The organism is Streptomyces brasiliensis, assembly GCF_014647875.1.
Classification (GTDB): Bacteria; Actinomycetota; Actinomycetes; order Streptomycetales; family Streptomycetaceae; genus Streptomyces; species Streptomyces brasiliensis.
Genome location: NZ_BMQA01000004.1, coordinates 278,645 through 377,977 on the forward strand (window position 1 = coordinate 278,645; position 99,333 = coordinate 377,977).

71 protein-coding genes and 5 pseudogenes (1 of these 76 running past the window's edge) are annotated in these 99,333 nt (G+C 71.0%); 38 read left to right on the forward strand and 38 right to left on the reverse strand.

What is annotated here, in order from left to right; translation table 11 throughout:
- From IEZ19_RS09030 to IEZ19_RS09090, 13 genes are all read right to left on the reverse strand, one after another.
- Nucleotides 1-289, reverse strand: partial view of a phage baseplate assembly protein V gene (locus tag IEZ19_RS09030; protein ID WP_189310558.1) — the 5' portion only. The gene continues 248 nt to the left of window position 1, outside the view; only the first 289 of its 537 coding nucleotides appear in the window; the start codon lies at nt 287-289; its stop codon lies off the left edge, out of view.
- A gap of 63 nt (nt 290-352) precedes the next feature.
- Nucleotides 353-1,492 carry a hypothetical protein gene (locus IEZ19_RS09035; protein WP_189310559.1) on the reverse strand — a complete coding sequence of 380 codons (1,140 nt, stop codon included), beginning with the start codon at nt 1,490-1,492 and terminating at the stop codon, nt 353-355.
- Complete coding sequence (locus tag IEZ19_RS09040) at nt 1,485-1,856, reverse strand: LysM peptidoglycan-binding domain-containing protein (protein WP_189310560.1); 372 nt, start codon at nt 1,854-1,856, stop codon at nt 1,485-1,487. Before IEZ19_RS09040 ends, IEZ19_RS09035 begins: the two co-directional genes overlap by 8 nt.
- An 8-nt stretch (nt 1,857-1,864) precedes the next feature.
- Nucleotides 1,865-2,551: a hypothetical protein gene (locus tag IEZ19_RS09045; protein WP_189310561.1), complete on the reverse strand. Its 687-nt coding sequence runs from the start codon at nt 2,549-2,551 to the stop codon at nt 1,865-1,867.
- A 17-nt stretch (nt 2,552-2,568) separates the two neighbouring features.
- Entirely contained in the window at nt 2,569-3,789 is a 1,221-nt protein-coding gene (locus tag IEZ19_RS09050; RefSeq protein ID WP_189310562.1) for a hypothetical protein, read from the reverse strand.
- A gap of 5 nt (nt 3,790-3,794) precedes the next feature.
- The gene (locus IEZ19_RS09055) at nt 3,795-10,295 is read right to left on the reverse strand and encodes an eCIS core domain-containing protein (RefSeq protein ID WP_189310563.1); all 6,501 of its coding nucleotides are present in this window, start codon (nt 10,293-10,295) and stop codon (nt 3,795-3,797) included.
- Nucleotides 10,292-10,606 carry a hypothetical protein gene (locus tag IEZ19_RS09060; RefSeq protein ID WP_189310564.1) on the reverse strand — a complete coding sequence of 105 codons (315 nt, stop codon included), beginning with the start codon at nt 10,604-10,606 and terminating at the stop codon, nt 10,292-10,294. Before IEZ19_RS09060 ends, IEZ19_RS09055 begins: the two co-directional genes overlap by 4 nt.
- Nucleotides 10,597-12,723 carry an ATP-binding protein gene (locus IEZ19_RS09065; RefSeq protein ID WP_229840097.1) on the reverse strand — a complete coding sequence of 709 codons (2,127 nt, stop codon included), beginning with the start codon at nt 12,721-12,723 and terminating at the stop codon, nt 10,597-10,599. Before IEZ19_RS09065 ends, IEZ19_RS09060 begins: the two co-directional genes overlap by 10 nt.
- A gap of 61 nt (nt 12,724-12,784) precedes the next feature.
- Nucleotides 12,785-13,699, reverse strand: coding sequence for a Pvc16 family protein (locus tag IEZ19_RS09070; protein ID WP_189310565.1), 915 nt, complete (start codon nt 13,697-13,699; stop codon nt 12,785-12,787).
- A 54-nt stretch (nt 13,700-13,753) separates the two neighbouring features.
- On the reverse strand, nt 13,754-14,494 hold the full coding sequence (locus IEZ19_RS09075; protein ID WP_189310566.1) for a hypothetical protein: 741 nt from the start codon (nt 14,492-14,494) through the stop codon (nt 13,754-13,756).
- Entirely contained in the window at nt 14,487-15,215 is a 729-nt protein-coding gene (locus IEZ19_RS09080) for a T4 family baseplate hub assembly chaperone (RefSeq protein WP_189310567.1), read from the reverse strand. Before IEZ19_RS09080 ends, IEZ19_RS09075 begins: the two co-directional genes overlap by 8 nt.
- Before the next feature lie 32 nt (nt 15,216-15,247).
- Complete coding sequence (locus IEZ19_RS09085) at nt 15,248-15,772, reverse strand: phage tail protein (RefSeq protein ID WP_004003113.1); 525 nt, start codon at nt 15,770-15,772, stop codon at nt 15,248-15,250.
- Between the two features lie 33 nt (nt 15,773-15,805).
- The gene (locus IEZ19_RS09090; protein ID WP_189310568.1) at nt 15,806-17,665 is read right to left on the reverse strand and encodes a phage tail sheath subtilisin-like domain-containing protein; all 1,860 of its coding nucleotides are present in this window, start codon (nt 17,663-17,665) and stop codon (nt 15,806-15,808) included.
- A 587-nt stretch (nt 17,666-18,252) separates the two neighbouring features.
- Between IEZ19_RS09090 and IEZ19_RS09095 the strand changes: the two genes are divergently transcribed.
- From IEZ19_RS09095 to IEZ19_RS09125, 7 genes are all read left to right on the forward strand, one after another.
- The gene (locus tag IEZ19_RS09095) at nt 18,253-19,107 is read left to right on the forward strand and encodes a DUF4132 domain-containing protein (RefSeq protein WP_189310569.1); all 855 of its coding nucleotides are present in this window, start codon (nt 18,253-18,255) and stop codon (nt 19,105-19,107) included.
- Nucleotides 19,104-24,131: a hypothetical protein gene (locus IEZ19_RS09100; RefSeq protein ID WP_189310570.1), complete on the forward strand. Its 5,028-nt coding sequence runs from the start codon at nt 19,104-19,106 to the stop codon at nt 24,129-24,131. The genes IEZ19_RS09095 and IEZ19_RS09100 overlap by 4 nt, the downstream gene beginning before the upstream one ends.
- Nucleotides 24,128-24,331, forward strand: coding sequence for a hypothetical protein (locus IEZ19_RS09105; RefSeq protein ID WP_189310571.1), 204 nt, complete (start codon nt 24,128-24,130; stop codon nt 24,329-24,331). Before IEZ19_RS09100 ends, IEZ19_RS09105 begins: the two co-directional genes overlap by 4 nt.
- Nucleotides 24,328-25,497, forward strand: a complete 1,170-nt coding sequence (locus IEZ19_RS09110) for an ATP-binding protein (protein ID WP_189310572.1) — start codon at nt 24,328-24,330, stop codon at nt 25,495-25,497. The genes IEZ19_RS09105 and IEZ19_RS09110 overlap by 4 nt, the downstream gene beginning before the upstream one ends.
- A gap of 5 nt (nt 25,498-25,502) precedes the next feature.
- Complete coding sequence (locus IEZ19_RS09115) at nt 25,503-29,081, forward strand: vWA domain-containing protein (RefSeq protein ID WP_229840100.1); 3,579 nt, start codon at nt 25,503-25,505, stop codon at nt 29,079-29,081.
- Between the two features lie 2 nt (nt 29,082-29,083).
- On the forward strand, nt 29,084-30,865 hold the full coding sequence (locus tag IEZ19_RS09120) for a hypothetical protein (RefSeq protein WP_189310638.1): 1,782 nt from the start codon (nt 29,084-29,086) through the stop codon (nt 30,863-30,865).
- A gap of 194 nt (nt 30,866-31,059) precedes the next feature.
- Nucleotides 31,060-31,830 carry a helix-turn-helix transcriptional regulator gene (locus tag IEZ19_RS09125; RefSeq protein WP_229840107.1) on the forward strand — a complete coding sequence of 257 codons (771 nt, stop codon included), beginning with the start codon at nt 31,060-31,062 and terminating at the stop codon, nt 31,828-31,830.
- Here the strand turns inward: IEZ19_RS09125 and IEZ19_RS09130 are convergent.
- Together IEZ19_RS09130 and IEZ19_RS09135 are read right to left on the reverse strand one after the other, a co-directional pair.
- Nucleotides 31,767-32,972, reverse strand: a complete 1,206-nt coding sequence (locus IEZ19_RS09130; RefSeq protein WP_189310573.1) for a cysteine desulfurase-like protein — start codon at nt 32,970-32,972, stop codon at nt 31,767-31,769. The genes IEZ19_RS09125 and IEZ19_RS09130 overlap by 64 nt on opposite strands.
- 61 nt (nt 32,973-33,033) lie before the next feature.
- Nucleotides 33,034-33,414 carry a MerR family transcriptional regulator gene (locus tag IEZ19_RS09135; protein ID WP_189310639.1) on the reverse strand — a complete coding sequence of 127 codons (381 nt, stop codon included), beginning with the start codon at nt 33,412-33,414 and terminating at the stop codon, nt 33,034-33,036.
- A 211-nt stretch (nt 33,415-33,625) separates the two neighbouring features.
- Between IEZ19_RS09135 and IEZ19_RS09140 the strand changes: the two genes are divergently transcribed.
- The 5 genes from IEZ19_RS09140 (at nt 33,626) to IEZ19_RS09160 (ending at nt 40,512) form a co-directional block, all read left to right on the forward strand.
- Nucleotides 33,626-35,011: a hypothetical protein gene (locus IEZ19_RS09140; RefSeq protein ID WP_229840109.1), complete on the forward strand. Its 1,386-nt coding sequence runs from the start codon at nt 33,626-33,628 to the stop codon at nt 35,009-35,011.
- Nucleotides 35,012-35,102: 91 nt separating this feature from the next.
- A complete protein-coding gene (locus tag IEZ19_RS09145) occupies nt 35,103-36,350 on the forward strand; it encodes an AAA family ATPase (RefSeq protein WP_189310574.1) in 1,248 nt (415 codons plus the stop codon).
- Between the two features lie 68 nt (nt 36,351-36,418).
- A complete protein-coding gene (locus IEZ19_RS09150; protein WP_229840111.1) occupies nt 36,419-37,675 on the forward strand; it encodes a vWA domain-containing protein in 1,257 nt (418 codons plus the stop codon).
- 88 nt (nt 37,676-37,763) lie between these two features.
- Nucleotides 37,764-38,504, forward strand: coding sequence for a class I SAM-dependent DNA methyltransferase (locus IEZ19_RS09155; RefSeq protein ID WP_189310576.1), 741 nt, complete (start codon nt 37,764-37,766; stop codon nt 38,502-38,504).
- A gap of 826 nt (nt 38,505-39,330) precedes the next feature.
- Nucleotides 39,331-40,512 carry a beta-ketoacyl-[acyl-carrier-protein] synthase family protein gene (locus IEZ19_RS09160; protein WP_189310577.1) on the forward strand — a complete coding sequence of 394 codons (1,182 nt, stop codon included), beginning with the start codon at nt 39,331-39,333 and terminating at the stop codon, nt 40,510-40,512.
- Nucleotides 40,513-40,669: 157 nt separating this feature from the next.
- Here IEZ19_RS09160 and IEZ19_RS09165 read toward each other — a convergent pair whose 3' ends face one another.
- The gene (locus IEZ19_RS09165) at nt 40,670-42,826 is read right to left on the reverse strand and encodes an ATP-binding SpoIIE family protein phosphatase (RefSeq protein ID WP_189310578.1); all 2,157 of its coding nucleotides are present in this window, start codon (nt 42,824-42,826) and stop codon (nt 40,670-40,672) included.
- Between the two features lie 556 nt (nt 42,827-43,382).
- On the opposite strand from IEZ19_RS09165, the gene IEZ19_RS09170 reads away from it, so the two are divergent.
- From IEZ19_RS09170 to IEZ19_RS09185, 4 genes are all read left to right on the forward strand, one after another.
- On the forward strand, nt 43,383-43,622 hold the full coding sequence (locus tag IEZ19_RS09170; RefSeq protein WP_189310579.1) for a hypothetical protein: 240 nt from the start codon (nt 43,383-43,385) through the stop codon (nt 43,620-43,622).
- Between the two features lie 452 nt (nt 43,623-44,074).
- Complete coding sequence (locus IEZ19_RS09175) at nt 44,075-44,497, forward strand: hypothetical protein (protein ID WP_189310580.1); 423 nt, start codon at nt 44,075-44,077, stop codon at nt 44,495-44,497.
- 434 nt (nt 44,498-44,931) lie between these two features.
- Nucleotides 44,932-45,594, forward strand: coding sequence for a response regulator transcription factor (locus tag IEZ19_RS09180; protein ID WP_189310581.1), 663 nt, complete (start codon nt 44,932-44,934; stop codon nt 45,592-45,594).
- Complete coding sequence (locus IEZ19_RS09185; protein WP_189310582.1) at nt 45,591-46,982, forward strand: sensor histidine kinase; 1,392 nt, start codon at nt 45,591-45,593, stop codon at nt 46,980-46,982. The genes IEZ19_RS09180 and IEZ19_RS09185 overlap by 4 nt, the downstream gene beginning before the upstream one ends.
- Here the strand turns inward: IEZ19_RS09185 and IEZ19_RS09190 are convergent.
- From IEZ19_RS09190 to IEZ19_RS09200, 3 genes and pseudogenes are all read right to left on the reverse strand, one after another.
- Nucleotides 46,963-47,865 carry a COG4705 family protein gene (locus IEZ19_RS09190; protein ID WP_229840113.1) on the reverse strand — a complete coding sequence of 301 codons (903 nt, stop codon included), beginning with the start codon at nt 47,863-47,865 and terminating at the stop codon, nt 46,963-46,965. The two genes, IEZ19_RS09185 and IEZ19_RS09190, sit on opposite strands and share 20 nt — an antisense overlap.
- A 145-nt stretch (nt 47,866-48,010) precedes the next feature.
- A complete protein-coding gene (locus IEZ19_RS09195) occupies nt 48,011-48,850 on the reverse strand; it encodes a COG4705 family protein (protein WP_189310583.1) in 840 nt (279 codons plus the stop codon).
- Nucleotides 48,851-49,019: 169 nt separating this feature from the next.
- Nucleotides 49,020-49,247: pseudogene (locus IEZ19_RS09200) on the reverse strand (amidohydrolase family protein); the annotation flags it as partial.
- A 20-nt stretch (nt 49,248-49,267) separates the two neighbouring features.
- Here IEZ19_RS09200 and IEZ19_RS09205 point away from each other — a divergent pair.
- Nucleotides 49,268-49,604: pseudogene (locus tag IEZ19_RS09205) on the forward strand (enolase C-terminal domain-like protein); the annotation flags it as partial.
- Between the two features lie 195 nt (nt 49,605-49,799).
- On the opposite strand, the gene IEZ19_RS09210 reads toward IEZ19_RS09205, so the two are convergent.
- The gene (locus IEZ19_RS09210) at nt 49,800-50,237 is read right to left on the reverse strand and encodes a secondary thiamine-phosphate synthase enzyme YjbQ (protein WP_189310584.1); all 438 of its coding nucleotides are present in this window, start codon (nt 50,235-50,237) and stop codon (nt 49,800-49,802) included.
- Nucleotides 50,238-50,360: 123 nt separating this feature from the next.
- On the opposite strand from IEZ19_RS09210, the pseudogene IEZ19_RS09215 reads away from it, so the two are divergent.
- From IEZ19_RS09215 to IEZ19_RS09225, 3 genes and pseudogenes are all read left to right on the forward strand, one after another.
- Nucleotides 50,361-50,642 (forward strand): annotated as a pseudogene (locus tag IEZ19_RS09215) (ATP-binding cassette domain-containing protein); the annotation flags it as partial.
- Between the two features lie 5 nt (nt 50,643-50,647).
- Nucleotides 50,648-50,856, forward strand: a pseudogene (locus IEZ19_RS50530) (alkanesulfonate monooxygenase); the annotation flags it as partial.
- A 60-nt stretch (nt 50,857-50,916) separates the two neighbouring features.
- Nucleotides 50,917-51,984, forward strand: a complete 1,068-nt coding sequence (locus tag IEZ19_RS09225; RefSeq protein ID WP_373296940.1) for an NAD(P)-binding domain-containing protein — start codon at nt 50,917-50,919, stop codon at nt 51,982-51,984.
- A gap of 12 nt (nt 51,985-51,996) precedes the next feature.
- Here the strand turns inward: IEZ19_RS09225 and mltG are convergent, their stop codons facing one another.
- Nucleotides 51,997-52,872: an endolytic transglycosylase MltG gene (gene mltG, locus IEZ19_RS09230; protein WP_189310586.1), complete on the reverse strand. Its 876-nt coding sequence runs from the start codon at nt 52,870-52,872 to the stop codon at nt 51,997-51,999.
- A gap of 43 nt (nt 52,873-52,915) precedes the next feature.
- On the reverse strand, nt 52,916-54,727 hold the full coding sequence (locus tag IEZ19_RS09235) for an ABC transporter ATP-binding protein (RefSeq protein ID WP_189310587.1): 1,812 nt from the start codon (nt 54,725-54,727) through the stop codon (nt 52,916-52,918).
- 114 nt (nt 54,728-54,841) lie between these two features.
- Between IEZ19_RS09235 and IEZ19_RS09240 the strand changes: the two genes are divergently transcribed.
- On the forward strand, nt 54,842-55,291 hold the full coding sequence (locus IEZ19_RS09240) for a MarR family winged helix-turn-helix transcriptional regulator (RefSeq protein WP_189310588.1): 450 nt from the start codon (nt 54,842-54,844) through the stop codon (nt 55,289-55,291).
- A gap of 103 nt (nt 55,292-55,394) precedes the next feature.
- On the opposite strand, the pseudogene IEZ19_RS09245 reads toward IEZ19_RS09240, so the two are convergent.
- Nucleotides 55,395-55,607: pseudogene (locus tag IEZ19_RS09245) on the reverse strand (peptide-N4-asparagine amidase); the annotation flags it as partial.
- A 32-nt stretch (nt 55,608-55,639) separates the two neighbouring features.
- On the reverse strand, nt 55,640-56,422 hold the full coding sequence (locus tag IEZ19_RS09250) for a L,D-transpeptidase family protein (RefSeq protein ID WP_189310589.1): 783 nt from the start codon (nt 56,420-56,422) through the stop codon (nt 55,640-55,642).
- A 192-nt stretch (nt 56,423-56,614) separates the two neighbouring features.
- On the opposite strand from IEZ19_RS09250, the gene IEZ19_RS09255 reads away from it, so the two are divergent.
- Nucleotides 56,615-58,558 (forward strand): ABC transporter transmembrane domain-containing protein, encoded by a 1,944-nt coding sequence (locus tag IEZ19_RS09255; RefSeq protein ID WP_189310590.1) that lies wholly within the window; start codon nt 56,615-56,617, stop codon nt 58,556-58,558.
- Complete coding sequence (locus tag IEZ19_RS09260) at nt 58,555-60,372, forward strand: ABC transporter ATP-binding protein (protein WP_189310591.1); 1,818 nt, start codon at nt 58,555-58,557, stop codon at nt 60,370-60,372. The genes IEZ19_RS09255 and IEZ19_RS09260 overlap by 4 nt, the downstream gene beginning before the upstream one ends.
- 77 nt (nt 60,373-60,449) lie before the next feature.
- Here IEZ19_RS09260 and IEZ19_RS09265 read toward each other — a convergent pair whose 3' ends face one another.
- A complete protein-coding gene (locus IEZ19_RS09265) occupies nt 60,450-60,983 on the reverse strand; it encodes a COG4315 family predicted lipoprotein (protein ID WP_189310592.1) in 534 nt (177 codons plus the stop codon).
- Between the two features lie 98 nt (nt 60,984-61,081).
- Between IEZ19_RS09265 and IEZ19_RS09270 the strand changes: the two genes are divergently transcribed.
- The 4 genes from IEZ19_RS09270 (at nt 61,082) to IEZ19_RS09285 (ending at nt 63,483) form a co-directional block, all read left to right on the forward strand.
- Nucleotides 61,082-61,687, forward strand: coding sequence for an RNA polymerase sigma factor (locus IEZ19_RS09270; protein ID WP_189310593.1), 606 nt, complete (start codon nt 61,082-61,084; stop codon nt 61,685-61,687).
- On the forward strand, nt 61,674-62,318 hold the full coding sequence (locus IEZ19_RS09275) for an anti-sigma factor family protein (protein WP_189310594.1): 645 nt from the start codon (nt 61,674-61,676) through the stop codon (nt 62,316-62,318). Before IEZ19_RS09270 ends, IEZ19_RS09275 begins: the two co-directional genes overlap by 14 nt.
- A gap of 388 nt (nt 62,319-62,706) precedes the next feature.
- Nucleotides 62,707-63,177, forward strand: a complete 471-nt coding sequence (locus IEZ19_RS09280) for a DUF5709 domain-containing protein (RefSeq protein ID WP_189310595.1) — start codon at nt 62,707-62,709, stop codon at nt 63,175-63,177.
- A gap of 45 nt (nt 63,178-63,222) precedes the next feature.
- Complete coding sequence (locus tag IEZ19_RS09285) at nt 63,223-63,483, forward strand: type B 50S ribosomal protein L31 (RefSeq protein ID WP_189310596.1); 261 nt, start codon at nt 63,223-63,225, stop codon at nt 63,481-63,483.
- A gap of 68 nt (nt 63,484-63,551) precedes the next feature.
- Here IEZ19_RS09285 and IEZ19_RS09290 read toward each other — a convergent pair whose 3' ends face one another.
- Nucleotides 63,552-64,346, reverse strand: coding sequence for a metal-dependent hydrolase (locus IEZ19_RS09290; protein ID WP_189310597.1), 795 nt, complete (start codon nt 64,344-64,346; stop codon nt 63,552-63,554).
- Between the two features lie 145 nt (nt 64,347-64,491).
- Here IEZ19_RS09290 and IEZ19_RS09295 point away from each other — a divergent pair, with 145 nt between their 5' ends.
- Entirely contained in the window at nt 64,492-67,005 is a 2,514-nt protein-coding gene (locus IEZ19_RS09295; RefSeq protein WP_189310598.1) for a DEAD/DEAH box helicase, read from the forward strand.
- Between the two features lie 19 nt (nt 67,006-67,024).
- The gene (locus IEZ19_RS09300; RefSeq protein WP_189310599.1) at nt 67,025-67,894 is read left to right on the forward strand and encodes an acyl-CoA thioesterase; all 870 of its coding nucleotides are present in this window, start codon (nt 67,025-67,027) and stop codon (nt 67,892-67,894) included.
- Nucleotides 67,895-68,082: 188 nt separating this feature from the next.
- Here IEZ19_RS09300 and IEZ19_RS09305 read toward each other — a convergent pair whose 3' ends face one another.
- Together IEZ19_RS09305 and IEZ19_RS09310 are read right to left on the reverse strand one after the other, a co-directional pair.
- Complete coding sequence (locus IEZ19_RS09305) at nt 68,083-68,694, reverse strand: tyrosine-type recombinase/integrase (RefSeq protein WP_229840115.1); 612 nt, start codon at nt 68,692-68,694, stop codon at nt 68,083-68,085.
- Nucleotides 68,695-68,798: 104 nt separating this feature from the next.
- Entirely contained in the window at nt 68,799-75,236 is a 6,438-nt protein-coding gene (locus IEZ19_RS09310) for a non-ribosomal peptide synthetase (RefSeq protein ID WP_189310601.1), read from the reverse strand.
- 288 nt (nt 75,237-75,524) lie between these two features.
- Here IEZ19_RS09310 and IEZ19_RS09315 point away from each other — a divergent pair, with 288 nt between their 5' ends.
- From IEZ19_RS09315 to IEZ19_RS09325, 3 genes are all read left to right on the forward strand, one after another.
- Nucleotides 75,525-76,775, forward strand: coding sequence for a cytochrome P450 (locus IEZ19_RS09315; protein WP_229840117.1), 1,251 nt, complete (start codon nt 75,525-75,527; stop codon nt 76,773-76,775).
- 105 nt (nt 76,776-76,880) lie between these two features.
- Complete coding sequence (locus IEZ19_RS09320) at nt 76,881-78,605, forward strand: fatty acyl-AMP ligase (protein ID WP_189310602.1); 1,725 nt, start codon at nt 76,881-76,883, stop codon at nt 78,603-78,605.
- Nucleotides 78,606-78,674: 69 nt separating this feature from the next.
- Entirely contained in the window at nt 78,675-78,947 is a 273-nt protein-coding gene (locus IEZ19_RS09325) for an acyl carrier protein (RefSeq protein WP_189310603.1), read from the forward strand.
- Nucleotides 78,948-79,077: 130 nt separating this feature from the next.
- Here IEZ19_RS09325 and dpgC read toward each other — a convergent pair whose 3' ends face one another.
- The 7 genes from dpgC to IEZ19_RS09360 all read right to left on the reverse strand — a co-directional run bounded on the left by dpgC (nt 79,078) and on the right by IEZ19_RS09360 (nt 87,724).
- On the reverse strand, nt 79,078-80,376 hold the full coding sequence (gene dpgC / locus IEZ19_RS09330) for a (3,5-dihydroxyphenyl)acetyl-CoA 1,2-dioxygenase DpgC (protein ID WP_308428938.1): 1,299 nt from the start codon (nt 80,374-80,376) through the stop codon (nt 79,078-79,080).
- The gene (dpgB, locus tag IEZ19_RS09335; RefSeq protein WP_189310604.1) at nt 80,373-81,056 is read right to left on the reverse strand and encodes an enoyl-CoA-hydratase DpgB; all 684 of its coding nucleotides are present in this window, start codon (nt 81,054-81,056) and stop codon (nt 80,373-80,375) included. Before dpgB ends, dpgC begins: the two co-directional genes overlap by 4 nt.
- Nucleotides 81,050-82,219 carry a 3,5-dihydroxyphenylacetyl-CoA synthase DpgA gene (dpgA, locus tag IEZ19_RS09340; RefSeq protein ID WP_189310605.1) on the reverse strand — a complete coding sequence of 390 codons (1,170 nt, stop codon included), beginning with the start codon at nt 82,217-82,219 and terminating at the stop codon, nt 81,050-81,052. The genes dpgB and dpgA overlap by 7 nt, the downstream gene beginning before the upstream one ends.
- Nucleotides 82,220-82,289: 70 nt before the next feature.
- A complete protein-coding gene (locus IEZ19_RS09345; protein ID WP_189310606.1) occupies nt 82,290-84,716 on the reverse strand; it encodes an aminotransferase class I/II-fold pyridoxal phosphate-dependent enzyme in 2,427 nt (808 codons plus the stop codon).
- Nucleotides 84,713-85,732, reverse strand: coding sequence for a 4-hydroxyphenylpyruvate dioxygenase (gene hppD / locus IEZ19_RS09350; protein ID WP_189310607.1), 1,020 nt, complete (start codon nt 85,730-85,732; stop codon nt 84,713-84,715). The genes IEZ19_RS09345 and hppD overlap by 4 nt, the downstream gene beginning before the upstream one ends.
- 344 nt (nt 85,733-86,076) lie before the next feature.
- The gene (locus IEZ19_RS09355) at nt 86,077-86,520 is read right to left on the reverse strand and encodes a cold-shock protein (protein ID WP_189310644.1); all 444 of its coding nucleotides are present in this window, start codon (nt 86,518-86,520) and stop codon (nt 86,077-86,079) included.
- 121 nt (nt 86,521-86,641) lie between these two features.
- The gene (locus IEZ19_RS09360) at nt 86,642-87,724 is read right to left on the reverse strand and encodes a prephenate dehydrogenase (RefSeq protein WP_189310608.1); all 1,083 of its coding nucleotides are present in this window, start codon (nt 87,722-87,724) and stop codon (nt 86,642-86,644) included.
- Between the two features lie 668 nt (nt 87,725-88,392).
- Between IEZ19_RS09360 and IEZ19_RS09365 the strand changes: the two genes are divergently transcribed.
- From IEZ19_RS09365 to IEZ19_RS09380, 4 genes are all read left to right on the forward strand, one after another.
- The gene (locus IEZ19_RS09365; RefSeq protein WP_189310609.1) at nt 88,393-89,322 is read left to right on the forward strand and encodes a ParB N-terminal domain-containing protein; all 930 of its coding nucleotides are present in this window, start codon (nt 88,393-88,395) and stop codon (nt 89,320-89,322) included.
- Nucleotides 89,323-89,453: 131 nt separating this feature from the next.
- Entirely contained in the window at nt 89,454-90,518 is a 1,065-nt protein-coding gene (locus IEZ19_RS09370; protein ID WP_229840122.1) for a ParB/RepB/Spo0J family partition protein, read from the forward strand.
- A gap of 15 nt (nt 90,519-90,533) precedes the next feature.
- Nucleotides 90,534-92,426, forward strand: a complete 1,893-nt coding sequence (gene htpG, locus IEZ19_RS09375) for a molecular chaperone HtpG (RefSeq protein ID WP_189310610.1) — start codon at nt 90,534-90,536, stop codon at nt 92,424-92,426.
- Nucleotides 92,427-92,475: 49 nt separating this feature from the next.
- Complete coding sequence (locus tag IEZ19_RS09380; protein WP_189310611.1) at nt 92,476-93,129, forward strand: response regulator transcription factor; 654 nt, start codon at nt 92,476-92,478, stop codon at nt 93,127-93,129.
- Between the two features lie 82 nt (nt 93,130-93,211).
- On the opposite strand, the gene IEZ19_RS09385 is transcribed toward IEZ19_RS09380, so the two are convergent.
- Together IEZ19_RS09385 and IEZ19_RS09390 are read right to left on the reverse strand one after the other, a co-directional pair.
- Entirely contained in the window at nt 93,212-94,021 is an 810-nt protein-coding gene (locus tag IEZ19_RS09385; RefSeq protein ID WP_189310612.1) for an alpha/beta fold hydrolase, read from the reverse strand.
- A gap of 12 nt (nt 94,022-94,033) precedes the next feature.
- The gene (locus IEZ19_RS09390) at nt 94,034-95,626 is read right to left on the reverse strand and encodes an MBL fold metallo-hydrolase (protein ID WP_189310613.1); all 1,593 of its coding nucleotides are present in this window, start codon (nt 95,624-95,626) and stop codon (nt 94,034-94,036) included.
- Between the two features lie 303 nt (nt 95,627-95,929).
- On the opposite strand from IEZ19_RS09390, the gene IEZ19_RS09395 reads away from it, so the two are divergent.
- Together IEZ19_RS09395 and IEZ19_RS09400 are read left to right on the forward strand one after the other, a co-directional pair.
- Nucleotides 95,930-96,145 carry an MbtH family protein gene (locus IEZ19_RS09395; protein WP_308428939.1) on the forward strand — a complete coding sequence of 72 codons (216 nt, stop codon included), beginning with the start codon at nt 95,930-95,932 and terminating at the stop codon, nt 96,143-96,145.
- Nucleotides 96,146-96,367: 222 nt separating this feature from the next.
- A complete protein-coding gene (locus tag IEZ19_RS09400; protein ID WP_229840131.1) occupies nt 96,368-97,609 on the forward strand; it encodes a sensor histidine kinase in 1,242 nt (413 codons plus the stop codon).
- Nucleotides 97,610-97,659: 50 nt separating this feature from the next.
- Here the strand turns inward: IEZ19_RS09400 and IEZ19_RS09405 are convergent.
- Nucleotides 97,660-99,333: alpha/beta fold hydrolase (locus tag IEZ19_RS09405; protein WP_189310614.1), on the reverse strand; the 1,674-nt coding region annotated here is incomplete at its 5' end.

Consider the following 99,333-nt stretch of genomic DNA (forward strand, 5'->3'; position numbering starts at 1 on the left):
GGGCGTCGGGCGGGAGTTCGTCGGCGGCGCCGTACCAGCACCCGGTCCAGACGGGGAAGCTGGGGTCACCCTGCTCGAACTCCACCCACACGCCGGAACCGGGCGGCGGCACCACGAACTGGCCCGCCTCCTGGCCGGTGAAGGGCAGGCAGGGCAGGGCCCAGGTGGACGGTTCGTCGCCGAGCACGTCCGGGACCTCGGCCGTGATCCGGCCGATGCGCAGCGGGTCGTTGTTGTCCACCACCCGGCCGCGGAACTTGCCGAGGTAGCGATTGCTGGGTGCCGCCATGCTGAACTGCTCCTGGTTGATGGGTGGTTCGCGTCATGGTTGGGGTCGTGGTTCGGGTTCCTGTCAGGGCCGGACGTGGTCACTGCGCGCTTCGAGGCCCTCCCTGGAGAGGGTGAAGTTCTGCTGGAAGGAGCCGGGTCGCAGGTTGTGCGTGACGGACTTGACGTAGTAGTCGCCGTCGTACGCCCGTCCGGAGCCGCGCACACCGATGAGCTGGCGCGGCTGGAGGAGATAGCCGTGCCGGTTGACGTCGAGCGAACCGGAGCCCGACACGACGTCGGCGGACACGGCGGCGCGTGCGAGCAACTCGGCCTCGGCCTGCTCGCGTTGCTGCTTGGCGGTACCGGAGAGCGTCTTGCGCTTGAGGGCCGGGGTGGGCCGCCTGCCGAGGGGCGGGCGCAGCGGACTGATCGGCGGTTGCGGAAGCAGCGTGGCCTGCCGGGTGCCGGGGTCCTGCCAGCGCGCCTGGGGCTCCTCGCGTGCGGTGCCGTCGTAGGCGAAGGTCAGCTGGTCGACGGTCGAGTTGGCGTCCATGTTGACGTTGAGGGCGTGCTGCCGGATGCCGAGGCGCACCTCCGGTCCCCAACGGGCGGAAGACTGGCCGGGGTTGGGCCCCGGCTCCAGATAGAAGGTGTAGCCGTTGGCCCGGGCCAGCTCGGTGACGTACTGCAGATCGGTCCCGGTCTGGTAGTGCACGCGCAGGTCCTGGTGCGGTGGCTGGGCGATCTTCTCGGTGTAGACGTCGGGGCGGATGCCGTAGTCGGAGTACCGGCGCAGGATGTTCAGGACCCGCTGGGAGGGTGGCAGGTTGGGGTACCGGGCCGTCCGCTCCTCCAGGTCCATCAGCAACGTCAGGTCCTCACCGGTGACGGTGAGGGTGGAGTGGCCCGGCTGGTTGCTGGCGCCGACCTCCTGGCGGACGATCAGCCCGTCGAACAGGACGTCGGGCGTGCCGCGGACGCTGACGGTGACGATGACGCGGGTCTTGGGATCGAAGAACCCCTCCGGCAGCAGCCGCTGGTTGATGAGCCCGTTCTTGGTCAGGTCGAAGGCGAGCTGGAAGCCGCTGCGTTCGCCCGCGGTGGCGGTGATCTGGGCGGACAGCAGTGCCTCGGCGACCTCGACGGGAACCGGGCGGGCGAGGGTCGGCCCCATGAGGAGTGTGATGTGGACGGGGCCTTGCCCCACGGGAAGTTCAGACACGCCGCTCTCCACGCGGAAGACCGCCGGCGAGGGGAATGCCGATGACGCGCCCGGCGTCGTCGGTCAACTCTCGTGGATCCAGCACAGGGTTGGCATCGGCGATCCGCCACCACTGACCGGGGTCGCCGAAGAATCGCTGGGCGAGCAGATCCGGCCGCTCGCCTGCGCCGACGGTGTGCGGCTGGGCAGTGGCCTCGTCCTCGTCGATCGGGGGCAGCAACCGCCGCTTGGTGTACCGGACTTCGGTCCCGTCGGCGAGCTTGTGCACACCGGTCTCGGCGTCGTGGTAGCGGCTGGTGCGGGGGTAGGGATGGGCGCCCGGTATGGCGTCGAGGGCGCTCTCGTACGGCTCGATGTCGGCCATGGTGCTGCTCAGCCCCTTCCGGTGACGAGGTCGGCGCCGCCGAGCCCGAGAGCGCCGAGACTCCCGCCGCGCGCGGCGGCGGCGAGCCGCTCCTTCTGCGCGAGGTGGGCCATGTAGAGATCGGCACCGCGGTGGCCGGCGGGCAGATCGCTTACGGTCAGGATCTTCATGCCGATGGAGAGCGAGGCCCGGATCGGATTGAGGTTGACGTCGAAGGCAGACTCGTTGACGGACAGTTCCGTGAGCCGCACGGGCATGACCCGCTTGCTCCCCCAGGTGAACAGGGTCAGCGGCATCTCGATCGGGCTGATCTCGATCGTGCCGTTCTGCGACAGCCGCGACGCGGCCCGCAGCTGCGCGGTGGTCGGCTGCACGAGCATCTCGAGCGTGGCGAGCTGCGGATGGATGCCGTCGGGAGCGGCGACCTCGAACTGGTCGGTGGCGTCGATCTCGGCGGTGAACTTCCAGGTCTCCTGCGCGGGACCCTTGAGCCGCAGGGCCTCGTTCCTGTCCCCGCTGCCGGTACCACCACCCCCGGCGTCCCCGCTGTCCCCGGCGGACTGCGGGGAGACGCTGCGCTCCAGGGTGTCCGGGTTGAACTGCAGCACGATGACGCGTTGCGGGGCGCCGGTGTCGGGGTTGACGACGACTATTCCGGAACGAATGGGTTTGGGGATGTCCTGGTATCGAGTCACATCACACCTCCGGAGCCTTAGGACTGGAACTTGGTGCTCGACACGCGGCAGCCGTCGCACCAGAACCCGTAGAGGAACCCTTCAAATCCCAACTCTCCGTGCGGAGTCGGGCCACCTCCGACAGACGCCACGAAGGGCATGGTCTTACCGCACTCAGGGCAGCGGGGGTGGCGGTCGATGTCCACCCACCGGGGCAGACCACCGACCTGATGCACCGCTTCACCGGGCAGAGCCTCAAGGCTCACGCCGACCTGGTTCGGGTGCTTTTCCAGTGCCAGTGCCCGCTCCCCGCCCGGCACCAGGCCGGGCTCGGGGCTCGCAGGGCCATCCGGTCCGTAATAGACCTGCAGCCCATCGAGATTGATGCGGACAGTCACCGAGTCCATCGCCTCGCAATCGCACGGGTACCAGAAGAAGGCGGGATCGTTGCGAAGTCCGAAGGGCAGTGTGGCGGCAGAGAGTGCGAGCACGCGCTCCGCGGGCTCCTCGCACTCCAGACACACAGGAACCCTGCCGGTGACGCGGCCGCCGACCACGTGGGGACTGCGTCCGGCATCGACGACGAACCCCATGTAGGCGGGCCAATGGCCGGCATCCCGCCCCGAGTCGGGGAGGCGCCCGGCCAGTTCCTGCAGCACCTCCCAGTCCGAGCGGTCTGCCAACTCGTCCCGCAGGGAAGCGATGAGGTCGGACGCATGAGCGGTGCGGATGAGAGCGAGCGCTTCAAGCTGGGACAGCGCCCCGGACTCCGTCCAACTGCTCAAAAAGGCGTCCGCCAACTCGTCCGGGGCACCAGACAGGAGGCTGCGCTGTACGTCGTCAGCGAGCCTGTCCGCGACCGGACGCAGGAGTTCGGGTCGGTAGATGCCGATGGTGAACACGACATCCGCCACCGGCGCATCGGTGCTCGGTTCGGCGAGATAGTCGTTCACGAAGCTGTCCAGCAGTTCGTTGGGCAGCCACTGCACAAGACGTGACGCCGAGCGGACGAGAGGGCCCTTCCCCTGCAACAGCTCCGCCACCCGGGTCTTCGCCTCGACGTGTCCGGGGAGCAGTTCGAGATACTGGACCACGTAGTCCGTGAGCACCCAGTCGTCGGTCTCCTCGATGCACTCGACCGCGACGGCCGGACCCCGCTCTTCCAGTCCTGCAAGCAGGCTGAAAATCCGCTGGCGCTTCTCGCGTCCTGGGAGCGAGTCGTCCTGTGCAATGTCCGTCAGCTTGCTGCTTTCGTTCACGATGCCTACTTCGCCTTGTGCCAATACTTCACCAACATCGCGTCAATGCTGGGAGAGTAGTCTATTCGCCTGTCCTCTTCGACAAGCCTCTTGAAGTGCCGAATGAATCCTACGACTACTGGCTTCGTAAGGTTGTCGGGATCGTTCTTCTCCAAGTATTCGAGATAGAACTTGAAGTCCTTCTCCACTGCGCCCGTCAAGTCCCGAGCATCGTCTTCGTAGCGCCTACGATTGGTTGCCAGGTCCTTTTTCTGATTCTCCCTGAAGAACGTCCTCCCCTTCTCGTGCAAGGAAGTGTCGATAACTGCAGTCAGCCCTTCATCATAAATCCGCTGAGCCTCTTCCTGCCACTTCCCCTTTTCCTTGAGGAGCTTCCGCTCACCGAGAATTTCTTTCTCACGCTGCTTGAGAATCTTCAGTTGTCGACTGTTGATGAGTTTTCGTTCCCGGAGGTCGAGAAGGTTCTGCAACTCCTCATCACCGGCGGCCGCTTCGCTCACCGCCTTGATCCTGGCCGCCTCAATGAGTGCCCGCCCAGAAGGAATATGGTCGCCAGTAATGATGCTCTTCTCAGCCTCGGACCTCTTTAGGTCCTTCCAGGCCACCGACTCTCCCCTTTGCGAGTATTTCTTCTCTTCCAGAGGCGACCGGCGCAGAATACTGAGAAGCTCCGGGGACAGGGATGCCCGACGGTCCGGGCGACCGCTTTGGGTGGACTCCGCGGGCTGCTCTCCATGGGTCTCCCCCGGCCGTTCCGCCTCGGCATCCCGGCGGCGCTGTCGCGTCTCCGTCTCCCTGTGCGCCTCGTCCTCCGTCTCGCGCTCCCGCCGTTCTTCGTCACCGCTGCGGGGGGCTTGCGGGTCCTGGTCGGCCTCCTCGAACTGGACCAACGGCACTTCCGGGTTGAGACGGGCCAGGATGTCGCCCTGGGCGCCGCCCCGCAGGTCGAGCCCGGTAAGCCGATACCACACGCGCATGCCAGCGAGCGTTGCCTGCATGACGGGGCGGAAGACACCGGCCCGCAGAAGCCCAAGGAGTTTGGGGCGTATGCGGGCTACGATCCTCTGGAGCCGCGCCTCCTTCGACTCCTTCGACTTCTCGTCCTTCTTTCGCTGGTCCTGTTTCCGCCTCTTTTGCTCCTGCTGCCGCCTCTTGTGGTCCCGCAGCTGATTCTTCTTCTTCTTGAAGAAGTTGCGCAGCTTGGACGCGCCGTTCTTGAGGGCCTTGCCTAGCTTGGATTTCTTCAGCTTTCGGCCGAGGGTCTTCGCCGCGTTGCCGACCTTCTTCAGGGCGGACTGGACCACACCCTTGGCCTTCGAGAGGGCCTTCCCGACCGGGGACTTGGGCTTCTTCGGCTTGGCCGGCTTGGGCCCCTCGATCTCCTTCTGCTTCTTCTTCGGGGCGGTCTCCGGTTTCGTGTCCTTGGCGGGAGACTTCTCCCCGTCCGGGGTGCGGTCCTTGTCCGGCGTCTTGTTCTTCGCCGGGTCCTGGTCGCGTGACGGAGCACGGTCCTTGTCGGGCCTCGCCTCCGCGTCCTTCGGCTTCGTCTCGGCCGCATCGGCCTTCTTCGCCGGACCCTTCGGGGTCGCGTGGTCCTTCGGCTTCACCGAGGACTTGAGGTCGGGGGACGGCTCGCCCTTCGGGTGGCGTTCCGTGCCGGGGCGGCCCAACGTCTGCCTCGCCTTGCGCAGGGCGCCGCGGGCCGAGTTGACCACCGAACCCGCTGCCTTCTTCGCCCCGCCCCCGACCTTCTTCAGGCCGTCCATGATTTTTTGGGCCATGCCCTTGAGGCGTTTGCCTACGCCCTTTGTTGCCGAAGACAGCCTCTGCAGAAGGAAGTTGGTGATGAAGTCCAGGAGGGCCACGACACCCGCCGCGACCGCCTCCGCAAAGAGGCATGCCGCCGGGCCCGCCTTCACCGCCTTCAGGTATGCCCAGAACTTCCCGAACGCCGACAGGATCGAGCTGACGGTCGACCAAGCCGCCATCAGGCCCTGGATGATCGTCAGGATCGCCCCGGCTGCCGGGACGATCATCGAGACGACCTTCTCGATGACCAAGGTCGCGATCATCATCGGGAGGGAAGCGATGATCGCGTCCCACGCCATCTTGCCGATCTGCTTGATCGACACACAGCCCTTGACCAGGACGTCGATGACCGCCTTGCCCAGCCCGAGGATGCCCTCGACCTTCGTGTCGAACCACTGCTTGACCGCCACCTTGATGGCGCCCCAGAGATGGTCGGTGATGCCGGTCCTCGCCGAGCTTCCCGCCTTGGCGATCCAGCCGCCCGGGTCGGGTGCGATGTCGGCGACCAGTGCCGCGAATTTCCCGAGCGCTTCGATGGCCGCCTGGGCGAACTTGATCGCGCCCACGATGACGGCCTGGTAGGCCTTGATGACCGCCCTGACGCCCGCTTCCAGGACGTCGAGCAGTTTGTTCAGGCCGGCTGCCAGGGCGTCCAGGAGCGTGTTGACGGCCTTCTTCAGGCCGTCCGCCAGCTTGTTGACCGTCGCGATGGCCGCGTCCCGCAGGCCCTCGATGGCCCTGCGGAAGCGATCCCGCAGTTCGGGGAATGCGGCGAGGAGCGTGTCCCCTATGGCGATCAGGACGTCCGCCAGCGCGTTGATCGCCTTGATCGCGAGATCGCGGACGAAGTCGATGGCCTGGTTGGCCCACTCCTTGAACTGGTCGATGATCCCGTTGACCGCCTTGCGGGCGGCGTCGAATACGGCGGTGACGGCGGCGAGCAGGCCCTTGAAGAAGTCGGCGACCTTGTCGGCGATCCAGCCGAGCAGGCCTCCGGAGGGCTTCTTCTCCTCCTTCTTCCTCTTGGCCTCCTTCTCGGCGTTCTCCCGCTCTGTGTCGATCTGGGCGTTGTCCTCGTCCTTGCGCGCGCCGATCTCCTTGTCCTTGTCGTCGCGCGCCTTGACGATCTCCTTGTTCTTCTTGTCGTGCTCGTCGCCGGACTGCTTGTCGGCGTCCTCGACCTTCTTGTCCTGCTCGGCCCGCCAGTCCTCGCGCTGCTTGTGCGTCTCGTCGGCGACCCGCCCGCGCTCGGCGGTCTGCTGCGCGGTGTTGCGCTCGACCTCGCGATCGATCTCGTTCTGCTTGTCCTGCTTGGCCTGCTGCTCGCTCTGCTGGTGCTCTTTCTCCTTGGCGCCGAGATCGCCCTGCGCCTTGCCCGCGGCACCGGTGATCTCGGTGCCCTTCTCCTGCTTGGCGACGGCCCCGACGCCGGCCTTCGGCGCGGGCGTCGCCTCGAGCGCGCCACCCTTGCCGCCCCCGGAACCACCGGAGGCCTTGCCGGTGAGCTGCTCCCGGGGCGCGTCGGGGAAGACCTGGTCCTCGCCCATCGGCTTGGCCGCGTCCTCGCGCCCGGTCGTCCGCAGGTCGGACTGCTTGTCCTTGAGCGCCTTGGCCTGGTCGTCCGTACGGGTCGGGTCGCTGTCGCCCTCGAGGCGGATCTTGGGCGCCGGGCCGACGGTCTTGTTCTCGAGCGCGGGGTCGGTGGTCGGGACCGCGTCGGCCGCCGCCTCGACGTTCTTCGCCTCGGCCTCGCTGAGCCCCTTGTCGGGCACGGCGGGAGGCGGCGGCGGAGGCACGTTTGCGGCGGGCTGATTGCCCGCGGCCTTCTCGCCGCCCTTGGCCTTCTGCTTCTCGCCCTGGTCCTCGGGGCCGATCCGCTCCACCTTGCCGGTGACCTGCGCGGCCGCGGGCGCGGCTTCGGGCGGCGCGGAACGCGTCTGCGGGGCCCCCGAAGGACGCTCCCGCGTCGGCGGGCCCGCGTCCAGCCGCTTCTGCTCCTCGGCGATCTTCTTGTCCGCGGCCTTGTCGACCCCAGGCATGGCCGCGGCCGCCTGGTCGGGCGCCAGCTTGCTCACGGTCTGTACGGCGGCCTTGGGGTCCTGCCCCGAGACGTCCGGCGGCTCCTGCTGCTTCTCCTCGGGCGCGGCCTCGCCGCCGCCTCCGCAACTGCCCTGTCCGCCCTCGTCCTTCTCGGGTGCGGGCGCGGGCGGAGCGCAGCCGCCGCCGTCCTTCTCCAGGGAGGCCTCAGGCCGCGGCGCGTCCGTCGCCGCACCGGTCTGGCCCGGCCCGTCGGCCTGTTCGGCGGCCGGGCTCACCGCCGCCTGCGCGACGGACGGTGCCGCACCCGGGCCCGCGGCGACGGCCGGCCCGGTCTTCTCCGCGGCTCCGACGGGTCCGCGCGGTGCGGCGCCGGGCCCGCTCTCCTTGGGCACCAGGCTCTTGGCCTGGGGCGCCTCGCGCTCGGACCGGGGCGGCTCGGCACCGCGCCGGGCGGCGGGCGAGGGATCGCGGTCCTCGACCGGGGTCTTCGGGATCTGCGCGCCGGCCGGCCGGGACACGGCCGCGGCGACGGGCGTGGCGACCGAGGGCGCGGGGCCCGGAGCCGACGGAGCCGCGGCGCCCGTACGGGACTCGGCGGACGCGCGCTCCCGCTGCCGGCCCTGCTCGTCCTTGTCACCCTGCGCGTCCTTGGCGTCCGGCTCGTCGTTGTCGCCGTCCGCCTTGGTGGCCTCCTCCGGCTCCTTGTCCCGTTCCCTCTCCTGCTGTTGCTCGGGGCCGGGCTTCTCGGACTCCGGCTCGCGCTCCTGCTTGTCCTGGGTCGCGAGGTCCGGGCCGACCTCCTGGTCGAGCGGTTTGCCGGTCTCCTGCAGGTCCTTGGTGCCGCGGTCCTGGGCCTGCGCGACGGGCCCGTTCTCGGGCTGCGGGGCCTCGCCCTCGACGGGCCCCTCGTCCTGGCCGGGGGGCTTCGGCTCGGGTCCGGCCTCGTCCTCGTCGGGCTCCTGCTCGTTCTTCTCCCGCTGCTGCTCGGTCTGCTCGGCCTTCGTCGGCGGCGGGGTGGGGAAGGAGGGCGGCGAGGGTTCGGCGGCGCCCGAGGTGAGCTTGTCCGCGGTGGGTACGGCGGACAGGTCGAGGTCGGCCGCAGGCAGGTAGTCCTCGGGCTTGAGCGCGGGCTCGTCCGTGTCGCCGGGCGCCACGGCGCGCTGGTCCTCGCCGCCCGCGATCTCCTGGTCGGCGCCCGCTTCGAGGCCGAGCGGCCGTTCCTCCTCGCGCGGTTCGGCCTCGGCGCCGCCGTCCTCGTCCTTCTCGTCGAGGCCGTGCTCGGAGAGTGCGGAGTCGGGCTTCTCGGCGCGTTCGTCGACCTTCTCGGGGCGTACGGGGCCGGGCTGGGCCTTCTGCTTGGGGTCCGGCCGTTCGTTGCGGGACCCAGCGGCGGGCTGCGTCTGGTCGTCACGCTGCTTGCGCTTGTCGGCGCCCGGCGCGGTGGCCTGCTGCGGGTCGGCCTCCTCCCGCTCGCGCTGCTCCTTGCGCTCCTCCTTGGCCTGTTCGGTGCCCTGCTGCTGTCCCTGGGCGCGTTCGTCGGCGGCCTGGTCGGTGCGCTTACGGTCGCCTGCGGCCTGTTCGTCCTCCTGTTGCTGCTCCTCCTTGGCCCGCTGCCGGGAGGCGTTGCGCTCGTCCTCCTGCTCCGTGCGCTGTGCGGCGTCCTGGTCCTCGGTGGCGGCGTCCCCGCGGGCGCGGCTGCGGTCGCTGCTGCTCTTGGCGTCGCGCGACTTGGCGTCCTGCTTCTCCTCACGCGCATCCGCGGCCCGCCGGTCGGCGGAACCACGGTCGGACTCCTGCTTCTTCTGCCACTGAGTGCGTTCGACACCGAGCTCTTCGAAGAGGTCGAACTCGGGCAACGGAGCTTCGGCAGGCTGGAGTTCGACCGGTCCGGGGCGGGCCTGGTCGGCGAGCTCCAGCAGCCGGTCGTACTCGGGGGTGAGCAGCCGCTTCTCCAGCCGTTCCACGACGGCGTCCTCCAGCTCCTCTGACATACGAGCCAGTTGGAGCCGGACGCGGCCGGAGGCGTCGGTCGGGTCGCCGCGCAGGCTGCGCAGCACATTGCCCGCGATGCGGTCCACGAGGGTGGCCGGGTCGACCGCCTCGGCGCGCATCCGGTCGGCGTCGACGGTGGCGTAGCGCAGCCACCCGGGTGTGCCCTGGCCCTCCCCGACCTGCGGGGCCGCTTCCAGGGCGCCCGACTGCACGACGGCCTGGGCGGCCGCCTCCGCCTCCCGCTCGATGGCCTGCTGCGGCAGGCTGACGGCGCCGAGTTCGCGGCCGGCCCGCAGCGTGCCGAGGCCGTGCGGGTTCTGCACCGTGTGCTGGAGCTCGTGGGCGAGCAGGCGCTTGCCCTGGTCGGTGCCGGGCCGGAAGGCGCCCTCGCGGAAGAGGACGTCCTGCCCGACGGCGACCGCGTCCGCGCCGAGCAGTTCGGTCAGCCGGCCGGCGTCGCGGTCGGTGTGCAGCCGTACCCGGCCGAGGTCGTGACCTAGCTGTTCCTCCAACTCCCGCCGCAGGCCGGGGTCCAGAGGCTGTCCGGCGCCGCTGACGATGTTCTTCGGCTCGGGCGCACGCGACTTCGCGGCCCGCTCCCTGCGCTTGCGGCGGCGCTGCTCGGCGGACTGCTCTACGCGGCCGTCCTGGGTCTGTGAGCTCATCGGCCCACCTCCCCGTGGCCGCTCAGCCCCTCGTGCACGGCGCGCGCCAGCTCCTGGCCGAGGCGGCGCGCGGACAGCCCGGCGGGCAGGGGCGGCAACCCGGACAGGGCATCGACGGCGAAGGGGCCGTCCGCGGCCAGCGGCACGCCGTGCAGCCGTACAAGCCGGGTCAGTTCGGTCTCGAACGCGGCCGAAACACGCTCCGGGTCGACCCGGAAGCCGTCCAGGACCAGCTCCCCGATCTCGACCCGGATCGCCGAGGGCTCCCGTGAGACATCACGCGAAGGGCCCCGGGAGAGGTTCACACCCATCCGCGCACCTCCGGGGGCGTCAGCGAGCGTTCCAGCTTCAGGTACTCGGTGCGGGCGGCCGCGAGCATGTGCCGCATCTGCAGCCGGTCGCCCTCCTCGGCGGCGAGGAAGGCTCCAGACAGGGCGATGTTGCGAATCGAGCCGCCCGCGACGGTGAGCTGGGCCAGCAGCGCGGGGTCGATGTCCTTGACCGGCGCCTGCGACGGCAGCACCCGGCGCCAGATCTCGGCGCGTTCGTGTTCGGCGGGGAAGGGGAAGTCGACGACGAAGCGGATACGGCGCAGGAAGGCGGTGTCGAGGGCCTGCTTCATGTTGGTGGTGAGGATGGCCAGGCCCCGGTAGGCCTCCATCCGCATGAGCAGATAGCTGACCTCGAGGTTGGCGTAGCGGTCGTGGCTGTCCTTGACCTCGCTGCGCTTGCCGAAGAGGGCGTCGGCCTCGTCGAACAGCAGCAGGGCGCCGCCGCGTTCGGCCGCGTCGAAGACCCGGCGGAGGTTCTTCTCGGTCTCACCGATGTACTTGCTGACCACCTGGGAGAGGTCCACGACGAACAGGTCGAGGCCCAGTTCCCTCGCCATGACCTCGGCCGCGAGGGTCTTGCCGGTGCCGGAGCCGCCGGCGAAGAGCGCTGTGACGCCGAGGCCGCGGCGCAGCGTGGCGGCGAATCCCCACTCCTGGTGGACGGTTGCCCGCTGCCGTACGTGCGCGACGATCTCGCGCAGTACGCCCGTCTGCCGCTCGTGCAGCACGAGGTCGTTCCAGCCCGCCTGTGGTTCGACACGGCGGCCCAGCTCGTCCATCCCGATCCGGGCCTCGTCGAGCCCGGCCCGCCAGGCGAGTTCGGCGGCGTCCTGCGCGTCCTCGTGGGGCAGTCGTCGCCGCACGGCGGCTGCGGCAGACCGTACGACGTGCGGGGGCAGCTGGAACTGTGCGACCAGCGAACGCAGTTCGGTGTCGTCGAGGTCGGCGACCTCATCGAACGCGTCAGCCCACAGGGCGAGTTGCTCCTCGTGGTCCAGCCGGGGCACAGCCACCCGGGTGCCGTGCGCGCGCTCGGTGCGCAGCGGGTCCTCGCTCGACACGACGACGGGTACGGCTGCCCCGGCCAGGAACGACTCGGTCGCCGCCCGCTGGTCGCGGTCCAGGTCGCCGACCTCGATGAGCAGTGCGGCGGGCAGCAGGATCGCCTCGCGCTGCCACAGCCGGGCGAGCCGGTCGCGCTCGGCGGGGTCGGCCGGGATGTCCTCGGCGCTCATGGCGTACAGACCGAGGCCGGAGCGGGCGGCAGCGGCGGCGGCGATGTCGGCGCGGCTGCGCAGATCATCGCCGGTCACCTCGACGAGCAGCGGTGCGTCGGGGCTGCGGCCGCCCTCCGTCCAGCCCTCGGCGAGCAGGCTCGCGGCCACGTCGTACGACGGCGGCAGCGCGGCCGGCACCGGGGTACGGCGCAACTGGCCGTGCAGCCGGGCGTCGAGGTAGGGCGAGCTGAGCAGGAAGTGCAGGATGCGCTCGTCCAGCCGGAGCCGGGAGGTCGTCAGCCGCGACTCGTCCTCCACTTCGACGATCCGCCAGCGCCGCAGCGGGGCGACGGGGGTCAGTGCGCTCCAGTGCGGCTCGTCCAGGGCGGCCAACGCGAGCGAGAAGGTCGGATACGCCCGCCGCGGATTCCCGGCAGCCACGGCACACCGGGCGGCGGCGGTGGGGTCCAGCTCATCGGCGGCGGCGAGCAGAACGAGGTCCCGCTCGAATCCGGTGAGCCCGAAACAGGCGACCAGGGCGTCCAGGGGGGCGGTGGTCGGGGGGACGGGGACCAAGGCGGTGTCGGTGGGCATGTATGCGTCATCGGCCGCCGCCCCCGGTCTCGACGACGTGTCCGACGCGGCGGGCACGTCGTGGGACGGCGCACCGGTGGCGCGCGCCGCATGAGGCGCATGCGGCGCGCCGACGGCATCGCCTGCCCGCGCCTCGGGCACCGAGGACGTGTCCGGCGCGTCGGCGGTGCCGTGTGCCTGTGAGCCGGTCGTGCGTGTCGCATGGGTGTCGATGTGGGTCAGGACGCGCCGGATCTCGTCGGTCAGCGTGGTGACCGTCGGTACCTGCGTCGCGTGCGCTCCCATGTCCTCACCTGCCTCCCTGCGTCCCACGTCCTCGCCCGCCCCCGTCGCCCCCACGCCGGCCTCAGCTCTCCGTGTCCTCGTCGTCGCCCCGGCGCGTCGCCGAGCCGCCGTTCCCGCTTCCCGCGGGCGGTGTGCGCTTGGTCGCCTTCTTCGTGGTCCTGGCCGGAACGGTCTTGCGCGTGCGGGCCGGTGCCTTGGGCGCGGACTTGGCGACGGCCTTGCCGGGTGTCCGGGGGGACTTCACCGGGGCGGCGGACGCGGGGGTCGCGCCGGCGTCCGGCTCCGGCGTGTCCGGCTTCGGCTCGCGCCCCTCGTCCGGCCCCTCGCCGGATCGTCGCGCCGGCCCCGGCGGAACCGGCGCTCCAGGCGCACCGAACGGGAGTACCCGCACGTTCGGCCGCTCCACCGGCCTGCCCGCCGCCGGTGTCTCGCGGCCCTCGATGAATACGAGCGAAGCCTGATAGACGACCGACAGCGCGTACGGGGTCTGGTAGAGCATTCCCCACAGCTTCGACGTCTCGTCGACGTCCATCACCATCGGCGTGAACCGCACCCGCTGCGCCGCCTCAGCGAGGTTGCTGCCTGCCAAGTACGGCCGCTCACCGGCGAGTTCGATGACGTCCGCGGGCAGGACCGGTATCTCGTGCAGCGTGCGCACGACCGAGCCGATGAGCCGCTGCCCGACCAGTTCGGTCTCGTCGCCGTACGCGCTGATCACGTAGTTCAGGTCGAGTGCGGCGGCGGCCCGGCGCACCAGCGTGCCGTCGGACGCGCGGGTCGGCAGGTCGTTGCCCCGCTGCGAGACGTTGGGCGTGACCTGGTACAGGAACACGGAGACGGTGGGCTCGGCCGGCGGCTCGGCGGGTGGCTTGCGCGGCTCCACCTTGACGGCCATGTCGATCTCGGGTTGCAGATGGGACTCGATCAGCAGGGCGAGGGCCTGGCTGACGTGGGCGATGGCGAGGGCGTTGCTCATGGCGTCAGTTCCTCGGTTCCTCTCGTGCCGTCCGTCCCGCTGCTGCTGTGCGGTTCACTCGCGCCCCCGTGCCAGGTAGTCGGCCAGGCTCAGGGCCGCCTCCGGCCGCTCGTCCGTCCGCGTCGGCGGCCGCGTCCCGTTTCTCGACGGCCCCTGTCCCGCCGTGACTTCGAGCCGCCCGATCTGCACCTGCACCACCTGCTCGGGCGTCCGTGCGGGGCGCCGGGCGGCGGTCTGCCGTACGGCCTCGCGGGCCGCCGCCGTGTCCGCGGCGCTCGGCAGTGCCGCGGACGCGACGGTGGGGGGTGCGGCGGCCGTGCCCGGGGGGATGGGCACGGCCGCCGCGGTCCGGTCCGCGTCCGGCCCCGAGCGCCCCTGCCCGGCCGTGCGCGATCCGGTCCTGGGTGCCGGCCGCGGCCCCGGCGCGAGGGGCGCGACGGGACGCAGCAGCGGTGGTGCGGCCTGGGGCGGCGGTGCGGGGCGCGGCGGCGGTTCGGTCTGCGCGCGTTCCGTTCGTACGACGGTCCGCTCCCGTTCCGTGTGCCGTCGGACGTCGGCGGCGGGCGGGCGCGGTGCCTCCCGCTCCGGTACGGCCGTCGGCGTGACGGTCGGCCATGTCAGCGGGTCGGTGTCGGTCTCGGGCGTCCGGGACCGTACGGCCTCGGCCCGTTCGAACGGGCCGGGCAACCGGGGCCGTACCCGCACGGCATCCGGTCGCGCGGCGGTGTGCCGGGCGATCAGGCGGTCGAGGAAGTCGGGCTGCGCCGGCGGCTGCCCCGAGGAGGTGTCAGACATCGGCACACAGCTCCAGGTAGTAGCGGCGACGCAGCGGGCTGAGTGCCAGGACCTCCGGCTCGCTCCAGCCGTAGGCGGTGGCGAGCAGATGGACGTCGAGCAGCACGTCCCGGGCCCAGGCGTCCAGTTCGGTCCACAGGTAGGAGGCGATGTCCAGCTCCGCCCGGGTGGCCGCGCCGCACTCGGGGCAGTTCACGTTGAGTGCGACGTCGGCGCCCGGATCGGCCGCCTCGACGGCCTCGGCGATCCGCCGCTGCACCGGGGCGGGCAGGGCGTCCGCCGGCACGGCCGTGCCGTCCCGCTCCGCCGAGACGAGGCACCGTGCGAGCAGCGCGGCTCGTGGGTCGGCGGCGCGGGCGGCTGCCGCGAGGTCGGCGGCGGCGGGCAGCCGGAACTCGACGTCCCAGCCGTCCTCCGCGAGCCGTACGACATGCTCGCCCGGCCCGTCCAGTGACCGGGCGAACTCCCCGGCGTCCAGGTCGAACTCCATGTCCGCCCCGCACGCGCGGCACTCGAGGCGCACCTGCAGCCGCTCCCCGAACAAGGCGCGGCGCAGGGCGAACAGATCGGCCTCGCGCTCACCCAGCGGCCGCCGCGGCAGCGCGCCGGGGTCGAGGTCCGGGCGTGCCGTGCGGTGCAGCAGCGTGGCGCGCCCGGCGGGTGCCTCGACGAGCCCCGCCTCCCAGGTGGCCAGCAGCCCGGCCGCCCCGGTGATCGCCATGTGTCCCCCCGCTCTCCTCGACTGGTCTCGGGTCAGGCCGGGTTGAGGAAGGAGGGCTCCTCGGGTTCGGGCACCTCGTAGTCCCGCTCCCAGCCCTCGCACTCGAGCTTCAGCGACTGGATGGCCACCGCGTTGGCGTTGGCGTCCAGTTCGCCGAGCACCTGGTACTCGCTGGGCCAGGTCCGGTACAGCTTGTGCGAGACGGCGACCTGGCCGGCCTCGTTGAGGACCTGGATGACGATGTCCTTGCGGAAGTCGGCGAGGGACACCTCGGAGCCGAGCCCGGCGCCGACCTGCCAGACCTTGTTGGCCCAGCGGTCGAACTCGGGGTCGTGGGTGACCCCGCGTTCCAGCGTGATGCCCTCGAACTCGGAGCGGCCGGGCGACTTGCGCGGGGAGGACGGGTCGCCGCCGTGCCGGTGCTTGACGACCTCGGTGGTCCGCTTGAGCGGGCTGATCTTGCTGATGCCGGCGACCGTGCGACCGTCCCACAGGACCAGGAACTTGAAGTTCTTGTAGGGGTCGAAACGATGGGCGTTGACGGTGAACTCTGCCATCGGATTCCTTCAGCTCTCCACGTTTCCCGGGGCCTACAGCTCGAACTGGCCGGACGTCTGCTGGATTTTGACGATCACGAACTCCGCGGGGCGCACGGGCGCGATGCCGACCAGGACGTTCACGACGCCGTTCGCGATGTCCTCGTCGGTGGTGGTGTCGCTGTCGCACTTGACGAAGTAGGCCTCGCGCGGGGTGCCGCCCTTGAAGGCGCCCTGCCGGAACAGGGTGTGCAGGAACGAGGAGGCGCTGAGGCGGATCTGCTGCCACAGGTTCTCGTCGTTGGGCTCGAACACCACCCACTGCAGGCCGCGTTGGAGGCTCTCCTCGACATGCAGCGCGAGCCGCCGTACGGGCACGTACTTCCACTCGCTGTCGAGCGCGTCGGAGCCCTCCAGCGTGCGGGCACCCCACACCGTGGGACCGGTCAGCGGGAAGCTGCGCAGGCAGTTGACGCCGAGCGGATTGAGCAGACCGGTATCACGGTCCGTCAGGTTGACGGTGAGCGAGTGCACGCCCGCGAGCCGCGCCTCGGTGCCGGCGGGCGCCTTCCACACGCCGCGTTCGGAGTCGGTGCGCGCGATGACGCCCGCGACCGCGCCGGAGGGCGGGAAGGAGCGCAGCCGTCCGGTGAGCGGGTCGGTGAGCTGGAGGTGCGGGAAGTAGAGGCCCGCGTGGTTGCCCCGGACGGCGTCGAAGGCGGCGAGGCCCGCGCGTGCCGAGTCGACGCTCACCCACGTGGCGGGCGCGTCGACGAGCAGGAAGATCCGCCGCTCCTGGCACAGCCGCTGGGCGGCCGACACGACGGTGACGGCGTCCTCGGTCTTCTCGTACGCCGCCAGTTCGGGCAGGACGAGCAGGTTGACGTCGGCCACGTCGCGCAGGGCCTGGATGCCGCTCTTGCCCGCCTCGGAGCCGATGAGGTCGCGCGGTCCGGGCGCCTCGCCGTCCTCGCCGCCGTCCAGCGGGAAGACGGGCGGGTTGACGGAGGCCTCCAGACCGAGGTCGTTGGCGCACTCGCCGACGAAGCGGACGACGTCCTCGGGGTCCGTGGAGCCGGCCACCACCTGGAGGCGGCGGCCGAAGGCGGTGACCTCGGCGCCGGCGAAGGCGTGCTTGCCGGGGGCGTCGGGCAGGGCGCGCAGCTTGCGTTCGAGCAGCAGCGCCAACTCGGCCACGGAGGACGGGATTTCACCATCACAGTCGGGGTCGTAGAGCGTGAACTCCCGCTCCACATCACCGATCTTGACGGTCAGATCGACGGCCGGATCCGGCAGGTCGTGCCCGAACGGCTTGGAGACCGTGCCGGACGGGTCGGGGCGGCCCTCGCCGACGGCCTCGACGCGGATCAGCCGGGAACCGGCGTTGATCACGGTCTGCGCGTAGCTGCCGCTGTCGGGATCGGCGGACAGACCGGCGAAGCTCTCGCGGGCCTCGCCCCGGGCGTCGTACACGCGCAGGTTGAAGGTCTCGTCGGGGCAGGTCGTGTCGTGGTCGACGGCGACGCGCAGGCCGTTGCCCCAGACGCCGGGCTCCTTGGCGTACACCTCGAGGGCCTTGCTCTCGCTGTGTCCCTCGGTGGACTTCAGGGTGACGCGCGCGACCTTGCCGCTGCCGGCCCTGGTGACGCGGACGATCACGGCGACCGTGCCGCCGTTGCCGAAGAACTGGTGCACCGCGTAGCCGACGGCGCTGCGCGCGCTCAGTCCGCCGAAACGGCGCTCGAACTCCGCGAAGCTGGTGACGCGTACCGGCTCGTTGAGCGGACCGCGCCGGGTGTGGCCCACGAAGGCCGTCACCGATGTGGTCAGGGTCGAGATGGTGCGGGTACTGCTGGGAAGCTCTTCGACGTAGACGCCGGGATACGTCGGCTTGGCGGCGCTCACCGCGCTCATCGGCTTTCCCCTCCTAGTCCCTGTCTCGGGTTTCGGGCACCGGACGAAGGCACCAAGAGAAGACAGCGGAGGGATGTGTTCCGGACCGGCGCGGCAAACGGCCCCCACGACGAAGCCGACGGCGGCCGAGCGCACCGCATCAGGCCCCCCGCCAGTACCCGGACGGTTCGTTTCCGGGCAAGCAACGTGCTTGTGACTCCTGATGCTCAAGTGCTCAACCCACCTTGAGGCGTTCGGAGTTGACCGAACAAGGCGGCTTCTGGCCAGCCCGGGGAAAGGTTTCGTGAAGGCCCGTTCCCGGCATTCGCACATAGTGCCCGCGCGCCCACGACAGCCGGTCCACAGCTCCTCCACAGCCCACAACGGCCGCTGCCCACGAGGACATCGGGAACCCACGGGACTCCGAGGCAGCCGCCCCGCCCGGCCCGCCACGTGTCCTCGGGGCTTCCTCGAGTCGTACACAATCCAGAGTGGCCGGTTCCACGGGGGTGCCCGGCTCGGACCGCCGGCTTCGGACGCCGGGGTCGTTGTCAGTGGCCTGTCCTAGAGTTCCCGTCACTTGATCGACGCGGTGCGGGGAGGCACGCATGGGGTGGGTGACGGCGGGCGACTACGAGGTCGCGCTGGAGGCCGGAAAGGTGGTGTGCCGCAATGCGTCCGGACGGCGGCTGAAGTCCGTCCCGGCCAGGCTCGCGGACGATCCTGGGGTCGTCGGGCTGCGGCAGCTCGCCGAATGGCTGGAGCGGCACGAGCGGCAGTGCCTGGCCGACGTGGAGCGGTGGATGGTGCGTTCGCTGCCGGTGCCCCTCGCCGTGGTGGCCCGGGTGTGGCCGGACCCGGCCTGGCAGGGCGCTCTGCGGGACGTCGTCGTGACGGGGTCCGACGGCCAGGTCGCCGGGTTCCTGCGGGACGCGGACCCGGAGCACGGGATCGGCCTCGTCGACCTGGACGGCGACACGGTGCGCACCGCCCCGGACCTCGTCCGCATCCCGCATCCCGTGCTCCTCGACGACCTCGACGAGCTGCGGGAGTTCGCCGTCGAACTCGGCGTCCAGCAGCGCGCCCAGCAGTTGTTCCGCGAGGTGTGGCACCGCCCGATGGCCCTGGACGCCGAGGGCACGACGGTGGAGGACTACGCGGGCGGCTCGTTCAAGGAACTGCGCTTCCTGCACGGCCGGGCAAGTCAGCTCGGCTACCGCGTGCGCGGGGGGCATGCGGTCTGCTCCGTCCTGGAGGACGGCCGCGGGGTCGAGGCCCGGGTGTGGATCGGCGACTACGACGGTTACGAGGAGACGGAGACGGGCCCGCTGCTGTGGACCGACGCCTCCGGCCGCGTGCTGAAGCTCGATCAGGTCGGACCGGTCGCCTGGTCGGAGGGCATGCGCATGGCCGCCGCGCTGTACGCGGGGCGGGACGTCGAGGACGAGGAGCAGGCGGCATGACGCACACGTACGACCCCTCCACCGCGGCCGCCCTCCTGGAGGCGGGCGCCGTCCTGCCGCCGGGCACCAGCGCCCGCGAGGACGCCGACACCCTGACGGTCCGCACGTACACGCACCCCGCCCTGGACGACCGCCGGGTGGTCCGCCTGGTGCCGGGCACGCTGGGCGAGGCCGAGGACCTGGCCCTGGAGTTCCTGGGCCTGGCCCGCGAACCCGAGACGCCGGAGGTCGGTCAGGTGCGCCGGGAGACCCTGGGCTTCCCGGCCTGGGCGCTGGTCAACGACCCGGCCAACGGGCACCACGCGCTGGCCCTCGTGAAGGACGTGGAGCGGCTCGCGCGCCAGGCCAAGTCCCGCCCGGGCACCGCCAAGGACGGCTTCGAGGAACTCGGCACGCGCCTCGGCCGGGCCGTGCCGCACTTCCTGCCCACGTTCTACGAGCAGGCGGCCCGCGTCTTCCTCCAGCACGAGAACACGACGTACGCCGCCGCGTTCTTCGGCAAGGCCCGCGAGGCCGAGCGGGTGCACGCGCTCGCCGTGGACGAGGAGCGCCAGCGGGCGGTGTTCCTGGAGTTCGCGTTCGCCGGGGCGCTGACGGTCAAGGCGCTCAAGGAGCATGTGAAGGACCTCTCCCGCCGTCTCGACCCGGCGGCGGCCTGGGCGCAGTTCCGGCAGCTGACGGTGGAGCGCTGCGCGGCCGGGATGCCGCCGTACGCCTCGCTGCCGCAGGACGCACGCGGGCTGATCAAGGCGGCAGGCCTGGCCCGGGTCACCGAGGAGTGCGCGCTGGTGGCCGACCTGATCGCCTCCCCGGCGGCGGTGCGTGCGCCGGCCACCTTCTGGAACGCCTACCGCGCCACGCTTCCGGTCCTCACCCGAGAGCGGCCGGCCGTACGGACCCGCCTGCTGGAAATCATGCCGGCCGGGCTGGGGCGTGGGGTCGAGGACGACGAGTTCTGGCTGGCGCTGCTCGCGGAGAGCGGGGCGGAAGGGCTGTTGACGGGCGCGGAAGAGGGCGCCGGGGCGGAGGCGGTCCCCTTCGCCGACGGTGGTCACGTCGCGGCGACAGGCGTCGACGCCGGCGAATGGCTGAGCCGTTGGGCCGCACACCGCAAGCACGGCGCGGCGGTCACCAGCCGCTCGCGGGCCACCCTCGCGCTCGTCGAGCGGATGGCGCCGACGCTGCGGGCCGGAGGTCGTCCGGTCGACATCTTCACGGGCCGCTGGCACGCCGGTGCCGACCTCGACCTGCTGGACCTGTGCGCGGCGCAGGGCATCCCGCTCGCGGTGCCCGACGCCGACGTGGACGTGCACCTGGCCCTCGACCGGTGGCTGCGCGACTCCGGGCCCGGCCGGCGCGACCTGGTCGCCACCGCGGCGGACCCGCGACTGCGCCGCCTGCTGCACCGGGCCGTCGGCGCACTCGGCCCCGACCATTCGGCGTCCGGCCTGCTCAAGTCCCTCGCCGAACACCCCGTCCTGCGGGACGTGCTGCGGGAGTGGCTGGACGAGGCGGCCGAGGACTACGTCCGCGCGGTGGGCCTGCCGGGAGCGCGAGCGGCGCTCGACAGGCTGCGTCCCTTCCGCACGGTGGCCGCCGACGTCAACCCGGAGGCCGTCGCCCGGATCGCCGGGCGTGAGGTCGCGCCGTTGCTGGGCCGGACCCTGCGCGCGGGCATCCTGGACGAGCTGGGCTGGCCCGCCCTGGAGGACGCGCTGCGGCTGCTGGACGCGGAGACCAGGAAGGGCGAGGACAACTCCCTGATCGTCCATGAGGCCTGGCCGGCGCTGATCCTCGTCCGGCGGCACAAGGCGGTGGTGGTCGGCCCCGAGAAGATCCTGCTCGAACACGACCTGCGTCTGCCGGTGGACCTGGACCGCTGGCAGCGCCCGCGCCTGCGCTACGTCGACGGCGAACTGCTCGTCATGTGGCGGCAGGGCAGCAAGCAGTCGGCCTACTGGTCCGCCCGTCCCGCCGAGGTGTTCACGCTCGGCGGCGAGCAGATCCCCACCTGGTGGTCCGGCAACGACATCGGCACGACCTCGATCCCGCTGCCCGGGGGTGGCCGCGCCACCGGTGGCCGCACCCTGCACGCCGGGGACACGGTCCTGCCGCCGAGCCGTCCCCTCATCGGCGACGGCACCACCTACTGGCGCCAAGGCAGGCAGGGCAGGCAGTCGGTGTGGCTGGAGTACGACCCGGACACCGGCACGCACGGGCGCGCGTCCCTGCCCGCCCTGCTGCGGTCCGGCATCACTGAGGACGCCTCACTGCTGCCTGCCCAGTGCGAGGTGCTGCCCCTGCAACCCGGCCTGGAGGACAGCCCGTTCGGCACGGACGGCACGGTCCTGGGCCGCTGGGTGCGCACGGAGGGAACCGGCGTCGAGTCCCGTACGACCGCCGGGACCCCGGACGGCCGGACGGTCACCTTGCGGGCGGACCGGAACGGCCGGTTGCCCGGAGTGCCGCTCGGCGCGCTGCGGCTGCCCGGCGGAGCCGCGCCCGTCGCCGTCCGGCAGCACCAGAGCATCGCCCTGTTCGCGGCCGAGGACACCTCCGCCGCCGGGGAGCTGGGCCGGGTCGCGACGGGCGAGCGAGGCAGTGACTTCTCTGCCGGTACAAGGTTCGTGCCGCCGGTCGCCTTCTGGCACGCCCTGCGCCCCCGCGACGAGCGGGGCTCGGCCGTCCTGCGCGCCGTGGCCGACGATCGGGCCGGCGAAGTGCTGCGGGTCACGGCCCAGGCGCTGACCGACCGCCAGGAGGCACTGACCCGTGCGGGCTCGGACCAGGCTGCCAAGGCCGCCGTACCGTCCGTCGACAAGGTCGTCCGAGACGCGGTGACCGGCTCTTTGCCGGACCTCACCGACGCACGGCTGCGCGTCGGCGTCGCAACCCTCGTCCGCACGGCACTGCAGCTCGCCGGGTCGGCCACCGCCTTCGCGACGCCTCCCGCCGAGCGACAGCGGCAGGAGCCGAGGCAGAACGAGGAGATGTTCGCCGACTACAGCCCTCAGCACGGCGACGACCGGACCATCGGCGACGCCACCGCCGGGCTCGTCAACCTGCACGGCTGGTGGGGCGGCAAGCAGTGGAGCGTGCTGCGGCAGATCCGGTCGGTCAACCACGTGCTGGCCGGGAAGCCCGCCGACGGCAAGCCGCTGGCCGATCGCGAGCGCCTCGGTGCCGTCGGCGACGGCTGGCGCAGCGACGGGCTGACGATCCCCGGCATCGGCAGGGTGTGGCCGTCCGTGCTCGGCGTCCTGCGGCCGCTCGCCTACCGCGCCGCGTCGCCCGCCGTGTCGGACGCCGAACGGGAAGCGCTGCTCCTGCTGCTCGAAGCACTCACCGAAGGCCCGCTCGCCGAGCCCGGGGGCACGCTCCGCGAGATCGTCCTGAGCGAGCCGCACGACAAACAGCAGCGCGCGGGTCAGGTGCTGCGCCGCGACGGCCGCACCGTCGTCGTCCTGGGCTGCCAGAGCGTCGACAACCAGCACGGCCGGGTCGACTGGCTTGCCCTGGACCACGACCCGTCCGGCGCGTTCGGCGCGGTCGCCCACTTCACGCTGGACAAGGAGACCCGATACCCGTCGGCGATCCGCGCCGGGCAGCTCGCCGCCGTCACCGAGCTGATCCGGGACAAGGGCGCCGCCCCGTGGCGCTCCGACGCACCGGCCGCGCTGGCGGCGGCGACGCGCGAGGCCCTGGGTCCGATCCAGGCGACCGTGCTGCTGGCCGGTCTGCCACCCGCGCCCGGTCCCGAGGAACTCGCCGCGATGGAACTGAAGCCCCGCCAGAAGGATCTCGGCGACGGCATGTTGAGCGGCCTCCACCAGCAGGACCGGGCCGCGCTGACCGGGGCGCTGCTGCCCGAGGACCCGGCCGATCTGTGGACGGCCGGACCGGACGTCGCTGCCGCGAGCGGTCTGTGGGCCGAGCGGCTCGGCTCACTCGTCCGCCTCCCCGAGGACCTCGACCTCCCCGGCGTGCCCGTCGGCTCGGCGGAGGCCGTGCTCAACCCCGGGCGCACGCCCTGGCTCAGCCGCACCACGGTGCAGCGGCCCGGCAAGGACGGCAACCTGGTTCCGGACGATCCGGCGGCGCTCCCCGGACGGCACGACCTCACCCACGCCGTCGACGCCCTGGCTGCGCTGGCCTACGCCCTGCCGTACGGGCACCCGCTGCGCACCGCGCTTCCGGACGGCCTGGCCGCCCTGCGCCGCCGCGTCGCGGACCCGGAGCTGCTCCTGGATCTCGACGTCGAGTGGACGGAGAAGGGCGGGTCGACCGCCGTCGAACTCCGCAAGGCGTACGGGCTGTCCGCCACGGGAGGCGCCGACGCGCACGGCTTCACCCGCCTCGGCGAGGCGCTCGTCCTGCGGCCCTGGTACCGGGACACCGAGACCGTCCTGGTCCGTCCGGCCGGGCTCACCGGCGCGGACGACGCCGTCTTCGGCCTGCTCGAGGGGCTGGTCGGCGCCGCCCGCAGCAGCGGTGTGCGGGCGCTGCGGGCGATCCTCGGCCAGGACCTGGCGCCCGCTCTCACGGCCGGTGGTGGGGGGCCCGCCGGGTACGCACAGGACCCCATCGTCACCGTGCCCGCGCTCGTCGCCGAGGTCGCTGCGGCGCGCGGCCTGGGCGAGGACGCGGCCGCGCTGTACCTCCAGCTGCTGGCCCTGCCCGACCCGACCGACCGCAACTGCGCCCGCTGGACCGGCTGGAAGCCCACCCGGATGAGGAAGGCACGCGCCGAACTGGCCGCGACCGGCCTGGTCGTCGAGGCCAAACGGCCGCGCGCCGGACGCACCTTGTTCCTGCCCTGCGGCTGGCACGACCTCAAGGCGCCCGCGCTGCCGGTGGAGACCTGGAAGGAGGGCCTCTACCCGATCCCGCCCCACGCCCGCGCCGTACCCCTGCTGCCGGTGCCGGACCTGTTCACCCGGGCCTGGAACCGCGTACGCGAGGGCGACGCGCCGGCGTACGAGGAGCTGACGACACGGGCGACCCGGAGGGGGCGGCGCCGATGAGCATGCGCCGAGCGCCGCTGCCGCGCCCGGCGTCGGCGACGATCGTCGATCCGCGCGAGGCGTCACCGGCGAAGGCGCACCCGCACGACGCGCCGCCGGCGGACTCCGGCGCGCGCCACCCGTCACCGGCGGATGCCGTCCCCCGTCGAACCACTGTCACGACCACCATCCGTACCACCTCGAAGGACCCCCGCCGATGACCACCGCCCTCGCCCCCGACGCGACCCGTCAGGTCGTTCCGCCCGAGGATCGCCATGCCACCGAACTGGCCTTCCTCGCCGGTTACGACAGCGGCCCGCGCCCGCCCGCCTGGCGGCTCACCCCGCGTGCGGTCGTCACGTTCGTCATGGGCAGTGGAGGGCAGGCCCTGAGGCTGCCGGACGACGCCGAGGTGCCGGAAGGGATACCCCGCCGGCTCGTGGTGGAGGGCAAGTTCGTGGGTGACCGGGCCCTGGTCGAGCGGTGTGTCGTCACGCTCGCCGGAGAGCGAGGACTGCTGCTCGTCGGCGAGCCCGGCACCGCCAAGTCGATGCTGTCCGAGCTGCTGTCCGCCGCCGTGTGCGGCACCAGCGGCCTGGTGGTACAGGGTACGGCGGGTACGACCGAGGACCAGCTCAAGTACGGCTGGAACTACGCCCTGTTGCTGGCCCAGGGGCCCAGCCGGCAGGCGCTCGTGCCGTCACCCGTCCTGACCGCGATGAACCGGGGTGCCATCGCCCGGGTCGAGGAGGTCACCCGCTGTCTGCCCGAAGTGCAGGACTCCCTGGTGTCGTTGCTCTCCGAGCGGCGCATCGCGGTGCCCGAGCTGGCGGGCACGGACGACGCGCTGGCGCACGCCGCTCCCGGTTTCAACCTCATCGCCACCGCCAATCTGCGGGACAAGGGCGTCTCGGAGATGTCCGCCGCGCTCAAGCGCCGGTTCAACTTCGAGACCGTCGGCCCCATCCCGGACCTCGACGCGGAGACCGCGCTGGTGCGCAGCCAGGCGCGGGCGTCGGTGGAGCGGGCGGGCGCGCCGTTCCGGGTCGACGACGCCGTACTGGAGGCGCTGGTCACCGCGTTCCGCGATCTGCGGGAGGGACGGTCGGCGGAGGGCTGGGAGGTCGAGCGGCCCTCCACGGTGATGAGCACCGCCGAGGCGGTGTCGGTAGCGGGCGCGCTCGGGCTGGCGGCGGCCTACTTCCCTGGGGACCGTGATGTGCTCGGGCTGCTGCCGGGGCACCTCCTGGGCGTCGTACGCAAGGACGATCCCGCCGACGCGGCCCGGCTGCGCGGCTACTGGGACGGTCCGGTACGGCGCCGCGCCGAGCAGGGCTCCGCCACCTGGCGCACCCTGTGGGACCTGCGCACGGTTCTGGAAGGCTGACGACCGTGCACCCCGAGGACGCCGTCGCCCGGCTCACCGACCCGGCGGCGCCGTATCTGATCGGCGTACGACATCACGCGCCCTCCCTGGCGGCGGTCGTACCCGCGCTGCTGGAGGCCGCCGAGCCGGACGTGCTGCTCGTCGAACTCCCCGGCGAGCTGCAGGAATGGCTGCCGTGGCTCGCCCATGAGGAGACCCGGGCCCCGGTCGCCCTCGCCGCCGCTCCGAGCGACGGTTCCGGGGGCCCGGCCTTCTACCCCTTCGCCGACTTCTCCCCCGAACTCGCGGCGGTGCGCTGGGCCGCGCGGCGCGGGGTGCGCACGGTGGCGTGCGATCTGCCGCTGGCTGACCGGGGGTGGACGGAACGGCACCCGTCCTCGCAGGGGGCCGGTGTGCCGCGTCTCGCGGACGCGCTCCGTGAGCGGCTCACCGGCCGCCCGGGAGACGACCTGTGGGACCGGCTCGTCGAGGCCACCGCGCCGGGCTCCCCGCCGGAGGCACTGCGGCGCGCGGCGCTGCTCACGGGGTGGGCGCTGCGCGAGGACGCGGTTGCGTCGGGGGGTGTTGCGGAGCTGGATCTGCGGCGGGAGCGGTGGATGCGTTCCTGCCTGGCCACCGCCGCCGCACAGGGCGGGCGGGCGGCCGTGCTGGTCGGCGCGTTCCACGCCCCGGCGTTGCTCCCCGCGCCCGCCGAGGAGCCGACCCCACTGCGAGGAGCCGCCTCCGGAGAACCGCCCCTGCCACAGGAAAGCGCCTTCGAGGAACCGTCTCCATCGCGGGAAGCCATCGACGAGGAACCGCCCCCACCGCAGACGCAGGAACCCGTCCGGACCTGGACGACCTCGCTCATCCCCTACACCTACGCGCTCCTGGACGAGCGTTCCGGCTACCCGGCCGGCATCCGCGACCCGGAGTGGCAGCACCTGGTCCTCGACGCGGCGGGCGATCCGGCCGCGCTGGAGGACGTGCTGACCCGGGCGGCCGTACGGGTCTGCGCGGAACTGCGCGCCCAGGGACACCCGTCGGGGCCCGCCGACGCGCGTGAGATCAGCAGGCTCGCCGGAGACCTCGCCCGGCTGCGGGGGCTGCCCGCGGCCGGCCGGGGAGAACTGGTCGAGGCGGTGCAGACGGTGCTGGCGCAGGGCGAGCCGTACGGGCGGGGCCGGGCCGTCGCCCGGGCGATGGAAAGCGTGCTCGTCGGAACGCGCGGCGGCCGCCCGGCGCCGGACGCCCCGCGTAGCGGTCTCGCGCCGGCGGTCGAGGCGGAGCTTGCGGCGCTGGGCCTGCCCGGTCCGGCGGACACCGGCCGGACGACGGCCCGTGATCTGCGCCTGGACCCGCTCCGGTCCGACCTGGACCGCCGGCGTGAACTGCTGCTGCGCCGGCTGTCGGTGTGCGGGGTGCCGTACGCCGACGCGACGGAGGTCGTCGGCGCGGGCGGCGCGGAGGCGCTGACCTCGCGCTGGGAGGTGCGCTGGACACCCGCCACCGAGGCCATGCTGAACGCGGCCGGTGTCCGGGGTGTCACCGCCGCGCAGGCCGCCGAGGGAGTGCTGCGTGAGCGGCGGCACGGCGAACTTGCGGCGGGCGGACCCACCGCGGCACAGACGCTGGGCGGTCTGGAGCAGGCGGCGGAGTGCGGTCTGCCCGCCCTCACGGACGAGCGGCTCGCCGACGCCGCCGAGGTGCTGCCCCGGTCCGGCACCCTTCCCGAACTCCTCGCCGGACTCGCCCTGTTGGACCGGTTGCGGGCCGGGCATGTCGCCGGGCTCGACACCGACGAGGACCGTACGGCCCGCGCGGCGGAGGTCGCCGAGTCGCTGACCACCGCCGCCGTACGCCAGGTGGACGGGCTCGCGGGCTCCGAGGAACCGGGCGACGCGCACGCCCTGCTCGAACTCGCCCACCGCGCCGACCTCCTGGGCGGCATCCTGCTCACCGACGCCCTCGCCCGGCTGGCCGCCGACGGCTCGCCCCTGATGCGCGGCGCCGCGGGAGCCGTACGCGTGCTCCTCGGACACGAGGAACCCGAGATCCTCGGCGGTCGCGTGGCCTCGTGGGTCGACACGGCCACCGACCCCGAGTCCCGGTCCGCGCTCACCGCGCGGCTCACCGGTCTGCTCAGCGCGGCGGGCCGGCTCCTGGAGTCCGCGGCACCGGCCCTCGAGCCCCTGCTCAACCGGGTGTCCGAGCTGTCCGACCAGGACTTCCTCGACCGGCTCCCGGCCCTGCGCGGCGGCTTCGACACGCTCAGTCCGGCCGCTCGCGACCGCCTCCTCACGGCCGTCGAGGAGCGCCTGGACACGGATCACCTGGCGGACACCGGAGGCATCGATCCCGTCTCCCTCGCCACCTGGACCGCCGCGGACCTGGCGGCACGCGAGGCGCTGCGGACGCTGGACCTCCTCCCCCCTCCACGTGAGCGGCGGAAGCCCTCGAGCCCTGCGGACGCCTGGACTCCGCCCGGCGAGGAGCACCGCCTGGCCCCCGCCGACCGCTGGCGGCTCGTCCTCGGCCGCCGTACCGACCAACTTCCCACCCGGACCGCGGCGTTGGCCACCGCACTCGACGAGCTGTACGGCAGCGGACGGGGCGAGGGCAGCAGAGGGGATCTGACCGGTGGGGGCCGGGGCGGTGGCCGGGAGGCGGCGTATCCCGGTGTGCGCGAGTGGTCCGAGGAACTGGCGGCGCTGTTCGGGCCGGGTATCCGCGAGGAGGTCCTGGCGGCCGCCGCCGCGACGGGCCGCCAGGATGTGATCGCCGAGCTGGACGCGGACAGCGTCCGGCCCTCGGTCGACCTGCTGCGTTCCGTGCTCCGGCACGCGGGAGGGCTGCCGGAGGCCCGGCTGGCCGCACTGCGTCCGCTCGTACGGCGCCTGGTCGAGGCCCTGACGCGGCAGTTGGCCACCCGGCTGCGCCCGGCCCTGCACGGCACCGCCCTGCCGCGCCCCAGCAGACGCCCCGGCGGTGGCCTCGACCTGCCCCGCACTCTGCGCGCCAACCTGGCGACGGCGCGCCGAGCCCCGGACGGCACCGTGCAGGTGATCCCGGAGCGCCCGGTGTTCCGCGCGCGGGCTCGGCGGGCCGCCGACTGGCGGCTGATCCTGGTCACCGACGTGTCCGGGTCCATGGAGGCGTCCACGATCTGGGCCGCCCTCACGGCGTCGGTGCTGGCCGGGGTGCCCACGCTGTCCACGCACTTCCTGGCCTTCTCCACCGAGGTCCTCGACCTCACCGACCACGTCGAGGACCCGCTGTCCCTGCTGCTCGAGGTCCGGGTGGGCGGCGGAACGCACATCGCCGCGGGGCTGCGGCACGCGCGCGAGCTGGTCACCGTGCCGTCGCGCACGCTCGTCGTGGTGGTGAGCGACTTCGAGGAGGGGTATCCGGTCGGCGGGCTGCTCGCCGAGGTCCGCGCCCTGGTCGGCGCGGGCTGTCACGTCCTGGGCTGCGCGAGCCTCGACGACACGGGCCGGCCCCGGTACTCCACCGGTGTCGCCGGGCAGCTGGTCGCCGCCGGGATGCCCGTCGCCGCCCTCAGCCCGCTCGAACTCGCCCGCTGGGTAGGGGAGAAGATCGCATGAGCATGAGCCAGGATCTGCCACCGGTCGCCCCGTCCGTCACCGCGGAACTCGTCGCGGCCCTGACGCCCCGGCTCCGCAAGCGCCTGGACGCGGGCATCGCGAAGCTCGCCGCCCGCCCCGCCGTCCGGGACGGCGACACGGTACGGATCGCGGTCGACGACTCGACCGATCTCGAACTCCACGCGCCTGACGGCACGGTGACGAGCGGGGCGGCCATCCGCTGCGGCTGTCTGCTCGCCCCGGACTGTCTGCACCGGGCCGCCGCGGCATCGGCGGCACCGATCGCCGAACCGGTAGCGGAGGGTGCCACCTCCGGCGCATCAGAGGCTGACGATTCAGCACGGAGGGAAGCCAACTCCGAGACACGCAGGGACAGTTCACTCGCATTCGCATCAGACGCCCAACGCACCGCAGCTCAGGGCCTGTTCCAGGCCACCGCCGCCGCTCTCGACGCGGGCACCGACGGCGCCGGTGCCGTCGTCCAGGCGGAGCTGCTGCGCGCCGCGCACACCGCACGGCTGGCGGGGCTCCCCCGGGCCGCCGCCTCGGCGGTCTCCGTGGTCACCGCGGTGCGCGCGGCCCGCTCCGCCGACCCGGCCTACCGCCTCACCGACCTCGTCTCCGCGCTCACCGACGTGCTGACGGTCGCCCACCGCGTTCCGTACGCCACCGGTCCGGAGCTGACCGAACTGCGCGGCACCGTACGGCAGCCCTACACCCCGGACGGTTCCCTGCGGCTGTACGGCGTCTTCTCCGAGCCGGTGCTGTCGGCGACCGGGTACGCGGGTGCGGTCAGCTGGACCGCCGACGCCGAGGGCCGCCTGTACACCGTGTCCGACGTGGCTCCCGGCGGCTCCGGACGGGCGGTGGGCGCGGCCGACCGCGCGGTGCGCATCGGGGACACGGCGTTGACGCACCGCGAGTTGTCGCGCGCCGGGCTCGCGGTGTCCGGTGCCACGGTGTCGCCGACGGGGCGGCTCGGTGCGGGAGCCACGGTACGGGCGGTCAGGGCGTCCGGTGCCGGCTGGGGCGAGGAGCCGCTCGACCGGCTGTGGGCCGAGCCCGTCGCCGATCAGGTCTCCCGCGCCCTGGACGGCGGTCACGGTCTGCTGTTCCTCGACGTGACGCTCGCCGGCACGGTCCGCGAGTCGGCGGGCGACGTCCTGCTGGCCGACTGTGCCGGCCTGACGCTCCGGCTGGCCGCGGCCCACGACCATCCGGCGCTCCCCCACCGCGACAATCTCCGCCTGCTCGCCGCGGCTCCGGGCACCCGTCTGCGTGTCGTCGCCCGTCTCGTGCCGGCGCCGCAGTCACGGGCGCTGCTGCTCGCCTGCGCCCACCCCACGGATCCCGGCGGCCATCTGGACCTGGGCCTCGACCGGCTCCGGCGGGCGGACCTGCCCGCCGCCGCGACGCCCTCCACCGCCGCGGCGGCCCTGTGCTCCTCCGACGAGGCCCCCCTCCACCTGCTGCGCAGACGCGTCCATCAGGCCGCGTCCGGGGGCCGACGCGTCCTGGCCTTCCCCGGCTCCGCCGCGTCCGACGACCGGCGTCTGAGCGACCGCGGCCTCGCCACCGCGGCCGATCTGCTGGACGACCTGCACGCGGCCGCGGCGGACCGCGCCCGCGACCCCTTCGGCCGTCTCCTGCCCGCCGACACGGACCGCTTCGCCCGCGCCTGGCTGGCCGCCGCCCGCTACACCGAGGAGATCGACCGGGCCCTGTGCGCGGCGGCGTGGCGTGCGGGCCGCCGCCTCCCCGTCCCGGCGGCCCGCACCGATTGAGTACATCCAGGTGTGTGTTGTCGCTCGGTTGAAGTCCGGGACAGCGAACGGTGCGCGGGTATGGGCACAAGTGCGTATGCGGACCTGAGGAGAGGAACGCGTGGCACCGACGGTGGAACAGGCCTACGAACGCATGCCGGCCGTGGCCGTCGGCCGCCCTCCACGAGCGTGAACCCGGACGGCTGTGGCCCCGGTTGGCCTCCGCATTGCCCGGTGTGTGCGGCGGCGAGGCACTGATCCACAAGCTGGACGGCTGGAGCGAGAGCGCCGGCACCCTCGGCATGTCACCCGACGTCCACCCGAGTTCGACCGGCTCGGGGACGACGCGCTGGGTGTGCTGCGCTCGGGCTACCCCTTCGCGACGCACTACACGGCCGGCCCCGACCGGACACCCCGCACGGACGGCTGGCCGGGCGGCGAGCCCGGCCGCGCGGCTGCTGGGCGAGTTCCTGGACGTGGACAACGGGCCGGCGATCCCCCTGCCCGGGACGGCCGCCCCGATCACCGGCTGCCTCGTCCACCGCTCCGGCAAGGACTTCACCGACGGCCGTCTCCGGCTCGCGGAGCACGTCCAGCCGCTGCTGGCCGCGGTCGACCAGCAGCGGCAACTCCTGGAGCACTGGCACGGGTTGCCGCCGACGGAGGATCTTCAGGAGCGGGCGGCGCACTGCGCGCTCACGTCCCGCGAGACGTCCGTGCTGCTCCTGCTCACCGACGCCCTGACCGCGGCAGCCATCGCCCGTCGCCTCGGTATCTCCGCCCGCACGGCGCACAAGCACGTGGAGAACATCTGCCGCAAGCTCGGCATCCGCGACCGCATCAGCACGGTCCTGCGTACCCAACGCCTCGGTCTCCTCCCGCAGCCCCGGCCGGCACCCCCGGGCCGGCACAGGCACAGGCCTCAGTGCGCCAGGAACTCGTCCAGCCCGGTCAGCAGCCGGTCCACGTCCTCCGCGCTGTTGTAGGGGGCGAGGCCGATGCGCAGGCCGCCGGAGTCGCCGAGGCCGAGCCGGCGGGACGCCTCGATGGCGTAGAAGGACCCCGAGGGCGCGTGGACACCGTGCTCGGCGAGGAAGCGGTACGCGTCCGTCGTATCGGCGCCCTCAAGTGTCAGCAGGACGGTGGGAGTTCGGTCGGCCGCCCGGGAGTGGATCCGGACGCCGGGCAGCGAGGACAGGCCCTTGTCGATCTGCGTGCGCAGGGTGTGCTCGTGCCCTTCGAGCGCCGAGAACGCGGCGGACAGGCGCTGCCGCCGCGTGCCGTCGGCACTCGCGTCGAGTCCGGTGAGAAAGTCGACGGCCGCCCGGGTACCCGCAAGGAACTCGTAGGGCAGAGTGCCCAGTTCGAAGCGCTCGGGGACCGCGTCGGTGGACGGCAGGAGCTTGTCCGGACGCAGGGTTTCCAGCAACTCCGGGCGGGCCGCGAGGACTCCGTGGTGCGGGCCGAAGAACTTGTACGGCGAGCAGACGAAGAAGTCGGCACCGAGCCGCTCAACATCGACGAGCGCGTGGGCGGCGTAGTGGACGCCGTCGACGTACGTGAGCGCCCCCACACCATGTGCGAGAGCCGAGATCTCGGTGATGGCGGGGCGCGTGCCGATCAGGTTGGAGGCGGCGGTGACGGCGACGAGCCGGGTGCGCTCGGAGAGGACCGCGCGGATGTCGTCGGGCGTGAGTTCACCGGTGGAGGGGTCGAAGTCGGCCCACCGTACGACGGCTCCGGCCCGTTCGGCTGCCTGCGCCCAGGGCCGGATGTTGGCGTCGTGGTCGAGGCGCGTGACGATCACCTCGTCCCCGGGCGACCAGGTCCGGGCCAGGGTGCGGGAGAAATCGTAGGTGAGCTGGGTGGCGCTGCGGCCGAACACGACGCCCGCCGGATCGGCGCCCAGCAGGTCGGCCAGAGCGCGCCGAGCTTCGACCACGATGGTCTCGGCGTTGCGCTCGCCCGGCACCCCGTGCCCCCGGTTCGACAGGGGCTGGGCCAGGGCGTCGGCGATCGCCTGGATCACCGGCCGCGGGGTCTGGGTGCCGCCGGGACCGTCGAAGTGGGCGATGCCGGCACTCAGGGCGGGGAAGTGGGAGCGGAGGGCCGTGATGTCGTATGTCAAGGTGAAGCTCCTGTGGGTGCCGTGACCGTGCCTGCCTGAGGCAGCGTACGGCGAGTGCGCCTCAGCGGGTCAGGGCCGCCGCCCGCTGCCGCTCGCGATGGGCCCGCGCCGTCGTGATCAGCGTGTCGAGGGCCTCCCGGGTGCGGATGAGGTCGTCGATGCGCTCGGACAGACGGTCGCGTTCCTCCGCCATGCGCTCCAGCGCGGCGTCGGACGTCTGCTCGCTGGGCGCGTCGACGCAGGGCAGCAGTTCGGCGATGGTGCGGCTGGAGAGTCCCGCGGCGTACAACCGCTGGATGAACCGGACCCGTTCGACCTCTTCGTCGGTGTAGTGCCGCTGGCCGCTGGCGCTGCGCGTGCTGCTGAGCAGCCCCTGTTCCTCGTAATAGCGCAGGGACCGGACGCTGACTCCGGCCCGTGCCGCGAGTTCCCCGATCCGCACATCGCCTCCCGCCCGTGAGCCGCGACAGACCTTGCCTCTGACGTCCATGTCAGGTCTCAGCGTAGCCGGCTGAACCGCGCGCCTGCTTCCCGGGCACTTCGGGCGGAGAAAATTCACCTGACACACCGGGGCCGGGCTCGCTACAGTCGCCCGCGATGACGACTCATTCTGATCGCAGATCGGGGGTCCCGTCCGCGCAAGGTGTGTGCTGATGCCCGCTCACACCGCGAACGAGGATTCCCGCCTCTCCTTCTGGCTGCGCGTGCGCGAGTTCGCCGTGCCGCCCTCCATGATCGAGACCGCGACCGCCCGCCGCGGAGCCGGCGACTGGGCGGGGGCGTGCGCCGCCGCGGGCATCGACCTCGACCTCCATCCGCGTACCGTGGCGGCTGCGTACGGCCGTGAACTCGCGGACCGGGTGCGGGACGATCTCCGCGCCCTGGCTCCCGACCTGCTGCGCTGGCACATGCCGAGGATCGCTCCCGACGGGCTGCTGCGCCCGGGTCTGACGATCACCCTGGCCCGGTACGACACCGCCGAGCGTCCGCTCCACCTCGTGGCCCGGACTCCCCCGGCCTGGGCGGACGCGGGCCAGCGCATCAGTCTCGCGCTGTGGGACGGATCCGATGCCCACGCGGGCCGGTATCCGCACCCCCGCCCCAATCGGCGGTTCCGTCTCGACCTGCACCGTCACCTGTGGGACGCGCGCAGGGCCGGTGAGCTGCGGATCCGCTCCGGCGCCAGCGGCGACGGCTTCTCCATGACCGATCCGGAGCTGCTCGCGGCTGTCCCGCCGGGGTATCGCTGTGCCGTGGACCGGTGGGCGGCCGAGGCGGCCCTTCTGCTGCGGGCCGAGGAGCGGCGGGCGGGGACGGTGCTCGTACGACTCGGAGGGCGCCAACGCCTGTTCCTGGACCTCGGCGAAGGCACTCCGCCCGCCCCACGCCTCACGTCGGCGCCCCGAGGGGGTACGGACTCCGCGCTGCCGGTCCTGCCCAACGCGGCGACCTGGGTGCTGCCCGACCTGGAGCTGCTCCGCACCGGATCGATCGACGCCGGCCGGCTCCATCCGCTGGTCGCCTCCGCGCTCGTACCGGATCACGTGCCGACACGGACGGCACCCGTTCCCCAACGGGCCGGAGAACCGCGCCTCGTGGAGTGCCGGGGCGCGCGGCACCGGATCGGTCTGGTCGACGGGCGGCTGGCGCCGTTGGACCACGACCCGGCCGAGATCCGGCGCGAGGAGCTGCTGGTCGGGCTGACCGGTACGCCGCTTCCCTGTCTCCAGGCCATCGACGAGGCACATCGGCGTCCCGACTGCCTCTCCGGTGTCCGTGAACGCCTGGACCACGGCGACATCACGGGTGCGCTGGCCGTCGTGGAAGGGCTGCTCGGCCCCGAGGCGACGCTGTGCAACGGCGCCCTGCGGGACGAACTGGAGGCGGCCGCGCGACGGCGGATCGCGTACGGGCTGTTCAGGGCGGGACTGGCCGAACCGGTAACCCGCCGCGACCGCCCGGGTGCTGGACGCCCCCGGGACCATCGCCCGCACCCACGTCTCGCGACCGCCGCGCCGGCTCCCGCACGCCGACTTTAGGCACATCCGTCCCTTCGCCGCTCTCCCCGGCCGCCCTGGATGAACACTCACGTAACTCGCCATGACTCCTGCGCCCCAAAGGTGATCTCACATGCCCACAAGCACGCCGTACGCCGTCCCCGCGCCCTCCTCCTCTCAACTCGATGTTGCAGCCGAGCTGTTGACGCTCCTCCGCGACACCACCACCGAACCTCGCCCCGATGCACAGCTGGAGGCCCTGACCCTGGCCGTGGCCGCCGATCTGCCCGTCCTCCTGTGGGGTGAGCCGGGGATCGGCAAGACCGCCGCTCTGAACCAGCTCGCAGCGACCCTGGACCTGCCGCTCACCACGGTGATCGCCAGCGTCCACGAGCCGTCCGACTTCTCGGGCCTGCCCGTGATCGGGGACGATCCCGCCGAACACGGTGTCCCCATGGCCCCGCCGGACTGGGCGGTGCGCCTCGTCCGGGCAGGCAAGGGCCTGCTGTTCCTGGACGAGTTGTCCACCGCGCCGCCCGCGGTCCAGGCCGCGTTGCTCCGCCTCGTGCTCGAACGACGGATCGGCGCGCTCCGACTGCCGCCCGGAGTAAGGATCGTGGCCGCCGCGAACCCGCGTTCCTCGGCGGCCGACGGCTGGGAACTGAGCCCGCCTTTGGCCAACCGGTTCGTGCATCTCCAGTGGACCCACGACCACGACGTCGTCGTACGCGGGCTCGGCGGGATCTGGCCCCGGGCCACCCTGCCGGTGCTCGACCCGGACAAGCTCCCCACGGCCGTCGCCCTCGCCCGTCGCGCGGTGTGCGGGCTCCTGGCCGCCCGCCCCACCCTCGTGCACCGGCTGCCCAAGGGTGAGACCCATCGCGGCGGCGCCTGGCCCTCGCCGCGGAGCTGGGAGATGACCCTGTGCCTGATCGCCTTCGCGACCGCGGCCGGCTCCTCACGGGACGTACTCTCCTTGCTGGTCAGAGGCACGGTCGGGGACGGTCCCGGGCTGGAGCTGCTGGCGAGCATCAACCGGATGGACCTGCCGGACCCCGAGACACTGCTCGCCGACCCGGCCTCCGCCGAGCTGCCCGAACGCGGCGATCTGCGCCAGGCCGTCCTGGACGGTGTGGTGGACGCGGTCCGCAAGCGCCCCGACAGGTCCCGCTGGGACGCGGCCTGGGCGCTCCTGGTCCTGGCGGTGGAGACCGGCGCGCCGGACCTCGTGGTCGTACCCGCGACCACACTGGCGACGCTTCGCCAGGAGGGCTGGGACGTCCCGGCGTCGATCGAGCGACTGGCCGGAATGGTCTCCGTGTCCCGGCGGGCGGACCACGCGGCGACCCGGACCGCGGTCACCGCGAGGGCGGGCCGATGAGCACGGGCCGGCCGACGAACGCAGACGGCTCGACGAGCGCGGGCAGAGCGACGATCCCGGACGGACCGATGACGACCAGCGGAACCAGCGACACGACCGGAGCGCTGGATCTCGGCAAGCTGTACGCCGCCCGTCTGCACGCCGCCCGGGTCCGGCCCTATCTCGCGACGGCCCTCTTCGCGCTGCACACCGTGCAGTCGCTACAGGTGCCGACGATGGCCGTCGACCGGTACTGGCGGTGCTATGTCTCCCCGGCGTTCGTGGACCGGACGCCGGTGGAGGAGCTGGCCGGGGTGTGGGTGCACGAGGTGTCGCACCTGCTGCGCGACCACCACGGGCGCAGCGACCGGGTCGCGCGGGAGCGCGGACTGACCGGTCCGGCGGAACGGCTGCGGATGAACATCGCCGCGGACTGCGAGATCAACGACGACGTGTACGGCGACGGACTGGCCCGCCCCCAGGGCGTCGTCCAGCCGGGGACCCTGCACCTGCCCGAGGGCGAGCTGATGGAGGACTATCTGCGCCAGTTCCGGCTCGGCCCGCGCACGCAGTTCCTGGCCTGGCTGGACTGCGGCAGCGGGGCCGACGGACTGGACCGGGAGTGGGATCTGGGCCCGGACGGCGCGCACGGACTGAGCGAGCAGGAGCAGGACGCGGTCCGGTTCCGGGTGGCCCAGGGCATCAACGCACGTCCCGGACACGCCCCGAAGGGCTGGCGGCGGTGGGCGGAGGAGGTCTTCCATCCGCCGCAGCCATGGCGCGAGTTGCTGGGGGCGGCGATGCGCTCGGCGGTCTCCGGCGGCGGCACGGGCGAGGACTACACATACGGGCGGCCGGCGCGGCGCGCGGCCGGGGTACCGGGCGTCGTGCTGCCGAGCCTCAGGCGCAGGCCGCCGCGCGTCTCGGTCGTCATCGACACGTCCGGGTCGGTCAGTGACGCCGAACTGGGCAGCGCACTGTTGGAAGTTGCCGCGATCGTGCGGGCCCTGGGCGGCCGCCGGGACCTGGTCACGGTGCTGTCGTGCGACGCGTCGGCCGGTCTCGCCCACACGTTGTGCCGGGCCGAGGGCATACCGCTGATCGGTGGCGGCGGCACGGATCTGCGCTCGGGTTTCGCGAAGGCGCTCCGGTCCGGGCCCGGGCCGGACGTCATCGTGGCCCTGACCGACGGACAGACCCCCTGGCCGAGCACCCGGCCGCCGTGCCGGACGGTGGTGGGTCTCTTCCCGCGGCGGGCGACGGGGTCGTGGAGCGAGGACGACCCGGAGTACGTGCCCGACGCGCCGCCCGAGTGGGCCCGCGTGGTCACCATCGGCACTTCGTGACGCACGCGTCGTGGATCCGAGCTTCATGACGCCGCGCGACCGAAAATGCGTCGACAGGGCCTCACCACGCCCGACAGAGTGGCCCCTCGTGACGAGCAGCGAGCTGTGGACCCGTGCGAACGCCGAGCGCTACGACGCCGAAGAGACCGACATGTCCTCGTCCTCCGTACTCGGACCGACGCTGGGCTTCCTCGCCGAACTGACGGGAGACGGACGGGCGTTGGAGTTCGCGATCGGAACCGGACGGGTCGGGGTCCCGCTCCGGGAACGCGGTGTGCCGGTGGTGGGCATCGAACTGTCCGAGCCGATGGTGGCGGTTCTGCGGCGCAAGATCGACGAGGACATGCTCCCGGTGACCGTCGGGGACATGGCCACGACGACGGTCCCCGGCGAGTTCACCCTGGTCTACCTCGTCTACAACACCATCTCGAACCTCCTCACGCAGGACGAGCAGGTCGAGTGCTTCCGCAACGCCGCATGTCATCTGGCGCCCGGTGGCCGATTCGTCATCGAGCTGGGTGTGCCCCCGCTGCGGTTCCTGCCGCCCGGGCAGGTCGCCGTGCCGTTCGACGTCTCCGCGAGGCATCTCGGTTTCGACACCTTCGACCTGGTCGAACAGATCCTCGTCTCGCACCACTTCACCCGCGACGGCGACGGCGGCGCCTACCGCCGCGACAACTCGCGGCACCGGTACGCCTGGCCGGCGGAGCTCGACCTGATGGCACGGATCGCGGGCCTCGAACTGGAACGACGTCTCGCGGACTGGGACGGATCACCGTTCACCCAGGACTCCCCGAAACACATCTCCGTGTGGCGCAAGCCCGCCTGAGCAGGAGTCAGCCGGTCATGGGACTCAGCGGAGTCCGCCCCGTCGGCCCAGAATCGGTGTCCACGCCCAGGGAGGACTGAACGGGCCTTCGCCGGGTGAGTGTCCAACTGCGTGACAACGCCGACGGACAGTGGCGGACGAGGCCGAACGTTTCCGGACCACCAGTGCAGGTGAGAGCCACACCAATCCCCAGGGCAACGCCCCCCGCCCAAGTCGGTCCGGGACGAAGAACCCATCGGACTCCGGGCGGCGGGCTCGCCCGCGGTTCGGCTTCCAGCGGACGCTGCGGAGTCCTTGCGGACAGATGAGCTGCCGTGCATCCCAGTCGAGGGTCGCCTCCCCACGCCGAACGGCGCCATCATCGCGCGCCGGGTAGATCCCCGGCAGACGTCCGCCGAATTCGCCGACGGCGTCCTCGGCGGGACGCCATCCGTTATCGCCCATCACGTCGGACGGCTTGCCGATCGCGGTGCACCTCTTCCCGGTCACGGAGAGTCTCCGTGGTCGAGTGGCCCGTGCCGCCGGGGGGCTCGCCCGGCTCCAGCGGCAGTGACCAGGCAGCCCCCTGGCTGACGGCAAGTCAGGTAAGACCTACGGAACGGCTCTGCGAGCCCCTGCTTCAGCGGTGTGTGCCGCGTCACGCACCCCAAAGGATGCCTAAGTTGCCGGCATCACAGCGGAAATGTCCATTTGGCGTCCATGCTCGAACGGGTTCCGACTCCCGAAGTCGAGCCGATCGGCAACCTCTTGGGTGCGAAGTTCCAAAGTGACCCATGACACATCACTCGTGGCATTCCCGCTTTTTCCCCTGGAAAGGTGCCCCATCATGGCCGCTTACCTCTGTCCTCCCGCCGTGATACACGGCGAACACGCCGTCGAGACCAGCCAGATCGTGTCGGAGGTGCACGACCGGCATCCGCACGCGGCGTGGGCGCCGCGGATCGACGGCATCGCGGCCAGCACGGGCATCGAGACCCGCGGGTGGATGCTGCCGCTGGAGGCTGCTGTCGCGCCCGGCAACGGCGGCCTACGGGCTCTCGGTATCGGGTCGGCCCAAGAGGCGTTGGCACGCGGCGGGTTCACCCAGCAGGACGTGGACCGCGTGATCGCCGCACTTGAGGCGATACCCGCGCCGCAGACCGTCCAGGAGCGCACCGCGCCGGCGTGGGAGGCCGTGCAGTCCTACGGGGAGCGTGCGGCGCGCGGGGCCCTGCAGATCGCCGGGCTGGACGCCGCAGACATCGACTGCCTGATCACCAGCCACTCCACCACCCCGGCGCTGCCGGGTCTGGACATCGCCCTGGCCAACAAGCTTCCGCTCCGCAACGACGTGATGCTGCTGCCGGCCACGCAGTGGGCCTGTGTCGCGGGGACCCGCTCACTGGCGCTGGCGGCGGATCTCGTGGCCGCGGACCCCGACCGCGTGGTCCTGGTGGTGATCGCGGAGGCGCTGAGCACGACCTACCAGCCTGCGGACGACACTCTCGAGTCCCTGATCGTCCGGTTGCTGTTCGCGGACACCTCGGTCGCCGCGGTGGTCACGGGCCGCCCGCGGCGCGAGTCGGTGCTGCGGCTGGACGCCGCCTGGCACCACACCCTGCCCGGCACCCAAGACCTGCACCGCTTGGACACGCGGGCGGACGGCACCCATTTCGTGATGGACCGGCGCGGGCCGCGCGCCGTACAGGAGACGGTCACCGCGATGTGGGAGTGGCTGCGCGTCCGTTACCAGGACGACCCCGACTCCTGGCACCCCGACGTGCTGCTGGCGCACCCCGGCGGGACCCGGGTACTGGAGTACATGGAGCAGACGATGCCCGACGCATGGCCGTCGGGGCTGCTGGACTACAGCCGGGACAGCTACACCAGCGGCAACCGCGGAGGCGCCGCCGTGTTCGACATCATGCGGCGGGCGCACGACGCCGGGCAGAAGCCAGGCAGTCGCGCCGTCCTGTACGCGGCGGCACCCGGCCTCACCGCCACCGCCCTGGAAGGGGAATGGCTGTAGTGCGAGCCGGCGCCACCCGTACCAGCAAAGGGCCGTCCGCGTAACCGGTCACGCCACCGGCACCGTCCGTACCGTCGGTGGCGCCGGGTGACGCGTACGCCGCCCGTACCCTCACCGCGCTCCCACACGCCGGCCGCGCCCCCGCCCCGCAGCCGCGTCACCTCGCGACTTCCGCCCACACCACCTTGCCGGTGTCCGTCCACCGCACCCCCCACCGGCTGGTGAGCCTGTGCACGATGTGCAGGCCACGACCGCCGTCGTCGAGGAGGCCGCCACGCCTCAGACGTGGCCTGCCGTTGCCGGTGTCGCCCACCTCGCACAGCAGGCCGTGACCGGTCCTGATCAGCCGTACCGTGATGGGACCGGCGGCAAAGCGCACCACGTTCGTGACCAGCTCGCTGACCAGCAGCAGCACGTTGTCCCGGGTGTCGTCCCTGGTGCGCCATCGCCGCAGCAGCGCGGAGACCTGCGCGCGGGCACGGGCGGGGGCGTCGTCGCGGGCGGGCAGCCGCCAGGTCGCGGTGTCCCCCTTGCGGTAGCCGATCATCCGCGCGAGCAGCAGAGTCACGTCGTCGCGCTGGCGCACGGGTGCAAGCGCGGAGACGACGTGCCATGCGGCCTGCTGCAGGGCGTCCCAGGGGTGCACCGTGGACACGGCGTCCGCCAGCCTGCCGATGCCCTCGTCGATCGACACGGCCGGATCCTCCACCAGGCCGTCGGTGTAGAGGGCGAGCAGGGAGCCTGGGGGCGCTCCGAACGTGTGCACGTCGAACGGCTCGCGCAGCGCGAACTCGGCGCCCAGGCCGGGGTGAGGTCGGACCGCGAGCGGGCCCGCGTGCCCGTCCGGGGAGACCAGGACCGGGGGGAGGTGGCCGGCGCTGGACAGCGTCACGTGGTGGCTGACCGGGTCGTAGAGGGCGATGCAGCAGGTCGACCCGAGGGCGCTGTAGCCGGCCGTCAGCCCGGACTCCGCGTCGTCCAGCAGCGTCACGGTCTCGTCCAGGTGCTCCAGCACCTCGTCGGGCGCCAGCCCCGCGGACAGCAGCGCGCGGGCCTCCATGCTCAGCTGGCCCATGGTTGCCGCGGCTCCCAGGCCGTGCCCGACGACGTCACCGACCACCAGCGCGGTACGGCCGTCCGGCAGCGGAAAGCTGTTCACCCAGTCGCCGCCGACGCCCGCGCTGTCGGGCGTGGCGGGCTGGTAGACGCTGTCGATCTCGATGGTGGCGCCATCGCTCCGCGGCAGCAGCCGGCGCTGCAACGCCAGCACCTGCGTGTGCTCGCGCTGGTGCTGACGGGCCAGGTCGACGTGATGGGCGGTCCTGGCCACCAGTTCCTGCAGGTCGAACAGCTCGCTGTCGCGGAAGGGGCAGTCCGCCCGCCGCCAGACCTCCGCCACGCCCAGCACGACGGGCGGCGCGCGGTCCAGGACCAGCGGTATGCACACCACACCCGCGGACCGGTCACCGGGCACCAGGGCCCGCATCACTCGCGGACTGCCGAGTACCCGCTCGACGGCCTCCCGGTCGGGTATGACGATGGCCTGCGGGGCGTCGTCCCGCCGTATCGCCTGCGTCAGCAGGCGACTCGCGTCGCTGGGAAGATCGTCACCCGGAGTCACGTAGCCCTCGGGCCACGCCCGGTCCGGCACCAGGGCCGCCCGCCGAAGCCGGATGCGCCCCTGCCCGGTGACTCCCTCACCCGTCCACACGGCGAAGTCGAGGTCGACGGCGGCCACGTCTCCCCAGGCCAGCAGGGACTGCGCCAGCGACTGTGCGGTGTCGCCGATGTCCAGCGAGGTGCCGATCGCGGTCTCGGCGGCGTACAGGTGCAGCCTCTTGGCCATGGCGATCACGGAGACGGTCAGGCCCTCCTGAGGCACCGCGGCGGGCAGGATGCTCAGCGAGACCACCAGCTCCGACCCGTCGCCACGCCGCAGGCGCTGGATCCGGGCGACGTGCGCCTCACCGGTCTCCAGGACCTGCCGCAACCGCCGTGTGACCGTCGGTACGTCCCCGGGGGGCAGGAGATCGACGAAGGGACTCCCGGTCACGGCGTCCAGACCCGCGAAAACGGGGGCGTCCAGATTGCAGCGAGTGATTCTCAGATCCCTGTCCAGTTTGATCGCGCCGAGAATCTGATCCTGGCGGCCGGCTGCCGGGGTGTCGGGTACGCGTTGGCGGGTGGTGTGGTCGCCCTGCGCATCGGCAGGACCGGCGGCCGCTGCCGCTCCTCCGCGTGGGATGTAGCGCTCGAGGGCGCTGCTGACCAGGTCGAACGGCGAAGAGGACGAGGGAGAGGGTGTGGAGTCCATGCGGCTCCCTCAGCAGTCCCCGGCGCAGCGCCGGGGCCGTACTCGGACCCGTGCGACGGGGCCCCGAGAGCCCTGACCGCACACCTCATTGAATAACACCGGGGGTCGCTTCGCCCACACCAGCGAATCGCCCGGTGAACGCGGACTGTGGGGGAATGCCGCGGCCGGTGGGCCGGTGCTGGGCGGGAACACAGGGCGTCCGCACCGTTACCGTCTCGCCCTGCCCTCGGTCCCGCTCAGGGCGTCAGGCGGACGGGCCGGGGCAGCGCGGGGCTGCGTCAGTGCAGATCACCACGTCATGGCGCCGATCGCCCGGCACAGCAGCACGCGCCCGGACCCCCATCAGAGCCGACGGTGCTGACGTCCAGTGGTCCTGCCGCTCGGAACAGGGACGCTGTCTGCATGCCGAAGACGCCGGTACCCAGGGCGGGGCCGGTGCCGACGAGCTGCTGATCGGCCAGTGGACTGGCCTCCCCAGCATCCTCGACCCCTGCAAGCCCTGCGTGCGACAGCTTCGCCCGCTCCGCATCAGCCTCCGCCGCGCAGGAAGCCGTCGGTGCGGGACGTGACCAGCTGGATCACCCACCACCCCGACAGCCTCGACGACGACCGGGCCCAGCAGCTCAAACAGAGCCTGACCTGCTGCCCTGAACTCGATCGCGCCGCCGAACACGTCCGGGCCTTCGCTGAGTTGATGGACAATCGCCGCGGTAGGCACCTCGACGGCTGGATTGTCCGCGTCCAGGACGACGACATCCCCGCTCTGAGTCCTGTTCGTGTCCGCCGAACTCCGTAAAGACAACTGCCCTACCGCATATGGCGGCACCCGTGTCCACAGTTGCAGATCGTGTTGGTTACGCGTGGATTTGACCCGGCAGCCAGGGTGGTCGTCGACAAGGAGGGTATCCGCCTGGTCGGCCTCGATGCGCTTGTTCGCTGTTCTGGGATACGTATCCCCATCTGCTGCTACAGACGGCTTGTCCGCCTTGCCACGAAGACACCGTCTGAGCCCGGCAGTAGAGATCAAGGCGCTGCTCAGCCACTCACAGACAAGAGAACGGCAAGAACGTGCCGACCTGGCGGAACATTCCACCTGCGTCTTACCGGAATTTTCAGGTTCTCTGGAGGCATTCATGCTCAACTGCAGTGGCGCGCACCCGGAAAAGGACAAGTCTGGGCATATGAGATCCGTTCTGCGAGGTGTTTCCCTTCCCTCGCGCGAGTAGTCGTCTGCCCTCGGGAGTCGCAATGAGTATGAGTCTTGGCAGCCGAACTGCCCGTGCGGTGGCCGCCGGCGCCGTGTCCGTCGCGCTGCTGTCGGCAGGTTCGGCCGGGGCCTTCGCGGCGAGTCCGACACTCAGCCCCAAGCCCACGATGACGCACAGCGCCACTTCCAAGCCCGCCTCGATCACGGTCAAGGCCCACCCGACCACCGTGAAGGCCGGCGAGAAGGTCAGGTTCACCGGGCACACCATGGGCATCAGGACGGGAGCCTCGGTGGTCCTGCAACAGGAGAAGAACGGCGCATGGCACAACCTCCATGTCAGGGCCGCCGTGAAGAAGGCCAACGCCTTCTCGCTCACGGACAGGCCCACGGCCAAGGGCACCCAGCACTTCCGGGTGTCGCACGGGTCCACGCATTCACCAACCGTGAACGTGACGGTGCAGTGAGGAATCATCTGCGCCGTTCATAGCCCCCGTTGGACGAGGAACAGGGCCTCTCGTCCGACGGGCGGTCGCACCCTGGCCCGGAATCGGCGTCACGGGTCTGAGCGGGCCAGGTGCGGCCATGTCCCACGCCGTCCCGACCTGCCGTCTGCCGGCGAGAGGGCTGGACGGGGGGGCACGCCGCAGTCCGTCCACCACACCGTCGCCTCGATCTGGGGTCGGCCGGGCATGTCACCACGGACCTCCTTCGCGTGGCGCTCGTCACTCGGGAACGCGTTTCGGTCACCGTTCGTCTACAGTCAAGTAGACGGTCCACCTTCCGGTAGCCGGTTCGCCGTCGGCGGGCCGGCCGACGGCGTGCTCGGGGGCTACGACCCGGTGGCCGCCCCAGTCGTTCATCGCGAGTACGGCCTCGGCTGAAGGGCCGACGGAGGATCATGCAGCCAAAGATCCTGATTGTCGAGGACGATCACGCCCTGCGGGACGTGTTGCGGCGAGGCCTGCAGGACGAGGAGTTCGAGCCGGTCCTCGCCACCGACGGCGCCACCGCGCTGCGACTGGCGACCGCCGGCATCGCGGCGGCCGTGCTGGATGTCGGCCTGCCCGACTCGGACGGGCGGGACGTCTGCCAGGCGATGCGCGCCAACGGCTTCCTCGCCCCCGTGATCTTCCTGACCGCCCGGCACCAGCTCACCGACCGCCTCTCCGGTTTCTCGGCCGGGGGCGACGACTACCTGTCCAAGCCCTTCCACCTCACCGAACTCGCCGCCAGGCTGCGCGCCGCGCTCAGACGGGTCACCCCCCGCCCCAGCGCCACCACCGGTGATCTGGTCCTGGACGCGGTGGATCACAGCGCGACCGTGCACGGTGTGCGCGTCGACCTCTCCCCCACGGAGTTCCGGCTGCTGGCCACACTCGTTGCCGCGGACGGCACTCTCGTACGCCGCCGTGACCTGGTACGGGCCGGCTGGCCCGAGGGCGCGCAAGTCAGCGACAACACCCTGGACCAGTATCTGAGCCGACTGCGCCGCAAGCTGCGCGAGGCGAGGAGCCGTCTGACGATCGACACGGCGCGAGGTGTCGGACACCGCCTGTCATGAGCTATTCCTTCCGCAGCTTTCGTCGCCTGGTCCCACGCACCCTTCGCGGTCGGCTCTCCCTCGTGGCGCTTGCCACCGCCGCGCTGCTGATGACAGTCCTGACCGTGGCGTTCAACGTCGTGATGGACGAGCAACTGCAACACCAGGCGGACGACGAACTGCGCAACCGAGCGGCAGCGGTGACCACGACCGTCGACACCAGCGGTCCCCGGGTACGCGTCCTGGAAACCGCCAATGACCGCCTCCTCGACGCGAACGTGTGGATCTACGCCGGCGCCCACCTGATGGAAAAGCCGCCGTCCACCACCGCCGGGAACCCGCTGACCCAAGCCGCGGACCAACTGGCCGTACGGCGAAAGCACGCCTGCGCGACCGTCGACGGCCACCGCCCCATCCGGCTCTGCTCCCAGCCGATCCCGGACCGCGACCCCGTCGCCACGGTTGTCACCGCCCTGGATCTGGCTCCGTACCGCAGTTCGGCCGGCACCCTGTTGCAGGGGTCGCTCGTCCTGGACGCCGTGATGCTCGGATGCACATACGTTCTCACGCGCCTGTCCGTCGGCCGGGCACTGCGACCGGTGCGGACGATGACCGACCAGGCGACACAGTGGAGCGCCGTCGGCTCCGACGACCGTTTCGGTACGGAGGATCACCCGGTCGAACTCGCCCGTCTGGGTGGCTCACTGGACGCGCTTCTCGATCGCATACGCACTGTGCTGCGCCACGAACAGCAGCTGACGGGAGAGCTCTCCCACGAACTGCGCACGCCGCTCACCCGGATCATCATGGAACTCGACTGGTGGCGGGCCCGCCCGCGCACGGACGCCCAGACCCGCGCCACGCAAGAGGTCATCGCCGAGGCCGCGCAGTCCATGCGCACGATCTGCGACACGCTCCTCGACGACGCCCGCGAGAACGCCCGCGAGAACGCGCTGAATCCGGCGACGGCGCCGGCGACGACCGACGTCGTACCCGTACTCGGCCGCCTGCTCCAGCACGTCGCCCCACCGGATCGGGTGAAGGCCACGGTGGAGACGAACGCGCGAGTGCTGGAGGTGGGGGTCGCGCCGGCTCTCCTCGAGCGCATCGTCAGCCCTCTGCTCGCCAACGCCGTCCGCTATGCCGGCTCCAGTGTGACCGTGTCCGCCCGGCGGCTGCCCAGTGCCGTGCGGATCGATGTCGTCGACGACGGCCCCGGTGTGCCTGACGCGTTCGTGGACGAGTTGTTCCAGCCCGGCCGACGTGCCGACACCGGGGACGGGCACGACGGCGCAGGCCTCGGGCTGCCTCTTGCGCGGCGTCTGGCCCGCGCCGTCGGCGGTGAGGTCTCTTACGACCCCGGACACGCGCCCGGGGCCAGGTTTACAGTCAGCCTCCCTGCCGGGTGACCGACTCCCGCTCCTCCCGTGCGCGCCTGACAACGGTCCGGCGCTCCTGCACCTGCGCATAGGCCATCAGGCCGAACAGGACTACGAGCAGGACAGTGGACGAACCCACGGTGCCGAGATCCAGACCGCCCTTGGCGGCCGGCTTGGTGAGGAAGTCGCCCGCAGTGGCGCCCAGCGGGCGGGTGAGGACGAAGGCGATCCAGAACAGCAGCACGTTCGGCACCACCGGCACCTTCATCAGCGCCACGAGTACGACGAGCACCCCGGTGACGAGCAGCGCACCACCGGCATAGCCGAGGCCGGAGCTGTCGGACAGGAAGTCGCCCATCGAGGTGCCGAGAGTGTTCGACACGAGGATCGCCGACCAGAACAGGACCTCGCCCTTGAAGGTCACGATCTCGCGGATCTGGAAGGTCATCCCGGTCAGCTTCCAGGTGCCGAAGATCACCACGAGGATAGAGATGAGGATCGCCGCCCCGGCCGGGTAGCCCAGGCCAAGGCCCTGCGGGCCCCAACCCAGCTTCGTCGCGCCGTTCGAGAGGTACTTGGCGCTGGCGTCCCGGTTCATGAAGTCGGACATCGTGGTGCCGGCCATGCTGGTCGACAGGATCACGGTCCAGTAGAAGAACGGGTTGTAGCGGCTCGACCGCAACTGCACCACCAACGTCACCACGAAGATCACGAACAGTGCGATCGTGGTGAGGAAGTAGCCCAGCTTCAGGGTCTGTGCGAAGAGGTCGCCCGCCGTCTCGCCCAGGGTCGTCGCGGCGATCTTCATGATCCAGAACGCCAGGGTGACCTCGGGCAGCTTCTTCATCACCGACTTGGTCGTACTCGACGTGCTCGACCCGTCGAGGTCGGTGAGGACCTCCGATTTCTCCAATTCAGTTTCTCCTGTCCGGTCGAACGACAGGGCGCTCGCCCCCGGAAGCGGGACGAGCGCCCTGTGACGGCCACCGACGGCTGCCGAGATCTCCGACCGTGACACAAATGGCATGAAAGCATCCTGAACGCGGACAGATCGCAGGTCACGCTGCGTGTCGAGCGGCCCGCTCCGGTTCGGTGACGTCCTTGCGGGTCACGCCCAGGTATACGACCAGGGCGAGGATGACCGACAGGAACAGTGCGCTGGTGATCACGGTGCCCAGTCCCAGGCCCCCGTCTCCGGATGGCTGGGAGAGGTAGTCGCCGATCGACGCGCCGAGCGGCCGAGTGAGGATGTACGCGATCCAGAAGCCCCAGACCGCGTTGAGCCCGAGGGCGAAGTGCGCGACGCCGACTGCCGCGATGGCCATGGCGAACAGCACGGCGGACAGCCAGTAGCCGAGATTCATGCGCTCGGAGACCAGGTCACCCGCCGCCGTGCCCAAGGCGAAGGTGAACAGGACGGCGAGCCAGTAGAAGGACTCGCGGCTGGTGGTGTCGATGCTGTGGATGGACAGCGTCCGCTCCCGGCGGTACCAGACGACGAAAACGACCGCGAGAACGAGCGCGAACACCGTGGTGCTCAACTCCAGCGGCACGCCCATGTTGTCGGTGAGATTGTCACTGATCAGCGTGCCGACGACGCTGATCAGGGCTACGGCCAGCCAGTACACACCCGGCCGGTACGCGCTCGTGCGGAACTGCACGACCAGCGCCACGGCCAGCAGGGCACTCATCAGAACCGACACACCGGTCAGACCAAGGCCGGCCTTCTCATTCAGCAGGTCGGCCACGGTCTCGCCAACCGTGGTGCACAGCACCTTGATGATCCAGAAGTAGACGGTGACCTCGGGCACCTTGTTCCAGCGCAGCCGATGCCGCTCCGGCGCGGCGGACCCTTCGGCCGCGGGGACGGCGGAAGTCTCAGACGTTTCGTAGGTCATGGACAGCGACCGTGCCACCGGGCACCTGAATGCATCCTGACTGGCGAGCCGCACCGTGCGCATGGCTCCTTCCACTCACGCAGCACGGGCTACGGGAGCACCGGCATGCCCCTCCCCTTACCGGCTGTCAGGCGACGCCGGGATGCGGACGGTTGCGGCACCGAGTCCCTCAGAGCTCGGTGAGCGTGTCACCGCCGTACGGCACGGCACCGCCGACCACGGTGGCCTGGACGGAGACGTCGCGGATACGGTCAAGTGCGACCGAGGGCACGTCACCGGAGAGGACGACGATGCCGGCCGGCTTGCCGCGCTCCAGAGTTCCCTTGCTGTGCTCCTCGCGAGAGGCGCAGGCCGAGCCGTAGGTGTAGGCGCGCAGGGCCTGTTGGGGGGTGAGACACTCGGCGGGTCGAGCGTGTGGCCTGCCAGATCATCAACATCAAGCCCGGCCGGGTCGGCGGCTGCCTCGAGGCGCGCCGCATCCACGGCCTCGCGACGGCGCACGGTCTGGTGTGGCGGCATGGCCGAGAGTAGCATCGGACGGGCCGGCAACGTCGCACTCGCCTCGCTGCCGGGTTTCACGCTGCCGGGCGATGTGCCGGGGGCGGGGCGGTTCTACAAGGTCGACGTCACCGAGCCGTTCGTCGTCGACGACGGCCACCTGCGCGTCCCCACCGGCTCCGGCCTCGGTGTGACGCCGCTGGACGACGTGCTCGCCGAGATCACCACCTCGACGGAGTACATCGCCCTGGGCTGACGAGTCCGTGCACCGGCGGGACTTCGAGCCACTCGTCACTGGTGGTGACCCAAGCCGGCTGCACGCCTGGTGACGCCAGGCTGGGGCGATTTCGGCAACGCCCTCCCGGGGCCCAGTTCCTCGTTCAGGTGGTCAACCAGGGGAAGACCCATGCGAGTTGACCGACGTTTCAGCGAAACGGCAAAGGCCCCTTGGTCAGGGCTCGCCGATGCCGGCCAGAAACGACAGCCGGACCTGACGGTTGGGGTTGTCCCGGTTGGTGTCCACCAGGCACACCGACTGCCATGTCCCCAGCTCCAGGTGTCCGCCCACGACCGGCAGCGTCGCGTGCGGCGGGACGATCGCCGGGAGGACGTGGTCGCGGCCGTGGCCCGCGCTGCCGTGGCGGTGCTGCCAGCGGTCGTCGGCGGGGAGCAGGGTGTGCAGCGCGGCCAGAAGGTCGTCGTCGCTGCCCGCGCCGGTCTCGATGATCGCGATCCCGGCCGTGGCGTGCGGGACGAAGAGGTTCAGGAGGCCGTCGCGACCGCCTGCCGTCTCGCGCAGGAAGGCCTCGCAGTCACCGGTGAGGTCGACGACCCGCTCGCGGGATCCGGTGGCGACGTTCAGGACGCGCGTGGTGAAGGCATCTGACATGAGCCCATCCTGGCCCATGGGCCGGGTTCCACACGCCCCGACGGACCGCGTCGTAAAACGCGCGGTCCAGTCGGCGAGACACCGTTCACCGTCGACACGCCGGCTGGCGATCTGCGCTCCGCCGGCCTGCCCGGACGGCCCGAGCGGGCGCTCACCGAAGGGGCGTTGGACGAGGTCGGTCTCGGTCACCGGGCCGACGCCCGGCCCAAGACGCTCTCCGGCGGCGAGGCCCAGCGCGCCTCGCCGGCCGGCGCCCTGGTGCGCGAGCCCGATCTGCTGCTGCTCGACGAGCCGTTCGGGGCGCTCGACGCGCTCACCCGGATCAAGGCACAGCGCCTGGTCGGGGAGTTGCGGCAGCGCCGCGGCTGTGCCGTGCTGCACGTCACGCACGATGCACGACCAGCGGATCGACCGCGCTGGTCGGCAGCCACGCCGAGGTGGCCGACCTGATCGAGAAGTACCACGCGCCGGGCGTCGCGCACTTCGTGCTCTCCGGTCATCCGCATCTGCGGGAGACGTGCTGGTTCGGGGAGGGCGTGATCCCCGAACTGTCGGCGCGCTGGCTGCTGGAGCACGCGGCCTCCGGCAGCGGGGCGCCGTCCTCGTCGCGAGCGGCCGCTGCCCCGTCCGCGAGGGGAAGATCCTCGCTCCTCGCGCTGTTGCTCCAGGCGTGAACGACATGCGCGACGTCGAGGTAGTCGTCATAGGCGCTGGTCAGGCGGGCCTGTCCAGCGCCTATCACCTGCGCCGTACCGGTTTCGAGCCGGACCGCGACTTCGTGGTCCTGGACCACTCCCCCGCACCGGGCGGCGCCTGGCAGTTCCGGTGGCCGTCGCTGACGTACGGCAAGGTCCACGGGATGCACGCGCTGCCCGGCATGGAGCTGACGGACGCCGATCCGGCCCGGCCGTCGGCCGAGGTGATCGGCGCGTACTTCGACATGTACGAGCGCACCTTCGATCTGCGGGTACGGCGGCCCGTCGACGTCACGGCCGTACGCGAGGGCAAGGGCGGGCAGCTGCTCGTCGAGTCGTCGGACGGTGTGTGGTCGACACGGGCGCTGATCAACGCCACCGGCACCTGGGACCGTCCGTTCTGGCCGCGTTACCCCGGCCAGGAGAGCTTCCGCGGACGACAGTTGCACACCGCGCAGTACACCGGGCCTGAGGAGTTCGCCGGGCAGCGCGTGATCGTTGTGGGCGGCGGTGCGTCTGGTACCCAGCACCTCCTGGAGCTCGCCCCGTACGCGGCCGCGACCACCTGGGTCACCCGGCACCCGCCGGTCTACCGGGACGAACCCTTCGACGAGAACGTGGGGCGGGCCGCGGTCGCGCTGGTGGAGGAGCGGGTACGGCAGGGACTGCCACCGCGGAGCGTGGTCTCCGTCACGGGTCTGCCGCTCAACGACGCCATCCGTCAGGGGCTGAAGGACGGTGTCCTCGACCGGCAGCCGATGTTCGACCGCATCACTCCGGACGGGGTGGAGTGGGAGGACGGGCGGCGCGTCGAGGCCGACGTCACCCTCTGGGCGACCGGGTTCCGGGCCGCCCTCGACCATCTGGCGCCGCTGCGGCTGCGCGAGCCGGGCGGCGGGATCCGGGTGGAGGGCACGCGCGCGGTCGCCGATCCGCGGATCCATCTGGTCGGCTACGGCCCCTCGGCGAGCACCATCGGCGCCAACCGGGCGGGGCGGGCGGCCGTGCGGGACATCAGACGGCTGCTGGGCACGGAGCCCGTCGCCGCGTGATGCCCCGCCGGCTCACTTCGCGGACGGCTGCGGGCTGCCGCTCGGACTCTGCTGCGCGGCCTTGCTCTTCTGGTGCTCGGCGTTGAACTCGGCCACGTTGCGCTGGTGCTCCGCGTAGTCGGCGGTGAAACGGGTGTCGCCGGGCTTGACCGTGACGAAGTACAGCCAGTCGCCCGGCGTCGGGTTGAGGACCGCGCGCATCGCGTCCTCGCCCGGATTGTCGATCGGCGTGGGCGGCAGGCCCATGCGCTGGTACGAGTTGTAGGGGCTGTCGATCCGGGTGTCGTCCGAGGTGGTCCAGAGCGTGCTGCGGTTCTTCACATAGTTGATGGTCGAGTCCATCTGCAGCGGCATACCGCGTTCCAGACGGTTGAAGACGACCCGGGCGACCTTCCCCATGTCGGCCTTCGTCGCGGCCTCGGCCTGGACGATGCTCGCGATGGTCACCGCCTGGTAGACGTTCGTCGCGTTGCGCTGGGCGCCGGCCGCGACAGGGGCGGCGTCGAACTTCTTGTTGGCGGTGTCGACCATGAACTGGAGCAGCGACTGGGGAGTCGCCTTCTTGTCGACGGGATACGTCGCTGGGAAGAGATAACCTTCCGGGTTGCCGTCGGCATCGCCGGGCAGCTTGAGCGCGGCCTTGGCAAGGGACTTCCTGGTGCTGCCCGCGGGCAGGGTGAGCGCCTTGTCGACGGCGTCGTAGACCTGGCTCGCGCGCCAGCCCTCCGGGATGACCAGGCCGACGGGCTTGGTCTCCACGCGGTGGTCCAGGCTCAGCAGCGGCACCGCCACGGCGGTGCCGGCCACGACGGCGCCGGTCGCGACGAGGGCGAGCTTGCCCCGGCGCGTCAGTCGGATCGTTCTCCGTGACGGAGTGTTCATCTGCATGCGGGCACGGTAACCCGCAGACCGTCATAAACCCGGCATATCTTCAGTTTGTCGGCTCCAGTTGCGCGTCCCTGCGGACCAGCGCCGCATACCGCCCGTCGAGCTCCAGCAGCTCCTCGTGCGTGCCGCGTTCGGCGACGTGACCGGAGTCGAGGACCACGATCTGGTCGGCGTCCCGCACGGTGGACAGACGGTGGGCGATCGTGAGTGTCGTCCGGTCGGCCGACAGGGCGTCGATGGCCTCCTGCACGGCGTGCTCGGTGCGGGTGTCCAGGGCGCTCGTCGCCTCGTCGAGGATGAGGACCGGCGGGTCGCGCAGGATGGTACGGGCGATGGCGAGGCGCTGCTTCTCACCGCCGGAGAAGCGGTGCCCGCGCTCGCCGACGACCGTGTCGTATCCATCGGGCAGGGCCGCGATGTGGTCGTGGATCTGGGCCGCCTCGGCCGCCGCGTACAGCTCCTCGTCGGTGGCGTCGGGCTTGGCGAAGCGGAGGTTGTCGGCGACCGAGGCGTGGAAGAGGTACGTCTCCTGCGAGACCACGCCGACCGCCCGGGCGAGGGTGTCGAAGTCCAGGTCGCGCACGTCGACGCCGTCGAGGGTGACGCGGCCGCCGGTGACGTCGTACAGCCGGGGCACCAGATAGCCGAGCGTGGACTTGCCCGCGCCGGTCGGGCCGACGAGCGCCAGACTGCCGCCCGCCGGGACGGTGACGTCGATGCCGTCGAGGATGGGAGCGACCTTGTCGTCCTTGTTGTCGTACCTGAACTCGACGTCCTCGAAGCGGACCTCGCCCTTGACCTGGTCGAGGTGGACGGGGTTCTCCCGCTCGGTGATGTCGATCGGCAGGTCGAGGTACTCGAAGATGCGCTGGAACAGCGCGAGCGAGGTCTGGATCTGGACGCCGGTGGCCAGCAGGCTCACGGTGGGGCGGAACAGGCCCTGCTGGAGCGAGACGAAGGCGACGATCGTGCCGATGGAGGCCTGGGGACCGCCCAGTTGGAGGGTCATGCCCGCGGCCCAGTAGATGACGGCGGGCATCGCCGCCATGACGATGGTGATCACGGACATCCGCCACCGTCCGGCCATGTTCGACCTCACCTCGAGGTCGACCAGTTGCTCGGACTCGTCGGCGAAGGACCGCGTGAGCGAGTCGGAGCGGCCCATCGTGCGGCCGAGCAGGATGCCGCTGACCGACAGCGACTCGGTGACCGTGGCGGCCATCGCGGCCATCTGCTTCTGGCGCTGAGTGGTGATCTTCCGGCGTTCGTTGCCGACCCGGCGGCCGATCCACACGAACAGCGGCAGCAGGACCAGCGAGACGACGGTGAGCCGCCAGTCGAGGGCGACCATCGCGACGATGGTGGCGACGACGCTGGTCAGGTTGGAGACCAGGGAGGTCGCGGTCGAGGTGACGGTGGCCTGCATGCCACCGATGTCGTTGGCGATGCGGGACTGCACCTCGCCGGTGCGGGTGCGGGTGAAGAAGGCGAGCGACATGCGCTGCAGCCGTCCGTAGACGGCGGTGCGCAGGTCGTGCATGACGCGCTGGCCGACGGTCGTCGAGATCAGGGTCTGCAGGACCCCGAAGACGCTGTTCAGGACGGCGCTCAGGATCATGCCGAGCGCGAGCAGGGTCAGCAGGCCGGTACGGCCCTGCGGGATCGCGACGTCGAGGGTCTCCTTGAGGAGGAACGGCGTGGCGACCGAGACCAGCGACGAGGCGCCGACCAGCAGGCCGACGACGGCGAGCCGGCCGCGGTAGGGACGGAAGAGGTTCAGGATGCGGCGCACCTGCCGTGGCTGCCGCTTGGCATCGGCAGGCGGGGTCCAGGGTGCTTGACGGTCGGGATGCATGGGCTCCTACGGAGGTGTGCGGAGGCGGCGCGCACGGCGGCCGACGATGACTCACGGTTCTCAGCTCATTGTTACCCATACTCACAATGAACTTCATCCTGATATTGTTCCCGCATGACCTCCCCCGACCCCGACGCACTGCTCGCCGAGCAGCTGCTGCGGCTCACCCGCCGGGTGCACCGCATCCAGAAGCGCCATCTGGAGCGGCGCGACGTGGGCATCACGCCGGCCCAGTCCCGCCTGCTGCGGACCCTGGCGCACTTCGGCTCGCCGCCGCGCATGGCGGACCTCGCCGAGTACCTGGAGGTGGTACCGCGCGCGGTGACGACCCTGGTCGACGGTCTGGAGGCGAGCGGCAAGGTGTGCCGGGTGCCCGACCCGACGAACCGCAGGGTGACCCGGATCGAACTGACCGAGGGCGGCCGCCGGGCCCTCGGTGAACTGCGCGCCGCGCGCCGCGCGGCGGCGGAGGAGATACTCGCACCGCTGACGGCACAGCAGCGGGAGCAGTTGGGCGGCCTGCTGGACACGCTGGTGGACGGGGGGACGACGAAGCACTGCTGACGTCCGTCCGACATTCGTCGCAGGGGGTTCCCGCCGCGCACACGAAGGCGCCCCCTCCGGCGGGTGTGGAGGAGGCGCTTTCGTGTGCGGCGCGGGTCGGCGGTCAGCAGCCCTTCGTGTCCTCGATGAGCACCCCTTGGACCGTGGTCAGCGTGCGGTCGTAGCAGCCGGCCGACCCGTACAGCCGGTAGCGCTCGCTCGTCGTGCCGATCACGTGCCGCTGGTCACGGGGCACGTTCAGGGTGTACGTCGCGTCGCCCGTGTAGGTGTCCCCGAGCCGGGACCACGCGGTGCGGCGGCCGTCGCGCGTCTCCACGACGTAAGGCCTCCGTGGTCAGGCTTCGGCGATCAGGCTTCCAGTTCCGCCCTGTCCCCCATCACCACGACGGGGTGCCGGTCCGGGTCGAGCGTGCGGAGCAGGTACTCCATGGCCGCCTTGGACAGGCTGACGCAGCCCGACGTACCGCTGCCGTGGTCCATGTGCAACCAGATGCTCCCGCCCTTGTCCTCTCCCTCGGGGCGCGTCGGGTCGTTCGGCGGAGTTCCTTCGACGCGGTTGTAGTCGATGGCGATCACGTAGTCGAAGTCGTGCCAGTGCGATGCGGCCCACCAGCGGGGCGCGGCGAAACTCAGGTCGCGGGTGTACGGCAGCCGGGCACCCGGGTCCGCCAGCACGCCGCCCGCGTCGGTGAGCGTGAACACGCCTACGGGGCTGCGGTTGTCACCGGAGCGGTGGTGGGTGGTCCAGCCCTTCTTGCCGTTGTGCGCGCGCCAGCGTCCGGTCCGCTCCCAGCGGTTGCCGTGCCGGGTGTACAGGACGAGCGTGGCGTCCGCCGAGTCCCTGCCGTTGCCGTACACCGCGACGACCTGGCCGGAGTCGGCGGGGATCCGGCGCTTGAGGCGGTCGCCGACGCCGGGGATGCGGGTGGGGTCGGTGGCGCCGGGACGGAGGTCGTCCACGGTGCCGGGGCGGATGGGTTCCGCGGTGCCGGCGCGGTCGTGTCCGGGCCGGCCCGCCGCTCCCGCTCCGCCGCCGTCGAATCCCGCTCCGCCGCACGCGGTCAGGGCCGCCAGGAAGGTCCCGAGGGCCGCCACAACGACCCCCGCTCGCCGCACACCGTCGTTCCGCATCGGCACATCGTGGCATCACGTACCGGGAGATTGCTCGATGTTCCGGGCATCGGCCCCGACCGGGGGACAGCCGGAACGGACCGCTGCCGATTCTCCGCTCCGTTCGGGAAAACCGTTTGATTTTGACCACGTTCCGAGGCGAACCTTTCACGGCTCGTTGCCCCTCCCCCCGACAAGAGCCACTGGGACGTCATGCAGATTCAAGACCTTCCGTATCCCGACCCGGGTGTGCCGGACGCACGGTCGGGTCCCCGATTCCTGTGGTGGCTCGGGCGGAACCAGCTGGGCGGGCAGCTCAAAGCACTCGCCTGGGGCCTGCTGCACTTCTTGTCCGTCTCCTCGCTGCCGTTCTGCGTCGGGCTCGCCGTCCAGGCCGTCGTCGACCGCTCCGGCACCCGGCTGGCCCTGACCGGTCTGCTGATGGTGCTGTGCGGGACCGGCATCGCGGTGGGCGACACCTTCCTGCACCGCGCCGCCGTGACCAACTGGATCACCGCCGCGGCCCGGGTCCAGCAACTGCTGGCCCGCAAGGCCTCCCAACTGGGCTCGGCGTTGACCCGGCGGGTCGCGGCCGGCGAGGTGGTGGCCGTCTCGACCGGTGACGTGGAGAAGATCGGCTGGTTCGTCGAGGCCGTCTCCCGCTTCACCGCGGCGGCGCTGACGGTCGTCGTGGTCTGCGTCGGCCTGCTCGTCTACCAGCCTGCGCTCGGCGTCGTCGTCGCTGTCGGCCTGCCCGTGCTCGCCCTCGCGGTGCTGCCGTTGCTGCCCCGGGCGACCCGGCGCGCCGACTTCCAGCGCGAGAAGGCGGGTAGAGCCACCGAGCTGGCCTCGGACACCGTCGCCGGGCTGCGTGTGCTGCGCGGCATCGGCGGTGAGGAGCTGTTCCTGGACCGCTTCCGGCGCGCCTCCCAGGAGGTACGGCGCGCCGCCGTACGCAGCGCCCGCATGTGGGCGCTGATCTCCGCGATCCAGGTCCTGCTGCCGGGACTGCTGCTCAGCGCGGTCGTCTGGCACGGCGTCCACCTCGCCCGCCAGGGCCGGATCACCGTCGGTGAACTCGTCACCGTCTACAGCGCGGTCATGATCCTCGCGTATCCGCTGAGGCACTTCGAGGAGATCGCGATGGCCTACTCCTTCTCTCGGCCCTCGGCCAAACGCGCCGCCCGCGTGCTGTCCCTGGAACGGACCACGGACGCGGACGGCTCACGCGAGGCAGGGGTGCCGGAAGGCGACCTGTACGACCCGGCCACCGGTCTGCTCGTGCCCACCGGACGTCTCACCGCCGTGGTGTGCGGCGACCCGGACGCGGCCGGACGGCTCGCGGAACGGCTGGGCGGACACCCCGCCGAGGCCGGCCCGTCGGTGCTGCTCGGCGGCGTACCGCTCGACGAACTGCCCCTCGACTCCGCCCGCACCGCCGTCCTGGTCCAGGACAAGGACCCGGTGCTGCTGTCCGGTTCACTGCGCGAGTTGCTCGACGTGCCCGCGTCCGGTGACGTCCGCCCGGGACAGGCGCTGGCCGCCGCGCAGTGCGGGGACGTCCTGGACGCCCTTGTCCAGGGTTCGCTGGACGCCGCGGATCCGATGGACGCCCGCATCACGGAACGCGGCCGCTCTCTGTCCGGCGGGCAGCGGCAGCGGCTCGCACTGGCCCGGTCACTGATCACCGACCCGCAGGTGCTCGTCCTGGACGAGCCGACGTCCGCCGTCGACTCACACACCGAGGCCCGCATCGCCGAGGGGCTGCGGGAGCTGCGGGAGGGTCGGACCACGGTCGTCTTCACCTCCTCCCCGCTGCTCCTGGACCGGGCCGACCGCGTCGCCCTGGTCCACGACGGCGAGGTCGTGGCGGTCGGCGTGCACCGCCAACTGGTGCACACGGAACCGCGATACCGGGCGGTCGTCACCCGCGAGACGGACGACGAACAGCGGGAGGGCGAGCGCGCCCTGCGGGGTGCCTGGGACGACGACGAAGCTCCCCTGCGGGACGACGAGGCTGCCCTGCGCGGCGACGAAGCTGCCCTGCGGGGTGCCTGGGACGACGACGAAGCTCCCCTGCGGGACGACGAGGCTGCCCTGCGCGGCGACGAAGCTGCCCTGCGGGGCGCGTTGGAAGAGATCGAGGAGAGCGCATGATCGGCGTTGCGCCACCGGCCTACGACCCGGCGGCCCCGACGACCGCCACCACCCTGCCCGTCGGCGCCGCCGCGACCGTCCGCGCCTACGTGGCCGAACTGTTCCGCCGGCACCGACGCGCCTTCCTGCTGCTCATCGGCGTCAACACCGTGGCGGTGGTGGCCTCCATGACCGGCCCCTACCTGCTGGGCGGGCTCGTCGAACGGGTCTCCGACGGGGCTCGAGTACTCCATCTCGGCCTGACCATCGGCGTGTTCGTGCTCGCACTCGTCGTGCAGGCGGTGTTCGTGCGCGAGGTGCGGCTGCGCGGCGCGATGCTCGGCGAGCGGATGCTGGCCGACCTCCGCGAGGACTTCCTCGTACGGTCGGTCGGCCTGCCGCCGGGCGTCCTGGAGCGGGCCGGCACCGGCGACCTGCTGTCCCGCATCACCACGGACATCGACCGGCTCGCCAACGCCATGCGCGAGGCAGTGCCGCAGCTGTCGATCGGTGTCGTCTGGGTCGTGCTGCTGCTCGGCGGGCTCGTGATCACCGCGCCACCGCTGGCGGCCGCCGTACTTCTCGCCGTGCCTCTGCTGGTGGTGGGCTGCCGCTGGTACTTCAAGAGGGCGCCGTCCGGCTACCGCTCCGAGGCCGCCGGGTACGCCGCCGTGGCCGCCGCGCTCGCCGAGACCGTGGACGCCGGCCACACCGTCGAGGCCCATCGTCTCGGCGCCCGCCGCATCGCCCTGTCCGAGCGCCGGATCAAGGAGTGGACGGCCTGGGAGCGCTACACCCTCTGGCTCCGGTCCGTGCTGTTCCCGGTCATCAACTTCACCCATGTAATGGTCCTCGGTTCCGTCCTGATGGTCGGCGGTGTGTTCGTGCTGCGGGGCTGGATCGACGTGGGCCAGTTGACGACGGGCGCGCTCATCGCGCAGATGCTCGTCGACCCGGTCAACCTGATCCTGCGCTGGTACGACGAGGTACAGGTGGCCCAGGTGTCACTGGCCCGCCTGGTCGGTGTGCGGGACATCGAGCCGGACGCCGGGGACGCCGGGCTGGCCCCCGACGGACGTGACGTGCACGCAGACCAGGTGCACTTCGGCTACCGCGAGGGCGTCGACGTACTGCGCAAGGTGTCCCTCGAGGTCGCGCCGGGCACCCGGCTGGCCCTGGTCGGACCGTCCGGCGCGGGCAAGTCCACGCTGGGCAGGCTGCTCGCCGGCATCTACGGCCCCCGCGAGGGCCGCGTCACCCTCGGCGGTGCCGAACTGTCCCGGATGACCGCCGAACACGTCCGTTCCCACGTCGCCCTCGTCAACCAGGAACACCACGTATTCGTCGGCTCCCTGCGCGACAACCTGCTGCTGGCCCTCCCTCACTCACGGCTTCGCCCGAGCGAGTGGACTCCCATGGACGCCGCCGATGCCGAGCTGTGGGCGGCCCTGGACGCCGTCGACGCGAACGGCTGGGCGCGGGCGCTGGACGACGGCCTGGACACCGAGGTCGGCTCGGGCGGGCTCGTGCTCACTCCGGCACAGGCCCAGCAGATCGCGCTGGCCCGGCTGGTGCTGGCCGACCCGCACACACTGGTCCTGGACGAGGCGACCTCGCTCCTCGACCCGCGCGCGGCCCGCTACCTCGAACGCTCCCTGGCCCGCGTCCTCGACGGCCGCACCGTGGTCGCCATCGCCCACCGCCTGCACACCGCCCACGACGCCGACGTCATCGCCGTCGTGGAGAACGGCCGCATCAGCGAACTGGGCAGCCACGACGCCCTGGTGGCGGCAGACGGCGCCTACGCGGCACTGTGGCGGTCCTGGCACGGGTGACCGGGGCCGTGACCTGCGGTGGGCCGTGTTCTGAGTGGGTCGTGTTCCGAGGTGGGTCGGGGCAACGGCAGCAGGTGTCAGTAGCCGTAGCCGCCGCTGCCGCCCGTGTCCTGCGTCGACGCGACCGACTTCGTGATCGCCTTGCCGTGAGGGTCGAGCACGAACCAGATCTTGTCCATCCCCTGTCCCTTGAGATCACCGGCGGACCGGTCGTCGGCGTAGTAGTACAACGGGTGCCCGGCGTACGTCGCTTGGCTCCCCGAGCCGCTCTTCGTGCGGCCGATCAGGTGCGCGTCGGCCCCGGCCCCCGCCTTCGGTGTGCTCTTCACCGGCGGCCACAGCTTGAGGCAATCCGCGTTGCATTTCATGGAGTTGGTGTTCGTGCCGTCCCCGGTGAACAGATACAAGGTGCGTCCGCTGCCGTCGACGAGGATGTTGCCCAGCGACGACTGGCTCACCCTGACCGTGGACGGGTCCATGGCAGCCGTCGCCTTTCCGCTTCCCTGACTGCCGTTACCGCTACCGCTGTCGTCTCCGCCACCGGCCCCGCAGCCGGCCAGTCCCAGGGCCGCGAGCGCGACCGCGGCCACGGCGATCCTCGCAGTGTTCATGTTCTCTCCGTCCTTTCTCGCGGAGGTTGTACGGGCGAGCGGAGTCGAGGGATTGCGTTGGCGTCGGTGCAATCCCTTCTCCCCGTTCGTACGTAGTCATGGCCGTGGAACTCTTCTCACGCACGGACCGGGTCGACGACGCGTCGCTCGTCACCGGCTTCGCGCTGGGCGACGAGCAGGCGGCGGTCGCCTTCGTCCGCCGCTTCCAGGACGCGGTGTACGGCCTCGCCCTGTCCGTCACCCGTGAACCGGCCCTGGCCGAGGACGTGAGCCAGGAGGTGTTCGTACGGGCCTGGCGAGCCGCGGGCAGCTACGACGCCCGCCGCGCCTCGGCACTCACCTGGCTGCTGACCATCACCCGCAACGCCGCCGTCGACGCCGTCCGCGCACGGCGGTCCACCCCCGTGCTGGCCGAAACGATGGAGCGGCTCCTGCAGGTGACCCTCCAGGCCGACGGCGACGCCGACGGCACGGAGCGGCAGGCACTGGCCGCCCTGGAGAGCGAGCGGGCCCTGGAACGCCTGAGCGGCCTTCCGGCGGAGCAGGCCCGCGCTGTCGCCCTCGCAGTGATCGGCGGCTGCACCGCCGCGGAGGTGGGCCGGCACGAGAACATTCCTCTCGGCACCGCCAAGACCCGCATCCGCACCGGTCTGAGGAGGCTGCGCGACGCGCTGAAGGAGGAGAGCCGCGATGCGACACCCTGACGAGGACGAACTCATCGCCCTGGCACTCGGCACCCTCCCGGGCGAGCCCACCGAACTGCTGCGCCACCTCGCCACGTGCCCGGCCTGCCGCACGGCCTACCACGATGTCTCGGGGGCCGTCGACGCGGTCCTCCCGGCAGCACCGAGGGTCTCGGCCCCGACAGGGTTCGACGCACGTGTCCTGGACCGGCTGGAGCTGCGCCGTCCCTCGACCCGGCGCCGGCGCCGGCGGGTCCCGCTGCTCGTCGCGGCAGCCGCGGCCGCCGGGATCGGCCTGGGCGCGCTCGGAGCCGCCCTGCTCGGCCACGACACCGCCCCCGCCGGAGTCACCGTGAGCGACGGGGGAGCCCCGCTGGTCACGTCGTCCGGGTCGACGGTCGGCACGGTGGCACCGAGCCGGGCCGGTTCCGAGCACGTCGTCGTCATGGAGGTCACCGCGGGCCGGCCCGGTACGCACTACACCTGCCGGCTCGTGCTGAAGGACGGTTCCGCCCGCGACGTCGGCCAGTGGTGGACGCCGTCCTCGGGACAGGCCACCTGGATCGCCTACGGATCGGCCTCGTCGATCGACCGTGTCGAACTGGTCCAGGACGACGGAAGGATCTGGTCGACAGCCGACCTGGACGGCTGACGGCGCACGGGCCGAAGGCGCTGACGGCGCACGAGCGGAAGCCGCTGACGGCCGGCAGGCCGAGGGCACTGATGAGCCATGGGCGACGCGGCGGGGCCCGGACGCCGAGCCGTCCGGTCGGCGCCGGCGGGGGGGTGTGCGGTGTACGCCCCCACATGACAGCGGATGCGCGGGTCATCCGCACGGGCCGGGGCATAGGATCGGAATATGTCGGCATCGGGTGGCGTTGCGCGGTCCCGATCCGGAGTGGAAGGCTGGAGAACGGCACCGGTTCCGGGACGCCCGGCAACTGTCCGGTTCGAGCCGGGTGAAACCTGTGCCCCGCGTGCCGGCGTACCACCGCCGACCGTGGTGAGAACGGGCCGTCCCCACCCCCTGGAGGTACCCCGTGAGCAGCCCCGACGGATGGGGAGACGACGTCTACCAGCCGGATGGATCCGAGGTTCAGGACGACGCAGGACTGCTCGACGTCGAGGACACGCTCGTGAACGATGGCGTCGGCGATCCGCTCGACCGCGGCTGGTCCCCGCCCGAGCGGCCGTGGGCGGTGGAGCACATCGGTGTGACGGCGGCCGAGGGTCACCAGGGCGAGACCCTGGACCAACGCCTCGCCGAGGAACTGCCCGACCTCGCCGTCCCCGACGACGACGGTATCGGCGACGCCCAGGACACCGACGGCGAGGTACTGGACAACGAGGTCGGCGACCTCCGTTCCGGCCGCCTGGTCGCGCCCGACGAGGGGGCGCACGAGGACGAGGAGGGCGCGCTGCTCGCCACTGACGTGGGTATCGACGGCGCGGGCGCCTCCGCGGAGGAGGCCGCCATGCACATCGTGGACGACGACTCCCTCTTGAGCTGACCCCGGCATCGCCTGCCCGCCGACCGCGCCGCGCGAGGAGCTGCCATGCAGCAGGACAAGCACCCCGACTACCACCCCGTGGTCTTCCGCGACCGCGCCGCGGGCTACGCCTTCCTGACCCGGTCCACGGCGACCAGCGAGCAGAGCATCGAGTGGGACGACGGCGAGACGTACCCCGTGGTCGACGTGGAGATCTCCTCGGAGAGCCACCCCTTCTACACGGGCAAGGCCCGCACGGTCGACTCGGAGGGCCGGATCGCGCAGTTCGAGCGGCGCTACGGCAAGGCGGGGCAGGACTCCACCTGAGGCCGCGAAGCCTCCCACGACGTCCCCATATGTCACCGTCGGGCACGTCGGGCGGGCAGGCCCGTCGGTCAGATCACATTGAGCGCGGCCGCGCAGCCCACCCCGCCGAGCAGCATGAACGCCGGCATCAGCACCTTCAGCTCGACCCAGCTGCCTGCCCGGAAACGCATCACCTTCGGCGGCCCCACCGGGTACCAGCGCTTGCGGCCCACCGGGATCGGCCACAGGATCGGGCAGCCGGAGACGGTCAGGGCGTCGCCGATGTCGTGCACCAGCGCTCCGAGCACGATCGGCAGGCCCAGCCACAGGTACTCCTGGCCGGGCTGGGTGAACAGCCAGTCGGAGCCGTTGCCCGGCTCGTCCAGAATACCCGCGAGGATCCACGCGCTCGTCGCGGCCAGCAGCCACACCAGGATGTCGCTGCTGGAACCCCGGGCGGCCCGCCACAGCAGGCCCTCGATCGCCAGCACCATGTGCACGAACAGGATCGCCAGCACCGCCCAGCGGCCCCCGACCAGCGCCAGAGCCGATGTCCCCCCGCCGATCAGGACCGCCCACAGCCAGGTGTGCGTGAGGGTGCGGTGTCCGCCCGAGCGCCGCGGGTCGCCCTTCTTCCGGGTGCCCTTGTAGGCGGCGTAGGAGAGCGTGTGCACGATCTCGCACAGCCAGTGCGACAGCGGCCCGAAGGCGTGCGAGATGGTGGCCGCCGGGTGGTCGAGGTCCGGGGCGAGCGCGGCACCCGCGCAGATCAGGGCGCCCACCAGGAGCACCGGCCACGGCATCGTGTGTCCGGCCGCCGCGGCGGCCGCTCCGACGCCGAGCCAGGCCGCGGCCCCCGACAGTGAGTGTGCTGGTCCCATCATCGCCGCTGCCCGCCCCATTCCTCGTGTGCCGCTGTCCAGTTGACCCGGTGCACTGACGCTCCGTCGGCGAGACAGCGTATCGGTAGCGATCTTCATCCTCGCAGCCGATTCCCGCATCGGCGGGGACGCCAGGCAAGATGGGTCCGTGACCCTCATCGATCAGCTGCCGCCGACCGCCGACCCCGACGCCCTCTACGAAGCCTTCGAGTCGTGGGCCCAGGAGCGCGGTCTCACGCTCTACGCCCACCAGGAGGAGGCGCTGATCGAGGTGGTCTCGGGGGCGAACGTGATCGTGTCGACGCCCACCGGCTCCGGCAAGAGCATGATCGCGGCGGGCGCGCACTTCGCCGCGCTGGCCCGTGACGAGGTCACCTTCTACACGGCCCCGATCAAGGCGCTGGTGTCGGAGAAGTTCTTCGAGCTGTGCAAGCTCTTCGGCACCGAGAACGTCGGCATGCTGACCGGCGACGCGTCCGTCAACGCAGACGCCCCCGTGATCTGCTGCACCGCCGAGGTGCTCGCCTCCATCGCCCTGCGCGACGGCAAGGACGCGGACGTGGGCCAGGTCGTCATGGACGAGTTCCACTTCTACGCGGAGGGCGACCGCGGCTGGGCCTGGCAGATCCCGCTGCTCGAACTCCCTCAGGCACAGTTCATCCTGATGTCGGCCACGCTCGGCGACGTGTCCTTCTTCGAGAAGGACCTCACCCGCCGCACCGGCCGCCCCACCTCGGTGGTCCGCTCGGCCACCCGCCCGGTGCCGCTCTCCTACGAGTACAAGCTCACCCCGCTCACGGAGACGCTGACCGACCTGCTCGAGACCAGGCAGGCGCCGGTCTACATCGTGCACTTCACCCAGGCGCAGGCCGTGGAGCGGGCGCAGGCGCTGATGAGCATCAACATGTCCTCGCGGGAGGAGAAGGAGCAGATCGCCGAACTGATCGGCAACTTCCGGTTCACCACCAAGTTCGGCCGCAATCTCTCCCGTTACGTCCGCCACGGCATCGGTGTCCACCACGCCGGAATGCTGCCCAAGTACCGGCGACTGGTGGAGAAGCTCGCGCAGGCCGGTCTGCTGAAGGTCATCTGCGGCACCGACACGCTCGGCGTGGGCGTCAATGTGCCCATCCGTACCGTGCTGTTCACGGCGCTGACCAAGTACGACGGCAGCCGTGTCCGTACGCTGCGCGCCCGTGAGTTCCACCAGATCGCGGGGCGGGCCGGCCGGGCCGGCTTCGACACGGCGGGACTGGTCGTGGCACAGGCTCCCGAGCACGTCATCGAGAACGAGAAGGCGCTGGCCAAGGCGGGCGACGACCCGAAGAAGCGGCGCAAGGTGGTGCGCAAGAAGGCACCGGAGGGCTTCGTCGGCTGGACGGAGAACACCTTCGAGAAGCTGATCGCCTCCGAGCCGGAACCGCTGACGTCCCGGTTCCGCGTGACGCACACGATGCTGCTGTCGGTGATCGCCCGCCCCGGCAACGCCTTCGAGGCCATGCGGCATCTGCTGGAGGACAACCACGAGCCGCGCAAACAGCAGCTCAGGCACATCCGGCGGGCGATCGCCATCTACCGCTCGCTCCTCGACGGCGGCATCGTCGAGAAGCTGGACAAGCCGGATGCCGAGGGCAGGATTGTCCGCCTCACGGTGGATCTCCAGCAGGACTTCGCGCTCAACCAGCCATTGTCCACGTTCGCGCTGGCCGCGTTCGAACTGCTCGACCCGGACTCGCCGTCGTACGCCCTGGACATGGTGTCGGTCGTGGAGTCCACCCTCGACGACCCGCGGCAGATCCTGGTCGCCCAGCAGAACAAGGCGCGTGGCGAGGCCGTGGCCGCGATGAAGGCGGACGGCGTCGAGTACGAGGAGCGCATGGAGCGCCTCCAGGACGTGACGTACCCGAAGCCACTGGAAGAGCTTCTCTTCCACGCGTACAACACCTACCGCAAGAGCCACCCGTGGGTCGGCGACCATCCACTGTCGCCGAAGTCGGTCATCCGTGACATGTACGAACGGGCGCTGTCCTTCACGGAGTTGGTGTCCTTGTACGAGCTGGCGCGCACCGAGGGCATCGTGCTGCGCTACCTCGCCGGCGCGTACAAGACGCTGGACCACACCGTCCCGGACGACATCAAGTCCGAGGACCTCCAGGACCTCATCGAGTGGCTCGGCGAGATGGTCCGCCAGGTCGACTCGAGCCTGCTGGACGAGTGGGAACAACTGGCCAACCCGGAGGAGATGACCGCCGAGGAGGCCCAGGAGAAGGCCGACGAGGTCAAGCCCGTCACCGCCAACGCCCGCGCCTTCCGCGTCCTGGTCCGCAACGCGATGTTCCGCCGCGTGGAGCTCGCCGCCCTCGACCAGGTCGAGGAGCTGGGCGAGATGGACGGCGACAGCGGCTGGGACGCCGAGGCCTGGGGCGAGGCGATGGACAAGTACTGGGACGAGTACGAGGACCTCGGTACCGGGCCCGACGCCCGGGGCCCCAAGCTGCTCGTGATCCAGGAGGAACCGCGCAACGGCCTGTGGCGCGTCCGCCAGATCTTCGACGACCCGAACGACGACCACGACTGGGGCATCAGCGCGGAGGTCGACCTCGCGGCCTCCGACGCGGAGGGCCGCGCGGTCGTCCGCGTCACCGACGTCGGCCAGCTGTGACCACAGGAGAAACGCACTCATGACGAACCCGGCCGACCGGCTCGTGGACCTGCTCGACCTGGAGCAGATCGAAGTCAACATATTTCGTGGCCGCAGCCCGCAGGAGTCCCTGCAACGGGTCTTCGGCGGCCAGGTGGCCGGCCAGGCGCTGGTCGCCGCCGGACGCACCACGGAGGGCGACCGCCCGGTGCACTCGCTGCACGCGTACTTCCTGCGCCCGGGCCGGCCGGGCGTGCCGATCGTGTACCAGGTGGAGCGGATCAGGGACGGGCGGTCGTTCACCACCCGCCGGGTCACCGCCGTGCAGCAGGGTCGCACGATATTCAATCTGACCGCCTCCTTTCACAAGCCTGAGGAAGGACCGTTCGAGCACCAGCTGCCGCCGGCCCGCGAGGTGCCGGACCCGGAGTCCGTGCCGACGATCACGGAGGAGATCCGCAAACACCTGGGCAAGCTGCCCGAGCAGTGGGAGCGGATGGCGCGCCGCCAGCCCTTCGACATCCGTTACGTCGACCGACTGCGGTGGACCGCCGACGAGATCGAGAGCGCCGAGCCCCGCAGCGCTGTATGGATGCGAGCTGTGGGCCCGCTGGGCGACGACCCGCTGGTGCACACCTGCGCGCTCACCTACGCCAGTGACATGACGTTGCTCGACGCGGTGCGCCTGCCCGTCGAACCCCTGTGGGGTCCGCGGAACTTCGACATGGCCTCGCTGGATCACGCCATGTGGTTCCACCGCCCGTTCCGCGCGGACGAGTGGTTCCTGTACGACCAGGAGTCGCCGATCGCGACGGGCGGGCGCGGCCTTGCCCGGGGCCGCATCTACAACCGCGAGGGGCAGCTGATCGTGTCCGTGGTGCAGGAGGGATTGTTCCGCAAGCTGGACTGACCTGCGGTTTCACCGATCGTCGGCCGGCCCGCTTCGCGTCGTGGGACGCTCCGTGGGCCGGCCGTCAGGTCGTTCTTGACGAGAACGAAACAGGAAGCGTGGTCCGAGTTGCACCCCACCGCGTCTCGTCGCGTTTCGTTGTACCCCACAACGAGTGTGCCAATAGTGTGCCAGATATGGCGCGTGGTCTAGTCCACTTCGCCTGACGTCCCGCCTTCCCGATCTTCACCGAGAGCATCGATGATGCGCTGCACCATCTGCTCCCGCTGGCCGTGGATGCACTTGTAGTACGTGTCCATCAAGATCGCGACGCTGTGGCCCGCCATCTCGGCCACCTCGGCGGCGGGGACACCAGAGTTCAGCCACAGGGAGACCGCGGCATGACGCAGGTCGTACGGCCTCCTCGCGAGGAGGGAGTCCACGAGATGCGGCGGGAAGGCAATGTGCCGCGCCTTGTGCCAGACATCGAGGTAACGCGTGGAGTCCAACCGCCCTCCGCTCGGGCTGCGGAAGAGCCGACCGTCCTCCGCCGTCCCGAACTCGTCGACGTACGCCCGCAGTATCCGCACCAGTTCAGGGGACACCGGTACCAGACGTACGTCGCCGCGAGCCCGGTGCTTGAGCCCTCGCTGCTCATGCTTTCGCCCGTCATCCGTCCAAGCGGAGCCGGCACGTGTGCTGGTCTGGTGCAACGTGAGGAGGCCCGGCCCCTTCTTCGGGTGCTGGCAATCCTGAAGTCTCAGCTCGACCGCCTCTTCCGGCCGCAGAGCCCCGAAGTACAAGGTGGCGAAGAACGCCATGAGGAGTCGCCCTCGCCCGTGCGCCCAGGTGCCGACGTAAGTGACAGCGGTCAAGATTTCCTCCGGAACCAACCGCATGCGCACCTGGGCGATGCCTCGGTCGCCTACCGCGCGCGCATCGGCCGCAGCCGCGGCCTGGTCTGCTTTTGGTCGTCGGCCCGAGTCGCCAGCCAGGCGGCGAGGGCGGCGGGGGTGGGCTTGTCGAACAGCTCGTGGATCGGGAGTTCCTCGCCCAGCACCACCCGCACCCGGCTGACCAGCTGGGTCGCGAGGAGCGAGTGCCCGCCGAGGACGAAGAAGTCGTCCTGCACGCCGACCGCTGGGATTCCGAGGATCTCCGCGAACGCCCCGCACAGTGCCTCCTCCCGCTCATTGGCCGGTTGCGGTCCGGCGCCCGCGGCCGCCGCCGGGTCCGGCTCCGGCAACGCACCACGATCGAGCTTTCCGTTGCCGGTCAGTGGGAGGGCACCGAGCGGTACCACCGCGGTGGGCACCATGTGCCGAGGCAGGTTCTCCTGAGCGAACCGCCGCACTGCCTCGGTGAGAGCACTGGAGCCGTCGGCACTCTGGTCCTCCAGCACGACGTACGCGGTCAGGTGCTTGTCGCCCCGCGTATCCTCTCGGGCGATCACCGCGGCCTGCGTCACGGCGGGGTGTCGCGCCAACACGGCCTGGACCTCGCCGGGTTCCACCCGGAAGCCGCGAATCTTGACCTGCTCGTCCGCCCGCCCCAGGTACTCCAGGAATCCGCCGTCGGACCAGCGGGCGCGGTCCCCGGTGCGGTACATCCGTGTCCCGTCGTCGAACGGGCTGGCCACGAAGCGTTCGGCGGTCAGACCGGGCCGGCCCGCATAACCGCGTGCCACCTGCGCCCCGGCCACGTACAGCTCCCCCGCCACCCCCGTGGGCACCGGCCGCAGCGCGTCGTCGAGCACGTGCACCGCCGTGTTGGCGACCGGCGTTCCGATCGGTACCATGCCGGCGATCACGGGTGCGCGGTCGAGCCGTCCCGTGACGACGCCGATCGTGGCCTCCGTGGGGCCGTAGTGATTGAACACCGGCAGGTCTCCGGCCGCCTTGAGTAGTTGCTCGACCCAACTGGGGGCGGCCGCCTCGCCGCCCAGCACCAGCGCGCACCGCGGCAGGAGCCAGCTCAGGTCCCCGTTGGCGCCCAGCGCCGCCAGATGCGAGGGCACCACCTTCACGAAGTCGATCCCGTGCCTGGCCAGATACCCGGCGACCGCGACCGGGTCGGTCGCCGCCTCGGCGTCCAGCACATGCAGCTCACCGCCGGTGGTCAGGCTGGCGAACATCACGGTGTTCCCCAGGTCCGTCACGGCGGGCTGCAGCAGCGCGTACCGGGCGCCGACGGATCCGAATCCCACGCGCCGCGGCGCGTGGAGCACGTAGTTAGCCAGGTTCCCGTGGGTGACCACGACCCCTTTCGGCCGACCGGTGGATCCGGAGGTGTAGATCACGTACGCCGGGCAGCCGGGCTGCGTGCCTATGTCGAGAGCTGTTGTGGGCTGCGCCTCCAATGCCGCCACCACCACGGGGTCGTCCAGGGCGACCATGCGGGCCCTGCCCGTTGCCGGCATGTCGTCGAGGACCTCGGCGGTGCCGACCACCACCGATGCCCGGCTGTCGGCGAGCATGTAGGCGGTTCTGGCCACTGGTTGGGCCGGGTCCAGGGGCAGGTAGGCGCCCCCGGCCTCCCACACGGCGAGGATCGCGGTCACCATCTCGATGCCACGCGGCAGGCACAGGCCCACCACCGACTCGGCTCCGACGCCGAGGTCACGCAGTTGGCGGGCCAGCCGAGTGGATCGTGCCTGCAGCTCGCGGTAACCGATCTCGGCGCCCGAGCAGACCAGGGCGACGTGCTCCGGAGTGCGCGCCGCCTGTGCGGCGAACAGCCCCGGCACCGACAGGACCGACGCCGTCCCGTCCGACACCGGCGCCGCGGTCCGGTTCAACTCGTCGAGGAGCTGTCGGCGTTCGGCGGGGGCGAGGACGTCCACGGCGACGAACGGAGTACCGGGGGCGTCGGCCAGGGCCGTGACCAGGTTGTCCAGACAGGTGGTCAGCAGCGCGCAGATCCGGGTGGCGTCGGCGGGCACCAGCGCGTCGACCGTGACATCGAAGGCGGACCCGGTGTCCCGGATGATCAGCGTCACCGGGTAGTTGGTGCGTTCCCTGGCGGAGCGCAGCCTGACTCCTTCGAGACCGAGGTCGGACTCGTCGGCGGACGGATCGCGCCGGTAGTTGACGATGGAGGTGAACAGCGGCTTGCGGGGTGGCACGGCACTGGCCTTCTGGGCAAGCGCCAGCGGCGCCTGCTCGTGCTCCAGGAGCTCGGCCAGCTGACGCCGCAGCCCGGCCAGCGCATCGGCCACACCACGCCCGTCGACACCCAGGCGCAACGGCAGGGTGTTGAGGAACAGGCCGGGCACCCGGTCGGCGCCGGCCCCCGCGTTCATCCGGCCGGCCAGCACCGTGCCGAACACGACGTCGTCGCTCCCCGACTCGGCCGCGAGCACGCGGGCCCAGGCCAGGTGGAAGATCGTCGCCGGGCTCACCGCGCACTTCGACGCCAGGTCGCGGATCCGACCGTTGAGCCGGTCGTCGACCGGTCCGCCCGCGCGCAGCACCGCGGCGCCGTCGCCGTGCACGTCCAGCAGCCCGAAAGGAGCGGTGGTCTCCGCGACGTCACGGAGCAGGCCGGCGAAGTAGCGTTCGTGCTCCGCGGCGGGCGTGCCGAGGCGCGCCTGAGCCACGAAGTTCCGGTAGGGCAGCGGCGCAGGCAGCCGTTCGCCCCGCCCCGCCGTGAACGCGCGGATCTCCTGGATGAGGACCCGCAGCGTCGTGAGGTCCTGCACCAGGTGATGGATGCGCAGCACGGCCGGCCAGCACCCGTCGGCCGGCTCGGTGAGGACGTGCGCCCTCAGCAACGGGGCCCGATCCAGCTCCATCCACGACCCGGCCGCGGCCAGCAACTGCTCCACCGGGTCCTGGCGGGGGTCTCGCACGACCTGCTCGACGGGAAGCACGACCCGGCGCGCGACGACCTGGACCGGCTCGCGCAGACCGTCCGAGACGAACGCGGTGCGGTAGATGTCGTGGCGGTCCATCACTTGCTGCAGCGCGGCGAAGAACCCGTCACGTCGCTCTTGCGAGTCGAACTCCAGCACCGCCGACCGCAGGTAGATGTCGGGGTCGCCCTCGGCCCGCGCCAAATGGTGGAAAAAGATGCCTTCCTGCAAGGGCGCCAGGGGGTACACGTCCGCGACGTTGGCCGCCCCGCCCTCGACCTGGGCCAGCACACGCGCGAGCTCCGCCTCATCCAGCTCGACGAGCGGCAGCATGCCGGGGGTGATCTCGGTCGCGCCCTCGGGTATCCGGTTCGCCGGCACCGCCACCGGCTCCGGCCCGGAGACCACGGCCAGCCGCGCCGGGGTCGGGGTGAGGAACAGGGCGCGTACCGACACGGAAACCCCGCGCGTCCGCAGCTCCTCCACCAGGGCCACGGCCAGGAGCGAGTTGCCGCCGAGAGCGAAGAAGTCCTCGTCCGGTCCGACCACTTCCCGGCCGAACACGCGGGCGAACGCCTCGCAGAGGAGTTCCTCCTGCGCGCTCACCGGTGCACGGCCCGCGCCCGGCACCCGGCCCGGCGCCGGCAGGGCCTTGCGGTCCAGCTTCCCGTTCCCGGTCAGCGGCAGTTCACCGAGCACGACGACCGCGGCGGGGACCATGTGGCCGGGCAGCCGGCCCACCAGGTGTTCCCGCAGCCGGTCCACGAGACCGTCCTCGGCCATCGGGTCGTGGGGGACGACGTAGGCGACCAGTTCCGCCCGGCCGGGCTCGCCCTGCTCGCCGTCCGCCCCCTGCTGCCGGACGACGACGACCGCCCAGGCCACTTCGGGATGGGTGGCGAGCGCGCCCTCGATCTCGCCGGGTTCGATCCGGAAGCCCCGGATCTTGACCTGGTCGTCCACGCGCCCCGCGAACACCAGACGTCCGTCGCCGATCCAGCGGGCCCGGTCCCCGGTCCAGTACATCCGTGTCCCGCCCTCGAACGGGCAGGCCACGAACCGCTCGGCGGTCGGCCCGGGCCTGTTCACGTAGCCGCGTGCCAGCGCGTCGCCCGCGACGTACAGCTCACCGGTCACTCCCACCGGTACCGGGCGCAGCGAACCGTCGAGGACGTAGAACCGTGCGCCGTCGATGGGCGCGCCGATCGGGACGTCGCCGTCCGCGAGGTCGGCGAGGGACAGCCGGGTGGTGGCGACTCCGATGGTGGTCTCGGTGGGGCCGTAGTGGTTGTACACCCCTCGCTCCCCGGCCGCGTCCAGCACGGCGCGGAGCCAGTCCGGCGACGCCGCCTCGCCGCCGAGCACCAGGGAGCGCGCCGGCAACACGCCCTCGGGTCCCGCCGTCGCCGAGAGCGCCGCCAGGTGCGAGGGAACGGCCTTGAGGTAGTCGATCCGGTGGTCGGTGAGATAGCCGGAGACCGCGGCCGGATCGAGCACGGTGTCGGGGTCGAGGACGTGCAGTTCCCCGCCGAGGGCCAGCGAGCAGAGCACCATCGTGTATCCGAGGTCGGTCACCTGCGGCTGCAGCACCGCATACCGGGCACCGTCGCCGTCGAGGTCGAGCCGATCCCGCACCGATGCCACGTAGTTCGCCAGGGAGCGGTGCGTCACGGCGACGCCCTTGGGGGTACCGGTCGAGCCAGAGGTGTAGATGACGTACGCGAGACCGCCCGATTCCGGCACGGTCGCGGGAGCGGGGGCGCCGGGGTCGGGCAGGTCGTGCACCGAGACGGTGCGCAGCCGTCCTGCCGGCAGGTCCCCGAGGAGCTCGTCGGTGGACACGAGCAGGGCGGCTCGGGCATCGGCGAGCTCGAACGCGGTCCGCTCGACCGGCTGTTGCGGGTCGATGGGCAGGTAGGCGGCGCCCGCCCGCCAGACGCCCAGAATCGCCGCGATCATCTCTGGGCCCGGCGGCAGGCAGAGCCCGATCACCGACTCCGGCCCCAGCCCCGACCGGGTCAGGTGGCGAGCGAGCCGTTCGGCGCGGGCGTCCAGCTCCGCGTACGTCAGGGCACCGCCGGCCGAGACGATCGCGATGGCGTCCGGTGTACGCGCCGCCTGCGCGTCGATCAGCTGCGGCACAGTCACCCGCGGCAACTCGGCCGCGGTGTCGTTCCAGCCGCGCACGACCTGGAACCACTCGTCCTCGTCGAGGATCTCCGCGGCGCCGACCGGGTCCTGCGGCGCGGCCGTCACCATCCAGTCCATGATCAGGCAAAAGCGGCGCAGCAGATCGCCGGCGGCACTCGGCCCGTTCCGGCCGCGGTCGACGTCCACGTCGATCTGCATCGGCGCCCGGGGCGAGCGGTCGTAGACCGCCAACCGCCGGTCCGTGGCCGGTCCTTGGGTGAGGTTGCGGACGCTCGCCTCCGCAGCGCCGAACCGAGCCGGGTAGCCGAAGCTCATGACGTCGACGATCAGCCCGCACAGCGCGGCTCCGTCGCCGATGTGGAGGTCTCGGATCATGTCCGCGTAGCGGTACCGGTGGTGCCGCAGCCCTCGGCCGACCGCCCGTCCGGCGCGGCGGACGATCCCGGCGACCGTCGTGTCGGGCGTGACCTCAAGACGCACCGGCATGACGTTCGCGGTCATGCCCGGGGCGAGCTGTTCACGCCGTCCGGCGCGGCCGGGCACGGACACCCCGAGAACGATGTCGCGGGCCCCGGTGGTCCGATGCTCGTGGACGGCGGCCGCCGCGATGACGAGGACGGCGAAGCTCGTCTTCAAGCGGCGGGCGGCGTCCCTGAGTTCGGCGCCGCGCTCCGGGTCGAGTTCGGCGCTCGCACGCGCCGGCCTCCCCGATCCCGCCCGCCCGTCCCGTCCGGCCGGGGCGGCCCGGTCCTGCAGGCCGTCCAGGGCGTCGAGCCAGAACTCCCGGTCCGCGTCGAGGGCCGGGGACATCCGGTAGTCCCGGTCCGCCTCCACCAACGCCGAGAACGGCTCGAACGCGTCGGCTTCGCGAGGGTCGGCGCCCGAAGACAGCGCGGAGTACGCCGCGGCCACCCGGCCGACGATCAACGCGCCGCTGTGCGCGTCCATGATCAGGTGGTGGGCGCGATGGTACCAGAGCAGGTGGCCCTCTCCCAGGGAGAGGACAGCGCAGGCGAACAAGGGGCCCTCGCCCGTGAGATCGACCGGCCGGCGCAGCTCCGCCCGCATCCACCGTTCCGCGGCGGCCCTCGGGTCGGGCTCGGCGCTGACGTCGACCACGGTGACGGGGACATCGGCGCTCACGTCGACGTAGCACCGCGGCTGCCCGCCCACCGTCCGGAAACGCAGCCGGTAGGCGTCGACGTCGGCCAGCACCTGCCGCACGGCGCGGACGAAGACGTCCGGATCCACGTCTCCGTCGACCTCGAGACATTCGGCAATGTTGTACGGGGCGTCATCGGGTGCAATCTGCTGGGCGTACCAGATGCCGAGCTGAGCCGAGGTCAACTCTTCGAGCACGACGTCCTCATCGGAATCTCCGCCGGAACCGACTAGCGCAATTGACACGGTCCGTTCCCTTTCGGAGGATGAATGAGCCTCGGCCACAGCGGTGTTCCGGATCATTTCAGTTCGTCATCCTGACCAGTCGCCGATTGCACGTCAAATGGTCGTCCGCACCGTTCAGTTGCGGCCCCCTCCGTTCAACTGCGGAATTTCGGCGGTTGAACGCCGGCGGACGATATTCCCGAGTTTCCGGCACACCGGTACTGTCGGCGATCGTCGACTTCGATGAGAATGGATTCTGTGATGGTCGGAACCGCCGGTGGAAATGGGGATTCGGCACTGCCGGGCCGGCCTCCGCTGCCGGGGGAGATCGCCGACCTGACCGATCCGGGCAACCGGGAGGACCCGTACCCCTCCCTGGAGAAGCTGCGCCGGCGCTCGCCCTACACGCCCTTCGACGGGCTCCTCGTCGTGGGGCGCCACGACCAGTGCTCGGCTCTGCTCCGTGACCAGACGATGAGCGCGGCCCGGGACCGGGCTCCGCTCTCCCCCACGCCACGCGGGCCGCGGACACGGAACTTCCTCCACCTCGACCCGCCGGAGCACACCCGCTACCGCCGACTGGTGACCGGCGCGTTCACGCGGCGGAAGGTCGACGGCATGGCGCCGTGGATCCGCGAGATCGCGACGGACCTGTTCCGGGCCGCCGCGGAGGCCGGCACGCTCGAAGTCGTCGACGACCTCGCCTATGCGCTGCCGCTGCGGGTCATCTGCGAGCTGCTGGGCGTCCCGTTCGAGGATCGCCAGCTCCTGCAGGAGTGGTCGTCCGAGCTGGCGACGGCGTTGGATCCGCCGCTGGGCACCACCGGCCGGATGACGCCGGAGGCCGCGCGGGCCCGCGCGGGATTCGTCCACTACTTCCGGCGCCTGATCGAGGAGCGCCGGAGCGCGCCCAGGCAGGACCTCATCTCGCACCTGCTGCAGGTCGAGGAGGACGGGCACCGTCTCGATGACGACGACGTCCTGGCAACCTGCGTACTCCTGCTCAACGCGGGTCACGAGACGACCGTGAACCTGATCGGCAACGCGATCCTCGCCCTGCTGCGCCATCCCGGGCAGCTCGACCGGCTGCGGGCCGACCCCACGCTGGCGCCGGCGGTCGTCGAAGAGGTGCTGCGCTATGACGCGCCCGTGCAGATGACCACCCGGGTGGCCCGTCGGCACGGCACGCTCGGCGACGCCGAGGTCCGACCGGGCGACACGGTGCTGTTCCTGCTGGGGGCCGCCAACCGGGATCCCGACGTGTATCGCGACCCGGACCGGTTCGACATCGAACGTCCCGCCGCCCCCGCCCATTTGGCGTTCTCGGCGGGCGCGCACTTCTGCCTCGGCGCCGGCCTGGCGCGCCTGGAAGTCGCCATCGCCCTCGAACTCTTCAGCACCTTCCTGATCCGGCCGCGGCTTCGGGACGGCGGCGTCAGCTACAAACGCAATCTGAACCTGCGCGGTCCTTCGCGCCTCCAGGTCGACTTCGACGGCGTCCACGCCGGTTGACGTTCCGATCACGCACGTCGAGAACCGACCCCCAGAACCAACTCGAGCCCCTTGAGGACCTGTCCGTCACGGTCCCGATCCCAGTCAGTCGCGGAGGACAAACCCATGTGGCAATCCCTGGCCGACGCACCCGATTTGGTGACGCTGTTCCGTGCGCGGGTGGAGGACCGACCGACCGCCGAGGCGGTCGCGTTCCTCGCCGACCCCGACGACCTCACCGGCGGCCTCGTGCGCTGGTCGTACGCCCGGCTCGACGAGGAGGCGCGCAGCCGCGCCGCGTGGCTGCAGGAGAACGTCCCCGCAGGCTCCCGCGTGCTCCTGCTCCACCCCAACGGACTCGAGTTCGCCGCGGCCTTCTTCGGCTGCCTCTACGCGGGGATGATCGCTGTCCCGGCGCCGCTTCCGGGCCGCCATCCGCACCACCGCAAGCGACTTGCCGCGGTCGCTGCCGACTCCGGCGCCGCCGCGGCGCTGACCACGTCCCGGGACCTGGCCGAGGTCCACACGTGGATGCGGGACATGGGGGTCACCACGATCCGCACCGCCGCCGGCGACGAACCCGGATTCGGCGATCCGCAGACCTGGGCGCCCCCACGGCTGGACCGGTCGACGACGGCCCTGCTGCAGTACACGTCCGGATCGACCGGCACCCCCAAGGGCGCGGTCATCCACCACGACCATCTGCTGTACAACGGCGGCGAGGGCATGCGAGCGCTCCAGTGGCGCGGGCCTTCGGGCGGCGGCTGGCTGCCGCTGTACCACGACATGGGGCTCAACCTCTTCCTCTGGCCGCTGCTGCGCGGCGACCGAAGCGTGCTGATGGACCCGCTGGCGTTCATCCGCCGTCCCCTGCGCTGGCTGAAGCTGATCGAGCAGGAGAACATGACGGTTTCGTTCGCTCCCAACTTCGCCTTCGAGCTGTGCACCCGAAAGGTCAGCGAGGAGCAGACGGCCGAACTCGACCTGTCCCGCTGGGACCTGGCCGGATGCGGCTCGGAGCCCATCGCTCCTGACATCCTCAACGGCTTCACCGCGAAGTTCGCGGCCTCGGGATTCCGCCCGGAGTCCCTGGTTCCCGTCTACGGCCTCGCCGAGGCGACCGTGTTCGTCTCCGGGCACCCGGGCCGGCCCCCCGTGACCCGCAAGGTGGACCTCGACGCGCTCGCGCAAGGCACGTTCACCCCCGCCGCCTCAGCGGCCCAGACGCGCGAGATCGTCAGCTGCGGCATCCCCACCCCCGCGGCGGAGATCCGCATCGTCGACCCGACGTCCCGGGAGGTGCTCCCGGAGAGTTCCCTGGGAGAGATCTGGCTGCGCGGCCGCAGCATCTCCCCCGGCTACTGGCAGCGGGACGACAACGCGGAGACCTTCGACGCCGCCACCGCGGACGGCGACGGCGGCTACCTCCGCACCGGCGACATCGGCGTGCTGCACGACGGTGAGCTCTACGTACACGGACGGCTCAAGGACGTGATCATCGCGCATGGGCGCAACATCTACCCGCAGGACGTGGAGCAGGAACTCCGAGCCCAGCACCCCGAGTTGGGCAACGTCGGCGTCGTTTTCGGCGGTCCTGGCTACGCCCAGGGCGACGACTCCATGGTCGTCGTCACGCACGAGGTGCGCCGCGTGCAGCACGAGGGGCTGGCCGCCCTGGCAGCCGGCATCCGGCACACCGTGGGGCGCGAGTTCGGCATCAGCGTCGACAGCGTGGCTCTGCTCAAGCCCGGCAGCGTCCTGCGCACCACGAGCGGCAAGGTGCGCCGCGCGGCGATGCGGGACCTCTTCCACCAGGGTCTGCTGACCCCCCTCTACCAGGATCCCCATTAGCGTCCCGCGGCCTTGCTCGCGAAGCCCACGGAGCCACGACGCACCGGTTCACTCACCCGGAGGACTCACATGCCGAACGCCAGAGCCGACGAGCTCTACACCGAACTCCAGGGGTGGCTCTGCGCCCAGCTCGCCGAGGAGCTGGGGCTGCCGCCGGCGGCCGTCGACCCGACCGAACCCATGTCCTCCTACGGCCTGGATTCCATCAAGGCCATCACCCTTCTCGCCACGGTCGAAGACCACGTGGGATTTGAGATCGACCCCAACGCCCTCTGGGAGTTTCCCACCGCGGCCTCCCTCGCCGAGTCACTGGTCGACCAACTGGCCGCACGCGCTCGATAAAGTGTGGCGGCATCCGCAATGCCGAACGGCCCTGCCCCGGATTCAATACCGGGGCAGGGCCGTTCGGCAGAGCAGCCGGCCTGGAGGCCGCAATCACGGTCCCCAGGCCGAAATCACCTCGGCGCCTTCCCTAATGACGTGACGGACGCGGCGGACGCGCCCGGGCGGAGAAACGGCCGACCTTGTCGACCACATCCGCGCTGTGCGTGCGCATCGACTGCTCCAGCGCGAACTCCGCCATATAGCGCCGAAACACGTCGACGTCCTCGTCGGCGGCGTTCAGCATCTTCCGGTTCGCGGCGACAGCCGGCCCGCGCAGCCGGTCGAGGCTGTCCTCAACGGCACGGTCCAGCTCGTTCGGTGTGTGCACCTCGTCCACGAGGAGCCGGGCCTCCGGGTCGGTCGCCTGAATCCTGCGGCCCTCCAGGATGATCTGACGGGCCAGCCGCGGCCCCGTGTACCGGGGCAGCCGCAGGTTGGCGACTCCGGGGACGATGCCCTCCTGCGCCGCGGGCAGGCTGAGGTAGGCGTCGGAGGCGGCGAGGACATGGTCCACGACCAGCAGCACCTGCATGCCACCGCCGATGGCGAAGGAGTCGACGGCCGCGACCCACGGCTTGGCCCGGGCGGGCGAGTGCCAGGACGCGCCGTCGTCGACGCGGACGCCGCGCCAGATCTTGTGCAGATACCCGAGCTCGCGGCGCAGCAGGAAGTTGTCGAGCGAGATGTCCCCGGCGTGCAGGCTCTTGAGGTTGATCCCGGAGCTGAACACGCGCTTGCCCGCATAGCGGGGATGGGTCATCTCTCCCCCACGCAGCAGGCAGAGTTCGACCCCGGGGTCGAGCAGGGCCAGGTCGACCGCGGTCTCCATGTCGTCGACCTGCCGGTCGTCCTCGGCGTTCAGGCAGTCGTCGCGGCACATCGTCAGCCGGGCGACCCCTTCGCGGCGTTCCAGCCGTACGGAGCCGAGGTCCGCCTGCCCGGTGGCGGTGAACTCGGGCAGCAGTTCCAGGGCCCGTGCGGTGGGGTACAGCAGGGCGTCCACCAGGTGGCCGCCGGAGCGCGGTGAGCGCAGGATCCGGCAGAAGAAGATGCCCAGGTCGATCTCGTGACCCGCCTTCTGCGCCTGCGCCCGCGCGCGGTCCGCGGCCAGTTCGCCCGTGGTGGGGACGAGCCCGGGGAACGCGTCTGCCGCCGCCGCGGCGAGCTCGCTCAGCCGCAGGCGGGGGGTGCGGCCCGCGGTGAGCTCGGCGTAGACGGCGTCGGCATGCGTGTCGAGGAAGGCGCTGCGCAGCGCCCTCATCCGGTCCGCGGGCGTCGCGGCCGACTGCTGTGCCGCGCGCGCGAGCGCCGCGCGCGCATCGGGGAGGTTCGCCCGCATCTCCCCCGTACGCGCCGGCCGCACCGGCGCCGGCGCGGTGCCCGTCACGTCGCCGCCCCGGCCGAGGCCCGCCGCAACTCCCGGTCGCAGGCCGCCAGATGGGCTCCCAGCGCCTCCTCGAACGGGACGGTGTGGGCATCGAGCAGCAGCTGTCGCCTGCTGGCCAGCTCCGTTCCGGCGAAGCCCGCGGCGCGTTCGACGGCCGCCGACACCGCGGCCGCGGTGTCGAGCGTCACCTCGTCGACGAGGTGCAGCTCCAGCGCCCGCACGGCGTCGAGCGGGGTGCCGAACAGCACCGTATGGCGGATGGCCGCGGTGCCTGTGGCCTGCTGAGCGAGCCGGTGCAGCGCCATTCCGGGCCAGGTGGCACCGTCGGCCATGGCAGGCGCCAACCGCAGTGAGGGGGTGGCGATACGGATGTCGGTGGCCAGCAGGGCGTCGAGGGCGAGGCCGCCGCAGTCGCCGTCCGCCACCGCGATCGTCGCCGTGGGCAGCCGCTCCAGCCGGCGCAGGGCCCGCTCCCACTTGCTGACCAGTCCCACGGTCAGCTCACCGGTCCACCCGCGGCTCGGGGTGCCGGACAACTCGACGATCACCGGGCTGCTCCCGCCGGTGTCCTCGGCACGGTCGCACACGGCACTGACCGCCGCGACGGCCTCGGGCGACAGCGGTCGTCCGCCGTCGAGCCGCAGTCTCGTCGCCTCCGGGACCTGCTCCGCCGTCACCATTGGACCAGCGCCGTCTCGATCGTGGACCCGGGTCCCATGGTCATCAGCACGCCGAAATCACCCGCTCTGACGCGGCCTTCGCGAAGCAGCCGCTCGTAGGAGAACAGAAATGAACCGCTCGACAGGTTGCCGTAGTCGCGCAGCACCCCGGTGGTGTGCCGCAGGTCCTCGCGGGTGAGGCCGAGGTTCATGCGGACCGCGTCGATGACCTTCTTGCCGCCGGAGTGCACGAGCCAGTGCGCGATGCTGCTGCGGCGCAGGCCCGTGTCCTTCAGGAGCCGGTCCACCACGCGCTCCACATGGGCTCCGACCACGTACGGGATGTCCGGGTCCAGGTAGAAGCTGAACTTGTGCGCGGCGTCGTCCCAGTCGTAGCGCATGGCATCGATCGCCTCGTGAATGAGGTGGCTGGCGAAGCCGAGCAGGCGCGGTCCCGCCGAGGAGCCCGCGCGGTCCGCTGGCAGTTCCCCGGGCATGGGTCCGGCGGCGTCGGGTGGATCGGCGAACAGGGCGATGGCGGCGGCTCCGTCGCCGAAGAGGCTGTTGACGACCGCGGTGCGCATGGTCGAATCCATGACGTAGGCGGCGGAGCATGCCTCGACGCAGAGCTGGACGGCGACCTGTCCGGGATGCGCCATGGACCAGGCCGCGGTGGCGTTGAGGGCGTTCAGGCCCGCGTTGCAGCCCATCCCGACCACGTCGACGCGGCTGCATCCGGCGCCGATGCCCATCTCCTTGATGAGCAGCGCGCTGAGGCCGGGGGTGAGGAATCCGGTGGTGGTCACGCAGCACAGGTAGTCGACATCGGCGAGGTCGATGCCCGCGTCCGCGAGACACGCGCGCACGGCCCGCGCCCCCATGTCGAGGCAGAGCTGCTTGTGCTTGCCGAGCAACTCGCCCTGGGATTCCTGGAGGAAGGGCTCGTCCGTGCCGGAGGGCGGCAGGGTGAGGTGTCGCCGCTCGATGGCGCTGTTGAGAAACACGGAGCGGACCCTGGGATCCGTGATCCGGAAGCGGTCGAGCAGTTCGCGCTGCGAGTAGGAGGCCTCGGTCACGGCGGTGCCGACACCGACGATGCGGCTGAAGTTGCCGAGGGGCTTCGGCTGGGGCTCCACGGGAGCCGGCAGGACGCCACCGGTCGGGTGGGCGATCGTGGCGGTCATCGGAAGGTCCACCCCCACATGCGGGGTTTGCTGAGCAGGCGTTGTACGGGAGTGAGCACTTGTCGTCCTTTCAGTGCGAGGCCGCCGCCCTGATGAACCGCGCGAGGCGAGCGGTTCCCTCATGGATGTCGGCGTGGGAGAGGTAGCTCACGGACAGCCGGAGCGTGCGCTCCCCACCGCCCTGCGGATAGAAGTACGACATGGGCGTCCAGATGACGCCGAACTCCTCGGCCGAGCGCGCGAGTGCGGCGTTGTCGGCGGGGAACGGGACGGTGACGGTGAGGAAGAAGCCGCCGCTGGGGCGGTTCCAGCTCACGCCCAGTTCCTCCCGTTCGGCTTCGGTGACCGAGGCGTCGAGCGCTCTGAGGGTGGCCTGCATGGCTTCTCCGTAGTGGCGCGCCGTGTCGGCGTTGTGCTTGGTGACGCCGCCCTCGCCGGCGAGGAGCATGCCGCCGATCACGGCCTGGCTGAGCGCCGAGGTGTTGACCGTCACCATGCTCTTGATCCGGCTGAGCTCGTCGGCGAGCAGGCAGGTAGCGCCCGAGGGATCCGTGACGAGCTGGTCGGCGACCGCGTAGCCCACCCGGGCGCCGGGCAGGAGCGTCTTGGCGAAGGAACCCAGCTGGACCACGCGCCGGTCGCGATCGAGCGACTTGAGTGTCGGCAGTTGCCGCCCCGGGCTCACCAGCCGGTAGGGGCTGTCCTCGAGGATGAGCAGGTCCTCGCGGGCGGCGAGCTTCAGCAGTTCGTGCCGCTCGTCCACCGGCATGACGCTGCCCGACGGGTTGGAGTGGTCGGGGATGACGTAGAAGGCGCGGGGGCGGCGGCCGCGGGCGCGTTCGGTCCTGATGGCCGCTTCGAGGGCCGTGCAGCGGAACCCGTCGGCGCCCTCTTCGACGGCGGTCGCCTCGATGTCGAGCAGGCGTGCGGCGCCGGTGATTCCCACGTAGCACGGGCTGGAGACGAGCAGGGCGTCGTCCGGGCCGGCGATCAGGGCACGCAGGGCGAGCAGCATCGCCTCCTGGCAGCCCACGGTGACGACGACGGACTCGGCCGGCACGTCGATGCCCTCGTCCAGGCGCAGCGAGTCGGCGACGAGATCGCGGATCATCCCGCTGGTGGGTCCGTACTGGAAGAGTGCGTCGCGCACTTGCGCGGGAGATCTGCCGGCGGCGGCCAGGTGGTCCATGTAGCGACGGATGTGCGTGAAGAGCTGCTCGGAGTCGAAGAAGCCGTCGTACGGACGGCCGGGGGCGAACGAGATCGCGTCGGGGTAGCGGTGGGTGATCTCGTTGAGGAAGTTCATCGTGTCCAGCACCGGGTCGGAGACGCTGCCGTGCAACTCCTCCTTGAGCAGCCCGGAGACATGCGGGTGCGACCGCTCGGTCGCGGCCGAACGCCCGCCGGTCTCCACGACGGGCACGGCGCTCCCCGAGACCAGTTCGGGGCCGGCGTCGGCAACCGAGGGGCAGCCGGCGAGCGTCATCGCTTCCGCCAGTTCCTCCGTCACGATGCCGAGCACGTCCGCGACACCGTCCCGCCCCGCCGCTGCCAGGCCGTGCAGCACGGGGCGGCCCAGCAGCACCGCGTCCGCGCCAAGTGCGAGAGCGGCCAGGACATCGCCGCCGCGCCGGACGCCGCCGTCCAGCAGCACGGGGCAGCGACCGGCGACCTGCGCGGCGATCTCGGGCAGGACGTCCAAGGTGGCTGCTGCTCCGTCCAGTTGGCGGCCGCCGTGGTTGGAGACGATGATCCCGTCCACCTCCGACTCCGTTGCCAGGCGGGCGTCGGCGGCGGTCAGGATGCCCTTGAGCAGGACGGGCAGCGGGCTGACGGTGCGCAGCCACTCGACGACGGTCCAGTCGAGAGCCGGGTCGAACGCCTCCCGTGCGTGCTCGCCGGGTGCGGAAAAGCCGGTGCCGGCGAGGTTGGCCGGTGCGATCCCGGGCGGCAGCCGGAAGCCGTTGCGCTCGTCCCGCAGCCGCCGGCCGAGGCGGGGGGCGTCGACGGTGAGGACCAGCGCCTCGAAGCCCGCGTCCGCCGCGCGCTCGATGAGCCCGCGGGTCACGCCACGGTCGCGGAAGCAGTAGAGCTGCAGCCAGAGGGGGGCCGGGCCGGCGGCGGCGATGTCGTGGAAGGCACGTCCGGCGAAGGTGCTGACGACGAGCGGGACTCCGGCCGCGCCGGCCGCCGCGGCGGTGGCCGCCTCCCCGTCGGAATGGGCCAGCGTGTGGTAGGCGACGGGCGCGACTCCCAGCGGCGCGGCCCAAGTGCGGCCGAGGATCCGGGTGTTGAGGGCGGGTCGCGTCACCGCGGAGAGTACGCGCGGGCGGAGCCGGACGCGGTCGAAGGCCGCCGTGTTGTCGGCGAGCGTGCGCTCATCGCCCGCGCCGCCGGTCACGAAGTCCCAGACTGCCGGGTCCAGGCGCCGCCGGGCCAGCTCGGCGTAGTCGGCCAGGGTCAACGGGCCGCCCGCGCCGTTGTCACCATCGTTCATTCGACGGCCAGCCGGTCGCGCTCCACCGCTTCGTACAGAGCGCGGATGTTGCCGCCGCCGAAGCCTCGGGAGCCGCGGCGCTGAATCAGCTCGTAGAACAGCGTGTTGCGCTCGTGGGGCGAGCGGCTGAACAGCTGTAGAAGATCGCCCCATTCATCGCGGTCCGCCAGCACCTGGGCCGAGCGCAGCACGTCGATCTCCGTCCGCAGCGCCGGGAGGCGTTCGGCCAGGCCGTCGTAGTAGCTGTCCGGCACGTCGAGGAACTCCACGCCCCGACGTCGGAACTCGTGGACCGCGGGCACGATGCTTTCCACCAGGAACGCCAGGTGTTGCACCCCTGGGCCGCTGTTCCGCTCGAGGAAGGCGTCGAGTTGACCCGTGCCCTTCTGCTGGTCGGGGGCGACGAGGGTGAAGGTGACCCGGCCCGAGGCACTGCGCACCACGACGGAGTCCATGGCGTGCTCGCCGACGTCGACGTACTCGGAGGAGTAGCGGGACATGCCGAAGGCGTCGCTGTAGAAGTCGGCGTAGGCGGCCAGCGAGCGGCCCTCCACACAGACCGCGATGTGGTCGAGCAGCTGGATCCGGCCGGTGACCGGTCCGCTCGACACGTCCGGCAGCGCGGCCCAGCCGGGCCCGCCGAACAGGTCCGGGACGTGGGTGCGGGACACGAGGGTGTGCACGACGCCGCCGAATCCGGTGACCGTCCGGGTGTCCTTCGTGGAAGCGGTCACCGCGGCTCCCGCGGCCATCGCCGACTGCGCGCTCTGGTCGACGTCGTCACAGGCCAGGGCGATATCGGCGATACCGTCCCCGTGCGTGCCGAGGAACTCCCAAGTGGCCGGCCCAGTGGTGACCACGAGTTTCACGCTGCCTTGCTGCAGCAGTGCCGAACTCCGGTCGACGCCCACCAACTCCGCGGTCTGTTGGAACCCCATCGACGAGACGAAATAGTCGACGACCGATTTCTTCTTGCTCGCATACAGCTCGACGTATGCGACGTCATGCACAGCCATGTATTGCCTCCCGGGCGGGCTCAATACTGTTTTGGTGCGTCACCAGCGATATTCCTGCTGACCGAAGGCCCGACGCACTATGACGTGTGACGTTTCCGAAGAACAAGGCCGTACAACTGCACAACCGTGTTCAACTGACGCGGTACGCACTTGAACACCCGCCGGTGAGCTTTCGGGGGTCGCTGGTCACGACAGCCGCACGACTTGATCGTTTATGCGCCTCGGCAGGTGAGGCAAGTGGCCGCGGAAATGAGAGCGGCCACCGCAATCATGATCGCCCCCTCGGACGACCGACGCGGTGGCCGCAGCAGACAATTATCAACTCGCAGTGAGCGCCGTTGGGTTCACCCTTCGATCCATCCGTGGCTCTCGCTGAATTTCACCAATTCGTGGCGGAGCTGCAAAATCTGATCCGCCGCCAGGGAAGGTCCCGCCTTCAGGAGCAGTTCGGTGATCTCCCTGGTGTACTCCGCACCGGTGAGCACGTCGCACATCGAATCGTCGCCGTCCTCCGACTTGTCCGCGCCGCCTTTCCCACTGGGCACCGAGGGCGTCGGCGCCGCGGAAGCGTCGGCCCCTTCGGCGGCCTGAGCAAGCCTGATGCCCGAGGCCTTCAGTCCTCGCCCACCGTCCTCGACCTCGAATTCGACCGCCAGCCCCGAGCGCAGATACGTCTCGGGAATCAGCAGGTCATTCACGTGCAGGAAGATATCCTCTCCAGCATCGTCCGGAGCGATGAAGCCGTAACCCCGCGAGCTGTCGAACCGCACCACACGTCCAGAAGCCACACGTACCCCCAACACATCTGGGCTCCTTGCCCAGCCATCATGTGCGGGGATCGTAGCTCTTGGGCCGGCACGGCACACATGTGTGCGAGCGCAGCCCGCGAGCGTGCTTGTGCAACACGCTTCAGCGCCGTCGCCATACGCCTTTACGGAGTTCCGCCGTGAGCACGTCCATCAGATCCCGGGCCACGCTCAGATGGACCAGCCCGGTCGGCTGGCCGGCCGAGTGCTCGAGGCGTACATCCTCGACGTTGACGCCGACGCGCGAGGCATCGGTGAAGAGCCGGGCCAACTCGCCCGGCTGGTCGCCGATCTCGATCGTCACCGTCTCGTACTGCTCCGGCAGAATGCCGCGCTTGGCGGGGATCCGGGCGCGCCCGGACCGACCGCGGCGCAGCAGGTCCTCGACCGTGCGCGCGCCGCCTTCACGCTTCTCCTCGTCCGTGGCCGCCATGGCGCGCAGACCCGCGACGGCGTCGTCCATTCCGTCCGACAGCTCTTCGAGAAGGTCGGCCACCACCAGTGCGTTGGCGCCGAGGATGTCCACCCACAACCCCGGATCCGCTGCCGCGATGCGGGTGAGGTCGTGGACGCCCGAGCCCGCGAGGCGCACGGCCCGCTCCTCGGCCCGCTCCAGGAGAGCGGCGACCAGGCTCGCCACAACGTGCGGAGCGTGCGAGACGAGGCCGACCGCCCGGTCATGCACGTCTGCCTCCATGACCACCGGCACGGCCCCGCACAGCGCCACGAGTTCGAGCGTGGTGTTCAGCGTCTCGGTGTCGGCGTCGGGCGTCGGGGTGAGTACCCAGTTGCACCCGACGAAGAGGTCCGCACGGGCGGCGAGGGGGCCGCTGCGCTCGCTGCCCGCCATCGGATGGCCACCGACGTAGCGCGCGCTGTCGCAGTCGCGGGCGAAAGCTTCCTGCTGCGGGCCGGACTTCACGCTGGCCACATCGGTGTAGTGCCGCGCGACGCCGTCGGCCTGCAGGCCGACGAGGACGTCGGGCACCAGCGCCGGGGGCACGGCCACGACGGCCAGATCCACGGTCTGCCGCGGGGCGTCCAACGTGCCGGCGCCGAGCGAGGACGCGATCCTGACCGCGGCAGGATCTTCGTCCCGCAGATACACGGCAACACCGCGGGCTTTCAGAGCGAGCGCGGCCGAGGTCCCTATCAGACCCGTACCGACCACGAGAGCACTTTCCATGGGGACCGCATCCATTCCCTTGGCAGTAAAACGGCTGAGGATGCTGCGGACAAGGCGCAAGGCGCTCGACGTCCGATGTCCGGTCGGCTGTCCTGGTGACGCGTTTCGCACCGGTTCGGGCGCTGGAGCGGATGATGATATTCCATCTCCTGCCGGAATCACAGGGTTCCACACATTGTGGGCCGTTTTCCCGCTCGCCGCATATCTCACTTGGTTGACATCGCAACACCACAAGCTAGCCTACGAGGGACGAAACAGGGGCGGGAGCGAACGGGGGTAACCGCGCTGTGGTGAGAGGTTTTCACTGGGTCGCGAGAAGCGGTCGGCCGCATTTTTCCGTGCGTGCCACGGGTTCCGCTAGCGGCGGCCCTTCTTTTTGTGCACTGCCTCTCCATTCCGACGTTCACGCAAATTGGCCGCCTGCGCACATCGCGTACGGGCGGCCAATAGCTGTGTCGGCTCGCGGGTGCCTACCCCTGTCAGCTCAAACTTCACTACTGGGGGATAGTTTGAGTAGCTTTGAGCACGAAACGAACGGGACAAACCTAGAGTCGGCAAACGGAACGGCGAACAGATCGGCGGACTCCGAGGGGGATCTGGAGCCTCTGCCGGAAGAAGTATCGGAACTACCCATTGCGCTGCTGCAGTTCAGCGAATCACCTCGCCTGGTGGGGCAGAGCAAGAAATACACCGAGCAACTCGCACAGAGCGAGACTCCATTCCCGCCCATTCTGGTGAACGGGCGGAACATGCAGGTGATCGACGGCGTGCACCGAGTCCTGGCGACCCTTCTCAAGGGCGGTAAGACCATCGAGGCACGCGTCGTGAATTTATCACGGCACGACGCATTTCTGCTCGCCATCAAATCAAATACACAACACGGCCTGCCCCTGTCGCTGGCCGACCGGCGTGCGGCGGCGGCACGGCTCAGCGCCTCCCATCCCCACTTGTCCGATCGCATGATCGGAGAGGCGTCCGGGCTGAGCGCCAAGAGCGTGGCCGCCATCCGGCGTTCAACTGCGTCGGGTACGGAGTTGAACGTCCGCGTCGGAAGGGACGGCAGAGCCCGGGCAGTAGACCGGGCGGCGGGCCGGCACCGGGCGGCAGAGGTGATCGCCCAGAACCCGCGGGCCTCCGTGCGGGAAGTGGCCCGGCGTGCCGGGATCTCCCCGGCGACGGCGAGTGACGTGCGCAAGCGGATCCTCGCCGGCGAGGACGTCGTCGGCGAGTCGCCGAGGCCGCCGGCCACCGCCCTGGAGCCGTCGACGGAGTCGGCCTCCGAGCCGGCGCATATCCAGGTGCGGGAGAAGCAGGAGAAGCCGATATCCCTGCTGAAGCCGTTGCTGCACGATCCCGCCATCCTCGACGCGGACCTGGGCAGACGGCTGGTGAGCACGCTGCGGAAGAACCTCGTCGATGACTACCAGTGGCTCGAACTGGCCGACGCCGTGCCGTCGCACTGCGGCGCCCTGGTCATCGCGCTGGCGCAGCAGAACGCGGACAAGTGGCAGGCATTCGCGCAGGCACTGGACGAGCGGGCACTCCCCTCACCTCAACTCGCCGCGGACCAGGACGACTGTACGGCGCCCGCGAGTTGAACCGGTACTGAACGTGCTCGTATGTCCGCATCCCACCGCGGACCCTCATCACCGGAGAACCAGCCAACCGCTTGCCGGTCGCGTCATCCTTTCCGCACCCCCACGCGAAATGGCAGCCGCCCATACGCGAGGTGATCGCATTGCAGCAGTTCGACGCCAGCATCGTTGCCCCTGTTCTGCGCCGGTCGTCCGACGACCTCAAGGAAAAGGAACATGAGCATTCCGCGGAACACGAACAGGAAATCGTCACGGTCGCGATTTCAGCGTTACGTCCGGGTGATTCACCGCGTATCGAGGGCGAGGACCGGGAGCACATCATTCGCTTGGCGGAAACCGAAAGTCCATTGCCGCCGATAATCGTCAACAGGCACACCATGCAGGTGGTTGACGGGGTGCATCGCGTCTTCGCCGCGGTCCTGCGAGGCGAGACCAAGATCCCGGCAGCATTCTTCGACGGCAGCAGAGAAGACGCCTTCCTATTCGCCGTCCGGGCCAATTCAACGCACGGCCTTCCGCTGTCACTCGCGGACCGCCGCACCGCGGCGGAACGGATCCTCGTCTCTCATGGACACATGTCGGACCGGGCGATCGCGCGTGCCACCGGTCTGGGAGCCAAGACCATTGCCACCCTCCGCGGCCGCCTCGCGCCCGCCGCGCCGCAGGTGCGCGTCGGAATCGACGGCAAGGTCCGCCCGGTGAACAGCGTCGAGGGCCGCCGGCGAGCCGCCCAGGTGCTGGCCGAACGTCCAGACGCTTCCCTGCGCGAGGTGGCCAGGTTCGCCGGCATCTCACCCGCCACCGTGACCGACGTCAAGCGGCGGCTCGCGGCCGGCGAGCCTCCGGCGGGAACGCTGCACTCCGTACCCGAGGCCGCCCCCCAGGTCCGGCCGGCCCCGCAGCCGGCGGCGCCGGCACGCGGCCAACGCCGGGAAACCCCGGTGAAGATCGACCCCGGCCGCGCACTGAAGATGCTGATGCGCGATCCCTCGCTGCGCCACAAACAGGTCGGCCGCGAGCTGCTGCGCCTCCTCCACCACAACATGAACGTGATGAGCGAGTGGCCGGAGCTCCTGGACGCAGTCCCGCAGCACTGCACCCGGACGACGGCCGACCTGGCCCGGCAGTACGCCGAGAACTGGGTGAAGTTCGCCGAACATCTCGGAAAACGCGGCTGCTCGGCAGTTCCCGCGACCTGACACGAAAGGGAAGCAATGGCACTGCAGGCGAATGCGGAGACGTACGCATTCCAGGCCGAGGCCGCTCAGATTCTGGACCTCATGGCCCATTCGCTCTACAGCAACAAGGACATCTTTCTACGCGAGTTGATCTCGAATGCGTCAGACGCCATCGACCGGCTCCGGTTCGAACGCAACTCGCAGCCGGAACCGGCCGGTGCCGAGCGGGACGACGACGCGCCGCGGATCCGGGTCACGTTCGACAAGGACGCGGGCACGATCACCATCGCCGACAACGGCATCGGCATGAGCCGCCGGGACGTGATGGACAACATCGGCACCATCGCCCGCTCGGGCACCGCCGAGTTCCTCCGGACGCTCACCGGGGACCAGCGCCGCGACTCCGAGCTGATCGGCAAATTCGGCGTCGGCTTCTATTCCGCGTTCATCGTCGCGGAAAGAGTGGTGCTCACCTCGCGGCGGGCCGGGCTGCCCGCGTCCGACGGCGTGCGCTGGTCGTCGGACGGCAAGGGCGAGTACACGCTGGAGGCCGTCGAGCGCGCCGAGCGCGGCACCACGATCGTGCTCGAGCTGCGGGAGGGCGAGGACGAGCTGCTGAACGAGCACCGGCTGCGCTCGATCATCCAGCGCTACTCGGACCACATCAGCCAGCCGATCGTGATGGAACAGGACGAGGCCCCGGTGAACCAGGCGTCGGCCCTGTGGGCGCGCCCGAAGAGCGAGTTGAGCGAGCAGGACTACCACTCCTACTACCGGCACCTCACCAACGACTTCGCCGATCCGCTCGCCCATCTGCACACGAAGGTCGAGGGACGGTACGAGTACACGCTGCTCCTGTTCATCCCGTCCCGAGCGCCGCACAACCTGTGGGTCCCGCAGGCGCGCGACGGCGTACGCCTGCACATCCGGCGCGTGTTCATCCTCGAGGACTCCGGGCAGCTGCTGCCGAATTACCTGCGCTTCCTGCGCGGGGTCATCGACTCGGCCGACCTGCCGCTGAATGTCTCGCGGGAGATTCTCCAGGGGAGCCAGGCTGTCGCCCATATCCATTCCAGTGCGGTCAAGAGGGTTCTGAAGCTGCTGAAGGAACTGGCGGACAACCAGCCGGAGAAGTACGCCGCCTTCTGGGAGCAGTTCGGCGGTGTACTCAAGCAGGGCATCGCCGACGACCCTCCGCACCGGGAGGACATCACCGAGCTCCTTCGCTTCACCTCCACCCGCTCGGACACGCAAGCCGCCGATGTCTCGCTCCGCGACTACGTGGCCCGGATGAAGGAGGGCCAGGACAAGATCTACTACCTGCTCGCCCCCAGCCCGGCCGCCGCCGCGACCAGCCCGCACCTGGAGGCATTCCGCGCCAAGGGCATCGAGGTGCTCCTGCTGGGTGAGGCGGTGGACGGCTTCGTCGTCTCCGGTCCGCTGCGCGAGTACCAGGGCAAGCAGCTGCAGTCCGTGGCCCAGGGGCCGCCCGACTTCGGCGACTTGGCGGACGAGGCCGAGAAGGAGGCCGCCGACCGGGCGGACTCCGACTACGCCGCGCTCCTCGGCCGGCTCAAGGCACATCTCGCGGGCAAGGCGTGGGACGTACGGCTGACCAGCCGCCTGACGACCTCCCCGGCCTGCATCGTCACCGACGGAGCGGAGACCGATTTCACCGTCGTGCAGCGGCTGCGCGGCTCAGGGCTGCCAAACCAGCCGATCCTCGAGATCAACCCCCGGCACGTCCTGGTCGAGCGGCTCAACCGCGGGCAGGACGACCCGCACCTGCCCGCCTGGGCACACGTCCTGTTCGACCAGGCGGTCCTTGCCACGGGTGCCCCGATCGACACGCCGGCCACGTTCGTCACCCAGCTCAACGACCTGCTGATGTCGCTGGCGGCGGACGCCTGCGGGCCGGACCCATCCTGACGGGTCTTGCACACTGCCGCGGCAACGCGGATCTGTGCCAATCTTGAGCATGCGAATTCTGGTGGCCGAGGACGAGCGCTTCCTGGCGGACCTGGTGGTCGAGGGACTGCACGATGAGGCGATGGCGGTCGACGTCGCCTATGACGGGGCGACGGCGTTGGAGCGCCTCGCCGTCAACGACTACGACGTACTGGTACTGGACCGCGACCTGCCACGGGTGCACGGCGACGAGATCTGCCGCACCGTGGCCCAGCACGGGTCGCGGGTACGCATCCTGATGCTGACCGCCTCCGGCGCGGTGCACGACCGGGTCACGGGACTGAATCTGGGGGCCGACGACTACCTGGCCAAGCCCTTCGCCTTCGACGAACTGGTGGCGCGGGTCCGCGCGCTCGGGCGCCGCGCCGGGCCGCCGCTGCCCCCGGTGCTGGAGTGCGGCGACATCGTCATGGACACGGCGCGCCGGCAGGCGTCCCGCGACGGCCGCTACCTGGCGCTGTCCCGCAAGGAGTACGCGGTCCTTGAGGTGTTGATGCGGGCGAGGGGCGCGGTCGTCAGCACCGAGGAACTGCTGGAGCGGGCCTGGGACGAGTACACGGACCCGTTCACCACGGTCGTCAAGGTGACGATGAGCAAACTCCGCTCCAAGCTCGGCGATCCGCCCGTCATCGTCACCGTGCCGGGAAGCGGCTACAGGCTTTGAGCCCGCATTGACCGCTCTCAAAACGCCCGTTGGCGGGTCGGCGACACTGCGTCGCCGGCCCGCCAACTGCATGGGGCATGGGTCAGTACTTGTCGAAGAATTCCACGATCGCCTCGTTGACCGGCTCCGGGTGCTCCAGATGTCCAAGGTGCCCGCAGCCCGGAATCTCCACCAGGTCGCAGTTCGGGATGGCGGCCGCCACTTCCGCGCCGAGATGCGGCGGTGTGACGGCGTCATCGCCGAAGGTGATGACGCGGCAGGGTGCGGTGATCCTGCCGAGCTCGGATCGGCGGTCCTGGTCGGTGTCGATCCACTGCTGGCCCGCGGCGACCGTTTCCACGTCACCGCCGGCCAGTTCGAATATCTCCAGCCAGGAAGCCACCGCCGCCTCGTCGTTGAGGGTGTCCGGCGAGAGCATGTGGAGCACCGAGCTGACCGCTCGGTACTTCGGCGGCAGCATGACGCCGCTCTCCAGCAGGGCCCGGTCCGCCGCGGACTGCGCCCGGCGCAGCACGTCCGACCGGGCGCGGGTGGCGAGGAGCACCGCGGAGCGGACCAGGTGAGGTTCGCTGATCGCGAGTTCCTGGGCGATCAGCGAACCCAGTGAGGTGCCGAGAATCCGGCACGGTGCCAGGTCCAGCGCCTCGATCAGCCCCTTGGTGTCGGCGATCAGGTCCGCCAGCGCGTACTTGCCCGGCGGGGCGTCCGACGGCGCGATCCCGCGATTGTCGAAGGTGACGGTCGCATAGCCGGCCCGGTGCAGCGCCGGCGTCTGGTACATGTCCCATGCGTGGCCGGCCGCGGCCGACCCCATGATGAGCAGGACCGTCTCGTCGCCCCGCCCCGCCCGCTGGTAGGAGAGCCGGATCCCGTTGGACCTCAGAAATGGCATCGTCGCGCCCCTTTACCAACGCCACTCGCGCTTGTTGAACAGGTGTTCCGCGTGGACCTCGTGCGCCTCGCACCAGGTGAGGAACTCCTCGATCTGCTGGATCTGGAAGGTGTCGGACGTGTACGTCGTCGCCATGACGTGGCCCTGCCAGCTCTCCTCGCCCATGGCGTACACGTACGCCTCTCCGGCTCCGAGCTCGGTCATGATCGCGGCTGCCTGCTCGGCGTTCGAGCCCGACAGCTTGCGCGAGTCGCTCATCTTCTTGGTCACCGGCCGAGTCAGCAGTCCCTGGTAGAGCCAGGTCAGCGGGGCGCCGTCGCACTCCATGCCCAGGAACGCCTTGTCGACGCCGCCCAGGTGCGAGCGGATGTACTGGTACAGCACCGGGTCGATGCCCGAGGAGTCCGCGCCGATGAACGCCGACAGGCCGGCCAGCTGCACGAAGTACGTCGACTTGGAGCGAATGTCGAGGTCGGAGTGCTCGCCGAGGAACGGCGTGGCCACCACCCGGGCGCCGCCCGGCAGCGGCACCTCGTCGAAGTCGTCGACCTCGATCACCGTGAAGCCCATGGACTTGAGGTAGAGACCGATCGACGGGTCGCACAGGTTGCCCCGCGACGAGCGGGGGACCACGACCGCGTCGGTGCGCGCGCGCAGCTGCAGCAGGGTCTCCAGCACGATGTGGTCCTGGTGCCCGTGCGTGATCAGCGCCAGATCGATGTGGTCCGGCAGGTCGTCGAGGGTGTACCGGTCGCCGTGCCGGTTGTCCGTGCTGATGAAGGGATCCACCACGACGGCGGCCTCCGGGCTCTGCAGCACCAGGCACGCGTGCCCGAAGTAGCGGATCCGGCCGCCGTTTTCGATGTGCCGGTCCGGTGCGAGGCTCGGCTCCGGCGCGAGCAGCCGGTCCAGCTGGGCGGCCTGGTCGCCGTCGAGCTCGAGCGCCTCGTGCAGGTGGGCGGCGGTCGTGCCCTCGATCCGCGCCTTCATCAGCTCGTCCAGACCGGGGTGGTCGAAGGGGATCTGCAGATCCAGCACGTCGGGCGAGGGCAGCCGGGGGGTGCTGAGGATGAACGGCCGCTCCACGCCGTCGTCCAGGGAGAGCTGGACGGACTGGCGGTGCCGGTCGAAGGCCTTGCTGTGGTAGAGCAGCGGCTCGATGAGGTGCACGGATGCCTGATTGCTGGTGTCGTAGGCCAGCTCCACCAGCCCGTTGAGCGCCGCCGGCAGCTTCGGGTACAGCGGCGTGAGATCGAAGCCGGTGGCGTTCTGCCGCAGCAGTTCGTCCGCCTCCGCCACGGCGGCGGCGAACGCGAGCATGTCCGCGCGCTCGCGCTTGATCGTGTCCAGCAGCTCGGCGACCTCCGTCGCACGCGACTCCTCGACGTTGACGAAGTACCCGCCGCGCAGAGCGGGGTTGCTGCTGGCCGCGATGTGCACCTGTGGGGACTGGAGATACGACTCGAGCAGCGGCACCTGCACATTCGCCAGATTCATGGAGGCCTGAGCGGGCGCGACGATGTGCATCCACGCATAGAACCTGTCCACCAATGGTTCGATGATCGCATTCGAACGGAGAAATACTCGCTCTCGGCTGTCAGGCATCTGAGCCCCCCTGTACGGAATTAACGCTGCCGTTTTGCAGGCACCCGGCTCGCTGCGAACTGATTCCGCGCATACGCCTGCGCCGCACCTGGCTACTAACGCACCACAGCGCCCCAGCCGCGTCAACGCCGACCAGCCTGCGTTCAACGTGCGAAACGCCGCAGTTGAACGGCTAGAAGGCCGGCGCCACGGGTGGCTGAACGCCGCCTGTACGGTCGGCTCTTGATGGGTCGCGAATACCTGTGCCACAGTGGATCCGCTCGTCGCTGTGGTCCCTTTTCGTCGAGGAATAAGGACAGCCTGGTGCCCAATCCATTCGAGGATCCCGACGCAAGTTATCTGGTCCTGGTCAACGATGAAGGCCAGCATTCACTGTGGCCCGTCTTCGTGGATGTACCCGACGGTTGGGAAACCGTATTCGGCGAGGCGCCCCGGGAAGACTGCCTCGAGTACATCGAGAAATCGTGGACCGACATGCGGCCCAAGAGCCTGATCGAAGCCATGAAATCCACGGACTAGAGCGCCGCCCACGGCGCCCTCGCGTCGCACAGAAGATCGTTTGTGATCGGCCGTCAGGTTTCGCCTGGCGGCCGATTCGCGTTCCGGTGCGCCGGGCGGGATCCGCGGAGCCCTCGCGTCACGCCACCGCTGAGGATTCACCGCCTCCTTACCGGCGATCGGCGCCAATGGAACCTCGGATACTGGTGACCGAGTCACCGTCCCAGGAAGCAGGTACAGAGTATGAGGCCGGTACGGATCATGCGGCGCTTCGCCTCTGTGATCAGTCGCTCGGTGCAGGCCAAGATCACGCTGCTCTACGGCGGTGTGTTCACGATCATCACCCTCGCGGTGCTCAGCAGCGTGCAATGGCTCCAACAGCGTTTTGTCGACGCCAAGTTGAACGACTTCGTGTTCACCGGCCCGGTCTCCACGGTCCCCTGCCCACCGCGACAGCCGGACGTTGCCTGTTCGGCCGGTCCTTACGAGCCGTCCCAGGCCAGTCCCGTCGACGCGGCGGCCGGCCCGAGCCGCAGCATCTTCGACGGGAACGAGGAACTCCACAAGGACGTGGCAAGCACCCAGCAGATCTTCGCCCTGATCGCCATCGCGGCGATGATAGTGCTGGCCTTCGGGGTCTGCTGGTGGCTCACCAGACGGATTCTGCGCCCGCTGCACCGCGTCACCGCCACCGCCCAGCGTCTGTCGCTGTCCACCCTGCACGAACGCATCGGGCTGACCGGACCGCAGGACGAGCTCAAGGACCTCGCCGACACCTTCGACGCGATGCTCGATCGACTGGATCGTGCCGTGGCGAGCCAGCGCCGCTTCGTCGCCAATGCCTCCCACGAGCTGCGCACTCCCCTGGCCATCCAGCGAACCGCGATCGAGGTCGGGCTGTCCAAACCCTCCGCCGAGCGGGTGGCGCGGATCCGTGACGAACTGCTGCGCGCCACCGAGCGGTCCGAGCGGCTCATCGAGGGCCTGCTCGTGCTCGCGCAGGGGGAGCAGGAACTCCTCGACCGGGACCCGGTGGATCTCGCCGCCGTGGTCACTCAGGTCATCGGAGAGCATCTCCCCTTCGCCGAGCGGCGCGGCATCACCCTCACCGCCTCCACTGAGCCGGTCGTCGTCGCGGGCGACGACACGCTGCTCACCCGCCTGGTCGCCAACCTGGTGCAGAACGCGATCCGGCACAACAACGCGGGCGGTTACGTCATCGTCGACCTGTCCGCCGACGGCGGCCTGGTGGTCTGCAACTCCGGCCCGCACGTCCCCGAGGACCAGGTGGACGAGCTGTTCGAGCCGTTCCGGCGGCTGCCCGCGGACCGGACCACCTCGTCAGAGGGCGCGGGCCTGGGGCTGTCCATCGTCTCCGCCATCACGCAGGCCCACGACGGCACCGTACGCGCGACGGCCAACTCCGAGGGCGGGCTCTGGGTCACCGTGTCCCTCCCGGCCCACGCTCCGGCGCCGTCCGCCTGAGTCTCGACTCCGCCTGTGGCCGCGGCCACAGGCGGAGTCGAGACCGGGCCTCAGGCCCCCGGCTGCGTACTCCGCGTCTCCATCCATGCGGCCATCGCCTGCCACGCCCGGTCCAGCATCTCGGGCAGCATCAGGTTGGTGTGCCGACAAGGCAGGCCGACCGCCGCTACGGAACCGCGGACGTAGGGCTCCCAGAGCCGCAGCCGTTCCTCCAGCGTCGCGTTCTCGCCGCCCTCCTCGGCGACGACGAGCAGCAGGTCGCCGTCGAAGACACCGAGCTCGTGCCGTCGCCGCATCTCCGTGTTGTTCCGGAAGATCTTCGCGATGAGGAGCAGTTCCTCCTCCGAGATACCGTCGATGACCTCGCCGATCTCCTCCCTGAACCGAGTCGCCATCTCCCGCAGCATCGTCTCTTGGTCCCGCTCCTCGGGGGCCGGCGGCATGGCGTTCCCGTCCTCCGTGACGCCGACGGACTCCCCGGCCCCGACGGCCTCGACGGGCCGGACCGGCTCATCGTCCCGGGCCTGGGCCGGGTAGGCATCCATGACGACCAGGGCGGCGACGGTCTCACCCGCCTCCTGCAGCCGCACGGCGATCTCGTGTACGGGGATGCCACCGAACGAGAAGCCCACGAGGTGGTAGGGGCCGTCCGGTTGAACGGCACGGATCTGCTCGATGTACTCCGCCGCCAATTCCTCGATGCTGCCCGGTAGCGTGCCGGTGCCGTCCATCCCGGCGGCCTGCAGCCCGTACAGCGGGATGCCGTCCGGGACGAACCGGGCCAACGGCCGGTAGCACCAGCTCAGGCCGGATGCGGGGTGGACGAAGAAGAACGGCGGCTGGTCGCCTTCGGTCCGTATCGGCAGGACCCTGCCGAGCGAGTCACCCATGGACGCCAGGTCCAGCTGGCGGACGATTCCGGCGACGGTCGGCGCCGCGAACACGTTGCGCACCGTGGTGGAGATCCCCTTCTCCCGCAGCCTTGCGGCGAGCGTGACCGCCAGCAGGGAATGCCCGCCGAGCTGGAAGAAGTCGTCGTCGAAGCCGACCTCGTCGACCCCGAGGACATCGGCGAACACCTCGCTCACGACGTACTCCAGGCTCGTGGCGAGATTCCTCGTCGTGGCCGTCCCGGTGGTCCCGGCGGCGTAGTCGGGGGCGGGCAGGGCCTTGCGGTCCAGCTTGCCGTTGGCTGTCAGCGGCAGCCCGTCCAGCGTGACGAACGCGGCCGGGACCATGTGATCGGGCAGCCGGCCCGCCACGAAGCCGCGCAGTTCACCGGTGTCCATGCCGCCCTCGGCATCCGCATCCGCGTCCGCGTCCGCGGGCACCACGTAGGCGACCAGGCGCTTGTCACCCGGGGTGTCCTCACGGGCGATCACCGCGACCCGGGACACCTCCGGATGCGCATGCAGAGCGGCTTCGACCTCGCCGGGCTCGATCCGGAACCCGCGGATCTTCACCTGCTCATCGGCCCGGCCGAGGAACACCAACTGCCCGTCCGACGTCCACTTGGCCAGGTCGCCGGTGCGGTACATGCGCTCCCCGGAATCGGTCGAGAAGGGGCAGGCCACGAACCGCTCACCGGTCAGGCCCACACGGCCGACATAGCCACGCGCCAGCCCGGCACCGGCCACGTACAGCTCGCCCGCCACTCCGACCGGCACCGGCTGCAGCGTCCCATCGAGTACGAACAGCCGGGTGTTGGCGATCGGCGTACCGAT

Bases quoted from the DNA above. Each gene is read 5' to 3' on its own strand.
- IEZ19_RS09040 (WP_189310560.1), bottom strand. From the start codon at position 1,856: ATGGCCGACATCGAGCCGTACGAGAGCGCCCTCGACGCCATACCGGGC.
- IEZ19_RS09055 (WP_189310563.1), bottom strand. From the start codon at position 10,295: ATGAGCTCACAGACCCAGGACGGCCGCGTAGAGCAGTCCGCCGAGCAG.
- IEZ19_RS09060 (WP_189310564.1), bottom strand. From the start codon at position 10,606: ATGGGTGTGAACCTCTCCCGGGGCCCTTCGCGTGATGTCTCACGGGAG.
- IEZ19_RS09065 (WP_229840097.1), bottom strand. From the start codon at position 12,723: ATGGGAGCGCACGCGACGCAGGTACCGACGGTCACCACGCTGACCGAC.
- IEZ19_RS09070 (WP_189310565.1), bottom strand. From the start codon at position 13,699: ATGAGCAACGCCCTCGCCATCGCCCACGTCAGCCAGGCCCTCGCCCTG.
- IEZ19_RS09075 (WP_189310566.1), bottom strand. From the start codon at position 14,494: ATGTCTGACACCTCCTCGGGGCAGCCGCCGGCGCAGCCCGACTTCCTC.
- IEZ19_RS09080 (WP_189310567.1), bottom strand. From the start codon at position 15,215: ATGGCGATCACCGGGGCGGCCGGGCTGCTGGCCACCTGGGAGGCGGGG.
- IEZ19_RS09085 (WP_004003113.1), bottom strand. From the start codon at position 15,772: ATGGCAGAGTTCACCGTCAACGCCCATCGTTTCGACCCCTACAAGAAC.
- IEZ19_RS09090 (WP_189310568.1), bottom strand. From the start codon at position 17,665: ATGAGCGCGGTGAGCGCCGCCAAGCCGACGTATCCCGGCGTCTACGTC.
- IEZ19_RS09095 (WP_189310569.1), top strand. From the start codon at position 18,253: ATGGGGTGGGTGACGGCGGGCGACTACGAGGTCGCGCTGGAGGCCGGA.
- IEZ19_RS09100 (WP_189310570.1), top strand. From the start codon at position 19,104: ATGACGCACACGTACGACCCCTCCACCGCGGCCGCCCTCCTGGAGGCG.
- IEZ19_RS09105 (WP_189310571.1), top strand. From the start codon at position 24,128: ATGAGCATGCGCCGAGCGCCGCTGCCGCGCCCGGCGTCGGCGACGATC.
- IEZ19_RS09110 (WP_189310572.1), top strand. From the start codon at position 24,328: ATGACCACCGCCCTCGCCCCCGACGCGACCCGTCAGGTCGTTCCGCCC.
- IEZ19_RS09120 (WP_189310638.1), top strand. From the start codon at position 29,084: ATGAGCCAGGATCTGCCACCGGTCGCCCCGTCCGTCACCGCGGAACTC.
- IEZ19_RS09140 (WP_229840109.1), top strand. From the start codon at position 33,626: ATGCCCGCTCACACCGCGAACGAGGATTCCCGCCTCTCCTTCTGGCTG.
- IEZ19_RS09145 (WP_189310574.1), top strand. From the start codon at position 35,103: ATGCCCACAAGCACGCCGTACGCCGTCCCCGCGCCCTCCTCCTCTCAA.
- IEZ19_RS09150 (WP_229840111.1), top strand. From the start codon at position 36,419: ATGACGACCAGCGGAACCAGCGACACGACCGGAGCGCTGGATCTCGGC.
- IEZ19_RS09160 (WP_189310577.1), top strand. From the start codon at position 39,331: ATGGCCGCTTACCTCTGTCCTCCCGCCGTGATACACGGCGAACACGCC.
- IEZ19_RS09165 (WP_189310578.1), bottom strand. From the start codon at position 42,826: ATGGACTCCACACCCTCTCCCTCGTCCTCTTCGCCGTTCGACCTGGTC.
- IEZ19_RS09175 (WP_189310580.1), top strand. From the start codon at position 44,075: ATGAGTATGAGTCTTGGCAGCCGAACTGCCCGTGCGGTGGCCGCCGGC.
- IEZ19_RS09180 (WP_189310581.1), top strand. From the start codon at position 44,932: ATGCAGCCAAAGATCCTGATTGTCGAGGACGATCACGCCCTGCGGGAC.
- IEZ19_RS09185 (WP_189310582.1), top strand. From the start codon at position 45,591: ATGAGCTATTCCTTCCGCAGCTTTCGTCGCCTGGTCCCACGCACCCTT.
- IEZ19_RS09195 (WP_189310583.1), bottom strand. From the start codon at position 48,850: ATGACCTACGAAACGTCTGAGACTTCCGCCGTCCCCGCGGCCGAAGGG.
- IEZ19_RS09210 (WP_189310584.1), bottom strand. From the start codon at position 50,237: ATGTCAGATGCCTTCACCACGCGCGTCCTGAACGTCGCCACCGGATCC.
- IEZ19_RS09225 (WP_373296940.1), top strand. From the start codon at position 50,917: ATGCGCGACGTCGAGGTAGTCGTCATAGGCGCTGGTCAGGCGGGCCTG.
- mltG (WP_189310586.1), bottom strand. From the start codon at position 52,872: ATGCAGATGAACACTCCGTCACGGAGAACGATCCGACTGACGCGCCGG.
- IEZ19_RS09235 (WP_189310587.1), bottom strand. From the start codon at position 54,727: ATGCATCCCGACCGTCAAGCACCCTGGACCCCGCCTGCCGATGCCAAG.
- IEZ19_RS09240 (WP_189310588.1), top strand. From the start codon at position 54,842: ATGACCTCCCCCGACCCCGACGCACTGCTCGCCGAGCAGCTGCTGCGG.
- IEZ19_RS09250 (WP_189310589.1), bottom strand. From the start codon at position 56,422: ATGCGGAACGACGGTGTGCGGCGAGCGGGGGTCGTTGTGGCGGCCCTC.
- IEZ19_RS09255 (WP_189310590.1), top strand. From the start codon at position 56,615: ATGCAGATTCAAGACCTTCCGTATCCCGACCCGGGTGTGCCGGACGCA.
- IEZ19_RS09260 (WP_189310591.1), top strand. From the start codon at position 58,555: ATGATCGGCGTTGCGCCACCGGCCTACGACCCGGCGGCCCCGACGACC.
- IEZ19_RS09265 (WP_189310592.1), bottom strand. From the start codon at position 60,983: ATGAACACTGCGAGGATCGCCGTGGCCGCGGTCGCGCTCGCGGCCCTG.
- IEZ19_RS09270 (WP_189310593.1), top strand. From the start codon at position 61,082: ATGGCCGTGGAACTCTTCTCACGCACGGACCGGGTCGACGACGCGTCG.
- IEZ19_RS09275 (WP_189310594.1), top strand. From the start codon at position 61,674: ATGCGACACCCTGACGAGGACGAACTCATCGCCCTGGCACTCGGCACC.
- IEZ19_RS09285 (WP_189310596.1), top strand. From the start codon at position 63,223: ATGCAGCAGGACAAGCACCCCGACTACCACCCCGTGGTCTTCCGCGAC.
- IEZ19_RS09290 (WP_189310597.1), bottom strand. From the start codon at position 64,346: ATGATGGGACCAGCACACTCACTGTCGGGGGCCGCGGCCTGGCTCGGC.
- IEZ19_RS09300 (WP_189310599.1), top strand. From the start codon at position 67,025: ATGACGAACCCGGCCGACCGGCTCGTGGACCTGCTCGACCTGGAGCAG.
- IEZ19_RS09305 (WP_229840115.1), bottom strand. From the start codon at position 68,694: ATGGCGTTCTTCGCCACCTTGTACTTCGGGGCTCTGCGGCCGGAAGAG.
- IEZ19_RS09315 (WP_229840117.1), top strand. From the start codon at position 75,525: ATGGTCGGAACCGCCGGTGGAAATGGGGATTCGGCACTGCCGGGCCGG.
- IEZ19_RS09320 (WP_189310602.1), top strand. From the start codon at position 76,881: ATGTGGCAATCCCTGGCCGACGCACCCGATTTGGTGACGCTGTTCCGT.
- IEZ19_RS09325 (WP_189310603.1), top strand. From the start codon at position 78,675: ATGCCGAACGCCAGAGCCGACGAGCTCTACACCGAACTCCAGGGGTGG.
- dpgB (WP_189310604.1), bottom strand. From the start codon at position 81,056: ATGGTGACGGCGGAGCAGGTCCCGGAGGCGACGAGACTGCGGCTCGAC.
- dpgA (WP_189310605.1), bottom strand. From the start codon at position 82,219: ATGACCGCCACGATCGCCCACCCGACCGGTGGCGTCCTGCCGGCTCCC.
- IEZ19_RS09345 (WP_189310606.1), bottom strand. From the start codon at position 84,716: ATGAACGATGGTGACAACGGCGCGGGCGGCCCGTTGACCCTGGCCGAC.
- hppD (WP_189310607.1), bottom strand. From the start codon at position 85,732: ATGGCTGTGCATGACGTCGCATACGTCGAGCTGTATGCGAGCAAGAAG.
- IEZ19_RS09360 (WP_189310608.1), bottom strand. From the start codon at position 87,724: ATGGAAAGTGCTCTCGTGGTCGGTACGGGTCTGATAGGGACCTCGGCC.
- htpG (WP_189310610.1), top strand. From the start codon at position 90,534: ATGGCACTGCAGGCGAATGCGGAGACGTACGCATTCCAGGCCGAGGCC.
- IEZ19_RS09380 (WP_189310611.1), top strand. From the start codon at position 92,476: ATGCGAATTCTGGTGGCCGAGGACGAGCGCTTCCTGGCGGACCTGGTG.
- IEZ19_RS09385 (WP_189310612.1), bottom strand. From the start codon at position 94,021: ATGCCATTTCTGAGGTCCAACGGGATCCGGCTCTCCTACCAGCGGGCG.
- IEZ19_RS09390 (WP_189310613.1), bottom strand. From the start codon at position 95,626: ATGCCTGACAGCCGAGAGCGAGTATTTCTCCGTTCGAATGCGATCATC.
- IEZ19_RS09400 (WP_229840131.1), top strand. From the start codon at position 96,368: ATGAGGCCGGTACGGATCATGCGGCGCTTCGCCTCTGTGATCAGTCGC.